Below are 86500 nucleotides of genomic sequence, written 5' to 3' on the forward strand. Positions count from 1 at the left end.
GCAAGCCATCCCATACGCGTCGTCCATTGACGAACGTCGCCGCAATGGAGTGATCGAAGGTATGGCCCTCGAACGGGGACCAGCCGCACTTGGACAGCACCTCTTCGCGACGCACAGTGTGCGGCTTGCGCGGATCGACCAGCACCAGGTCGGCAGCGTAGCCTTCGCGCAGAAAGCCGCGTTCGTGCACGTTGAATAGCGTAGCCGGCGCATGGCTGACGGCTTCCACCACCCGTTCCAGGGTGAGCTTGCCTTCGCTGACGCGCTGCAAGGCTGCTTGCAGCGCGAATTGCACCAGCGGCAGGCCGGAGGGCGCCTTGTCGTAGGCCAGGGCCTTTTCTTCCAGCAGATGCGGCGCGTGATCGGTGGCCAGCACGTCGATGCGGCCTTCCGCCACGGCCCGGGTGATCGCTTCGCGATCGGCGGCCGTCTTGATGGCGGGATTGCATTTGATCAGGAAGCCCAGCTGTTCGTAGTCCGCGTCGCTGAAATGCAGGAAATGCACGCAGGTTTCGGCCGTGATCTGCTTGCCCTTGAGCGGACCGGGCTGGAACAGCGCCAACTCATCAGCGGTGGAAATATGCAGGACGTGCAGACGTGTGCCGTGCTTGCGCGCCAGTGAAATCGCCAAGCGGGTGGATTTGATGCACGCCTCGCGCGAACGGATCAGCGGATGCTCACGCGCGGGAATGTTTTCGCCGTACCGTTCCCGCGCCTTGGCGTGCAGCGCATCGATCATCGGCGTGTCTTCGCAGTGCGTGATGATCGGCGTGGGCGCTTCGCGGAAGATGGCGTCCAGCGTCGCGGGATCGTCCACCAGCATGTTGCCGGTGGACGCGCCCATGAATACCTTGATGCCGGGCGCGGCCTTGGGGTCCAGGGCGCGGATCGCCTCAAGGTTGTCGTTGCTGGCGCCCAGATAGAACGCATAGTTCGTTGCCGAGGTTTCCGCCGCGCGCGCGTACTTGGCCTCCAACGATGCACGGTCCAGTGCCGGTGGTTTGGTATTGGGCATCTCCATGAAGCTGGTGATGCCGCCGGCGGCGCAGGCGCGTGATTCGTGGGCGATATCGGCCTTGTGGGTGAGCCCCGGTTCGCGGAAGTGCACCTGGTCGTCGATCATGCCTGGCAGCAGCCACAGGCCGGTGGCGTCGATCACCTGTTCGCCGGGACGCGCACTCAAGCCGTCGCCGATGGCGTCGATGCGGCCGAGCCGCACGCGCAGGTCGGCATGCCGGCGGCGCCCTTCGTTGACCAGCTCGGCGTTCTTGATCAGCCAATCGGTGGACATGGGGACTCCTCAAGGTAAAGGGAAATCTTAAAAGGCTTTTGGACTTGCGGTGCGCTCAAGAGGCCCCATGTTCCGGCTCCCTTGAGGGGGTGCGACAGCCTGTAAAGTGGAAGCGCTCCGGCACCGGGTCGTTGCCGCCCGAGCACAAGGGCTGGCAGCGCAGAATCCGCCATCCGGCCAGCAGGCCCCCCCGCCAAGGGCCGAAGCGAGACACGGCGATACGTGCATAATCGGAGCAACTGGGGTAAAAGCGACAACGCTGTCCCAACAACGGGCTCACAAAGCGTTTGTAGAGGTTGAGCAGGAAGATGATCAATCGACTCACGGTGTTCACACGGCCGAAACTGCTTTGAGACCCAAAGGCGAAGTATTCCAGAAGGATGGTTGCCGGTGTGAAGGGTATTGGGCTATAACACCCGGCCGCCAAGGCCAAAACGGTGAAGGTAAATGGCGAAAACCACGCGTAATCCGACCGCCGCCAAGCAAGCTGCCAAAGGAAAGGCAGCGGGCAAGGGCAACGATACCAAGGTCAGCAAGGCCAAGGTTGCTGCGCCCAAGTCCGTGAACAAGGCGGCCCCGGCCAAGAAGGTCGAGGTGAAGAAGGCGCCGGCCAAGGCGGTGGCCAAGCCGGCACCGGCCAAGAAAGCCGTGGCCAAGCCGGCCCCTAAGCCGCAGCCGAAGAAAGTCGAGCCGGTCAAGGCAGTCAAGAAGGCAGCCAAGCCCGAGGTCAAGAAGCCTGAGCCCAAGCATGCCGCTCCTGCCGTCAAGCCGGCCCCGGCACCCGCACCGGCCAAGAAGGCGATCGCCAAGCCGCCGGTGCAGCCATCCGCTGCGGCGTCCGGGCATCGCGTGGAACCTACACAAATTGCAACACCCCAGGCCGTATCATCACCCGCCGTCCGGCCCATGACGGGCAAGGTGGCCAGCGCCGTGGGCCCCACGGCGTCGCGCGTAGCGAATGCCACTGCGCAAAACTCCTCCAGCAAGAAGCAAAAAAGCACGCAGTCATCAATGAACAGCTCCGCTACAACGCTAGATAACGGTGTAACCCGCGAAGACGGCCGTTACGCCCTGCCCATCACCACGAACATCGACCTGCCCCCGGGCTATCGTCCTTCGTCCGACGAGGAGTACATGAATCCTCGCCACCTGGCCTACTTCCGCAACAAGCTGCGCGCCTGGCGTGACCAGCTGGTGGAAGAGTCGCGCCAGACCATGGAAAACCTGCGCGACGAGGTCCGCGACGTAGGTGACGAAGCCGAGCGCGCTACCCGTGAAACGGAAAATTCGCTGGAACTTCGCACCAGGGATCGCTACCGCAAGCTGATCTCCAAGATCGACAAGGCTTTGCGCCGCATCGAGGAAGGCCGTTATGGCTATTGCGAAGAGACCGACGAAGAAATCGGCCTCGAGCGTCTCGATGCCCGCCCGATCGCCACCTTGTCGCTGGATGCGCAGGAGCGTCGCGAACATCTGCAGAAGCAGATGGGCGATTGACCTCGGCGGGGTGCGAGCCTAGCCACCAAAGCCCCGCTGAAGAGTGGGGCTTTGTAGGCTGGGATGCCAATCCCAGCATTGGACCGCTACAACGAAGCCGGGATTGCCATCCCTGTCTACAGCGCCGCGACTGCGTACGCCTTCAGCTTCGTCAACATCGCGGCCAGGCCGTTCGAACGCGTTGGCGACAAATGCTTGGCCAGTCCGATTTCCTGGATGAAAGCAGGCTCCGTAGCGACGATCTCGGCCGCCGGGCGATTCGAATACACCCGTAGCACCAGCGCGATCAGGCCGGAAACGATGGCCGAGTCGCTGGTCGCCTCGAAGTGCATGTTCGAAGCGTCACCACTGGGTACCAGCCACACCATCGATTGGCACCCGTGCACGCGGTAGTCCTCGATTTTGCGGTCTTCCGGGAACGGTGGGAGCTGCTTGCCGAGGTCGATCAGGTACTGGTAGCGCTCCGTCCAGTCGCCAAAGAAGGCGAATTCATCGGCAATGTCCTGTTGGGCCTGAGCGGCGCTGGCGGGGGCAAGAGTATTCATGATCGTATTATCGCGCGGTCAGCCTTAGGGATGCTCGAATCTATGCCGCGCATGGAGGCTGGGATGGTAATCCCAGCTTTTCACGCAACATTCCGATGCTGGGATTGCCATCCCAGCCTACGCGCAGCCAAATGCGCCTAGGGTGCAGTGACCGGCATGCGGAGTAGCTCAGAGCACCCCAAACTCGGGACGGACCCAGGCCAATTCAATGCTTGGCCACGCTCCAGCGCGTGCCCTGGGCGCCATCTTCAATCACCACGCCCATTCCCGTCAGCTCGTTGCGGATCGCATCCGCGCGGGCGAAATCGCGGCCGGCACGTGCGGCGCGGCGTTCTTCCAGGAGCGCCTCGACGCGCCCGGCATCCACCGTGCTGGCGCCGGCCTGTTTGAACCAGGCTTCAGGATCCTGCTGCAACAGGCCCAGCGCCGCGCCGCCGCCAAGCAGGGCGGCCTTGCTGGCTGGGCTGGGCGTCTGCCGTGCGGTATCGGCCAGCAGCGACAATTCGGCCAGGGCTTGCGGGGTGTTGAGGTCATCGCAAAGGGCCGCTTCCAGGCGCTCCGGCACAGGCAACGGCTGCGTGGCATCCACTTCGATGCCGCTCAACTCGCGGAGCACGCGATACCAGCCATCCAGCGTGCTGACCGCCTGGGCGATAGCCGCATCCGACCAGTCCAGCGGCTGGCGGTAATGGCCCCGTAGCAGCAGCAAGCGCAAGGCTTCGTGCGAATGCGTTTTGAGCAGTTCATGCACATGCAGCACGTTGCCGAGGGACTTGGACATCTTGCGACCCTCGAACGTAAGCATGCCGTTGTGCAGCCACCAGCGCGCGAACACCTTGCCGCCATGCGCGCAGGTGGATTGGGCGATTTCGTTTTCGTGATGCGGGAACAGCAGGTCTACGCCGCCGGCATGGATGTCGATGGTTTCGCCCAGGTGCGCGGCGCTCATGGCGGAGCATTCGATGTGCCAGCCGGGCCGGCCGCGGCCCCAGGGACTGTCCCAGCCGGGCAGTTCAGGGGTGGACGGCTTCCACAGCACGAAATCGGTGGGATTGCGCTTGTAGGGGGCCACTTCCACGCGCGCTCCCGCGATCAGCTCGTCGGTGTCGCGGCCGGACAGGGCGCCGTAGGCCGGGTAGGCGGCCACGTCGAACAGCACATGGCCTTCCGCCTCGTAGGCATGGCCGTCGCGGAGCAGGGTCTGGATCATTTCGACGATCTGGCCGATATGCGCGGTCGCGTGCGGTTCCACGTCGGGCGGGGCAATGCCCAGTCCAGCCATGTCCTCGCGGTAGGCTTGGGTGAAGCGGCTGGTGATATGGCCAATCGCCACGCCCTGTTCGAGGGCGGCAGCATTGATCTTGTCATCCACGTCGGTGATGTTGCGGGCATACACGACCCGGGGATGATGCCGGCGCAGCAGCTTCACCAGCACGTCGAACACCACCGGGCCGCGAGCATTGCCGATATGGACGTAGTTGTAGACCGTCGGCCCGCACAGGTACACCGTCACCCGGTTCGGATCGAGCGGCGAAAAAGGCTCGATGCGGCGGCTGAGGCTGTTGTAGAGCGAGATCGGCATGGCGGATGGCACGGTCGGGTCAATAAGTCGGCCATCTTATCAAGCTCTTGCGGCGCGCCGCCGAAAACATCCTGAAAGTTCCCGCAAGCGGCCATCGAAGTGGCACTAAATTGCGGCGGTTCTAAGCGTGGATTCAGAGTGATTTTGCTGCAATTTCAACATGGGCGCCGTGCGCTCCCCAATCCTCTTCCGGAGGCATGCATGAACAAGAAAATGCTGTTGATCCCCTTGCTGGCGCTCACCGTGATGTCCACGGGCGCCGTGGCGCAGCAAGGCGGCTATTATCCGCCGCCGCCCCCGCCCCCGGGAGCCGCCGGCGCCGACAACGCGCACTATGCCTGGGCCGATGTGCTGCGCGTCGATCCGGTCTACGGGGTGGCGCGCACATCCGCCCCCAGCACCCAGTGCTATGACCAGCAGGTCGTGCAGCAGACACCGGGCAACAAGGGTGTCGGCACCGTGCTTGGAGCAGTCGTCGGCGGCGTGCTCGGCAGCACCATTGGCCATGGTCGCGGCAACACGGCGGCCATTGTGGGCGGCGCCGTGGCGGGTGGCGCGGTCGGCCACTCCGTTGCCAGCGGCGGACAGACCTACACCAGCAACCAGACGGTGTGCCAGCCGGTGACCCAGGTCAGCGAGCAGCGCCAGATCGTCGGCTACGACGTGGAATACCGCTATCACGGCGACGTCTACATGTCGCGCCTCAGCTACGACCCGGGCGAACGCCTGCGCGTGCGGGTAAGCGTTTCGCCCGCCGACTGACCGGTAACCGCTCCAGCCCAAGGCGACCGCTTCCTGGCGCGGTCGCCTTTCTTTTTGCGTCGGCCATTTTTCTGTTGCGTGGCAGCGAAAATCCCGTCATGATTGGGATTCGTTCATCCGGACCTCTCATGTCTTCAGCCGTCTATACCGCTACCGTGCTTACCAGCGCCCGCATGGCCGCTGGCATGACCTCGCGTGCGCGTCGACCGCTGAACCGACATTCGGCCGGGTAGGCTGTCGCCACGTTGCATGTGTAATACGACGACGAAACCCGGCCCTAGTGCCGGGTTTTTTGTTTTTTGGACTGGAGTCAACGATGTCACTTCGTCACTTCCTCACCACCCAGGATTACAGCCGCGCTGAAATCGACGCACTGCTCGAGCAGGCGGCGGCTTTCAAGCGTTCCCCGCGTGGTCAGCAGCTTGCTGGCAAATCGGTGGCGCTGTTGTTCTTCAATCCCTCGATGCGTACACGCACGAGCTTCGAGCTGGGTGCCTTCCATCTCGGCGGCCACGCCATTGTGCTGTCGCCGGGCAAGGACGCATGGCCGATCGAGTTCCGCCCCGGCGTGGTGATGGACGGGGAAGCGGAGGAGCACATTGCCGAAGTGGCGCGTGTGCTAAGCCGTTATGTCGATCTGATCGCTGTGCGCGCCTTTCCGAAATTCCGGGACTGGTCGGTGGATCGCGAGGACGCGGTGATCAAGGCCTTCGCCCAACACGCGACGGTGCCGGTGATCAACATGGAAACCATCACCCATCCCTGCCAGGAGCTGGCGCATGCGCTCGCGTTGAAGGAGCGTTTCGGCGACCTCGCCGGCCGCAAATACGTGCTCACCTGGACCTATCATCCCAAACCGCTGAACACCGCCGTGGCCAACTCGGCGCTGCTGATCGCGACCAAGCTGGGCATGGATGTCACCTTGCTGTGTCCCACCCCCGATTACGTGCTGGACGAGCGCTACATGGACTATGGCGAACACAACGCCAGGGAAAACGGTGGCTCGCTCACCATCAGCCACAACCTCGAAGAAGCCTACCGTGGCGCCGATGTGGTGTATGCCAAGAGCTGGGGAGCGCTGCCGTTCTTCGGCCGCTGGGAAGACGAAAAGCCGATCCGCGACGCGCACAAGCATTTCATCGTCGACGAAGCGAAGATGGCGCTCACCAACAACGGTGTGTTCAGCCATTGCCTGCCTTTGCGCCGGAACATCAAGGCCACCGATGCAGTGATGGATTCGCCGGCCTGCATCGCCATTGACGAAGCCGAAAACCGCCTGCACGTGCAGAAGGCGGTGATGGCTTCGTTGATCTCGCAACGCTGATCCTCCGGAACACCTCATGTATTTGCCCAAAAGCTTCCACGAAACGCGCATCGACGTATTGCATACGCTGATGCGCGATTACCCCTTTGCCACGGTCGTCACGCACGCTGCCGACGGCCTGGCGGCGAATCACCTGCCGCTGGAACTGGTCGGAGACACTGCGCTGCACGGACATGTGGCGCATGGCAATGAACTGGCGAAGGCCGATGGCGCACAGGTTTTGGTGATCTTCCACGGCGCCGATGGCTATGTCAGTCCCAATTGGTATCCGAGCAAGCACGAAACCGGGCGCGAGGTACCCACCTGGAACTATGCCGTGGTGCACGTCCACGGCCGCTTGCGGGTGGTGGAAGACGCGGCATGGCTGCGCCATTTGCTGGAGCGGCTGACCGATCGCCATGAAGCGGCGCAGCCCAGGCCCTGGCGCGTTGACGATGCGCCGGAAGATCACATCGAGAAAATGCTGCGCCTGATCGTGGGCCTGGACATCGCGATCGAGCGCATCGAAGGCAAATTCAAGCTGAGCCAGAACCATCCCGATGCCAACCGTGCAGGTGTGCTGCAGGGTCTGGCCGAGCGCCGAGGCCGGCGCGATGGCGAACTGGCCGAACTTATGCAACAAGCTGAGGAGCGTCGACATGGGTGACAAGCAGCACCAGTATCCGGTCCAGGTGGTGTGGACCGGCAATCACGGCAGTGGCACCAAAACCTACCAGGGCTACGGCCGCGAGCACGAAGTCCATGTTGCCGGCAAGCCGGTGATCGCCGGCTCGTCGGATGCCGCTTTCCGCGGCGACGGCAGCAAGCACAATCCCGAGGACATGCTGGTGGCGGCGCTATCGAGCTGCCACATGCTGTGGTACCTGCATTTGGCGGCAGTCGCCGGTGTAGTGGTCACGGCTTACGTCGACGAAGCAGTCGGCACGCTGGTGGAGCATGGCAACGACGGCCGCTTCACCGAGGTGGTGCTGCGCCCATGCGTAACCATCAGCAAGGACAGCAGCCCCGATGCTGCTACGCAGGCACACGACGATGCGCACCATGCCTGCTTCATAGCCAATTCCGTCAATTTTCCGGTGCGCTGCGAACCGCGCATTGTCGTCGAATCCGTGTAGACAACCTCTTTTTTTGGATCCTGCATCATGAGCAAAGACATCGTTCTGGCCTTTTCCGGCGGTCTCGACACCAGCTTCTGCGTTCCCTACCTGCAGGAGCGGGGCTGGGCCGTGCATACCGTGTTCGCCGATACTGGCGGTGTGGACGCGGAGGAGCGCGCGTATATCGAAGCGCGCGCCAAGGAGCTGGGCGTGGCCAGCCACGTCACGGTCGATGGCGGCCCGGCGATCTGGAACGGCTTCGTGAAGCCCTTCGTATGGGCGGGCGAGGGTTACCAGGGGCAGTATCCGCTGCTGGTGTCCGATCGCTACCTTATCGTGGACGCCGCGCTAAAGCGCTGCGCCGAGCTGGGTACCAGGGCGATCGCGCACGGCTGCACCGGCATGGGCAACGACCAGGTGCGTTTCGACCTCGCCGTGAAGGCACAGGGCGATTACGAGATCGTGGCGCCGATCCGCGAGATCCAGAAAGAGCACACAGAGGTACGTGCCTACGAGCAGAAGTATCTGGAGGCCAAGGGCTTCGGCGTGCGCGCCAAGCAGAAGGCCTACACCATCAACGAGAATCTGCTCGGCGTGACCATGTCCGGCGGTGAGATCGACCGCTGGCAGGTGCCCGGTGAAGGCGCGGTCGGCTGGTGCAAATCGCGCTCCGAATGGCCGTCCAAATCTCTGCGCCTGAAGCTCAGCTTCGCCCACGGCGAGGCGGTGGCTCTGGACGGCGAGAAGATGGCGGGCCATCAGTTGCTCGCCAAGCTCAATGCGCTGCTGGCGCAGTATGGCGTAGGCCGCGGCATCTACACCGGTGATACCACCATCGGCCTCAAGGGGCGCATCATTTTCGAAGCGCCGGGCCTGACCGCCTTGCTCGCCGCGCATCGTGCGCTGGAAGAAGCCGTGCTCACCAAGCAACAGAACCGCTTCAAGCCGGAGGTGGCGCGCAAGTGGGTGGAACTGGTGTATGAAGGTTTCTTCCATGATCCGCTGAAGACCGACCTGGAAGCCTTCCTTGCTTCCAGCCAGTCCACCGTCAACGGCGAGGTTACGTTGGAAACCTGCGGGGGACTCGTCAGCGCCGTCGCGGTGGAGTCGGCGCATATTCTCAACGCCAAGGGCGCCACCTATGCGCAGGCAGCCGATTGGGGCGTGGCGGAAGCGGAAGGCTTCATCAAGCTGTTCGGCATGAGCAGCACCTTGTGGGCCGAGGTGAACCGATGAGTGCTGCACTCGGGAGCTCCACCTTGCTGGACGCCACCCTGCGGCATTTGCGTGCGCTGGTGTCATTCGACACGCGCAATCCTCCGCGCTCGATCGGTACGGCAGGTATCTTCGATTACCTGCGCGACCAGTTGCCGGGTTTCGACGTGCAGGTGACCGATCACGGCGCCGGCGCGGTAACCCTGTATGCCGTGCGTGGCAAGCCGAAATACCTGTTCAACGTGCATCTGGACACGGTGCCGGATTCGCCGCACTGGACGCATGATCCTCACGTTCTGGAGGTGACGGCGGATCGCGCGGTTGGCCTGGGCGCCTGCGACATCAAAGGCGCCGCTGCTGCATTGGTTGCGGTGGCGAACGCCTGCGACGGTGACCTGGCCTTGCTGTTTTCCACCGACGAAGAAGCCAACGATCCGCGCTGCATCGCTGCTTTCCTCAGTGGAGGGCACAAGTACGATGCGGTGATCGTGGCCGAGCCGACGCGTGGCGAAGCAGTGCTTGCGCATCGCGGCATCCATTCGGTGCAAATGCGATTCACCGGGCAGGCCGGCCATGCATCGGGCGAGATCAAGGCCACCGACAGCGCCGTGCATCAGGCGATACGCTGGGGCGCTGCAGCACTGGGTTACGTGGATGGCCTGGCGCATGAGCGCTTCGGTGGACTAACCGGCCTGCGCTTCAACGTCGGTCGCGTAGAGGGCGGCATCAAGGCCAACATGATCGCACCCACCGCCGATGTGCGCTTCGGCTTTCGTCCGCTGCCCAGCATGGATCCGGACCAGCTGCTGGAGACCTTCCGCTCCTTGGTGGAGCCCCATCCGGTCAGCTACGAAGAGCTGTTCCGCGGCATGTCCCTGCCGGCAGGCGATATCCCCAACGCGGAGGCACGGCGCCTTGCCGCGCGTGACATAGCGGATGAATTGGGCATTCCTGTTGGCAACGCGGTGAATTTCTGGACCGAGGCTGCACTGTTTTCCGAGGCCGGCTATGTCTCCTTCGTTTACGGCCCCGGCGACATCGCGCAAGCGCACACCGCCGACGAATGGGTCGCGCTGGATCAACTGCAGCAGTACGCTCAAACCATCTACGAGATCGTGAACCGTGGAAGCGCATAAGAACACTCGCCAGACCATCGTGCGCCTGCTCTCGGCCATGGGCAGCGCCAAGGAAATCCAGCAATACCTCAAGCGCTTTTCGCAGCTCGACGCCAAACGCTTCGCGGTGGTGAAAGTGGGCGGCGCGGTGTTGCGCGACGAGCTCAACGACCTGACCTCCTCGCTGACGTTCCTGCAGCAGGTGGGCCTTACACCGATCGTGCTGCACGGTGCAGGACCGCAGCTGGACGCGGAGCTGGAAGCCGCTGGCATACGTAAGCAAACCGTGAATGGTCTGCGCGTTACCTCGCCCAAGGCATTGGGCATCGTGCGCCGCGTGTTCCAGCAGCAGAACCTGCGGCTGGTGGAAGCGCTGCAGGCGATGGACACGCGCGCTACGTCGGTGCCTTCGGGCGTCTTCATGTCCAGCTTCCTGGACCGGGACGTCTACGGCATGGTGGGCAAGGTCGACAGCATCAATCTTGCGCCGATCGAAGCGAGCCTGCGCGCGGGCTCCATTCCGGTCATCGCCAGTCTCGGCGAAACCGACGAAGGCCAGTTCCTCAACATCAATGCCGATTTTGCCGCCAACGAACTGGTGCGCGTGCTGCAGCCGTACAAGATCATTTTCCTTACCGGCACGGGCGGCCTGCTCGACGAGCAGGGGCAGATCATCGATTCGATCAACCTGAGCACCGAGCACGAGCACCTGATGCAACAGCCGTGGATCAGCGGGGGCATGCGCGTGAAGATCGAGCAGATTGCCGATCTGCTTGAGAGCCTGCCGCTGACCTCGTCGGTATCGATCACGCGTCCGTCGGAACTGGCGAAGGAGCTGTTCACGCACAAGGGTTCGGGTACGCTGGTGCGTCGCGGCGAGAAGGTGTTCCGCTTCGAAAGCTGGGATGGCGTCGACCAGGCGCGCCTGCGTGCACTGATCGAATCCAGCTTCGGCCGTAAAGTGGTCGACGATTATTTCGAACGCACCAGGCCCTACCGCGTCTACGTCAGCGAAAACTATCGCGCCGCGATGATCCTGACCCTTGAGGATGGCCTGGTCTACCTCGACAAGTTTGCCGTGCTGGACGATGCGCAGGGCGAAGGCCTGGGCCGCGCTGTGTGGCTGGTGATGCGCGAGGAGAATCCCAGCCTGTTCTGGCGTTCGCGCCACGGCAACAGCATCAATCATTTCTACTACGCCGAGTCGGATGGCTGTTACAAGCAGGCACGCTGGAAGGTGTTCTGGTATGGCCTGGACGGCTTCGACATCATCGCGCGTTGCGTGGAACACTGCGCCGTGCGCCAACCCACCTTGATCGATTGACGAGTATGGCTATTTCCAGGAAAAGCATCGGCATCGTCGGCGCCCGTGGTCATACCGGCGCCGAACTGATCCGGCTGGTGGCGAGGCATCCTGCGCTAGAGCTCGCCTATGTTTCGTCGCGCGAGCTCGATGGCCAGCGCGTCGAAGAACACGTAGAAGGCTATCGTGGCGATTTGCGCTACAGCTCGCCTGCGCACGAGGAACTTCCAGCGCAGGGCGCCGATATCGTGGTGCTAGCGTTGCCCAACGGCAAGGCGTCCGTTTGCGTACAGGCCTTCGATGCCGCCGGCAAGGACCCAGTGATCGTGGATCTGTCGGCGGACTATCGCTTCGACGATCGCTGGTATTACGGCTTGCCTGAACTCACCCGCCACAAGTGGCGCGGCGAAAAGCGCATCAGCAATCCCGGTTGCTATGCGACCGCCATCCAGCTTGCGATCGCCCCGCTCAAGGATTTGCTGGCCGCGCCGCCGGTGTGCTTCGGCGTATCCGGGTATTCCGGCGCCGGCACCACGCCCTCCGACAAGAACGACCCGGAACAGCTGCGCGACAACCTGATGCCCTACTCGCTCACCGGCCATATGCACGAGAAGGAGGCCAGCCGGCACCTGGGGCTTCCGGTGGAATTCATGCCGCACGTGGCGGCGTATTTCCGTGGCTTGACCGTTACCACCAATCTCTACCTGTCGCGCGCGGTGAAGCGCGAGGATGTGCTGGCGCGCTTCCAGCAAGCCTATGCCGGCGAAAAGCTGGTGTGCGTGCTCGACGAGGCGCCCTGGGTCAGCCGGATCGCCGGCCGGCATCACGCCGAGATCGGTGGCTTTGCGCTGTCCGCCGATGGCAAGCGCGTAGTGGTGGTTTCCACTCTGGACAACCTGTTGAAGGGTGCCGCGACCCAGGCCATGCAGAACATCAATCGCGCCATCGGCGTGGACGAGTACGCATCGATTCCGCTCTGAGGGCGGGATCTGTTTTCACCCATGGGGATGCATGTTCATTCCTGGACGTCCTTCCCGCGAAGGCGGGAAGGACGGCAAAAAGAGACCGCACACTATGACCGACCTTCTTTGGCAAAAAGCCGGCGTCCAGACCAACGCGAAGATCATGCAGTTCCTCGCCGGCAACGACGTGCTGCTGGACCGCGAAATCTTTCTGCACGACATCACCGCCAGCAAGGCGCACGTGGAAGGCCTGGCCAGGATCGGAGTGATCAGCGCCCAGGAAATGGCGGACCTCAAACGCGAATTGGACGCGCTGGCGGAGGATTTCCGGGCCGGGCGTTTCGTGCTGGACGAGCGCTACGAAGACGGCCATTCGGCCATCGAGGCGCGGCTCACCGAGCGCTTGGGCGATGCCGGCCGGCGCGTGCATACTGGCCGCAGCCGCAACGACCAGATCTTGGTCGCTACGCGCCTGTGGCTGAAGGAAAAGCTTGCGCTGCTGGAAGTGCACTGCCGCGCCATCGCCGATGTATGCCTGCAGCGCGCCGCGCAGCCGGCCTTGCCGCTGCCTGGCTATACCCATTTGCAGCGCGCAGTGGTGTCGTCCACGGCGATGTGGTTTGCCGGCTTTGCCGAAGGCTTCATCGACAATGCCTGGCGCGCGCGGCAAACCTCTGCGTGGATCGATGCCAATCCCCTCGGCACCGCCGCAGGCTACGGCGTCAATCTGCCCCTGGACCGTACACATACCACGCAGGCGCTCGGCTTCGGCCGGATGCAGGTTTCGCCGATCTACGTGCAACTGTCCCGCGGCAAGTTCGAAATGGCCGTGATGGAAGCTTTGGGCAGCGCCATGCTGGATGCGCGCCGCCTGGCCTGGGACTTGTCGCTGTTCACTACCGCGGAATTCAACTTCGTATCGCTGCCCGCGCAATACACCACCGGCAGCTCGATCATGCCCAACAAGCGCAATCCGGACGTGGTGGAGCTGCTACGCGCTTCCTACGCCACGGTTGCTGCGGCGCGTTGCGAGATCGAGCAACTGCTGTCGCTGCCGTCAGGCTATCAGCGTGATCTGCAGTTTTCCAAGGGATCGCTGTTCCATGGCGTGACCCACGGCCTTAGTGCGCTGGAACTGTTGCCGGACCTGCTTGCACGCATGCAATGGAACGAATCGGCCATGCGCGCTGCCATCGAGCCTGCGATGTACGCCACTGACGTGGCGATCGAGCAGGCCGCTGCGGGTGTGCCGTTTCGCGAGGCCTATCGCGCAGCAGCGCAAGCGGCCCAGGAAGCAGGGCAGGGGCGTACGCCGGAATCCAGCCTTTCAGCACGTAGCTCGCCTGGAGCGGGCCACGATCTGCAGCTGGATGCCTTGCGGCAGCGCCTGGAAAGCCTTTCGGCCTAGTGCATCGACATGAGCATGGTCAGCCTGCCCGAGCACACTTTGCCGACCTGGCGCCGCGCCGTGTTGAAGGTTGGCAGCAATCTGCTCGCTGCCGACGGCGGCGGGCTGACCCCGCGTTATGCGCAGAGGCTGGCTGGGTTTATCGATGCAAGCCAGCGTGCCGGGCGGGAAGTGGTGCTGGTTTCTTCTGGCGCCGTTGCCGCCGGCCGTGCGTTGCTGCGTACACGCGCTGTGCCTGGGCCGGAGCTCGCCGCGAAGCAGGCGCTTGCCGCGCTGGGCCAGGCGCCGATGATCGCTTTGTGGCAAAGCCTGTCCGAACGTCCGGTCGCCCAGGTGTTGTTGACGCACGATGATCTGCGCAATCGCCGCCGCTATCTAAATGCGCGCGCCACGCTGCGTGAGCTGCTGATGCTGGGTGTATTGCCGGTCGTCAATGAAAACGACACGGTGGCCGTGGACGAACTGAAGCTCGGCGACAACGACAACCTTGCCGCCATCGTCGCCGCCCTGGTCGATGCCGATCTGCTGCTTATCGCCTCGGACGTGGATGCGCTGTACAACGCCGATCCCCGGAATAACCCTGCGGCGGAACCCATCGGCCACGTGCCGCAATTGACCCCGCGGATCATCGCCATGGCCGGCGGCAGCGGTACCGGCGTGGGTACCGGCGGCATGCGCACCAAGCTGCAGGCGGCAGAGAAAGCCGCCGCGGCCGGTATTCCTACCGCGCTTTTCAGTGGTCGCGAGACCGCCACGGTAACAGCGCTGGAACAGGATCGTCTGCGTGGCACCCTGATCGACGTCGCCGGCAATCGCATGCAGGCACGCAAGTACTGGTTGCGGCATGCTCCGGCGGGCAACGGCAGCGTCAGCATTGATGCTGGCGCGGTGCGTGCCTTGACCGGCGGCCGCGCATCGCTGCTGCCCGGCGGTATTCTTGACGTGGCGGGCGAGTTCCATCGCGGCGATCTGGTGGAGATCGTCGATGCCAATGATCGCCCCGTCGCACGAGGACTGTGCCAGTACGGCGCAGCCGAGGTACGCCGCGTGGCCGGCCGCCACAGTCGTGACATCGCCACCTTGCTCGGCTATAGCTACGGCGAGGAGGTCGTGCATCGCGACGATCTGGCCATCATCGCAGGAGAATCGGCAGCATGAGCGAGATTCGTACCCTGGCCCTGGGTTGCAAGGATGCCGCGCAAGCCATGTTTGCACTCGACAGCGAAAGCAAATGCCGGCTGCTGCACGACATGGCGGCCGCGCTTGATGCGCAACGCGACGCGATCCTTGCTGCCAACGCGCGCGATCTGCAGCAAGCCACCGCCAAAGGCATCCAGGGCGCCATGCTGGACCGGCTGCGCCTGGACGAGGCGCGCATCACCGGCATCGCCGAAGCCGTGCGTGAAATCGCCGCCTTGCCTGATCCCGTCGGCTTGGTCACCCGGCGCGACACGCGCCCGAACGGGCTGGAAATCGAGCGTGTGCGCATCCCGCTCGGCGTGATCGCGATGATCTACGAAGCGCGCCCCAACGTCACCGCCGATGCGGCGGCCTTGTGCCTGATGGCCGGCAATGCCGTGATCCTTCGAGGCGGTTCCGAAGCCCTGCATTCCAACCTGGCGATTGCATCGGCCTTGCGTGCAGCATTGGAAAAGCATGATATTCCGGCGGCAGCGGTCACCTTGGTCGAAGACCTGCGCCGCGAAACGATGATCGAACTGCTGCAGCTCAGCGACATCGTGGACCTGGCGATTCCGCGCGGCGGCGAAGGCTTGATCCGCTTCGTCGCCGAGCATGCACGCGTGCCGGTGATCAAGCACTACAAGGGTGTTTGCCATCTCTACGTCGATGCTTCGGCCGACGAAGCGCTGGCGCTGAACCTGCTGGTCGACGGCAAGACGTCCCGTCCCGGCGTGTGCAACGCGTTGGAAACCTTGCTGGTCCATCGCGATATCGCCGCGTCCTTCCTGCCGAAGGTTGCGCAGGCGTTGCAGGAACGTGGCGTTGAGCTGCGCGGCTGCGATCGTTCGCGCGCACGGGTGGAAGGTCTGCGACCGGCCACCGATGAGGACTACGCCGCCGAATTTCTTGACCTCATCCTCGCCATCCGCGTGGTCGACGATCTCGGCATGGCCATCGGTCATATCCAGCGCTTCGGTTCCGACCACACCGAAGTCATTGCGACACGCAACGACGAATCCGCACGTCGTTTTGTACAGGCGATACGCTCGGCGGTAGTGATGGTGAACGCCTCATCGCGGTTCTCCGATGGCGGGGAACTGGGCTTGGGCGCGGAGATCGGCATTTCCACCACGCGCCTGCATGCCTATGGACCGATGGGCGCGGAGGCACTGACGGTCGAGCGCTTTGTCGTGCGTGGTGAGGGCCAGGTGCGTCATTCGCAGAGTCGGCTGTAGCCATACATAGGCTGGGATGCAAATCCCAGCATGGCGATCTGCACGAAAAGCTGGGATTTCATCCCAGCCTACGCACCGACAGTCATCCCCGCGAAAGCGGGAATCACTGTATTGAAAGTTGTTCCGGTAGCGCAACAATGGATCGTTACGCTTGCACCCTCCAGCGCCGCACCGCCTGCGCAAACGCCAGGCAATCCGCAAACCGGTTGTACAGTGGCACCGGCGAAATGCGGATCACGTCCGGCTCGCGCCAGTCGCCGATGATGCCGTGCTCGATCAGGTATTCGAACAGCGCCCGGCCTTCTGTGCGGCCACCCAATACGCGGATCGACAGCTGCGAACCGTGGCGCGCAGGATCCTTGGGTGTAACGACTTCCAGGACGTCTGGCAGCTGTGTTTCCACCAACCACCGCAGATAGCCAGTGAGCTCAAGCGATTTCTCGCGCAGGCGCTGCATGCCGGCACGATGGAAGACATCCAGTGATACGCGCAGGGGTGCCAGCGCGAGGATCGGCGGATTGGAAAGCTGCCAGCCATCCGCGCCGGGCGTGGGCACGAATTCCGGTCCCATCTGGAAGCGCGTGGTCTTGTCGTGGCCCCACCAGCCAGCAAAGCGGGGCAAGGTGGTGCGGGCATGGCGTGCGTGCACGAATGCGCCGCCCACCGCGCCAGGGCCGCTATTGAGGTATTTGTAGCTGCACCAGATCGCGAAATCCATGCCGCTGTCGTGCAGTTGCAGGGGCAGGTTGCCCACCGCATGCGCGAGATCGAAGCCTACCTGGCAGCCTTGCTGGTGCCCGAGGGCGGTAATCGCCTTCAAGTCGAACACCTGGCCGGTGCGGTATTGCACACCGGGCAACAGCACCAGGGCGATACGCGGACCATGCTCGGCCAGCGCGCGTTCGATCGCACCCATCGAGAGCGTCCCGTTGGGTTCGTCGCCTTCCAGTTCGATCAGCGAGAGATTGGGGCTGAAACCGTGATAGCGGATCTGCGATTCGACCGCGTAGCGATCGGTGGGAAAGGCGCCGGCTTCGATCAGGATCGCATGTCGATCCGGCGTGGGGCGGTAGAAGCTCACCATCATCAGGTGCAGGTTCACGCCCAACGTATTCATCGCCACGATTTCATCAGGCTGCGCGCCGACGACTTCGGCGAGGTGATCGCGCACGAATTCGTGATAGTCCATCCATGGCAGGCGGCCCTTGAAGTGGCCCTCGACGCCCAGTTCGCCCCAATAATCCAGTTCCGCGTTGACCGCTGCACGGACGGCGCGCGGCTGCAGGCCCAGCGAATTGCCGCAGAAATAATGGCTGTCGCCGTGTTCGTGCGGCGGGATCAGGAATTCATGGCGGAATTCGCGCAGCGGATCAGCGGCGTCGCGGGCCTCGGCCCACTCGATGGTAGCTTCGTAGGAGATGGGCATCATGCACGCTTTGGTTTATTCAGCCATTCAAATTGGCGGCAACGGCCTTGCAGCTCTGGTCGAAGCTGGCGGCCCAGGATTGTCCGGCCTGGCTTGCCGACGGGCGCGCGCAGCGCAACTGGATGGCGTGGCCGTCGCGAAACCAGTAGCGCTCGGTATAGGTGTACGGCGTCCCGCTTTCACGCGCGGTATAGACGAAGGTGTTTTGATCGCCGGCCGGCCGGCTGCCCGGCTGGTAGTCTTTCAAATTCTTCGCCTTCGTCATCGAACTGTTGACGTAGTCGCTGAATGCCTGGGTATCGGTTACCTGCTTCACCGTCACGCTGACGCGTGCGAGCGTGTCGCCGGCGCTGGGAGAGGGGTCGGGTACCTGGAACACGCGCACTTCCGGATCACCGTCGACCTGCATGATGCCGACCCAGTTGGACGGCGTGCTGAAATGCACGTTGCCGGACGCCATAGTGACATCGTCTGCCTTGGCCATCGCGATGCTGCTCAATCCAAGCAAGGCTGTTACTACGATGTAGCGGCTGGATTTCATGCGTGTTCCTCAGGATGCGTATTGGGTACGAAGCGGCGTAGCGGCAACCCCAGCCATTCCAGCGCGGTGCCGTGAAACAGGCGGGCGCGGGCCGGTTCATCCAGCTGCAGCGATTCGATGCCGCTGCCCGGCTCCTGCTCCCCCAACGGAAAAGGATAATCGGTGCCAAGCATCACGCGGTCGACGCCGGTCACATCCAGGAGATACTGCAGCGCACGCGAGTCGTGCACGCATGAATCGAAAAACAGGCGCTTGAGGTATTCGCGCGGATTGCGCGGGTTGTCGGTAGCGACCAGGTCCGGACGCATGCGGAAGCCATGCTCGATACGGCCGATGCTCCATGGGAAGCTGCCGCCGCCGTGGGCCAGCATCACGCGCAGCCTGGGCAGCCGCTCCAGCACGCCGCCGAAGGCCAGGGAGCATCCGGCGCGCGACTGCTCGGCCGGCATCCCCACCAGCCACGGCATCCAGTACTTGGGCATGCTGGCCGCGCCCATCATGTCCCAGGGATGCACCATGATCGCCGCGCCCAGGTCCGCCGCGGCTTCGAAGAACGGGAACAGCTCGGGCGCATCCAGGTTCCATTCGTTGCAATGCGAGCCGATCTGCACGCCGCACAGGCCCAGCTCGTCGATGCAGCGCTCCAGTTCGCGAATGGCCAGTTCCGGTGCCTGCAACGGCACCGTCCCGATACCCGCATAGTGCCTGGGGAAGTCCTGGCAGATGCCGGCCATGTGATCGTTGAGATGGCGGTGCAGCTCCAGGGCCTGGTAACCCGGCGCCCAGTACGAGAACAGCACCGGTACGGTGGAGATCACCTGCACGTTGACGCCGAAGCGGGCGTAATCGTTGATGCGGTATTGCGGATCGAACGAGGAGTCCCATACCTCGCGGAAGAACTTGCCGTCCTTGTAGATGCGATGCCGGCCATCGCTGTGCGTCATCACCGGAAAGGCCTCGTTGCCGTATTTGACGGCGAGGTTGGGCCAGTCACGCGGGAGGATGTGGGCGTGGGTATCGATTTTCAGCATGGCGCCAAGTGTAGCGCCTGGCGGGGCTGTCGACCGTGTGACGCTCGGCAGCTGTTCACGGATGCACGCGGCGCTGGCCTTGTGCCGCCGCCGATTCAAGCGGCCCGCGACCGACCACGTGGGCCAGCGTATCGATGTTGTCGACCAGGCGGTCGCTGATGCGCACCATTTGTTCCGCGCGCGGGCGATCGTCCGCCATGGCGAGCAGGGTGGCCAGGCTGCGCTGTAGCTGGCGCAGTTCCGGTGCCGGCGCAGGTACCTGGTTGTTGCGCAGCGCAACGGCCAGGACGTGAAGCTGGGACGCAGAGCGTTCCACGAAGTGGGTCACCTCTACCTGTTCCGGCAGGCCGTCGCAGTTGTGCAGCAAGGCTTCCAGCGTCATCGCCGTACGTGCCAGGCGGTTGCCGTTGAGGAACAGCGCATTGGCCAGTTCCAGCAGGTTCAGCGGCGTGGCCGGTTCGGCCTGCATGCGCTCGATCGAGGCCTGCGCATTGGTGCGCACCGTGCGGGCGGTAGTGCGGGTTTCACGGTAGGCATGGCGTTGTTCCGGCCGCGCCAGTGCATGCAGGTAATCCGCATAGGCATCCAGCATGTCCGACAAAGCGGCGCGCGCGCGCCCGCGTTCCCAGGTGGGCCAGATCACGTAGGCAAGCAGGGCCACGCCGCTGCCGAGCACGGTGTTGAGTACACGTTCCGTCACGGCGATGCCCGGATTCACACCTTCAAACGACAGCAGGATCACCACCGCGCCCGTCAGCGCTGCAACGGCAATCCCGTAATGCGCAGTCGCCAGGTAACGGAACCCCATGCAGAGCATGGCCATCAGGGCGAGATGGGCCCAGGGATCGTGCGGGGTGACGTACAGCAAGGCCGTGGTCAGCACCAGGCCGAGGATGGTGCCCGCCACGCGCAGCAGGCCGAAATTGAAGGTGGCTGCGAAATCCGGGCGCAGCACGATCGCAGCCGTCATCGGCAGCCAGTAGCCATGCGGCGACTGCCACACCCGCGAGACCAGCAACGCGATGCTCAGACACACTGCGCAACGCATGGCATGCCGGAACGCTACCGAGTGTGTGGTGAGGTTTGCGCGCAGCGTAGCGAGTGCAGAGGTGCCACGCAGTGCGCTCGGCAGGCGCGTTTCCGCTGCGGCCGCGCGCTGTTCGCCGCTTGCTCCGGCCCAGTTCGCATTGCGCACCGCGGCGGCAAGCTGGCCCGAAAGGGCGTGGATATGAGCGGCGACGCTGTCGCTGCGGGTGTGGTTATCCAACAGCGCTCGCTCGCTCGCTTGCAGTGTTTGCAAGGCGCGTGCGGCTTGCTCCGGCGAATCGCCGCTTTCCAGGGCCGCGGCGAGCGCAGTCAGTACGCGCGCGGCATCGGCGCGGAACATCGCGATGATGCTCGCTGCGCCATGCAGTTCCGCCATGGCGACAAGCTCCAGGCGCATGCGCTCGGCCAGCTCCAGCAGCACGGCGAAGGCTTCCATCGCGCGGCCGTGGGCACGATGGCGGCCTAGCAACGTCTGTTGCAGCATGGTCATCGCTTCGGTCAGCGCGGGCACTTCTTCTTCGTTTTGCCGGTTTTCCTTGGCCAGGTTTGCAAGGCCGCGGTAGACGGTGGTCAGCGCATTGCGCTCCGGGCCGTAGCGTTGCAATGGCCACGCGGCAACCGAGAACAAAGTCAGCAGCAAGCCGCCGGCGAGAATCAGCCCGGCGCCGATCAGGGCGTTTGCGAGCGTGGTTGGCGAAGCTGCCGTGATCACCAGCAGGATCATGCTGGTCATGCCCACGCGCGCGATGTCCACGCCGAACACCACCAGCAGGCCGCCGAAGAAGCCGCATGCCGTCGTCGCAGCGAGAATCCACGGCAGATTGCCGCCAACCAGAAAACCGCACAGGGAGGCGAGCCCCGCCGCCAGCGAAGCCAGCAGCAACTGCCTGAGGCGCTGCCGGTAAGGACCGGGCTGATCGGAAAACATCGTATCGAGGGCGCCGGCGCCGATCGCCAGACCTGCTTCCTCGTGACCGGTGAGCATGCCCGCCGCCAGCGGCAAGACCACGGCGGCGGTATTGCGGATCACCACCCACGCCGGCACGTCCGGACGCTTGGTCGCAATCAGGCTTTGCAACACGCTGGCGCGTAGCGAATAAGCTCGGGTGGACATGGCGGGAAACACGGCCGGAATGCGCTGATTCTGCCTTAGCGCCATCGCCCTGTCGCGTGGCGACCGTACGAAAAAAACGGCGCCGTGACAGGCGCCGTTCCGTAGGGGTTCAACGCTACCGCTGTCCGCGCGGCCGATTCGTTTAGAACGTCTTTTCAGTGCCACGCCCGGCAAATTCGCCGGTGAGGGTGTTCACCCAGACCTTTTCGTCGTTGGTGATGTATTCCGGCACCTGGATCTCGATGCCGGTGTTGAGCTTGGCCGGCTTGGTGCGCTTGGTGGCGCTGGCGCCCTTCAGCTCAGGTGCGGTGTCGACCACGACCAGCAGTACGCTGGTCGGCACTTGTAGGCCCACTGGTGCGTCGTCGATGACCTGCACGTAATAGCCTTCCACGCTTTCCACGATGTAACCGGCGTTGTCGCCGATCAGTTCCGGGCCGAGCGTGTACTGCGTGTAATCCTCGTTGTCCATGAACACATAGGCGTCACCGTCCATGTACGAGAAATTGGCGGCGCGCCGTACCAGGTCCATTTCCTTCAGATCGTCGTCGGCGCGCAGGCTGAGATCGAACTTGCGGCCGCCGGGAATCGAATACAGCGTGAAGCGGAACGTGACGTTGCCGCCACGCGCGGTGGGCGAACTGCGTTCGATATCGCGCACCTGGTAAACGGTGCCGTCGTGTTCGACCACATTGCCTTTTTTGACGTCGGAAGCTTTCATGAGTAGAGCCGATGGTTAGGAAGGAAGGGCCAATGGCGGGAACGCTGGAGGTTACTTCGGCTGCAGCCGCACCGCGCCATCCAGGCGGATCGTTTCGCCGTTGATGTAGCGATTGCCCAGGATGAAAGCCACGGTGGCGGCGAATTCTTCCGGCTTGCCCAGGCGCGAAGGGAAGGGGATGGAGGCCGACAGTGACTCCTGCACCTGCGGCGGCATACCGTCCACCATCGGCGTCCAGAAGATGCCCGGCGCGATCGTCGCCACGCGGATGCCGAAGCGGGACAGCTCACGCGCCATCGGCAGCGTCATGCCCACCACGCCGCCCTTGGAGGCCGAGTAGGCGGCCTGGCCGATCTGGCCTTCGTAGGCGGCTACGCTGGCGGTGTTGATGATCACGCCGCGCTCGCCGTCTTCGCCGGCTTCGTTGTGCTGCATCAGTGCGGCAGCGGCCTTGGCGACGTTGAAGCTGCCCACCAGGTTCACCATCACGGTGCTGGCGAAGGTGCCCAGCGCCATCGGCCCTTCCTTGCCCAGCACGCGGCCGGCGCCCAGGATGCCGGCGCAGTTCACCAGCACGTTCAGGCCGCCCAGGGCCTCCCTGGCCGCACTGACGTTGGCGGCGACGCCTTCTTCGGAAGTTACGTCGGTGCGGAAGAAATGCCCGTTCAGCGCCTTGGCCGCGGCCTGGCCCTTTTCCTCGTTGACATCGAACAGGGCGACGCGGCCGCCGTTCGCGGCCAAATGCTGGGCCACGGCATGGCCGAGGCCGGAAGCGCCGCCGGTAATGATGGCTTTGACTTGGTTGAGCTGCATGGGTGAATCCCGTCAAGCGAAAAGCGCAATGGTAGCGCACCGGCTCGCTGGCCTGCGGCAGCGCCCTGGCAGCCATGTAGGCTGGGATGAAATCCCAGCTGGCGCAAACCCTCGGGAAAGCTGGGATTTCATCCCAGCCGACGCTCGTTTCAGGCGTGGCGAAGGAAGATCTTGTGCAGCGCTGGCGATTCGCACAATGTCGGGAAAGCAGCTACAGGCTGCGGCGGAGTGGTAGCCGGCTGCAGCTCCTTCTGCCATACCCCTACGTCCCACCATTGGCCGAGCTTGTAGCCCGCTTGGTGCCAGACACCGGCAGACGCGAAGCCCATCGCCTCGTGCAACGCCACACTCACGTCGCCCGGTAGCGTGATGACTCCCACCGCCTGGTTCATGCCCTGCAAGCGCATCACATCCAGCAGCGCGGCGTAAAGCTTGCGCGCAATGCCACGGCGGCGTGCGTTCTCATGCACGTAGATCGAGGTTTCGGCTATCCAGTCGTAGGCTGCGCGTTCGCGAAAGCGCGTTGCATACGCATAAGCCAGTACCTCGCCGCTGTCTTCCCACACCAGCCACGGGTAATGCTGCAGGCGAGTCAGGATGCGCTGGCGCATCGCTTCCGCCCCCGGCAGTTCGGTTTCGAAGGTGATGGCGGTATCGATGACGGTGGGTGCGTAAATCGAATGAATGGCCTCGGCGTCGGCCGCGCGGGCAATACGGATCATCGCTGATATTTCCAGTTGCGTTGCTTGCCTTGCGCCAGCCATTCCAGCGTGGTGGCGATGCGTTTTTGGCGCGTGGCGTCGGTCTTGGCTTGCGTTACCCATTCGACGTATTCGCGCTGTGCGCTTGGGCTGAACGCTTCGTACGTCTTGTGTGCGGCGGAGTGTTTCTTCCACAGGGCGGCGAAATCCGCCGGCAGCCTGGGCGATGGCTTGGGTGCTGGAGTGGCGCGTTTCCTCGTCGCTGCGGCCTCCCTCAGCGCGACCGCTTTGCGAACGTAAGCGACCAAGGCCCGCTTGCTCGGCAATTCCTTGATCGAGGTGAGCTTGCCGAACTGGCCCATGCCGTCCTTGTCCGTTTCGCCGACCACGTCCTTGCCATGCCAGAATTGAAAACTGCAATGCTGCTTGAACGCTGCGATGGAGCAGAGCAGCTTGCCCTGGTACAGGAAGTGCGGGCAGCCCCACTTGATGCTTTCCTCCACCTCGGGGCAGGCGCTGTGCACGATGGTGCGCAGGTGTTCGAGCACTGGCTGGGCGAAGCCGGGCGATTTCGCGATGTAGGCGTCTACGCGTGGATCGTGGCTGGCCATGACCGGGTTCGCTACAGGTCCCGAATGTAGAAACGATCGCAGCCGAAATGACCGGTGCCGCCCAGGGGTTCGCACAGCTGCGTGAAGCCGTGTTTTCGATACAGCGATTGCGCGGCATCCATCCCGGTCAGTGTTTCGATGTAGCAGCGCCTGAAGCCGAAACCGCGTGCCGCATCCAGGCAGTGTTGCAGCATGGCCGGGCCGGCACCGATGCCACGTGCTTCGGGCAGGAAGTACATCTTGCGCAGTTCGCACACATCCGCCTCGCCCCCCTCGAGCGGAGCGACGCCACCGCCGCCGACTACGATGCCGTCGCGTTCCACCACGAAATACGCGCCGCTGGGACGCGCATAGGCGGTGTGCATATCGTTGACTTCGGGGTCGTGGATGGCGAAGCCGGGACCGTCAGCGCCGAATTCGGGCATGACGGCACGAATAATGTCGGCAACGGCGGCGCTGTCGCGCGGCTCGATGGGGCGAATGAGGAAGGCGGGCATGAGTGGCAAGTTACCAGCTCTACGCCCGGAAGGGGATCGGCCGTAGCTTGGGGCTTGTTACGTGTCCGCCGTGGTCCGCGCCTTCGTCACCCGGCTTGCCGTGGGCTTGTTCAGCTGGGTCGAAAGCCACGCGCCGGTCGCCACCAGCATGTCCAGGTTGATGCCGGTCTGCATACCCATGCCATGCAGCATGTACACCACGTCTTCGCTGGCTACATTGCCGGTGGCACCCTTGGCATAAGGGCAGCCGCCGGTGCCCGAGACGGCGCTGTCGACGACGCGCACGCCTTCTTCCAGGCAGGCGAGGATGTTGGCCAGGGCCTGGCCGTAGGTGTCATGGAAATGCACGGCCAGGGCGTGCATGGGAATTTCCTGTGCCACCGCGTGCAGCATGGCGCGCGCCTTGGCGGGCGTGCCGACGCCGATCGTGTCGGCCACGGAAACCTCGTAGCAGCCCATCTCGTACAACTGCTTGGCGACCTTGACCACATCGGCAACGGGCACCTCGCCCTGGTAAGGGCAACCCAAAGCGGTGGATACGTAGCCGCGCACCTTGACGCCTTCTGCCTTGGCTTCCTCCAGCACCGGCCGGAAGCGTTGCAGCGATTCGGCGATCGACGCATTGATGTTGGCGCGGTTGAACGCTTCGGACGCTGCCGTAAACACCGAAACCTCGTTCGCGCCGGCTTCGCGCGCAATTCGATAGCCCTGTTCGTTCGGTACCAGCACCGGATAGCCGACGCCAGGGACCTTGCGGATGCGGTGAAACACTTCCGCCGCATCGGCCAGCTGCGGCACCCAGCGCGGGCTGACGAAGCTGGTGGTTTCAATGGTTTTCAGGCCGGTGGAGGACAAGCGGTCGATCAGCGCTATCTTGATATCCGGCGGCAGCAGCGTCTTCTCGTTCTGCAAGCCATCGCGCGGGCCGACTTCGACGATCCTAACTTCAGAGGTATTCATGCCAGGCTCCAGCAACCAAGGCTTGTGCTCACGAGGCAAAGCGAACAAGTACGGCGTCGGCTTCCACGAACTCGCCTTGCGTTGCACTTACGCTATCAATGGTACCCGCGCGCGGTGCCTTCAAGGCCAGTTCCATTTTCATGGCTTCCATCACCAGCAATTCCTGTCCCTCTTCGACGGTGTCCCCCGCCTTGGCTTTGACCAGCACGATGCGGCCCGGCATGGGCGCGGCGACCTGGTTGCCGCCGCTGCCCTGCTTGGATTCCCAGGCAAATGCTGCCGCCCGTGCAAAGGCATGACGCTGGCCGTTGGAGTCGTGCAAGGTGATGCGTTCGGCGTCGGCGTGGACGCGCAATCGAACGCCTTCATCGCCGAAGCGTGCGCTGAGCACGCCACGATCAAGGCGCGCGCCGTGCACTGCACATTGCGAGGCGCCGTGCTGCAAGCGATAGTCTCCATCGTGGCCGTAGGCTTCGACTTCGTAACGCTGCTCGCGCAGGCTGAGCGCGACAATGCGTTTGCCCGCATGCCCGATACGCCATGCGTCAGCGCGTGACCAGGGCGAATAAGGGTCATTGCCGTGCGCCGATGCAGCGTCCAGCGTGCATTCGTCGTGAAGCAGTGCGGCGGTAGCTGCAGCGAACAGGACATGCTCAGAGGGTGCCGCATCGCCGGTTAGAAATTCATCAAGGTGGCGATCCAGGTAACCGGTATCGATGCGGCCTTCGACCACCACCGGATGGCTCGCTAGCCGCTCGAGAAAGGCGATGTTCGATTTCGGTCCGACGATCTCGCATTCGGCCAGGGCTTCACGCAGGCGTTGCAGCGCTTGCGTTCGATCGGTGTCATGAACGATCAGCTTGGCGATCATCGGGTCGTAAAAAATCGTTACCGTGTCGCCTTCGATCACGCCGCCATCCAGCCGCACCTGGCGTGATGGCGCAGGCAAGCGCAACTGGCGCAACTTGCCCGAACCGGGCAGGAAGTTGTGATCCGGATCCTCGGCGTACAAGCGCACCTCGATGGCATGCCCGCGTGCCTGGATCTGTTCCTGTTGCAACGGCAGCGGTTCGCCGGCGGCAACCCGCAATTGCCATTCGACCAGGTCGAGCCCCAGCGTTTCCTCGGTGACTGGATGCTCCACCTGCAGGCGTGTATTCATCTCCATGAAATAAAACGTACCGTCCTGGCCCACGATGAATTCCACCGTGCCGGCGCCCACGTAATCGACCGCCTTGGCTGCCGCAACAGCAGCTTCGCCCATGGCCTTGCGCCGTTCCGCATCGAGGAACGGGGAAGGGGTTTCTTCCAGCACCTTCTGGTAGCGGCGCTGGGCCGAACACTCACGCTCGTTGAGGTGAATCACCGTGCCGCGCGTGTCGCCGAACACCTGGAATTCGATATGGCGCGGGTGCTCCACGTAGCGTTCCAGGATCACGCGCGTATCGCCGAACGAGCTGGCGGCTTCGCGTTGCGCGGAGGCTAGCGCATCGGCAAATTCCTGTTCCGTGCGCACGATGCGCATGCCCTTGCCGCCACCGCCGGCCGCCGCCTTGATCATCAGCGGAAAGCCGGTCTTGCGCGCTTGTTCGGCAAGAAAATCCGTGTCCTGGTTGTCGCCGTGATAGCCAGGCACCAGCGGCACTTGGTGCTGTTCCATCAGCGCCTTGGCGGCCGCCTTGGAACCCATCGCGTCGATGCTTGCCGGACGCGGGCCGATGAAGGCGATGCCGGCTTCCGTGCACGCACGCGCGAACCCAGTGTTTTCAGAAAGAAAGCCGTAACCGGGATGAATCGCTTGCGCGCCGGACTTCCTTGCGACGTCCAGGATGACGTCGCCGCGCAGGTACGATTCGGCCGGGCGCGGGCCGCCGATCGGCCAGGCTTCATCCGCCAACCGCACGTGATGTGCGTCGCGGTCCGCCTCCGAGTACACCGCAATGGTATGGATGCCCAGCCGCCGGCAGGTGCGGATCACGCGGCAGGCGATCTCGCCGCGGTTGGCAATCAGTACGCGCTCGAACATGCGGGTTCCTTACCGGGTGGCTTGCCACTGCAAAGCCCATAAAGCTAGCAGAATTACGTGTCGCAGCCGATGCGCGCCGCAGCAATAACCGCCTGTTCGCCTAGGGATGCTCTGATCTATTCCACGTACCCGTCACCGCACTGTATGCGCGTCTGGCGGCGCCCCAGTGGCGAAGGCAGACTGGCTGTCTGTCTAGGCACTGGGGCGCCGCCAGACGCGCATACAGGGCGGCCCCCACATTTAAAATTTGATGACGGGGTGACGTCCAGAAGGCCCGCAGGCCATGCCCCGCGGCTTGAACAGACGGCCAGTCTGCTCTGTGCCGCGCGACCCACCCTGCGGGCCTTCTGGACGTCATGCCGGGTGCGTGGAATAGATCAGAGCATCCCTAGGTAGGCTGGGATGGCAATCCCAGCATCGGGATGCCGCGGGAAAGCTGGGATTGTCATCCCAGCCTACATGCCCTGCAGGATCGCGTGTTGAGCTATTCGCCTTCCCAGTAATCCGCGGTATCACCCTGCCGCATGACGATGCGGATCATTTGCGGCTTGCCTTCCGCATCGGGCCCGAACTCGCCCAGGATGCCGTACTTGTTGGAGTCCGGGTATTCGCAGATCTCCGGCGAAAGTTTGCTGCTCACCGCCAAATAGCGCATTTCGACCGATCCAGTGTTGATGATCTGGTGCGCGCTTTCCGGGCCGCCCGGCGGGCAGGCGATGATGTCGCCCTGGCGGATCGGGTGGCGCTCGGCGCCGATGCGAATCTCGCCTTCGCCCTCCAGGATGAAGAACATTTCCTCATTGACGCGGTGATTGTGCAGCGGAAAAGCGCGCTTGCCTGGAGGCACCGCGGTGATGTTGTAGCCGAGTTTCTGTGCGCCCATTTGCATGGAGATGCGCCCCATGCGGGCCTCGAAGCGTTGCGCGGCGTCGCCGGTGGGGCCGAAGCCGGGCGGGAAAGCTTGCAATTCGATATCGGCGATGTTGACGATCCGTTTCATGGCATGCCTCGTGTCGGGAAAGAAAGGATGGCAGGTAGGCCCAGCCTAGCCTTCGCTGCTATCGGTAGGGCGTCAGCAAGTCCAGCCGGGAGCGCGTTTGTCGAGGAAGGCGCCAAGCCCTTCCTGGCCCTCTTCCGACACGCGCAGCCTTGCGATCAGCGCGGCATTTTCCAGATCGATGCGTTCGGCTGCTGTGGCGGTCAGCCCATGCATGTTGAAGGCGAGCTGTTTCGCTTCACGTTGCGCTGACGGGCCGGCCTTGGCCAGTTGCTTGAGCACCGTGTGTACGCTGTCGTCCAGGTATTCGGCAGCCACTACCTCGTGCAGCAACCCTATGCGTGCCGCCGTTTCCGCGTCGAAGATTTCGCCGGTCAGGAACAGGCGTCGCGCCTGCCGTACGCCGATCGCGGCCATCACATAAGGCGAAATCACCGCGGGAACCAGGCCCAGCCTCACCTCGGTGAGGCCGAACTTCGCGCTGTCAACGCCGATGGCGATGTCGCAGCAAGCGATCAGGCCCACGCCGCCGCCATAAGCCGCGCCATTGACGCGCGCGACCGTGGGCTTGGGCAGAAATTGCAGCGTGCGCATCAGGGCGGCAAGGCGCAGCGAATCTTCGCGGTTTTCCGCCTCGCTGGCCTTGGCCATGCCGCGCATCCAGTTCAGGTCCGCGCCGGCGGAAAAGCTGGCGCCCTCGCCAGTCAGCACCACTACGCGCACGGCCGGGTCGCGGCCGGCCTCCTGCAGGGCTGCGGTCAGTTCGGCGATCAGGCGGTCGTCGAAGGCGTTGTGGACATCCGGCCGGTTGAGGCGAAGTTCGCGGATGCCGGCGTGGTCAGCGGTCTGGATGGCGGAGGTCATGGGGCAAGGGATCCGGGGGAGGGGTTAGAGCATAAGGAAAAGCGGTGCGCAGCAAACCTGCCCCCACTGCACCGAATGCGAAAAGTGGATACAATGCGAACCATTCTTATTTAGAAGCATGACAACCGTGCGCCTGTCCGACTTGCCGAAAGGTGCTAACGCCGTGGTGGAAAGAGTCGAAGATGCCCATGCCGATGACCAGATCGCGCAGCGCCTGCGCGACCTGGGCTTCGTGGCAGGCGAGCAGGTCAAGCTGGTGGCGCGCGGCCCGGTGGGTGCCGACCCGCTGCTGATCCAGATCGGCTCGACCCGCTTTGCCTTGCGTCGCGCCGAAGCGGCGCGGGTTGCGGTGCGGGAGGTTGCATGAGCGCCGGTACCCTGCGCATTGCCCTGGTCGGCAACCCCAACTGCGGCAAGACGGCGCTGTTCAACCAGCTCACCGGCGGGCGCCAGAAAGTGGCCAACTACGCCGGGGTCACCGTGGAGCGCAAGGAAGGGCGGTTCACTGCGCCGTCCGGCCGCGTGCTGCAGGTCCTGGATCTGCCCGGCACCTACAGTTTCGATGCCGCCAGCCCGGACGAGCAGATCACCCGCGACGTGCTGGAGGGCAACTATCCCGGCGAAGCCGCGCCCGATCTCATCATCTGCGTGGCCGATGCCACCAATCTGCGCCTGCACCTGCGCTTCGTGCTGGAAGTGAAGCGACTTGGCCGTCCAGTGGTGCTGGCCTTGAACATGATGGATGCGGCGCGCCACCGTGGCATCGTGATCGACGTGCCGCAATTGCAGCGGCGCCTGGGCATTCCCGTGGTGGAAACCATTGCCGTAAAGCGTGGCGGTACGCGTGCGCTGGTCGAACGGGTGGATGGCGATCTGCCGGAAGCCCCGCCCGCGTTGCCCGACGATCCGGCCAGTCGCGCCGGCCTGCACGATGAAGTGCGCCAGCTGATGGCCGCCACGGTGACCATGCCGCGCGCCACGGCGGCGATCGACGACATACTCGATCGCTGGGTGCTGCATCCGGTCTTTGGCTTGTTGACGCTTGCGGTGGTGATGTTCCTCGTGTTTCAGGCCGTGTACGCCTCGGGCAAGCCGATGAGCGACCTGATCGGCAATGGCTTCGCCTGGCTGGGCCAACATGCGGCCGTGGTGCTGCCCGCAGGACCGGTCCATGACCTGGTGGTGAGCGGCATCTTCGGCGGTCTGGGCACGGTGCTTGGTTTTCTGCCGGTGATCCTGGTGCTGTTCTTCTTCATCCTTATGCTGGAAGAGTCGGGCTATCTGCCGCGCGCGGCGTTCCTGCTCGATCGCCTGATGGTTTCGGTGGGGCTGACCGGGCGCTCCTTCATTCCCTTGCTGTCGAGCTTTGCCTGCGCCATTCCCGGCATCATGGGCACGCGCAGCATCACCGATCCACGCGATCGCCTGGCCACCATCCTGGTGGCGCCGCTGATGACCTGCTCCGCCCGGCTGCCGGTGTATGCACTGCTGATTGGCGCGTTCATTCCCGCTCGCCGCGTGCTGGGCATCTTCAATCTGCAGGGCGTGGTGCTGTTCGCGCTGTATGTCGCCGGCATTACCGGCGCGATGACGGTGGGCTGGGTGATCAAGCGCATTCGCCGCGACAAGAGCGAACACGCGTTGTTGATGGAGCTGCCTTCGTATCGCTTGCCGAAGGCGCGCGACGTTGCCATCGGCTTGTATGAGCGCGGCAGCATTTTCCTGAAGCGCCTCACCGGCGTAATCCTGGCGCTGACCGTGTTGATGTGGTTCATCTCCACCTTTCCGGCCCCGCCGGCAGGGGCCACGGGGCCGGCCATCAATTACAGCTTGGCCGGCCATCTCGGCCGTTTCCTGCAGCACCTGTTCGCGCCGCTGGGCTTCAACTGGCAGATCAGCCTGTCGCTGATTCCCGCTTTCGCCGCGCGCGAAACGGCCGTGGCCACGCTGGCAACGGTGTATGCGGTCAGTGGCGACGCGCAAGGCGGCGGGCTTGCCCATGCACTCACCAGCAATTTTCCCTTGGCCAGCGCACTGTCGCTGCTGGTGTGGTTTGCCTTCGCGCCGCAGTGCATGTCCACGCTGGCGGTCATTCGCCGTGAAACGCAATCCTGGCGCAATGTGGCGATTTCCTTCAGCTACATGTTCGCCGTGGCCTACGCGGCATCGTTCATCACTTATCAGGTGGCGAGGTTGTTCTCGTGAGCACGGGCTTGCTGGTGCAGTACGTAGTGATTGGCCTGGCGGTGCTTGCCAGTGCGCTGTACGCGTTCCGCAAGCTGGCGCCGCAGCTCACCAGCCGCTGGCTCGCGGCGGCGTCGATCCATTTCAGCCAGCCCGGGCAGGCAGCGTGGCTGCGTTCGCTCGGACGTCGTTTGCAACCGAAGCAAGCTACCGGCAACTGCAGCGACGGCTGCGGTACGTGCGGTGCATGCGGCCCGAAACCGCCGGCCAGTGCACGTGGCGGTGCCATGCCGTTGCAGTTCCGGCCGCCTCAGCGATAAGCAGCCTGCCGGCGCAGGAAACACGTAGGCTGGGATGACAATCCCAGCTTCTACGCGGCATCCCGGCGCTGGGATTACCATCCGAGCCTACGCGGTCATTGAGCCCCTCTCCCGGAGGGAGAGGGGCGGTAGCGAGGCTGTGGATCAGTACGGGTTGCCGCCCGAATAATCGTTGTTGATCGTGCTGTTGAGCTGACTCATCACGTTCGAATCGGTCGTGGTCAGGCCCAGTTCGCGATTCCGGTCCAGCGAGTACGACGAGAAGTTTTCAGAGCCTACAAAGGCCAACGCATTGGCAGTGCCGTAGTCGGCCACGATCGCCTTGGCGTGGATATACAGCGAGGTGTTGTCGTTCGGATAGGTGGCGATGCTCGCGCCGGCCGACTTCAGCGCATCCAGGTTGCTGTAGTACTTGCTGTTGTCGGTCATCACGATGGTCACGCTCACGCCCGCGCTCGCGGCGTTTTCCAGCGCACTCACGATGCCGCTGTCGCCCATCTCCTCGTTTTCCACCAGCAGGCTGGTGGTGGCGTTGTTGATGATGTTGAGCAGGCTCGCGCGCGAATTGGTCGGACTCCACACCAGATCATCGCCGTTCGGCGGGGTCACCGAAGTGTGCGCGAAATCCTTGTTGAAGGTGGTTTCGATGGCGCCCATGTCGTTGGCGTCGTTCTCGATCACACCGTAGTCGCGGCTGGTGCTGTAGTAGCGGCTGGTCAGGTTCATCGACATGATGGCCACCTGCGCGTTCGCGGTGCCGTAGTCGATCAGGATGCTCTTCTGATGGGTGGCCGCGTACGTGGTCCATGCCCATTTGACGTTCACGCCGCAACCGCTGAGCTGGTTATACGCGGTTGTGTTGTTCCGCTGCTCAAGATTCACGTCCAGGATCACGCGAACCTTGACGCCACGCGAGGCTGCGTTGCACAGATCGTTCTGGGCGGTGGTGTCCTGCAGTTCGTACATCGTCATGTCGATGGTCGACTGCGCGGAATTGATCAGATCGTAGATCGGCCCAAAGCCCTGGTCGGGCTCGGTCACCAGCGTCTGCTGCGCAAAGGCAGGCAGGGCGAAGCCGAAAGCGCAGGAGGCTAGCGCCGCGGCTTTCACGAAGCTGGAACGGTTACTGCGAAAGGTCATGACTTGGTCCTTATGTCGAGTTGGATGGAAAACGCATTCCCTGCGCTGATCCGCTACCGCGCTCCCTACGCGGCGTACTCGGCTGGCCGGCGACGCCGGACTTCCCCTGGTCAAACAGTGCGTGCAGCACTCCAGCCGAAGGGGCGCATCTCAACGGGTGTCAATGACAGGAATCTTTCGCTGGCGTGGCAAGGCACGCGCTCGTTCATGTGCTGTGCGCCTTCGTCATCGCCGAGTGAATCGGCCAGCCTTTGAGATCGATGCAAATGCATGGCGTGCACATCCATGCAAATTTTTTTAGTCAGTTATGCGCAAGCTTGAAATGAAGATAGGCGCGATGATGCGAAGCGCAATGGGCAGGGTTATGAAGAAAGAGGTGTACGCCGTTTCCGGCAGTGCGTAAGCTGGGATGACAATCCCAGCTTCGCGCGTGGCATTCGCTGCCGGGATTGCCATCCTGGTCTACATGCGGAATACGCCGTACCGCTGCGGCTCGATCGGCGCATTCAACGACGCCGAAATGGCCAGTCCCAGTACGCGGCGCGTATCGGCCGGGTCGATGATGCCGTCGTCCCACAGCCGCGCGGTGGCGTAGTAGGGATGGCCTTGCCGCTCGTACTGCTCGCGGATCGGCGCTTTGAAGGCTTCCTCGTCCTGCGTGCTCCAGCTTTGACCGGCAGCTTCCATGCCGTCGCGCTTCACGGTTGCCAGCACGCTGGCGGCCTGCTCGCCGCCCATCACGCTGATTCGCGCATTCGGCCACATCCACAGGAAACGTGCGCCATAGGCGCGGCCGCACATGGCGTAGTTGCCAGCGCCGAAGCTGCCACCGATCACCACCGTGAATTTCGGCACGTGCGAGCAGGCCACCGCGGTCACCATCTTGGCGCCGTCCTTCGCGATGCCGGCGTTCTCGTATTTCTTGCCGACCATGAAGCCGGTGATGTTCTGCAGGAACACCAGCGGCACATTGCGCTGGTTGCACAACTCGATGAAGTGCGCGCCCTTGAGCGCGGACTCGGAAAACAGGATGCCGTTGTTGGCGACGATGCCGACCGGGTAGCCATGGATGTGCGCGAAGCCGCACACCAGGGTCTTGCCATAACGGGCCTTGAACTCATGGAATTGAGAACCGTCGACGATGCGCGCGATCACCTCGCGGATGTCGAAGGGACGGCGCGTGTCCTGCGGAATCACTCCGTACAGCTCTTCCGCCGCGTAGCGCGGTTCCGCCGGTGCCTTTAGCGCCAACGGCATCGGCTTGCTGCGGTTGAGGCTGGCGACGATGTCACGCGCGATCGACAGCGCATGCGTATCGTTCTCGGCAAAATGATCGGCCACGCCCGAGGTGGAGGTATGCACGTCGGCGCCGCCAAGCGCTTCCGCATCCACCACTTCGCCGGTGGCCGCTTTCACCAGCGGCGGGCCGCCGAGGAAGATCGTGCCCTGTTCGCGCACGATGATGGTTTCATCGCTCATAGCCGGCACGTACGCGCCGCCCGCGGTGCACGAGCCCATCACTACCGCGATCTGCGGAATCCCCAGGCCCGACATCCGCGCCTGGTTGTAGAAGATGCGACCGAAGTGCTCCTTGTCCGGAAACACCTCGTCCTGCATGGGCAGGAACGCGCCGCCGGAATCGACCAGGTAGATGCAGGGCAGACGGTTCTCCAGCGCCACTTCCTGCGCGCGCAGATGCTTCTTCACCGTCATCGGGAAATAGGTGCCGCCCTTGACGGTGGCGTCGTTGGCCACGACCACCACTTCGATGCCATGCACGCGGCCGATGCCGGTGATGATGCCGGCCGACGGGGCCGCATCGTCATACATGCCATGCGCGGCAAGCGGCGAGAGTTCCAGGAACGGCGAACCGGGGTCGAGCAGGGCGCGAATGCGTTCGCGTGGCAGCAGCTTGCCGCGCGCAGTGTGCTTCTCGCGTGCCTTGGCGCCGCCGCCTTCGGCGCTGCGTGCCAGCTGTTGGTGCAACTGGTCCACCAGGTCGCGCAGGTTCGCGCTGCTGGCCTGGAAGTCGGAGGAGCGGGGATCGATCTGCGAGGTAAGAACGCTCATGGGGCAAACATCGCCAGGGCAAACCCTGGATGATAGCCGTTACCGGCCGCCCATAAAAAACCGGCCGCCAGATGGCGGCCGGTTTGGATCGACCTTCGAAGGACGATTAGTGCTTCGCAGCGTCCTTGCCGGCGTCCTTCGCGGCGTCGGCGGCCTTGTCGGCAGCCTTCGAAGCGTCGGCAGCGGCGGCCTTCATCGCATCGCCGGCAGCCGGAGCGGCGGCGGTGGAAGCCGGAGCGGCAGCCGGGGCCGCAGCGGTGGAAGCCGGAGCAGCAGCCGGGGTGGCCGGAGCAGCAGCGGTGGAAGCAGCGGCAGCCTTCTGAGCCTGGTCCGCAGCCTGCGTGGCAGCTTGCTGGGCCTGGTCAGCCGACTTCTGCGCGTCCTGCGCGCCTTCCTGTGCGCCGTTGCTGCAAGCCGCCAGCAGCGCGACGAGCGCGGAGGCGAGAAGGGTACGCGTGAACTTCATGGTGGATCTCCTTAGCCGTGGAATGCCAATTGGCGGATTATTAATAGCGCTTTCACGTTAACGGCGCTACCGGTTTTTACTAACATCTTTTATGCCGCATTAAACCAGGCCGTGGTTTGCAGCTCGGCCTGGCGCTGCAACGGCGCGGAGTTTAATCCAAACGTTCCACTGCCAGGGCGGTCGCTTCGCCGCCGCCAATGCACAAGGCAGCGACGCCGCGACGCAAGCCGCGGGTCTTCAGGGCGTTGAGCAGGGTCACCACGATGCGCGCACCGCTGGCGCCGATCGGATGACCGAGCGCGCAGGCGCCGCCATTGACGTTGAGCTTGTCGTGCGGAACGCCCAGCTCGCGCATCGGCGCCATCGCCACCACGGCAAAGGCTTCGTTGATCTCGAACAGGTCCACGTCGGCGACCTTCCAGCCGGCCTTGTCGAGCACCTTGCTGATCGCACCGACCGGGGCGGTGGTGAACCATTCGGGTTCCTGTGAATGAGTGGCGTGGGCAACGATGCGCGCCAGCGGCTTCACCCCGCGCGCCTTGGCTTCGTCGGCCGAAAGCAGAACCAGCGCCGCGGCGCCGTCGGAGATGCTGGACGAGCTGGCCGCAGTGATGGTGCCGTTCTCCTTGCGGAAGGCAGGCTTCAGCGTCGGCACCTTGCCGATGTCGGAACGGCTGGGCTGCTCGTCGGTATCGATCTGCACGTCACCCTTGCGGCCGGCGACGGTGACCGCCACGATTTCATCGGCGAACGCGCCGGAGGCTTGCGCCGCCTGCGAGCGCTTGACCGATTCGATCGCGAAGGCATCCTGCTCCTCGCGGCTGAAGTGGTACTTGTCGGCGCACAGCTCGCCGAACACGCCCATCGCCTTGCCGTCGTAGGGGTTGGTCAGGCCGTCCCAGGCCATGTGGTCGACCACCTTGCCATCGCCGTAGCGAATGCCGCCGCGGGCGTTGACCATGTGCGGGGCGTTGGTCATCGATTCCATGCCGCCGGCCACAACCACGGTAGCCGAACCGGCCTTGATCAGGTCATGGCCCAGCATGATCGCCTTCATGCCCGAACCGCACACCTTGTTGATGGTGGTGCAGCCGGTAGCCGGCGGCAGGCCGGCGTTGAGGGCGGCCTGGCGGGCGGGCGCCTGGCCGAGGTTGGCCGGCAGAACGCAGCCCATGATCACTTCGCTCACGTCCTTAGCCTCAATGCCGGACTCATCGAGCACAGCGCGGATGGCGGTGGCGCCGAGAGTCGGGGAGGGGACGCCGGTGAACTGGCCGAGGAAGGAGCCGATGGCAGTGCGCTTGGCGGCGGCGATGACGATATCCGACATGGGGATCTCCAGGGGAGCTTTTAGGCGCGTCGCGCCCGGGAAGGGAATTGCCGAATTATCGCAGCCCGCACTGCTTTGCAGCAAATCGGCGTTTTTCGTGAGAAATCACGCATTCTTGCCTCTCGCATTTAGACAGACTTAACCCATAAGCTATGGTTGATTGCTGCTGTTGGGAGTGGCGGCATAGCTTCTGGACGAACGTCATTCACTAAGGGTGAGAGTTATGGCAACCGGGATGCAGGCGTTGCGCCGCCGTGAAATCGCGCTATTGATCAGTCTAGCCGTGGGTTTGAGTGGTTGTGGGGGAGGGGGTAACAGCGCTGTAAAGGCGTCCATGCCGGGCGGACCGGCGTCGGGTCTGCCACCTTCGCCCACGCCTACACCCTCACCCGCTCCGACGCCTTCGACACCTTCGCCCAGCGTTCCTACGCCGCCTACTGACGCGCAGTTGTCCCTGACCAATACCTATGCGGCGCACAAACAGGGCTTTACCGGCGCCGGCGTCACCATTGCCATGGTCGACAGCGGCATCATGCGCACCAATCCGGCGGTGGCCGGACGCGTGACGCAAGAGCTAATCTACGTCGATTCGACGCAGAACAACACCAAGATCGACGATGTGGTCGGACACGGTACCTGGGGCGCCGAACTCGCCGCCGGTACGTCGTTCGCCCAGTATCCTGGTGGCATTGCGCCGGGCGCGAGCCTGGTTTCCGCGCGCATCATTTCCGACAGTGCGCCGAGTGATAACGGCTCCACTCCGCCTTCGCAGGTGACGACCAGCGATGCGCAGTTCTTTCAGCAGGTCAATTCCGACCTGATCACGGCCGGCGTGAAGGTGATGAACAACTCCTGGGGTGGCATCACCTGGGATACCACCAATACCGCGCTCAATGCCGCGTTCGATAACGCGTATGCGCCTTTCGTCAACAACGGCGGCCTGGTCGTGTTCGCCGCCGGCAACGATTCGCAGGCCAACCCGAGCACGATCGCTTCATTGCCCAGCTACGTATCCGATCCGAACCTGCAAAAGGGCTGGCTGGTTGCGGTGGCGTTGAACAGCAGCAACCCAACGCAGATCGAAAGCTATTCGAACAAGTGCGGCATTGCGATGAATTATTGCCTGGCGGCGCCGGGCGACGTGATCGTGCTGGACAAGAACACCACCTCCAGCACCGCCAATCCCACCTACTACATCGTGGAAGGCACCTCCTTCGCCGCTCCCATCGTTTCCGGCGCGGCGGCACTGGTATGGCAAGCGTATCCGTATTTCAGCAACGACCTGGTGCGGCAAACCTTGCTGGGCACGGCCACGCCACTGGGCGGTTCGCAACCCAATCCCACGTTTGGCTACGGTGCGTTGAATGTGGGGGCGGCAGTGAATGGGCCTCAGCAGTTCAACTGGGGCAATGTGGAGGTTGGCTTTTCGGGCAATTCGAGTTGGAACAACCCGATCTCCGGCGCGGGCGGCCTGATCCTGGATGGGCCGGGCACTTTGACGCTCAGCAAGCCTTCTACCTATACCGGCTCCACCACGGTCAATGGCGGCACCTTGAACGCGGTATCGCTGAATTCGAATGCAGCCATCGCATCGACGGGCACGTTGGCGATCACGGGAACTGCCTCCGGCTCGACGCCGCTCATCAATGGTAGCGTAAACAACCAGGGCACGCTGGTGGTAGGTACGACCAGCAATCTCGTGATGGCGGGCAACTACACACAGTCCGGCGGCAAGCTCGCGGTGTCGCTGGGTTCTGCACTGCAGGCGTCCGGCACGGCCACGCTCAGCAACAACGCGGCCCTGTACGTCTATGGAGCCAATCAGGGCTATGTCGCCAATTCCAAAACCACGGTGTTGTCGGCGACCAACGGCTTGACTGGTACGTTCGCAAGCCTTTCTACGCCATCTACTGTCACACTGCAGGCTACGCTGGTTTACGACGCCAACGATGCCTTTCTCAACGTAACGCAGATCAACCTCACGCAAGCCGCGGGTGCGCCGTACGCTACCTCTGCGGCTGCAGGCGCTGTGCGTACGCAGAGTGCCTTCAATACGATCAACAGCGTAATGAGCGGCTCCAATGCGCAGCCCTTGCCGACCAGTTTCGTCAGCGGCGCCGCCAGCATCCAACAATCGCAGACTACCGCCGAGCTGCAAAAATCTCTGAGCAGCCTCTCGGGCCAGATGTACGCCACGAGCGCGGCGATGACCTTCGAAGCCATCGATGCCGACACGCGTGCGTTGTCCGATCGTTTCGACAGCCTGCTCGACAGTCCGCAAAGCTTCGAACGCAACAGCAAGTTCCAGAGCTGGTCGCAGAACCTGGGCTACCAGGGCAGCTTCTCGCGCAGCGGCTACGACAACCTCGGCTTCCAGCTCAACGGCAGCATGGTCGGCGGCGATCGCATGCTCGGCAACGGCGCCGTGCTGGGTTACGCCATTAGCCACAGCCAGGGGCTGGGCAATCTGCAACAGAGCGCCGACCAGGGCTTCAGCCGTGCGCTGGAAGGCATGGTGTATGGCGGCATCGTGCACGGCAACTGGTACACGATGGGTCGCTTCGGCGTGGGCAGCGACTGGCAGAACACGCGCCGTGAACTGCTGCTGGGCAGCCAATACGCCGGCGTGGGAAGTTTCAGCAACGGCCGCTACCAGGTGGCTTATAGCGAAAGCGGTTACCGCTTCAATGCGGGTAAATGGAAACTCACGCCGTACGCCGACCTGGAATACGCCAATGTCGAACGCGATGGTTTCAATGAACTGGGGGGCGCAGGCTTTGGTCTGAGTTCCAGCTCACAGACCGTGCAGCGCTGGCAGGCGGGCATCGGCTTGCGTGGTTCGCGCCAGTGGCAAATGCCGGACGGCAGCAGCCTCAGCCTGCAAGCCCGGTTCCAGTGGCAGGACGCCTTCTCCATGCATGGCGTGATGCCGACAGCCAGCTTCACAGCTTTGCAGCAGTTCATGCCGATCAACGGCATCGGCCTGTCGCGTTACGGCAACATCGCCGGTGTGTCGTTGAACTGGCGTTTCTCGGAGCGCGCGCAGTTGTCGATCGGTGCGGATGAATACAACGCACAGCGTGCCCACGCGACGATGGGGACGCTCAATTACAGCCTGAGGTTTTAAGCTCGCCGCAATCTACTCCCTCCCCTACGTGTAGTAGGGGAGGGTTGGGGTGGGGTGAAGCAATCTCGCGGTGAACTCAAGCATTGCGGCAAGCTCGTACAACCCCACCCCAACCCTCCCCTGCAAGCAGGGGAGGGGGCTATAGCTCGTGAGTCGTTTTACTCGCGCCCGTGGAACAGCTCGCGCCCGATCAGCATGCGGCGAATTTCATTCGTCCCCGCGCCGATCTCGTACAGCTTCGCATCGCGCAGCAAGCGGCCGGTCGGATATTCATTGATATAGCCGTTGCCGCCCAGCGTCTGGATCGCTTCCAGGGCCACCTGCACCGCATTCTGCGAGGCGTTGAGCAGGCATGCAGCCGGATCGATGCGCGACTTCACCCCGGCATCGAATTCCTTCGCCACCATGTAGGCGAAGCCACGTGAACTTTGCAGCTTGGTGTACATGTCGGCGATCTTCGCCTGCATCACGCCGAAGGTGCCGATCGGCGCATTGAACTGCTTGCGCTCGCGCGCATACGGCAGGGCGATATCCATTGCCGCCTGCATCAGGCCGATCGGGCCGCCGGACAACACGAGGCGTTCGGTATCCAGGCCGCTCATCAAGACCCGCACGCCTTCATTCACTTCGCCGACAATGTTCTCGGCGGGAATCTCGCAATTTTCGAACACCAGCTCGCAAGTATTCGAGCCGCGCATGCCGAGTTTGTCCAGCTTCTGCGCCGTGCTGAATCCCGGCATGCCTTTTTCGACGATGAAGGCGGTCATGCAGCGGCTGCCCGCGATGCGCGGCGCGGTGCGCATGTAAACCAGCAGCACGTCTGCGTCGGGCCCGTTGGTGATCCACATCTTCGAACCGTTGGCCACCCATACGTCGCCATGCTGCTCGGCGCGGCAGGTCATCGAGCCGACGACGTCGGACCCGGCACCCGGTTCGCTCATCGCCAGCGCGCCGACGTATTCGCCGGAGCACAGCTTAGGAATGTATTTGCGCCGTTGCGCTTCGTTTCCGTTGTGGAAAATGTTCTGCACGCACAGGTTGGAGTGCGCGCCGTAGGACAGGCCGACCGAACCGGACGCGCGCGAGATTTCCTCCATCGCCACCATGTGCGCCAGGAAACCCATGCCGCTGCCGCCGAATTCTTCCGGCACGGTGATGCCAAGCAGCCCCAGGTCGCCCATCTTGCGCCACAAATCGTGCGGGAACAGGTTTTCGCGGTCGATATGGTCGGCGCGCGGCGCGATCTCCTTTTCCGCGAACGCAGACACGCTTTCGCGCAGCAGGTCGATCTCTTCACCGAGCGGGAACGGACGCATGACGAACTCCTGGGGAAAGGGTATGGGAGGCCAGGAATTGTAGCGCAGCGGTCTTGGCCTCCCCTGATGCGGCGCATCAGGGGAGGCCGGCGTCCCGGATTGCCGCCCTCGCCACGCAGGGGTGGGAGCAATGGGTTACGGCTGCACTTTGGCCAACTTGCCCTTCATGATCACGCCGGACATCACAAAGCCCACGTGGCATTCGTATTTCTCGCCGTCGCGGTATTCGTTGCCGTAATCGCTGACGATATCGACCACCGCATTGGCGCCGGCCGCTTTCGCCTGGTCCTGCAGCGCAATCAAGGCCGACTGCAGCGCCCAATCGCAGGTTTTCTGGTCCGCCTTGCCGAAGGCATTGGTTTTGCGGTTGACGCTGACGTCGTCCTTGAGCACCGCTACCTGCCCTTGTGGGGCATGGCCGGTCAGATAGAACTTCACCGCGCCGTCCAGCTTGCCGGACTGGGTCGCCTCGGCCACGGCGTTGGCGAACGGGAAATGCACGATCTTGTCCTTGGCCGATGCCGGCCCGGAAACTGCCAACACCAACGCGATCGCAACCAGCACTCCAAATTTCGCTTTCATACCCTTCAGTCTCCTTGATCGATGGTTTCTCAGCACAATCCGCCATTCACTGCCAGCACCTGCCGAGTGATATAGCTTGCTTCCGGGCTGACCAGAAACTGCACCGCCGCGGCGACTTCGTCCACCGTGCCGGCACGCTGCATCGGAATGGCCTTGAGAATCTCTTCCAGCGGCAGCTCTTCCTGGGTCATGTCGGTGTCGATCAAGCCCGGCGCCACGCAATTGACGGTGATCTTGCGCTTGGCCAGTTCCACCGCCAACGCCTTGGCCGCACCGATCACACCGGCCTTGGAAGCGCTGTAGTTCACCTGGCCGCGATTGCCGATCAGGCCCGAGACAGAAGTGATGCAGACGATGCGTCCCGCCTGGCGGCGGCGAATCATCGGCATGATGATCGGGTGCAAGACGTTGTAGAAGCCGTCGAGGTTCGTCCGCAGCACCTGATCCCAGTCGTCATCGCTGAGTGCGGGGAAGGCGCCGTCGCGTGTCAGCCCGGCGTTGCACACTACACCGTAGTAAGCGCCATGCGCTTCGACGTCCGCTTCCAGCGCAGCTACGCACGCAGCGCGGTCGGCCACGTCGAATTGCAGAATTCGCGCAGCGCGACCGAATGCCTCTATCGCTGCACCGACCTGTTCGGCGTCCTCGCGTCGGCTGCGGCAATGCAGGACGATGTCATAACCGGCTTGCGCCAGCTTTAAGGCAATGGCGCGGCCGATGCCGCGACTGGAACCGGTGACCAGGACTGTTTCAGCCATGCGGCGTCTCCTTGGATTTTTGTTCGAAGAACACGGCCGCGTCCGGCGGGCTGAACACGGTCAAGCGTGCTTCGGCGTGAATGCCCTGGCTCTCGATGCGGCACAGGAATACGCCCATGCCTTGTTCGTCGTGGAACTCGCGCGAGGCTTCCACCCGCAATCGAGCGCCGGCAGGAAAGTCGTCGACATTGCACGAGTAATGCCGCGTGCCGAGCAGAAACCCCAGTTGTACCGGCCGCTGTTGCGCGCGGGCGCGACAGCCGGCCCAGGCGGCAATGGCCTGCGCCATCAGCTCCACGCCCACCCATGAGGGCATGCCGCCATCGTCATCCACGAACAGGCTGCCCGCGCGGATCGTCCGCGTACAGAGGATGCGCTCGCTTTCCACTTGCTCGATGCCGTCGAGCAGGATCATCGGGTCGGCATGGGGCATCACCTCGGCGATCGGCCATGGCGTCATGCAGGATCTCCCAGGATCAACGACGCATTGTTGCCGCCAAACGCGAAGGAATTGCTCATCAGGTAGCGCCGCCCACCGGCGGGCAGATGGCTGCCGATACGGGTGAAGTTCAAGGCGGGCAGCGCAGGATCGGCCTGGCCATCCCACAAGTGCGGCGGCAGACGGCGTTCGGCGCGCGCGTCCGTCAAGCTCAGCCAGCAAAAGGCAGCCTCCAGCGAGCCGGCTGCCGCGAGCGTGTGGCCGGTCAGCGACTTCGTCGACGAACAGGGCACAGCCGTCCCCAACAGGCTGGCCACGGCTTGGGCTTCCATGCTGTCGTTATGCTCCGTGGCTGTGCCGTGCAGATTGATGTAGTCGATCTGTGCGGCGTCCAGCCCGGCGTGCCGTAAGGCATTCTGCATCGCCTGGCATGCACCGGCTCCTTGCGGATCGGGCGAGGACATGTGATAGGCATCGGAACTGGCGCCGCCACTGAACAGTTGCACCGGGCCGGGTTCGCGCGTCATCAGGAACAGCGCTGCCGCTTCGCCGATATTGATGCCGCGACGGTGCCTGGAGAAGGGATCGCAGCGCTGCTGGTCGACCGCTTCCAGTGCGTGAAAGCCGTTGATGGCCAGTCGGCACAGCGTATCCACGCCGCCGCATAGCACGGCATCACACAAGCCGAGTCGCAGCAGGCGCTGCGCGCTCATCAGCGCGCGTGCGCCGGAAGTGCATGCGGTGGAGATGCCATAGCACGGCCCGGAAAGCCCGAGCCATTCGGCCAGGAATTGAGCCGGTGCGCCGAGCTCCTGGTGCGAGTAGTGATAGTCGGTAGGCCACGCACCGTCGCGGCGATAGGCTGCAATGCCGTGAGTGGCTTCCTCGATGCCGGTGGTGCTGGTGCCGAGTATCACGCCGATGCGCGCAACTCCGTAACGCGCGATGGCGGCGCGGATGTCGGCTTCGATTTCCAGCGCCGCGGCGAGCAGCAGCCGATTGTTGCGATTGTCGCGATGGCTCAGGCTGTCGGGCACGGGCGGAAGTTGTGCATGCACGCGGCCTAGCGGAGGCTGGTGATCCGGAATCCAGCCTTGCTCGGCGCGGATGCCGCTATCGTCGCCGGCGAACAGGGCTTCGGCGACCCTGGACTTGCCGGCGCCGAGGTTGCAGACAATGCCGAGGGCGTTGAGGTAAGCGTTCATACGGCGTGCGCGTTCGTAGACTGGGATGCCAATCCCAGCATTGCCATGCGCACATGCTGCGCGATGCTGGGATTGGCATCCCAGCCTACGTGATTCGTGGCGATTTGCCTCATGCCAGCGGTTTCCGCGCCGCCACGTTCACCAGCGTCTCCTCCCGTTGCCCGGGCGGAGGCGGCGCACGCAGGCCCCAGCGCTCCAGCAAGCCGAAGTCCTTGGAGCGGCTCCACCATAGATAGGGAAAGGATACGTTGCGCGACTCGAACTCAAAGCCCTGACCGCGCAACATCTCAAGGTATTCCTCGGCGCTCTTCTGCACTTCCATCGGATGCCGGAAAAACCAGCGGATCACCCAGGTATCGATGTACGCCTTGGTCGATTCGGCGAACAACAGCCAGCCGCCTGGCTTCAGTACGCGCCAGAACTCGGCAAGGGCGCGCTCCTGCTCCACCAGATGATGAAAGGTCTGATGGCAGAACACGATATCCACGCTGCGATCCGGCAGCGGCATCTGCGCGCAATCGGCGGAATGCAGCTGGATCGAAAGGCCTTCTTGCGCGGCTTCCGCTCGCGCAAGCTCGACACTGTGCGGGTCGGCATCCAGGCCGACCAAGTGGAGGGGCTGGAACGCATCGCGCAGCAGGCGGAACGACTTGCCCTGGCCGCAACCGGCATCCAGCAGCGTACCGCCTTGCGGCAACGGTTCGCCGATCAGCCGCTTGAGGTCATTGATCGCCACGCGCAGCACGTGATGCTGCCATGTATGGCTGCGCAGGAAGTGGAAACCGATGCGCGTTTCTTCAACGTAGTTGGGGCTGGCGTAGGTCATGATGCGACGGTAGAAGATTGTTGCGGGCCACGGCGCAGTCGCTGTTCGACCGCATCGATGAAAACTCTGGGCGATTCGAGCTGCATCTCGCCGCTGGCGAGGTCGACTGCCACCTGTACGCTGCTCGCACGCGTGATGCGCTGGCCGGTGGACGCATCCCGAATCAGGTAGTGGATCAACAGGCGGTTTTGCCATTCGACCAGGTCGGCACGCACGAGCAGCCGCTGTCCGAAGCGGGCAGCTTGCACATAGCGCAACTTCAAATCGATCACCGGCCAGGCATAGCCGGATGCCTTCATCTGCACGTAGTTGTGGCCGATGTCGTCGAGCAGGGCGCAGCGTGCCACCTCAAGATATTTCACGTAGTGCCCGTGCCAAGCCACGTCCATCGAATCGACGTCGTAGAACGGCACTTGAATGGCCACGTCGGTATGCAGAACGCCACTAGTTCGCATCGGTGCTCTCCTTGGACCCAGGCGCCCCGGCCGGCTGCCAATAAGCGTAGAAGTTGAACCACTGCTGCGGTGCGATCAGGCATCGTTCGGCCAGATGATCGGCGTAGCGTTGCACCCAAGCGCCAATGGTTGCGTCGCGCCGGCTTCGTTCCCATTGCGCCTGCTCAAGAAAGGCATCGAGGTAGATGCGATAGCGGCCATCGACTTTCAGGCAGCACAGCAGGTTCACCGGACAGCGCAGCAGGCCGGCCATCAACCACGGGCCTTGTGGAAAGGCCGCGGCGTGACCGAGAAAATCCACCGTCACCCGGCGTCCATCGTTCAGCGGCACGCGATCGCCGGCAATCGCCAGCCATTCGCCACGTTCCAGGCGTTGCGACAGATCCATCATCGTCGCCGTATCCAGCTCGCTCACCTGGATCAGCCGCATGCTGCGGTCGCCGGCCTCGCCCAGCAAGCGGTTGAATTGCGCCACGTGGCGGTTATGCACCAGCACGTTTAGAGGCACCTGTTCGCTCAGCTCGGCCATCGCCCGGCAGACGTCGGGGTTGCCAAGGTGGGTAACCACCAGCATTTCGCCGCGCCCGCCTTGCCGGCTACGCAGCAGACGTGGACGTACGCCGCAGGGATCGACCAATTGCACCTGTTCGTAGCGCAGCCGGCCGCGCCACACGTCGAGCCGGTCCAGCAAATTGTCGGCGAAAGCGATGAACTGCGTGAATACGCTACCTAGCGTCGGCTGCAGGGCGGACTGGCCGCTCCACTGCGCGAGATAGGTCTGGTATTGCCGGATATTGCGCCGCGCCGCGCGCGCGGAGGCGAAGAAATACAGCACGATCAGATACAACACCGGTGCCAGCAGGCGGCGACCGAATACACGCACGGCCAAAGCGGTGAGCCACATCAACGCGAAGCTGCCGCGTTCCTTGTGGGCGGACCAGTGACGCTCCTGTACCCCTTGCGAGCTCATGCTTCGGCGCTCCATGCCAGCCGGCCGGAAGAATAGGCTTTGTCGCCCTGGCGATAGGCGAAATGCAGTTTGTTTCGAGCCCTGTCGTAACGAAGGGTCAGCTCCATGCGATCGCCGGGGCGCACCAGTCGCTGGAATTTGAGGGCCTCCATGACCCTGCAACGTGCGGGGGTGCCGAAGCGCTGTGCTGCCAGCGCCAGCGCCCACGCAATCTGTACTGCGCCGGGGAGCACCGGCGCTTCCGGAAAGTGGCCCGTGAAATAGACCAGCTCGGGCGGCACCAGCAGCTCCAGTGTCCAAGCGTCATTCTGCGGGCGTTCGCCCAGCAGCACCGGGTCGTGCACCGCGGTCATGCCGCACCTCGCAAGCGCCGGCGCAGCAGCCATTCGCCAATGAACAGCACGCCCATGATGAAGTACACCAGCAGGCCGTTATACAGCGTCCACCATTTCAGCGGCGCCCATACTGTCAGTACTGCGGACACCACGCCGTTGAAAACGAAAAATCCTACCCATACCCAGGTGACCTTACGCGTATACGGTATCGCCGCATCCGGCAGATCGGGCTCGCGTACGCGCGCAATGCGCTCCACGATCGGTGGCCCGAACTTCAGGCTGAGGCCGAAGGCGCATAGCAGCAATGCGCTGATCAGCGTGGGATACCAGCGCAGCAATGCCGCTTCGCCGCTCAAGGCGAGCAGGGCGCAGTAGACCAGCGCCGCGCTCAGCATCCACTTTCCACCCGGCTGCTTCAGCAGGCTGGGTGCGCGGATCAGCCAGATCGCACCCAGCACCAGCGCGAACATCGGCGGCGGTACCCGGTCCATACCGAAATACACCACGAAGGGGTAGAGCACCCCGGCCAGCGGCAACAGGATGGATGTCAGCTTGCGCATGCACCCTGCTGGGCCTGCACGAAGGCGGCAAGAGTGGCGACCGTGGTGAAATGCTGGCGTGCGTCCTTCGAATCGGAGGCGATGCGGATGTCGTAGCGCTTCTGCAGGGCTAGCGCCAGTTCCAGTGCATCCACCGAATCGAGGCCGAGGCCTTCGCCGAACAGCGGCAGATCCGGCGGAATATCGTCCACGGCGACATCCTCGAGATTGAGGGTGTCGATGATCAGTTGCGCAATATCCTGTTGCAATGCGTTCATGGCAATACTTCCTTCAAGAGCTTTATTCGTAGATCGAAAATGGGCGGCCCTGCCGCTTTTCCATTCGACGCGCCAGGTTCAGGTCCGGGTGCGTTTCCAGCGGATCATTCGCGCTTGGCGAGTGCTCCGTGGCAGGCCATCCATGATCGGCATGACCTGGCTGCAAGGCAGTCCGATAGACCTCCTGCAAATGCTCATTGAGCCGACGCGAGGCTATCGGCAGCGGCGCCGATGCGTTGAAGCCTTCCGGCGCAATGTCATCGCCTACGCGCAGAGTGACGCGAACACGCCGTTCCGGAATGCGGTACCACGGCTCGGCCTTGGTCAGCGTCGTGGGACGCACCGTAATGAAAACGGGTGTGATGACACGTGCGCCGCGTAGTGCGATCGCCGCGGCGCCACGATGAAAGACCGGTGCCCGACTCGGTGTCGTACGCGTGCCCTCGGGAAAGACGATCAAGGTCTGGCCTTCGCGCAGCGCATCGGCCGCTTGTTCGAGCATGTCCGGGCTGCCGTTGTTGCTGATGTACTGGGCCATGCGTACCGGTCCGCGCGTAAACGGATTGCGCCACAGGCTCTGCTTGACGATGCAGTTGGCATCGCGGATATGCGCGATCAGGAACACCACGTCGATCAGCGACGGATGATTGGCAATGATCATCTGTCCAGGACGGCCAAGCCGTTCCATGCCCTGGAATTCGTACTCCAGCACGGCGCTGCGGTACATGAATTGCACGTGCAGGTAGAACGCCTTGCTGATGGCATGGCGGACCCGGCGGCGTCGCGTAGCCGCATCGCCCGGCAGCAAGCCCAGCAGCGGCAGAATGATCAGCCGCAGCACCAGGCCGCCCAGGCCGAACAACACGAAACTCGCACCAGTGGCGCACAGCCGCCAGAGATAGTTGGCGCCGCTGGAGCGCCTTACTGGATGCGTTGCCAGGACCATAGACGTGTCTTCCATGCATGTTCGAGCTTGTCCTCCCCGGCGTGCAGGGCGCGCACGAAGTCCAAGGCGTGCGGCCAGGCAGCAGTCGTGGACGCTCCCTGATTCGGTTCCAGCCGCAGCTGCCAGCCCTGGCCGGCGCGTACGGCAGGATTCGGATCGATTCCCCCGACTCTCAATGCCACAGCATACGAAAACGGCACATCGTCGATCCATCCCTCATAAGCCACGGGCGGGCGCTCCTCGGCAATCACCACCAGCACCTCCTGTGCGCCATCGCCCAACAGCGCCGCCGCTTCCAGCATGGCATGCTCGAACGTATCGGCTTCTCCGGCCAGGGCCACCGACTCGCCCCGCTGCCCACGCAGGATCGACCATTGTCCGGCGATGGCGTTGTGGACCGACAGGCCGAATTGAGTGGGCGAAAGCGGTTGCTGATCGGCCACTTCGCCGAGCAGTGCGAAAGTGCGCGGTGTTTCACCGTGGCGCGAGGCGAATACGAAGGGCAGTTGTTCCTCTTCACCGCCTAGCGGCCATGCGACGTGCATGGTCATGCGCGCAAGGCGACTGAGGCGGCGGCGTTGCATGGGCGGCAGGAAATCGCACGCGGGTTGCTCGCCGTTGTCGGGCAAGCGGATCGGGTGTTGCGCCCATGCCTGCCAGGCTTCGTCGGAGTTCAGGTCGGGAGCCCAGGCTTGCAGCGAGTCTATGCGAAACATCATACAGCTACCGCCAGTTTCAACCCGGCCCCACCGTCATTCCGGCGAAGGCCGGAATCCAGTCTCAATACGCGTCTGAAGGACACAATACCTTTTAGTATCGAGTGCTTCGCACTACGTATTTGAACTGGATTCCGGCCTTCGCCGGAATGACGGTGAGGGGCAGGGGCGATCAGGGTAAACATCAAGCCATCGCCCTGAAGATCAACGACGTATTGATCCCGCCAAACGCGAAGTTGTTGTTCATTACGTGCTCCACGCTCATCGCACGCCCGCCATTGACGATGTAATCCAGCTCCGCGCACGCCGCATCGGGCTCGACCAGATTGATCGTTGGCGCAAACCAGCCATCGCGCATCATCTGCAGTGCCCACCATGATTCCAGCGCGCCGCAGGCGCCAAGCGTGTGCCCCACGTAACTCTTCATCGAGCTGATCGGCACCCGCTTGCCCAGCACCTGCGCCGTGGCATGACTTTCCGCCACGTCGCCGCGGTCGGTGGCGGTGCCGTGCGCGCTGACATAACCGATGGCATCCGGCGCAAGCCGCGCGTCCTCCAGCGCAAGCTGCATGGCCATCGCCATGGTTTCACGGGTGGGCTGGGTGACGTGGTTGCCGTCGGAATTGCAGCCGAAGCCGACGACCTCCGCATAAATGCGTGCTCCGCGTGCGCGGGCGTGTTCGTATTCTTCCAGGACCAAGGTGGCCGCGCCTTCGCCGACCACCAGGCCGTCACGCGCCGCGTCGAACGGACGTGGTGTCAACGTGGATTCGTCGTTGCGCGTGCTGGTGGCGAACAGCGTGTCGAATACCGCCACGCTGGGGCCGGAAAGCTCTTCCGCTCCCCCGCACAGCATCAGCTTCTGCTTGCCTTGCTGGATGGTTTCGTAACCATAGCCGATGGCCTGGCTGCCCGAGGTGCACGCGCTGGAAGTCGGCACGATGCGTCCTTTCAGGCCGAAGAACACGCCAATGTTCACCGCCGTGGTATGCGCCATCATCTGTACGTAACTGGTGGCGGTCACCCCCTGCATGGAACCGGTTTCCAGCATGCGGCCCATGACCCGGACCGGTTCCACGCTGCCGCCGGAGGAACCGTAGGCCACCCCCATGCGCCCATCGCCGATGCAGGGATCGTCCCGCAAGCCGGCATCACGCAGCGCACGTTCACTGGCTGCGACCGCCAATTGCGCCACGCGGCCCATCGAGCGCAGATGTTTGCGTGGCCAGTCGGGGATCTGGAAATCGTCGACCGGGCAGCCCAGCCGGCTGTTCAGGGATTCAAAGAAATCCCACTCCGGCATCTTGCGCACGGCGTTGCGGCCTTCGCGTAGCCGCGGTTCGATCTGAGACCAATCGTGCCCCAGTGGAGTGATGCCGCCCATGCCCGTGATGACGACGCGCTTCATCGGCGAGTGTTCCGTAAGAAAGCTGAATTCATGAAGAAAAAATCCGTGATGCAGTGCTGGCGGGCACCAGCAAGGCGGTGCAGCCGATGCCGAGCAACAGCGTTAGGCCGAAGTCCTGCAGTGCAGGCATTGAACTGAACGCCAGCAGGCCGAACGATAGCAGGGCAGTGGCGGCGGAAAGCAGCACGCTGGCATACATCGCACCGGGGCGGTGCGTGACGTGGGGTTCGCCTTCGTGCAGGAACACGGCGTAATTCGCGCCAACGCCGAGCACCAGCATCAAGGCCATCCAGTGGAACAGCGTAAGCGGATGATGCAGGTAACCCAGCATTGCCAGCGTAAAGCCGATACCCAGCACCGGCGGCGCAAGCACCCGCGGCACGCTGCGCCAGCCGTAGCGCCAGCCGAACACCGGGACGATCAACAGCATGGCGGCCAGCAGCCAGAGGCTGGCGTAGCGGCGATAGTGGCCGAACAGCCCGGAAACGCCGGCGGCTTTGTCCACCAGGGTTACTCCCGGCAGATTCGCCGCCGCCTGTTGCAGCAGCGCGTGCGAAGCGTTGCCCTGCGGCAGCACCAGCGATGCTGCAGTATTCGGCGCTGCATCGCCCATCCACAGATAACGGAACGGCGTGGCGAGCGGTGTTTTCAACCATGCCTGCAAACCCATGGGGGTGCCGGGCCATGCCTGCAGCAGGCGCTCGATATCCGCATCGCGAAAGCCGGCATCATGCAACCACTGGCGAGTCTGCTCCGGTTGCGCGAACAGCGCTGCCGTCAGCGCCTGATTGGCATGTTGCCGCCGCATCGAGGGCACCATGCCGGCCAGCCCTGTCCAGCCCTGCAGTTGTCCTGCATCGGTCATGGTTTGCAAGCGTTGCTCGAGTGCTTCTTCGCGTTGCAGCATCTGCTCTTCGTCCGCCCCCTGCACCAGATAGAACTGCGAGCCGTTGCCGAGGCCGGTGATGTCGCGAATCTGTTGTTCCTGGGCGACTAGTACGGCAGGCGGCGAGATCAGCAGATGCACATCGTCGTCGTGACGTAAATGCAGCCAGCCCGGTATGGCGAGCAGCAAGGCCAATGCCGCGAGCAGTACACCACGCGATCCCGTCGTGAAACGGGAAACCGCGTTTTGCAGCGCCAACGCACCGCGAACCGAGAAATCGGTAAGCGGCTTGGCCGGCCGCCGGAGCAACGCGGGCAGCAGCAGGAATACGCTCAGGCAGGCCGCCGCCATGCCCACCATGGCGAAACACGCCATCTGCCGCAGGGCCGAGAACGGCACCAGTCCGAGCAATGCATAACCCAGCAGCGACGTGCCCAAGGCCAGCAGCAGGGCAGGGCGTACCTGCATCAGGCCTCTGTTCGGGTTCCACGTGGCTCCGGCATTTGCGCGTGCGGTGAGGTATTGAATGGAATAATCCACCGCCTCGCCGAGCAGCGCCGCGCCGAACACCAGGGTGAGCAGATAGATCTGGTCGAACACCAGCACGCTCACCGTGGTGGCGGCGATGATGCCGATGGCGGTGGAAAGGAACGCCAGCAGCAGCGGCCCAAGCGAGCGGAACACCATCAGCAACAGTAGTGCGATGCCGAGCGTGGAAATCAGCCCCACCCGGTGCACATCGCGCTCGGCATCGCTACGCGCGGCGGCGGCGTAGAACAAGGCACCAGTGCGCAGCACGCGCGTACCTGGATGATCGTGTTCGATGCTGCGTTCGGCTTGATCCAGTGCACTCAATGCGCGGCGTTGGATGACGTCGTCATAGGATGACCCGCTCAATGTCGCCGTCACCAGCACATAGCTGCCGTCATCACGATGCGCTGTCAGCAGATTGTCTTCCGGCAACAACCCGGAGCGGCTCCATGGCTGCTGTTCCAGCCAATGCTGCAGCCAGCCGAAGGGATCGTCCTGCAGGCGCGCACCGACCGCGGTGGCGAAAGGTTCGTTGATGTGCTGAGCCAATGCCCGTTTGGGATCGTAGCCGGGCTGTGCGAGCGCCTGGCGGTCCGCGTCGGTAAGCAGGCCGAAACGGTGCCCAAGATACGGCGCGGTCAGCTGTTGCAGATCGAACGGCGGCAACTCGGCGGTGACCGACGCAAACACTGTGTCCTTGGCCAGCAAACGCCGGAATTCGCGGGCGGCAGCCTTTGCTTGGGCGTCATCGGCATGGGTTGTCACTAGAATTATGCGGTCGCCGTTGGCATGTGCCAGTTGCTGCGCGGCAACTTCGGCCAGCGGGTTGCGCTCGGTGGCCGGCAGCATTGCCAGCAAGTCGGTCTGAACCGATGAACGCGCACGCCCGAACAGCAACCACACGCCAAGCAGAGCGACCAGCAGCGTCGCCAGCATGAACCCCACCGCGCGCAGCCACAGGTTCCGCTGCGTCATGGCAGGCCGAGCGCATGCTTTTCCAGCGCGCTCAGCGGGCCGGCGTCGTGGGTGTCGGTCATCTGGATATCGGTTTGCGTACCGTCCTGCATGCTGATGCGGATGCGTTGCAGGTAGACGCCACCGTCGAGCTGGATGCCGCGCAGGACTTGCGCCATGCGCGATGGCTTGGGCGTGAAGTGCAGGCTCCATTGCGCCGTGCTGCCATCCGCATGCACCTCGAACTGGCGTGTCACCGTGTCGAGCTGCCCGGTCAGCATGCCTTGCAGCATCTGCGAGATCTGGCTTACGCCGCGTTCGCTATGCATCGCTTGCATGCGGCCGTCCGCTTCGATGCGAACGGTGCGCGTGCCCGTCAGCGCCAGGGTGTCCGGATACGGCTGCTGGACTTGCCAGAGCATGCCGTGGCCGGTGACGAACAACAGCTGGCCGCTGCTGGTTTGCGCTTGGGTCAAGGCGGGGCTTTGGCGTAGCTGGGTGAAACGGGCGCGGACGGCCGTGTGCTGACTCAGCTGGTTCAAGATGGAATGCAGCAAGTCGGGGCTTTGAGCCTGGGCATTGAAGCCGGCCAACAGCAACGCGAAAAGCAGGATGCGAGTCAGACTGCGCATGCAACACTCCTTTTCTTCCGCTTGCGCCACAACAACACCGGTGCCCTCGGCAACATCCCAAGCAACAACCGGGTGTGCATCGCGGAAATACGCAGGTTGTCGTGCAGCATGTGGAAATGGGACAGGCCGTTGTCCGGGTAGATCACCCGGGTCGGCAGGTTGCGCACCGGCACGCCGCGCCAGACCAGGCGTACCGCCACCTCGGTATCGAAATCCATGCGCGCGGGCAGGGGCGCGCGATCGATTTCGGCACACGTCGCTTCCAGCGGGTACAGACGGTAGCCGCACATCGAATCACGCAGCATGAACGAAAGCGTTTCCAGCCACACGCATACATGCGTGACGTAGCGTCCATACAGTCGGGCGCGTGGCACGCTGTTGTCGTAGATCGGCTGTCCGCAGACCAGCGCCTTGGGGTTGGCGCGACCTTCGGCAAGAAAGCGCGGCACGTCCGCCACGTCATGCTGGCCGTCCGCATCGATCTGCAGCGCGTGGGAGTAACCGGCATCGCGCGCCGCAATCAGGCCGGAGGTGATCGCGCGTCCCTTGCCGCTGTTGCGCGACAGCCGGATCAGCTGCACGCCAGGCGAAACCAGGTCGTCGAGTACCGCTCGCGTGGCTTCATCGCTGCCATCATCCACGATCACCACCGGCAAGCCATGGGCGCGCAATGCCGCTACCGTGACCGCGATGGTGTGCTTGTGGTTGTAGATGGGAATCAACGCGCAGGGATGGAAAGCTCCCGCGGCGGCGGCTGGCGCAAGCGGCATGGCCCGCGTTCAGCGCGTCAGCAGTGCACGCACGGCGGCGACCACATCGCCCACGGTGCGAACGTTTTTGAAGTCCTCGGGCTTGATGCGCATGCCGGTCATGTCCTGCACCTGGATGGCGAGATCGACCGCATCGATGCTGTCCAGTTCCAGGTCGGTGAACAGGTGGGTGTCGGGGGTGACCCGGGCAGGGTCGATCTCGAACGTTTCGCGCAGCACATCCTTGAGCCTGAGCAGGATGTCCTCGTCACTGATCCCGGTTTCCAACATTGCGTTCATACCTACCAACCTGCTTGCAGCCCTGCATGCCTATCCGTTGCCTTTATCGGCCAAGTGCTCACCACACTGCAGCCGGATAGGGGCCGGAATTGACGTCTATTTTTTTCCTAACCCGCGTAGCGGGTCCCCTGTAACCTTTGCCAGCGGCGGCAAGGTCTTACCGCGCACTTTCTTGCGGTCGAAGTTTAGCAGAACTGCCGGGTTTCCGATGTCCAGGCCAGCCAATGGTCATGCCGGCTGGGGCATTTCTTTTTTTGTACTTATGAGTTCAATTTTCCACCTGCGCAACTATGGGCTGCGGCGTCGCGTGCACCCCGGACAGCTCGAAGCGGTCCGATGACGTGGCTTGCCCTTGTCCTATGGCTATGCGATTTTGCCCACCTCGACAGGGAATTCATGACATGACTGCGCGTACGCGTTGGTTCTTGCTGGTGGGAATCGTTCTGCTCGGCCTGGTCAGCTTTTTGTCCTTTCGGCCATCACGGGTGACGGCGCCCCCTGCCACTTCGGGTACTCCTGCGCTGTCCGCGCGTCCTGCTCCTCGTCCGCTGCCCGTGGCGATGGCTCCTCGCGTGCAACAGCCTTTTACCTCGGCGCAGCTCGAACAATTCCTGGCCGACGCCCGAAGCGCCGAGGCGATCCAGGATCCTTTGCAGCGCTGCCTCGCCTACCCCGATCCACCGGGCCTCCATTGGCCCAAGGCGGTGACGAATGCTTATTGCCACTACTTGCTGGATGCGGTGATCAAACCGGATGAAGTGCGCCAACTCATTCAGGCGGGGCGTACCGCCGAGCTGGATCGTCGCTTTGCCGAAATCATGCATGCGCAACTCACGCAACCCGGTGCGCAGTCTGCCTTGGATCGGACGTTCAACATCGATTTCGCCGTAAGTTCACCAGTTACGCGTGCGCTCGTGGATGCCTGGAAGCGCCAATCGCCGCAAAGCCCCTTTGCGCTGGCCGCCAGCGGCCTTTCGTATGTGGCCATGGCCCAATCGGCCCGTGGCAGCGAATTCGCCGATAAAACTTCGCAGGACCAGTTCGAGTCGATGGGGCGCCTATTGGAGCAGGCGCGGACGGATTTGGATGCGGCAGCCAAGCTCGATCCTCACGTGACTCCTGCCTACGCAGGCATGCTTTACGTAGCGATGCTTGGCAGCGATGGTGCTTATGCGATGCATGCCGCCAAACAGGGCTTGGCGATCGACCCTGCCAATTTCCCCATCTACGCGCGCCTGGCCCGGATGTCGCAACCTAAGTGGGGCGGCAACGTGCACCGGCTGCAAGGCGTTATCGATGCCGCGCAGCGACACGCCAAGGACAATCCGCTGCTGCTGTTGCTTCTGGCCGAGCGCAAGGACGGCGACGAGTACGTGGCTTATTGCGAGTGCTCTATCGAGCAGGAATACGACATCTACCAACAACTGTTTGCTGAGCCGGGCACGACTGGCATGTTGATGGGTGCCGGCTGGGGTGCTCATGATCGCAATGCCCTCGACTTTTCGGTGATTTATCGTTCGGAACTGCTGCGCTTCGATCCAAGCCAGATCGCCCATCGCCAAGGGCGGGCTTTCGATTTGCCACGACTTGGGCAGGCCGACTGGGCTTTATTCGAAGGCAATTCGCTCGTGGCCCTGGCACCTCAAGATGAGAACAGCTATGAGGCGCGCGGCTATGTCTATGAGCAGATGCATCAGACGGACCCTGCGGTAAAAGATTTCGAACAGGCGCTGCGTATGAATCCGGACGACGCATGGGGATTGCTGGCGCTCGCCAACCTTTATGCCTTTGATCTGCACGATTGGGACAAGGCCTGGGTGCCTGCCAATCGGATGGTTCAGATTCATCCGGACGATCCGCGTGGCTGGCAACTACGGGCGATCATTGAAAAGAACGGGCGGCGAAAAGGCCTGGACCAGACGGTTTCCGAGTTCGTGGCACGGTTCGGCAACGATCCTGCCCAGCAGGCCCTGCTACAACAAATGCAGTCGTTCCGGACGAGCAAGTAGATTGGCATCCCCGCCTGTGTAGGGCCTTCATGCCCACGAAAGCGGGTGTGCGGTGAATTAGTGTCCGCCGGAAAAGCGCCGGATGGCTCCGGCGCTCTGCTTTGTTGACGGGTGGCGTGTTGGGTTTCCTTGCTACATCTCCAGATGCATGCGCACCCCGTAAATGAATACGGGTCCGCGACGGTCCGCGTTGTAGCCGGGGTTGAGGATCAGCTGCAAATCGGGGCTGATCTGAACACCCTTGTAGAGGTGGTAGTTGTAGTAGGTCTCCAGGACTTGTTCGCGCCCGTAGCGAGTGAGCTGCCCGTCACCCAGGAAGCCGCCCAGGCCGCCGGCGGCAAGGTATTCGCGATGCTGGCGATTCAAGCCCGCGGTGGAGTAGGCGATGCCAAACACGTCGTCCGGCCGCTTCCAGTGCGTGCCGTTGATGGAAAGGCCGCCCGACAGTACATTGTCGATTTCGGTAAACGCATATTCCTCGCTGCGATCGTTGGCCGAACTGGCGCGCAGGAACAGGCCCACGTCGCGGCTCAATCGCTGCTCGAAGCTGATGCCATAGCCCACCTTGGACGAAGGCTTGCGTACGCTGGTCACATCGGGGGGATTGCCGGTGCCTTCGGCGGCGGCGATCGCATCCAGATAGTTGCCGGCCCAACTGTGGTTGCGAAACGCCATGACACGCACGAGGCCGGGCAGCTCTCCGAGCTTGTGATCGTGTTCCACTTCCAGATTGTCGCCGTGATAGGTCCAGATCCGGTGGTTGAGCGTCGTGCCGTTGGCCTCCTTGGGTTCCATGAAGCGGCCCACGCGCAGCACCCAGTTATCCCAATACAACTCGCCCGCGCCGCCGATGGTGTAGGCGCGAGCATCGGCGGCGTAGTCCCAGGCGCCATGCGTGATCATCGACCAGTTCAGGAACTGCGTGCGGGGATCATTGGCGTAGGTGTTTTTTTCGAAGATGTCGGTCAGGGTGAGCTTGCCCAGCGTCACCACGAAACGGCGCGAATCGTAGTTGCCGGCGAGCTGGTTCGGGCCGTCCTCGACATGCACGGAATCGCCGCCCAGATTGAAGCTCTGCCGCAAATACCAGCGCGCCAGGTAGCCACGCGGATGCGTGCCGCCGTTCTTCTGGATTTCGCCATTGTTGATGCTGGCGAGCCCGAAAAGATGCGACAGCGGCGTGCCCACCACGACTTCCGGATTGACGTAGATCTCGCTGCCTTTCCACAAGCGTGCGCCCATGTACATGGTGAAGGTCCAGGTGTAACTGTCTTCGGGCGCTGTCGACAGGCTTTGCGGACCGGTATAGGGCGCGCTGAAACCGTCCTTGTGCTGATACACGTAAGTGGTTTGCGCGTGGAAGTTCCAGCGTTCCTCACTGGTGTCGGTGGAGTTGCTGGTTTGCGCCGGAGCCGGCGGTGAGCCGCGTCCGGACTCGGTCGACGCAAGACTGGTGTCCTGAGCCTTGGCAGGTGCCGTACAAGCCATGGTTCCCAGCATGAACAGCAGTGCGGGGGAGTGTTTTCGAGCGATGTGAGTCTGGGTGTGCATGACGAAGAACTCGATTCAAAGGTTTTTTAAGCGCGACGCTGCCTGCGGCAGGCGCAGGGCGCCTGCCGGTCGGAGCTATGCAGGGGGAAAAGGGTCAGTCGGACCGGCGCTAGCGGCCGGCCAGTGTCAGCACGTTGGAGGTTGGCTGAGCCGGAACCACGCGTTGGACCATGAATGCCTCATGCAGGCGTGACCTTCAGGACTTGGCCAGCACAAGCTGCACCACCTTCACGATGGCAAGAATCAGCGCAGCGGCCAGATAGGCGCGCAACACGCCCAGCCAGATGCGCCGGCGCATGCTCATCTGTGCCGGGGGCAGCTTGCTCAGCGGCGGCATGCGCCATTGGGCTTTACCGACGGCGAAGCTTTCCGGCACCGTGGCGGTGGGGCGGCGCCAATGCAGGACTCCAAATGTGATAGCGATCGCCAGCGCCAACACGCCACCGCCGACGAGCAGGCTGATGATTTGCCCACTGCTGATCGAGGGGTACAGCACCGAGGCAGTGAGGATGATCGACAGCAACACCAGCACTGCCACTACCGCAGTAGTAAAGAGATTGGTGATGGGCTTGTTGACCCACGGTCCCAATACGGCCTTGTCGTTGCACAACAGCAGCAGGAACACGGACGCGCCCGGCAGCAGGATGCCGGCCAGGGTTTGTACGGCATTGGTGATGATGCCCAGCGGAGCGTTGGGAATCAGCACCAAAGCTGCGGATGCGGCAACCAGCAAGGCATATACGGCATAGAAAAGCTTCGCTTCGGTAGGTTTGCGATGCAGCGAATGGTTGACCGCCAGCACATCGCCCACGGCATAAGCCGTCGACAAGGACACTGCCGCAGCGCCGATGATGCTGGCGTCGATCAGGGCGATCGAAAACAGCACCGAAGGCGTGGCGCCCACGTATTTGGCAATGCCTTGAGCCACCGCGCCGGCATCCGCGAACTGTCCCATTTCCGGCCGGCCGGCAAACGTGGCGGCGGTAAACGCCATCATCGCAATGGCGCCGATGATGACCAACACGATGCCGATCCACAGATCCGCTTTCTCGTACTTCATGAAGCGCGGCGTGATGCGCTTGTCGATCACATAGCTTTGCTGGAAGAACAGCTGCCAGGGCGCCACCGTGGTGCCGACGATGGCAATGATCAGCAGCATCACGTCGCTCAGCGGTGCCCCCTTGGGCATGCCCGGCACCAGCATGTTGTGCGCGATCTGCCCTACCGGCGGATGCACCATCAGCAGCACCGGCACCAGCAGCAGGCTGCCCACTACCAGCAGCAGGGCAAACCGCTCGAAACGCCGGAAGTTACCGGTGGAAGCGGTGATGATGATCAGCGTCGCCGCGATCATCACCCCCCCATTACGCGAAAGGCCCAGATGATCCAGCCCCAAGCTGATCCCGATGAATTCGGTGACGATGGTCAATGCGTTGAGGATGAACAGATCGATCACGCTGAATGCGCCCCAGAATTTGCCGAAGCGTTCAAGGATCAGGCGTGCATGGCCTACGCCCGTTACTGCGCCCAGGCGCAGCACCATCTCCTGGTTTACGTACAGCACCGGGATCAGCAGCGACAGCGTCCACAACAGCACCGTGCCGTAGTTCTGGCCGGCCTGGGTATAGGTGCTGAAGGCGCCGGCGTCGTTGTCGCCCACCATTACGATCAGCCCAGGGCCGAGTATGGCGAGCAGGGTGCGCAAACGGGCTCCCCAGCTGTTGCGTTGCGCGTGGTCGTTATAGGCGATGGTGCCGAGTGCGCCGCGGATATCGCCCACATGGGCGCTATCGAGCACGGCGGTGTCGTTGGCTTGTTCTAATTCGATGACGGTACTCACGGGTAAGCCTTGTTGTGGAGCAATGGACGATGGAGTGATGGGCAGGCAGGCGCGCGGCAACAGGAGCTAGACGACCCTCCGTACCGGCTTGGCAAGGAAGACTTCCGTCGGCTTGCGTGGCGTGCGTCCCTGCACCGGCAGCGATTGACCATCGCGCTGCACGCGATGCAGCAGCGCACGCAGCGGCCGGAATTCATCGCGCAGGCCGTTGAAAACCTGCATGGCGGCGGTGATTTCCGCCGCTTCGCATTGCGCCACGAACAGATCCGCGATCACTGCATCGCGGCGCGGAAAAGTGCGTAACACCAGATGGATGCCGTTGCCGGTCATTGCGCCGATCACCCCGTCCTGCTCGGTCGGGGTGAAGTGCTCGTAACGGATCGGCAGATGACGTCGCGCCACCAGCGCCGCGCAATGGGCCTGGATGGCCTGAGGAGAGGTCAGCAGCGCTTTGGTTGCGCAGCAGTCGAACCATTCGCCGACGAAATGGATGTTCTTCATGGAAGTGTCTCGCTTTCGGGGCCGCCCGCCATGCGGGCGACACAAAGGGAATACCCGGACGCAGGCACAGGCGTCCGGGCTGCGAAGGTCAGGAATGGTCAGCGTGACGGCGTCGTTGCCCGATGCGCTGGCACCAGCGCGCCGAGGCGCGCAGCAGCGTCATGACCAGGCCCGGCGCTGTAGGTTTGGCCGTGCGGCAGGCGAGATAAGCATTGAGCAGCTGATCCGGCGTATGCATCGGCCGGCGTGCGTGCAGGAAGAAGAGTTGCATGGCTCGGTCCTCGTGATTCGCCGCATGGGCGACACGGGCGCGAGCCGGCTCAGGTCGTGGTGACGTGAGCAGGATGCGTCGCGTGCGCGTCCAGGCGGAAGAGATTGGAGAGCGGGTTGTGGGTCGCAGGAGGAGGTCGCATGGGATCAACCGTGGGCGTACTGGCGCGACGGAGGGCGCAGGCCGGCGTTACGGATACGCCAATGCATGCGCGACTTGAAGGCGACGCGTGCCGCCTTCATGCGCGGATGAGGCTTGCTGGCGGTATCGGCAGCCCAGTGGCATTCCAGCACGCCCGTGACAGCGTTGCGGGACCACCGCGCGCGCAGCGGTGCAGCTTGGGACTGGGAGGGAGCGGGCGCGACCGGACGCACTCGGGTCCAGCTGCCGCTCGATGCCTTGTAGGGATGAAAGGTGCCTGCCGCGCGACGGCGGACTGCACGCAGATGCAGCTTGTTGTTCATGACTCACCTCGTGAAGCGCCAGCAGCGGCGCTTGAGGCGAGCCGGACTTTCCTAGTCGCGGAAAGCGCCGGCCGACCGGCAGCGGTCGCCGATGGGGCTTACGTTGTTCAACTGGCACGCCAACGTCGGAAAACAGCATCCGAAGCTGGCGCATCGACTAGGAGGGTTACTGTCCATTTCTCGCTATGGGATTAGGTGACAAGTGCCGCCGGGGGCTTCCCGAAGGCCTGCGCAAGATACCCATGGGGGTATGCGTGTGTCAACCCGGAAAATCGGCCGCTGGGCACGGGGATGAGGCGATTCAAGGCTTGTCTCATCAAGCAGGCTGCACATTCGGTCATGCGTCTGATTTTCACTTGCGTGAAACGCGCGGACTTACGAAACTCTCGTCATGCCGCATACTGTTCGAGAAAGAGCCAAGCTGCTCAACCGCGCCAAAAGACTTCGTGGCCAGATCGAAGCCATCGAGCGCTCCCTCAGCGAAGAGGACGACTGTTCGCTCATCCTGCACCAGATCGTCGCGGCGCGCGGTGCCATCAATGGCCTGCTGACCCAGGTGATCGAGGGCCACATCCGTGAGCATCTGCTGGACGACAACGGTCACACCTCCGAGGCGAAGCGACGCGACGCGGAAGAGCTGATTGCGGCGTTGAAGACGTACATCAAGTAGCGGCTGCCGTTGCTGCACACTCGCTGTGCGCCGTCATTCCGCTTTCGCGCACCGCCTCCAAATGCCTCGTAGTCATTCCGGCGCAGGCCGGAATCCAGTTCAAACACGTCGTGCGAAGCACTCAACACCAAGATGTCGTGTCCTTCGGACGCATTTTGGACTGGATTCCGGCCTGCGCCGGAATGACCACAAGGCACTACGAAGCCCCGCGCTCAAGCAATCGATTTCCCCGGACAGCAGTGCGCTTTCGCGGGAAAGACGGCCAGGTGATTTAGCGCTGATCATTCAGCAAGCCTGACTCGCAGCCATAAAAAAAACCGCCGGTTGCCCGGCGGCTTTTTCTTCAAATCACGCGACGAATTACTGCCCGCGCATGCGACCGGCAAAGCGCGGCGCGCCATTGCCCATGTGCGGCAGCTTGATCTTGCCGATCGATTCGATGCGCTCTTCGGCCAGGCGGTCGGCGGCCTTGTAGGTCGGCACGCCCTGCGTCTTGCTGATCTCGAAGATGCGGCCCAGGTTGTAGTAGATGGTGCGCATCATGCGCATGGCGCGTTCACGGTTGTAACCGTCGATTTCCAGCGACACGTTCATCACGCCGCCGGCGTTGACGGCGTAGTCCGGTGCATACAGCACGCCGCGGCGCTGCAGTTCATCGCCGATGGCGTCGTTGGCCAGCTGGTTGTTGGCCGCGCCGCAGATGATCTTGGCCTTGATGCGGTCGATGGTCTGCTCGTTCACGGTGCCGCCCAGTGCGCAGGGCGAGTACACGTCGGCGTCGACGTCGTAGATTTCGTCCAGGCCCACCGCTTCGCAGCCCAGCTCGTCCACGCAGCGCTGCACGGCATCCTTGTTGATATCGGTGACGAACACCTTCGCGCCCTGTTCGCGCAGCAGCTTGATGAACTCGCTGCCCACGTGGCCGGCGCCTTGCACGGCGTAGCTGTACTTGCCCACATCTTCATTGCCGTGCTTGAAGTTCAGCGCGGCCATCAGGCCTTGCAGCGAGCCGAACGCGGTGAACGGCGAAGGATCGCCCGAGCCGCCGTGCACCTGGTGCACGCCGGTGACGTATTCGGTTTCGCGGAACACATATTCCATGTCGTTGACGTCGATGCCCACGTCTTCGGCCGTGATGTAGCGGCCATTGAGCGAGTTGACGAAACGGCCGAAAGCGCGGAACAGCGCCTCGGACTTGTCCTTGGACGGATCGCCGATGATCACTGCCTTGCCGCCGCCCAGGTTCAGGCCGGCCACGGCGTTCTTGTAGGTCATGCCGCGCGACAGGCGCAGCACGTCGTTCACTGCATCTTGCTCGGTCTTGTACGGCCACATGCGCAGGCCGCCCAGGGCCGGGCCCAGCACCGTGTTGTGGATCGCAATGATGGCTTTCAGGCCGGCGTCTTTGTTATGGCAGAAGACGACTTCTTCGTGACCTGTTTTAGCGATGGTTTCGAAAATCATTGGAACTTGGACTCCGCGTCTGACGGTGCTGGGGACGGCACTTGGAAGGGGAAAGCGTTGGCCCCGCCAAGGACCTGACGCCTGAAACTCAAAACCCCAGCAAGGGGCTGGGGTGAGCGAGTTATCTAGATAATTGTATTACGAGCCGCAAAGACAGCGCTTTCGCATCGCAGCAAATGAAAAGCCCCGCACTGGGCGGGGCTCCATGTTCATGTGAAAGCGACGTGTTTACCCTTGAACCCACACGCCCACGTGCAGGTGCCAGCCGTCGGGGTGCTGCTCCCAATGCGGATGCACGTAGTGATAGCCGGGGTGCACCATTTCCCAGTGGCCACGCACGGCGACGTAGCGGGCGCCATTCCAGTGCCAGTAGGCGTGCGCCCAGACATAGCCGGGACGCGGCGGCGGCACTTCCTCGATCACTTCCACCGGCGGCGGCTGCGGAGCGATCACTTCCACCACCTGCGGCGGGGGCGGCGGCGGTACAGGTTGTTCGACGTACACCACGCGGCGTGGACGCGGTGCGGGTTGTTCCACCACGCAGCCGGCAAGAGTTGCCGTAGCACCGGCAACGAGCAGCAAGGTTGCAAAACGCAATGACATGAAAAGAGTCCCCAGAGATGTTTGGATCGGAGCTGCCGATCCGGTCAGCGCCGCACGCAAGTCTAATGTCGTGCAGCCCATGTTTCATCGCGCGATGAAGCGCAGTTTCTTGCGTACAAAACCCTGTTAGCGGCCCTCGATAAACGTCGCGCCCCTACCAGCTACCAGGGCCTGTCTGCGGGTGATGCCGAACATGCTGTCCTCTCCTTGAAATCAGGCAGCCACTTGCAGCTGCTGCAGGAACGAGGAACGCGAGCGTATCGGGCGAAGTTGACGTGATTCCTTTCGCTTGTTCAGGCGGCAGCCGAATTACTTGCGGCCGTTCGGGTTAAGCCGAGCTGGCACGGTCGCTGGAGATCCGGGAAAGCGGCCGGGGAGTTGGCTTTAAATTTTTAACGGAATTGGCCCTAGAAATAAAACGAACGGTCGTGCTATTTTGCTTGCCATGAACGCGACCACTATCCCCAGCAAAGGCGCCGCCACCCGCGAGCTGATCCTTGAGCACGCCTACCAACTGGCCCGCCAGGACGGCCTGGAGGGACTCTCCATCGGCGCCCTGGCGCTGGGCGTAGGCATGTCCAAGAGCGGCGTGTTCGCCCATTTCGGCTCCCGCGAAGAACTGCAGCTGGCCCTGCTGGACGCCACCACCCGGCGCTTCCTGGATTTCGTGGTCCGGCCTGCCGTGCAACAGCCGCGTGGCCTGCGGCGCCTGCGCGCCATCCTGCAGCAGTGGTCCGAATGGGTTCGCATCCACCACAGCGGCTGCGTGCTGATGAGCGCGGTCGTGGAATACGACGGACGTGAAGACGGTCCGCTGCGCAGGCACGTAAAAGAGCAGCAGACAGGCTGGCGCAACGAAGTGATGCGCGCAATTCGCCAGACCGTCGAAGTGGGCGACCTCAAGGCGGATACCGATGCCGAGCAGCTCGCCTTCGAACTGTACTCGGTGATGCTCGGCCTGCATCACGACGCCAGCCTGTTCGACTTCGACGAAGCGCACAGGCGCACCTGGGCAGCGATCGATCGCCTGCTCGCCAGTTATCAGCCTTGAGGAGGCGATATGTCACGCCAAACGGTCAGTTCGCGTCATCATTCCTCGCATGCCTCGTTGAAGCTGCGCGCCCTGCGTTTGGGCTTCGCGGTCGGCAGCCGGCTTGCGCCCACCAGCACCGTGGAGCGTGCGGCACGTCTGTTCGCCACGCCATTTGCAAGCAGCCGCGCCCGTGCGCGCGCAGCGCAGCCGGACGAGGCCATGCAGCGCGGCGAACTCGACGTCGGCGGCAAGTCCATCGCCACCTATGTGTGGGGCAATCCGCTCACGCAACCGTACGTCTTGCTTGTGCATGGCTGGTCCAGCTTCGGCCTGCGCTATCTGCCGTGGGTGGCCAAATTGCGCGAGCTCGGTTTGGCTGTGGTGACCTTCGACCAGCCCGGCCACGGCGTCAGCAGCGGCAAGCTGTGCACCATGCCGGATTTCGTCGCCACTATTCGCGCGGTCGGCCAGCAATTCGGCACTGCGGTGTTGGGCATCGGCCATTCCATGGGGGGCGCCGCCCTGGCGCTGGCGCAGGATGTGGCCTGGCAGGTGGAGCGCCTGGTGCTGATTGCACCGGCCGCGGATCTCGAAGCGGCCACCCAACGCTTCAGTCGTTTCGTGCGTCTGGGCGATCATCTGCGCGAGCCGCTGCTTTCCTGGTTTGAGCGCCGCACCGGCGTGCATGCCCGTGAGCTGCAAGTTCATCATCACGTTCCAACGCTTGGTCAGCCGGGCCTGATCGTGCACGACCTGGATGATCGCGAAGTGCCGTGGGAAGAGGGCGAGCGTTACGCGCGCTATTGGCCGGGTTCACGCTTGCTCACCACGCAGGGGCTGGGGCATCACCGCATCCTGGATGCGCCCGAAGTGATCGATGCGACGCTGGCCTTCTTGCGTGGCGAGACGGTGGGCGATCGCGTAGTGGCCACGCCGAACCTGCCGTTTGGATTGGCGTAGGCTGGGATGGAATCCCAGCATCGCCGTATGAGACAGGGTGATGCTGGGTTTCGCCATTCGGCCCAGGGGTTACCAAAGCAACAGCTGAACAGCAGTCATGACGCCACGGTGACGTGCGTGCCTTCGGTTGAATTCATCCAGGGTGATCGTTTCTGAAAGGCATGAGCCGTGTCCCTGCGCTGTCCGATCGAATGGCGCGGATCGACTTGTACGGCTGGACGAGTGGTGGCTACATCCAGCCAAAGACGCCAAATGATCGGTCCCCGGCGGAGTGACTGTGGCGTTATACATCCTCGGTTCGGGGGGCGTAGGGTAGGGGAACGGATATCCCACTGAGTTTGTTACAGGCGCTTCGTGGAATGGCCCATCCTCATCATTCCGGTTCACTAGAACTCCGAGTTCGCCATTGATGTAAACACGGGCACTGTGGATGTTTTCACCTCGAATAAGGGGATTTACTGGCGTCGCGGTATCCGTAGGCAATGGCACGCCTGCTACGCGTAATCTTTGTCCAGAAGTATCGTCATGCACGCCTCTAAGAAATTGTAAAATGCGGTTGCTAGGTTCTTCGTAAAATACGCCCATTAGATTATTGATTGTACTTGCAAGGGGGAATGATCTCTCATTCGGGCTAATTCTAAAAAGTACGCCGGTCTGACCAGGTTCCCATGCTTGAAAATCGGGTTGGCGGTAGTAAGCAAAGAGCCCTGGGGGCTCTTGACTGTCGTCATCCGCAAGCCAATGAAAAAAACGCCACGCCATATTGTCATCGTAGCGCTCTGGATGATTGGCACGTATTCCGTTTCTGAAGCCAAGATGTGCGGCGTTTGAGAGGGCTTCTGGAAGCCGATCAGCGGGGGTCGACGGATCCACAAGATCGTCAGATGGGACAAAAACGTAATAATAACTTTGGGCATGGAGCGGAAGCCAAGCCCAAGCAAGAGCCAGGAAGATCCATTTGACAATATTTTTATTCACGGTGCGATCTTTCATTTTGAAGATATTATTTTTGCTTTATGGGAAGAAGGCGATGCCTTTTGAAAGGGTGTAAAGATGGTTGATTCATTTCGATAGGGTCCTTGTTGTCACCGTAGAAGTGAGTCGACGAAGGGGTTTGGCATAGGTAACACAAAAAAAGATAGAGTGAATAAGAATGCATATATTTTTTAACAAAATAAAAGATATTTAAATAAATTTAGGAAAATCCAAAGCAGGCGTGTAAGCCGCAAGGGGCGGTTGCCTGGCATTGATGAACGTGCAATGGGTGCCCATGCATTGGCATGCCGTGATCCGTGTCGCGCACCTATCACTGTCCTGTCTGCCGAGGACCGGACCATGCACCCTACCTTTTGCTTGGCGAGACGGCCTGTGCCGGGTGGATGGCAATGCTGAGATTGGCGTCCCAGCCTACCTGCGCGCTTTATACCGCTCTACATCCAGCACCCCTTCCGACTTCGCCACCATGACCGCGGTCAGCGCATCTCCCGTGACGTTTGCCGACGTCGAACACATATCCAGCAACCGATCCACCGCGGCCACCACCGCAATCACCTCCAGCGGCAGGCCCACTGACGACAATACCAATCCCATCACGACCAGCGCGGTGCCCGGAACGCCCGCAGCCCCGATTGAAGCCAGTGTGGTCGTCACCACCACCGTCACCATCTGTGCTAACGAAAGCTCGATGCCATACGCGTGGCTGGCAAAGATCGTCACCACGCCGAGGTAACACGCCAGCCCCGCCATGTTCACCGTGGAGCCAAGGGGCAGCACAAAGCTGGCTACGCGCGCATCCACACCCAGCCGCTCCTGCGTGTTCTCCATGTTCAACGGCAACGTGGCCGCGCTGCTGGCTGAGGAATACGCAAACAGCTGCACCGGTATCATCTTGCGCAGAAACGGCAGCGGATGAATGCGCCATACCAGTAGCAACGCGCTGCATACCACGAGCATGAACAGCAGCATGGACGCGTAACCGACTGCCACCAGCGAGCCGAGATGGCCCAGCACGGCAAACCCGTGATCGGCGGTAACGTAGGCCATCAGGCCGAACACGCCGAGGGGCGCAAACTTCAGCACCATGTGGATCAGCTTGAACACCACGCTGGCCAGGCTGGTGAAGAAGTTGCGTACCGCGGCGGCCGCCTCGCCGGCAAAATTGATCGCCAGCGCGAAGAAGGCAGCGAACACGATCGTGGGCAGCAACGCACCTTCTGCAAATGCCTTGAACGGATTGGAAGGGATCGCGCTGAGCAGCGCATCTTTGATGCTGGTGGGCGCAACTGTCGCGATTTGGCCGCTACCCACAGCAAGCGTGAAGCCTTCGCCCACCCTGAACAGCGTGGCCAGCCCCATGGCGATGCTTGCCATCACCGCCATCGTCACGGCGTAGATGGCGATCGATTTCCACGCGATTCGTCGCATCGTGCTCATGTCGGAGAGCGAAGTAATGCCACACACCAGCGACACGAACACCCCCGGTATCACGCACATGCGGATCAGTGACATGAAAATGTCACCCAACGGAGCCAGCATCTTGGCCGGTTCGCCCGCGAAATGCCCGACCGTAAAGCCAAGCGCCATCGCGATCAGAATCTGATGCCACATTTCCAGGCGCGGAAAGGGGCGGTTGAAGGCTGCGTGCATACGTTTTCTTCTCCTTGCTGCGGCGAAGAAAACTTCTATCAAAGCGTGGCGGGTCCGTATTTAGTAGAAATACGAAAGGCGAGGTTGGAGCTTGCTATCCAGGCATGCGCTTCCCTCACCGCCGTCATTCCCGCATTCGGGCACTAACGTCCGGGGAAAATTTCGACACTTGATCGCAGGGCTTGTGTAGTACCTCACCGTCATTCCGGCGCAGGCCGAGGCGCTTCACAATAGCGAAGCTGGTCAATCCAGTTCAAATACGCCGTGCGCAGCACTCAACACCAAATTGTTGTGTCCTTCGGACGCACTTTGGACTGGATTGCGGCCTTCGCCGGAATGACAACTTCGCTTCGAATAGCCATCAACGTGAGCGACTGCCTCTTGCCGCATTGGCGAAAAAAAAGTGAGGCCATGCCAGGGTTTGCACCCCCAACCCCTGCCGCCGCCCCGGCAAGCACCCGTTTAACAAGCAACGCCATTAGAATGTTGCAGTTGGAACATCCCCGTTCTCGGAGTCCCCATGAGTTCCCCCGCCAAGCACGTACCTGCCACTTCCGCGCAGGCCGAAACCAGCCCCCTGCGCTTCGTCACCGCTGCCAGCCTGTTCGATGGCCATGATGCCGCCATCAATATCATGCGCCGCATCATCCAGTCCCAGGGCGCGGAAGTCATTCATCTTGGCCATAATCGCTCGGTGGAAGACGTGGTTCGTGCTGCACTGCAAGAAGACGCGGACGCGATCGCGCTGTCGTCCTACCAGGGCGGCCACGTCGAGTACTTCAAGTACATGGTGGACATGCTCAAGGAGAAGGGCGCCGGCCACGTCCGCGTGTTCGGCGGCGGCGGCGGCACCATCACCCCGGAAGAAATTCGCGAGCTGCAAGCCTACGGCGTGGAGCGCATCTACCATCCCAACGACGGCATGAAGCTGGGCCTGGTGGAAATGATCGAGGACGTGATGCTGCGCGCCGGCAACGCTGCCGCCAAGCGCGAGCAGGACACCTCCGTGGTGCCGGCCAAGATCGACATCGACGACGAGATCAGCATCGGCCACACCCTCTCCGCCATCGAAGAGGGCAAGCTGAGCGAAGCGGAACTGGCGCGCCTGCGCAAGGAATGGTCGCTGGCCGGCAAGCACACGCCCGTGCTCGGCATGACCGGCACCGGCGGTGCGGGCAAATCCTCGGTGGTGGACGAACTGCTGCTGCGTTTCCTGCACGCCTTCCCCGGCATGCGCATTGCCGTGCTCGCCGTGGACCCCACGCGCCGCCGCAGCGGTGGCGCCCTCTTGGGCGACCGTATCCGCATGAATGCATTGCGCAGCCATCGCGTGTACATGCGTTCCATGGCCACGCGCCGCCAGAATGCCGCCACCAACGAAGTGCTGCACGACTGCATCAGCTTCCTCAAGAGCCAGCCGTACGACCTGGTGATCGTGGAAACCGCCGGCATCGGCCAGAGCGATTCGGAAATCGTCGACCTGGTGGATTTCCCGGTCTACGTGATGACCAGCGACTACGGCGCCGCCAGCCAGCTGGAAAAAATCGACATGCTCGATTTCGCCGAACTGGTGGTGCTGAACAAATTCGACAAGCGCGGCGCCGAAGACGCGCTGCGCGACGTGCGCAAGCAGTGGAAGCGCAACCGCAGCGCCTTCACCCTGAAAGACGATGACGTGCCGGTGTATCCCACCATCGCCAGCCAGTTCAACGATCCCGGCGTCACCTGGATGTTCACCAACCTGTGCCGCCTGTTGCGCGAAAAGCTGGCAGCCAAGGGCGGCGAGCACGCCATCGATACCACTCACTGCGACTTCCAGCCCAAGCTGGACGTGACGCTGAAAGAACCGCGCGCCACCGTGCTGATTCCCGGCGCGCGCGTGCGTTACCTGGCCGAAATCGCCGAGCAGGGCAGGGGCATCAATACCCAGATCGAACGCGAGGCCGAATTCGCCAGCAAGGCGCAGCATTATTACGAATCGCTGAAAGACCTCGGCGATGAAAAACTGCCGCACGAACAGGAACGCTACGACCACGAAGCCACGCACGACGCCAACGTTGACCGCACGCTGCTCGTGTTGCGCCAACGCTATAACGCTGCCCTGCGCGAACTCAGCCACGAAGCCCTGCACCTGCTGCGCGACTGGCCCAAGCTGTACAAATCCGTCACCGACGAAGTGAACGAATACAAGGTGCGCGACAAGGTGATCCGCGTGGAGAACTACCGCGTATCGCTCAGCCACCAGAAAGTGCCGAAAGTGGCACCGCCCAAAACCAAGGACTGGGGCGACCAGCTACGCTTCCTGATGCGCGAAAACCTGCCCGGCCACTACCCCTACACCGGCGGCGTGTACCCGTATCGCCGCACCGGCGAAGATCCCACCCGCATGTTCGCGGGCGAGGGCACGCCTGAGCGCACCAACCGCCGTTTCCACTACCTGAGCCAGGGCGGCGCCGCTACGCGCCTGTCCACCGCCTTCGACTCCGTTACCCTGTACGGCGAAGATCCCGCCCCGCGCCCGGACATCTACGGCAAGATCGGCAACTCCGGCGTCAACATCGCCACCCTGGACGACATGAAGAAGCTGTACTCCGGCTTCGACCTCAGCGCGCCAACCAGCTCCGTGTCGATGACCATCAATGGTCCCGCGCCGATCATCCTCGCGATGTTCATGAACACCGCGATCGACCAGAACGTGGAGAAATACCTCAAGTCCGACGCAGCGCGCTGGGCTGAAGCGCAGAAGCGCATGGGCGAACTTTTCGCCGGCAAGCAGCGCCCCGGCTACTCGGGTGAGCTGCCGAAGGGCAACGAAGGCCTGGGCCTGGGTCTGCTCGGTGTAACGGGCGACCAGCTGGTCGATGAGGGCACCTACGCCCGCATCAAGGAAGAAACCCTGCAAACCGTACGCGGCACCGTGCAGGCCGACATTCTCAAGGAAGACCAGGCGCAGAACACCTGCATCTTCAGCACCGAATTCGCGCTGCGCATGATGGGCGACATCCAGCAGTACTTCGTCGACCACAAGGTGCGCAACTTCTATTCGGTCTCGATCTCCGGCTACCACATCGCCGAAGCCGGTGCGAACCCGATCAGCCAGCTGGCCTTCACGCTCAGCAACGGCTTTACGATTGTGGAGTACTACCTCGCGCGCGGCATGCACATCGACGATTTCGCGCCGAACCTCAGCTTCTTCTTCTCCAACGGCATGGACCCGGAATACACCGTGATCGGCCGCGTGGCCCGCCGCATCTGGGCGCGCGCCATGCGCGAGCGCTACGGCGCCAGCGCCCGCAGTCAGATGATGAAGTACCACATTCAAACTTCGGGCCGCTCCCTGCACGCGCAGGAAATCCAGTTCAACGACATCCGCACCACCCTGCAGGCGTTGTATGCGCTGTTCGACAACTGCAACAGCCTGCACACCAACGCTTACGACGAAGCCATCACCACGCCCACCGAAGAAAGCGTGCGCCGCGCCGTGGCCATCCAGATGATCATCAACAAGGAATTAGGCCTTAATTTCAACGAAAACCCCTGGCAGGGCAGCCACGTCGTCGACGCCCTCACCGACATCGTGGAAGAGGCGGTCTACAAGGAGTTCGAAGCCATCAGCGAACGCGGCGGCGTGCTCGGTGCCATGGACACCATGTACCAGCGCGGCAAGATTCAGGAAGAATCGATGTACTACGAGCAGAAGAAGCACGACGGTAGCCTGCCGCTGATCGGCGTCAACACCTTCCTGCCCAAGGACCATGGTGGCGAGATCGCTACCGAGATCGAACTGATTCGTTCGACGGAAGAAGAGAAGGGCCAGCAGATCGAGAACGTGCAGGCGTATGGCAAGTCCCGCAACGGCCTGGCACCGCAAAGCCTCAAGACGCTACAGAACACGGCGCGTGAGCGTAAGAATGTGTTCGAGCAGCTGATGGAGGCGGTGAAGTACAACTCGCTGGGTCAAATCAGCCACGCGCTCTATGAGGTTGGTGGCGAATACCGCCGCAACATGTAATCACCTCAGTCTGACTACTCCCTCTCCCGTTTCGGGGAGAGGGCCGGGCTGAGGGGCGCCCAGAGCGCCATTTCAACTCACGCCACAAACCACTCCCTCCCCTGCCAAGGCAGGGGAGGGTTGGGGTAAGCCCGAGCTTGCCAAAAAGTCTTGAGCCATCGGCCAAGAGGCAACGCTTCAGCCTATTCGCCTCTTTCGGTCAAGGCTAATGAATGGGGCATACATGCGAGACTGCATGTCGGAACACTTCAGCCTCAGGGATTATTTCTGCCCGATTTTCTCCGGATGCGTGACCAGGTAAGCCCGCATTTCGGCCACCTGTGCCTGGAACTCGGACCGATCACCAAAATGATCGATAAAGTAGTGCATGGTCTCGTAACGACCGGGCAAATCGTGGTCCATCAGATAACAGGCGCGCACGATATAGCCATCCGGGATATCCGGGTAACGACGGATCAAGGTATCGGCCAGCACTTTGGCCTTTTCCGGTTGATGGCCCGCATGGTTATACAGGTCACCCAGCCAGGCCATGGCTTTCTCGTCATCGGGGTCGCGCTGCAAGATGGCTTCGTATGTATGTTCCGCTTCCTGGACATGGCCCGTTTTCCCGTAGATATTTCCCAGCGCAACGGCAATTTCGTTGTTGTCGGGAAAGCGCTGCGCCATCTGCAGGACGCTTTGCACCGCGCCATTGGCATCGCCAAGCTTCATCATCAGCTCCGCTCTCCACCGCAAAATATCTGCATCGGTGGGATTAAAGCGCAGTGATTCGGAATACAGTTCAATGGCCGGGCGAGGGGCTAGGTGGTAGGCGACCTGGGCCAGATCAAACAGATTGTTGCCATCCACGTTGTCGTCCGCGGCACGCAATACCTTCTTTAGCGATTCGAACTTTGTATAGCCACAATCGCACTGGGCGGCATAGACCGCCGGCATCGAGGTCACCATGCGCAATAGCGGGTTGCGCGCCACGTGGTCCTCGGCCTCTTGCCTCTGCTTGCGCACACCGCCAAACATGCCACCCCATTTGGGCTGTGACTGATTCATCATCTGCTTGCGGATGTGGAAGTTCGCCGGATCCACTTTCAATCCAGCTTCGGCAGCCTGGTACATGTAAACATCATCGCCACTAAGCGCCGCCAAATAGATCATTTCACGGTAAGCCGCCGTGGCCGTCGGCAACAGCGAAACCGCCCGATCCAGGTCATTGCGAGCCAGCACCAGCTGCGTGTTCATGTCCCTTACCTGGGTATTAGTCAGCTCGCTGACCCAACCCTCTCCTCTTGCCTGCTGGGCTGCGTCAAGATACTGCATGCCGCTGGCAACCAATGCAAAGGCACTGGTGGGAGCCTGCTGCTTCCATTGGTCGATGAGTTTGCGCGTGCCCGCGTCGGAGTCGCGGAAACCGGCGGCATAGAAGGCCCCTTCAAAAGCTCCCGGTTGTGAGGAATCACGCAGTTGTGCATCCAGGTAGCCCTGGAAGGCCGTGTCCACTTCTCCGGCCTTGCCTTGGGACAGGAGGGAGGCGATTTGCGCCTGCGAAAGACTAGGCGGATTGAGCAGCCGACAGTAGGCCTGCGTGCTGTCATCGTGCCAATGGGTACCGGGGATGTTCGGGTAATGCAGGCACCGCTGCAAGGGATCGGCAATACCCTCGGCCCGGCGAACCTCCGCCATGAATGTCGCGTAATTCGCGTTGGCTTGTTGGGTGCGACGAGCATCGTGCCACGCATCCCAAACGTGGAGCAGCAGCGGAATTGCGAACACGAGCAGCACCGGAGCAATGGCCAAACGTAGCCGATGGAGTGGTTGTGCGGCGAAACCAGTCTGCCTTGCATCCTTACCGTTACCGTCCATATTTCCCCCTGTCCCTGATGTCGTCCTTATCTTAGACGATGCTCGACCGTGGTCTGCCGCCAAAGATGGTCGTAACCGCGAAGATATTGCCACAACCGGATCGCCTAGCTATCTGGTGGGCGGTATGGGGCCGGATGGACTGGATCGGAGCGTTGAAGCACCTCTAGCTAGCCAGGCCAGCCAATCACGTCCTGCGCCCTCCGGGAAAAGGGCAGGGGAGAGGGGGCAGCCAGCGCGTTATTTCCACACGCGCCATAAACCACTCCCTCCCCTGCCAAGGCAGGGGAGGGTTGGGGTGGGGTAAGCCCGAGCTTGCTGTAGATTAAAGCTCGCCACTAAGCCCTCGGGGCTGCCCGATGCATCATGTCCACGCATACGCACAAGCTCCGTTTTCTCCGAGCCGTCATTCCCGCGAAAGCGGGAGTCCATCTGGCTCCAACAAAGATCGCTAAACATGGGTCCTAGCGCCGTATTTGTTGGGGACCTACGGAGATAGATCCACATTATGCATCTCAGAATCTCGCCTGTTTAGTTGAAGTGGGTTCAAGCGGTATAGCCGCGATCGCCTCACGTGCGATGGTTAAGTCACCCTGGTGCCACGACAAGCCGGATACTTTGTGCAACCCCAAAAAGGATCTTTGGTATGGCGATTCAGACGCTTAACCATAAGAGCGCCGCACTTTGGACAGGCAGGGTTTTGCGAAAGGGTTGGTTTCGGCCCAATGGCTTCGGCGGGGCGGGTAGCTGCCGTCGTCGGTTCGGCAGGCACCACCCTCTGCGCTTCACGTACCATTGCAAGCAGCGTCTCGCCGTTGATCAGCTCGATAGGTTTGCCTTCTGCAAAGCGCCTTGCGTCTGCGGTGTAGTCACCAATCGCCACAATCTTCACTGCGGCGGCGCCGTGATCTACTAGCAGGCCAAACATCTCTCGAACGACTTTGACGTCAACCCGTTGAGTCTTCCATTGCTTGCACTGTGCGAGGGTGACTTGGCCGTCCTTGCGCAAAATCAGGTCGATGCCGCCATCGGCTCCACCCAGTCCGGTTTCGCTAACCGTATAGCTTTGGCGACGAAACGCTTCGCCCACGACCATTTCGAACTCGCGCCAGCTCATAGCCCGCAGACTGTCGAGCCCTGTCTGTGTTTCCAGCAGATGCTTGCGGTGGCGGCGACGTAGGAAAGAGGCAATGGCCCCGATCCAGCATGCCGCCAGGGCAAACCAGGCAAACGGCGTGTAGACGCCGGCAGCAGCTTGCTTGCCAAAGGCTTGCCATACAGGATTGTTCGACGTGGAGAGATACAAGCCAATGCCGTAGCGTATCGCCAGGTAGGCTGCGATGCCCAACCCAAAGCCGACGGGCCAGGGCATCGAGGCAAGTAGCTCGATGCCGCTTTCCTTGCGCTTCGCCATCACTCTCCCCCTGAGTCACGAGCATATTGCGCACTTTATCGCGAAAACGTGCGACGAGCACCACTATCAGGTGGCGAAGGGAAGAGCAGGCCCTAATTCACCTTTTTGCCGCATTCCTGTTATTTAGCAAATAACCGTCCGATTGTTCTGATATTCACTAGCAACAAGCGAGGGCGTAACGCAGGAGTGCGCGCCTTCACATCGACGCGCGTGACATCACGCCAAACGGGAAATTAGACCTACTTGTCTATCGGCATCGTCTGATAGACACACAAATGTGAGTATGCAATGGTGCTGCACGTCGGGTGTGCCGATTGCAAACCGGAAGCCGCACCCGACGTAAGAGGTAAAGCGCGAGCCGTATGAGGTGATGACTCACACGGCCCGCTGGCCACCACCAACACCAAGGATGTTGATCAATGGTTACCCCTGATCTTACGGCATCTGCGCGCCTTGTCGCGCCCCTCCCTTTGCCAAACCCGCGCTTTACCACCACGCCGCTCGCGTGGTGCCAGGTGGTCGAGGGCACTTAGTCGAATTCGTCTGTCAGCGTTTTCTGACTTCGAAGCAGGGCGTTGCCCTGTGCCCCTCACGCCGTGCGCAATGCACGGCGTGACTACCTGGAGCGCGCGTGATGAATATTATTTCCTCATGGGTCGGTTACACCTTCCCAAAGACAAAGCGATCTGCCCGCAAGGCAGCGAAACAACCCGCCGCGTTGTGCACGGTTGCCGCACCCATCCAAGCGCCTTCACGCGTCATGGTATTAGAGGCTGATCCTCAGAGTCGCAGCACCCTCGTCGATCTCATCAAGACACTTGGCCTGGAGCCACTTGTCGTTCCTGACGGCGTGGCAGCCTTGAAATCCATCGATCTACGAGCACCCGACATGATCCTGATGGCTTGCGACGGACCTGCTGACCCGGAGAGTGCCGAATTCAAGCTGTGTTCGATGATACGAAAGCAGCGAGCAAGCCTTCCGTACTTTCCCATCGTCGTCTTGGCCTCCTGGCCGGATGCCTTCCTTTGGCAAATCGATATAGGGGATGACGGGATAGACGATGTCCTGCCAAAGCCGCTGCGCGCTCAGGAGCTGCAAGCGGTGCTTGAGCTGTGGCTCGACCTGCCACTTAAAGATGAGCCGAAGAAATCGCCTGCACCCATCCAGCCCACCGACGACTGGTATCAAGTCCGCCTTACTGAAGACATCCTGGGGTTTGAGCAGGCCTGGGCAAAGCGTGACCAGCCATCGATGCTCCACTTTGCGCAGCACATGCAAGGCATCGCACTCGTGCTGGGGGTGCAGCGGGCACTCAAACTGGCTGATCGACTGGAGCGGGTGGCAAGAGGCACGAAGTCGATGGAGCCCGAGGCAATGCAAAGCACCCTTACGGCTTTGAAAAAAGCGTTTGCCCGCTACCTCGACTAGGCGGAAGTGGCTGCTGTCAGCGTTACCCATTTAGGGCCTCGCTCTATACCCATCGCGCCGTGCGCACCGCACGGACCACCAAGGAGCACTCGTGATAGATGCATCATTCATCGCTTACCCCTTTCACGTGGCGGAATTCTCTGCCCACCGAGCAGTGAGAGAACCTACCGCATCGTACGGCGTGCAAGCCACGCCGACCCAGACACCTGCACGCGTCCTGGTGATAGACGAAGACCCGCAAAGCCGCTGTTTCCTGGTTGACCAGATCAAAGCGCTTGGTCAAGAACCGCTAGCGGTTCCAGACAGCTTGGCGGCCTTGAACGTCATGACTTATCAGGCGCCCGATTTGATCCTGATGGCTTGCGACGGCCCTGACACAGCGGTTTACAAATCCGCGCTGCGTTTGGTGGTGGCTAACCGTGCGAGGCATGCCAGCATCCCCATCATTATCCTATCCACGACGCGGGATGCTTTCCTTTGGCAACTTTGCATGGATGACGGGATCGTAGGTGTGCTGCAAAAACCGGTGCACGCCGGGAAACTGGAAGCCCTCTTGCGGGTGTGGCTGGACCTGCCACTTCTCGCGCATGATGAACCAAGTGAACCGGACCCGCCCTTCGAGACCATTTACCAGTGGTACCAAGCCAGCCAGGCCAGCCTGGTTGAGGAAACCCGGGCATTCGAGCAGGCCTTGGCCGAGCATGACAAACTTTCGATGGCCCATTTTGCGCACCGTGCACAAGGCGTGGCGTTCTCACTGGGTGCGCATCAAGCGGCCGAGCTGGCTGATCGCCTGGAGCAGGCGGCAAGAGGCAACCTGCCTTGGGAATCGAAGTCGATCCAGGAGACGCTCGCTGCGTTGAAAGAAGCGATCGCCCGTCACTTTGAAGAATCACAACGGGCAGGCGGCACAAGGTCAGCAGGCTGGTTGTTGTAGCGTTTTTTTTGACGTTAATGCCGTCCGAGACGGGTAGGCTCAGAGTATGAGAAGCCCTCATGTTCTTATGCGTACATCTTCATTTGCTTGGCTGTCTCGTCGGGTTGGGATTTCAGCGGATTACGAGGCGGGCTGCTTGAGGAGTGGGATGCCGTCTTTTGCGGAATCTTGCACCTACTTGCAGTCCGTCGACTACGACACAACGCAGCAGGTACTTTCGGCATTAGCATCGATCTGGGTTAATCCCTCACAGGGAAGGCAAGAGGAGTTGCATGGATGATTGCCATCCTCAAAGCGTTCGGTGCGGTGCTACCCCGGATGCTGCGAGCCAGAAAGTCGCCAGTCGGTTTGACGACGTCAGTAGCATCGCTGCCATAGGGCCTGACTCGCAGTATTAAGTCACTGCGCCACTACTCCGATGTGGACGAACTGCGCGCTGCACATTCTGTTGCTGTGGGATTGGCTACGAGACGCATTAGCACAGCTCGCTATATCGTAGCGTGCCTGACGTAATCCTCATGATATGCTGCGACGGACCGCTTTACACAGGGAAAGGGAAATGGGTGGCTTTTTGAGTGTTGGGGCAATTTCTGTAGCACTACCTCGCAACTCGCGAGGGGAAAAATGGCAGGTATGGCAGCGTCACGTGCTTGCTGCGATCGCGGCGTTGTTGATAGTGCTAAGCGCATTTTCTCCTGGATCGGCCAGCGCGTCAGGCGCACAAGGCTCTACACCACCGGTCTATTTCTGTGCGGGTGGATTGTGCTCCCCAGTTACCACGCCGTGCCCTAATGGCTCTATCAGCGCTTTCAGGATCTGTTCCGAGGCGCATTACGCTGCTTATCTTGAGGCGGTAGATAATGCGGGATGGCTCAAATTTCTTTATGTGAGCTTTGATTCTTATAGCCAGCCACACTTGTGGTGGTTATCACAATACGGTGGCTTGGAGACTTCTTTCCTAGGCATTGTTTCTAATGGTCAGGACGCGCCCGCAGTCGATAGAAACCTTGGGTTCAAGGGATGCGCATCCTGCGGCGGCACCATGGTAGGAGACCCTGTCAACCTCGCGACAGGCAATGAATTCGCAGACGAAGGTGACTATGAGGGCGAAGGGTCATTCCCTCTTTCATTTCATCGGTACTACAACAGCGCCGGTTCGGGTGACGGAACCATAGGAAACCGATGGGGCCATACCTACAGCCGCATGCTCGCGATGCAGAGCCTGACTGAGGTCAAGCTTTTTCGTGATGACGGCGAAATTCGCTATTTTAATCAGTGTGGATCGGCCTGGTGCGCGACGGTCGACGAAATTGGAACGCTGACGGAACAGACCGACAGCAATGGGAATATTTTAGGTTGGCGGTATACGAACGAGCATAATGTGACGGAGGCTTACGATGGCTCCGGTCGTTTTGTCTCGGAGGCAGACAGCACAGGTTTGAGTCATACCCTGACTTATGACTCAAGTGGTCGCCTCAGCACCATCGCGGATGCGTTTGGACGCACGCTGACCCTTACTTACAACGCTTCGAATCTCTTATCCCAGTTGATCCTTCCCGATGGGCAGCAGGTGGCATATAGCTACGACTCGACGGGCAACTTTAGCAGCGCCATTTACCCGGGCAACCTCACCCGCACGTATCTCTACGATGAGTCAGCCAATGTAACCGCTGGGGCGAATCCCAGCATGCTTACTGGAATACAGGACGAGACGGGGCAGCGCTTCGCAACGTATCAATACGACGCAAAATCTCGTGCAAATCTTAGTGAACACGCGGGCAATGCTGACTTGAACCAGTTCGCCTACAACCTCGATGGGACAGCAACGGTTACCGATGGACTGGGTGAGGCTCGAAACTATGCGGTGCAAGCCGTTGTTAATGTCAATCATCTAAGTACTGTCTCCGGATCAGGCTGCTCCAACTGTGGGTTGTTTGCAAATTATGCGTACAACGCGGCAGGCGATTTCACTAGCACGACCGATTTCAATGGGAATAAAACGCTCTACACCATTGACCCCAATCACCTTTTGGATAGTCGTGTTGAGGCCTCGGGTACGCCCAGTCAACGCACCACGAACTTCACCTGGAACACTACGCTCCGCGTTCCCCTGACGCGTGTTGTACTTGATGCGAACGGCAACACCGTTAGCAGCACCCAATGGGTCTACAACAGCGTCGGCCAAACCCTGGCCCGATGCGAGATCGATCCCACCAACAGCGCGGCCAGCGGCTATGCTTGTAGCAACACAGGTACCGTTCCGGCGGGTGTGCGCCGCTGGACCTATACCTACTGCGCCGCAGTCGATACCGCGCAGTGCCCGATCGTCGGCCTGATGCTCACGGCGACGGGTCCGCGCACTGACACCACTCAAACCACGACCTACAGCTATTACTTGAGCAGCGGCGCGACAAATTGCGGCACGCCGGGCGTCGCCTGCTACCAGGCCGGCAACCTGCACACCATCACCGACCCCGCTGGCCACGTCACCACCATCGCCTCCTACGACGCGGATGGCCGCGTCACCCGCCTGACCGATGCCAACGGCCTCAACACGGATACGACCTATACCCCGCGCGGCTGGGTCGCCTCGCGCAGCGTGGGTGGTGCCACCAGCAAGTTCACCTACACCGCCTATGGCGCCGTGCAAACCGTCACCGATCCCGATGGCGTCACCACCACCTACGGCTATAACGCCGCACACCGCCTGGTGAAGATCACCGATGCACAAGGCAACTATCTCCAATACACCCTGGATAACGCCGGCAACAAAACCGCCGAGCAGGTCTATGACTCGACGGGCACCTTGCACAAGAGCCTGAGCCGTACCTTCAACCCCCTGGGGCAGCTCACCAAGGTGATGGACGGTCTTAGTCACACCGTGTTCGATGCCAGCGCCAGCAACAGCTACGACGCCAACGGCAACCTGGTGCAAAGCGCCGATGGCCTGGGTATTCAGCGCCAGCAGGGTTACGACGCCTTAAATCGGCTGGTCCAGACCCTCGACAACTACAACGGCACGAACTGACAGGGAGCTGGCCATGAAGCAAGGACACGCAGTGAAAGGCTCAGCCGTTGTGATTGCGATCACGAGCACAGCACCAGGGCGGCAAACGGACATAAGGGCGCGTATGAAGATGATCAGGAAGCCGCTGGCCGGCCTTACGCTCGGTATGGCGATGGCCACCGTTGCCGCACCAGTGGCCGCACAGACCGCCAACACCAAGACCATCTACACCTACGACGCCCTGGACCGCCTGACCCAGGTCACCGATCCTAGCGGCCTCACCACTACCTATCAGTTCGACGGTTTGTCGGATGAAACCAAACTCACCAGCCCCGATACCGGCGTCAAGGCTAAGACCTATGACGCGGCCGGCAACGTACTGACCGCCCTCGACGCCAACGGCAACACGGTTACCTACACCTACGACGCGCAGAATCGTCGCCTAAGCGCCAGCTACGCCGACACTACCCAGAACATCACCTACACCTACGACGAATCCAACGCCGTCACGGGCTGCACCACCTCGTTTCCCATCGGCCATCTGACCCGTATCGTCGAAAACGCCGTCACCACGGTGTTCTGCTACAACGCCCAAGGTTATGTGATCCAGAAGAGCCAGGCAGTCAGCGGCCACACGGATGTGACGAGCTACACCCGTAGCCCGAGCGGCAAGATCCTCAGCATCACGCATCCCAGCGGCGACCAGGTGGCCTACAGCTACGATGCGGATGGCCATATCAGCGGCGTCACCGCTACGACCTCAAGCGGTACGACCACTCTGGTCAGCAACGCGACCTATCTGCCGTTCGGGCCGATCAGTGGTTACACGCTGGGTAATGGCCAGGCTGTCACACGCACGTACGACGCCAATTACCGGCTAACCGATCTCACCAGTCCAGCTTTCACCTTGCATGTAGCGCGGGATGCGATGGGTGATATCACGGCTATTGGCAACAACCCGGGCGCCAGCCCTGCAACGGAGACGTACAGCTACGACCCGCTGTATCGCCTCACTGCTATCACAGAAGCCGGTGGCACAACGCTGGAGAGCGTGACGTACAACCAAACAGGTGATCGCCTCAGCAAAACGGGCAGCGGTCTGGCGACGGGCGCCTACAGCTATAACCGCGCCACACATCAGTTGGTGGCCACGGGCAATGCGGTACGAACGGTGGATGCGAACGGAAATACGACCGCGATCAGCCAGGCAGGTGGCACGTACGGATTTGGCTACAACATGCGTAACCGAATGGTTCTTGCGCAGCTGAATCAAAGCACGATTGCCGCATATACCTATAACGCCGATGGTGAACGTGTCGCCAAAACTGCTAATGGTTCTACGGAGCGTTACAACTACGGCGCGGACAGCCAATTGCTAAGTGAATACGGTGCGACTAATCGGGAATACGTCTATCTCAATGACATTCCGGTCGCCAATCTCGATACACAGGGAGCCACCATGTCGGTTGCCTACGTGACGGCGGATCAGCTGAGTACGCCGCGAGCGATTGCAGATAGCAGCGGCGCTACTACGTGGTCATGGGCATATCAGGGCAATGCATGGAGCGAGCAGGCACCGACCAGCAATGGTTACACATACAACCTACGCTTCCCCGGACAATATTTCGATGCGGAAACGGGGCTGCACTATAACAATCGACGTGACTACGATCCGGCGACGGGGCGCTATCAACAGGTAGATCCGATTGGGTTTAAGGGCGGGCTGTGGACTTTGTATGCTTATGTGGGTAGTAATCCGCTGAGTTATCGAGATCCATTAGGGATGGATGGATTTAGTGACATGACGGCTGCATTCTGTCCGAATGGCTCATGTGTGCCTCCAGGTTTCGGGCAGCCAGGTTGGCAGCCGGATTCTCAACCACCATCGCCGCCTCCCTCTGGGTCGTGCGGATGCGCAAGGCTGCCGGACTATGATCAATTTCAAATTGACTGGTATGTATTTTCGCTAAGCGCTACGTACACAAAATATGGCGATGTATTCGCGGGTTTTGGCGTGAATCGGGGTTATCCGAATCCTGTGGGATATGGCGTGAGCATTGCCTCGGGGTGGATGCTGAAGTGTGACCCGAGTCAAAGTGAGCTCAATGACTTCATATCGGGAGCTTCTGGAGGGTTTTCGGCGTACTATGGGTTTGGTGGAGGATACAGTGCAAATCCTTCTGGCAGTGCCATTACCGTCGGTGTTGGATATGGAATTGGCCCTGGTGGTGGAAACAATTGGTATCAAGGTAATATTTTGCAGTGACCTATGAAAATTTGGCCAAAATATAAAATTTTTTCGCACAAACGAATTCCTTTCTTCGTGGAGGACGAGGACGGACCGCGTGTTCGCCCATGGATAAGTATCGTCGTTTGCGTTTTCTTTGTACTGGCGGCTGCCTGTTTGCTCCTTGAAAAAATTTGATTGGAGCGACCTTTCGTAGACATCTTTGAGGTCATGGTTGACGGCAATGACAGAGGTGATTATGAGCAGCAATCAGTGCACGGATGAGTTCGGGACCGACGCGGTCAAGCAGGTGCTGGGCGCGGCTTCACCGTGATGGACCTAGACCAAGGCGCCCCAGCACACGCTCTAGGCTTGGACGCAAGCGGCGAAGAAAACCGCACGGCCAGCCAGTGAGGCCCCTGGTGATCCAGGACATATATGTCCGAGCACCGTGTCATTCAGCGCAAAGGCTTGACCAGGAGGGGGCGTCCATATATGTCCCGTTTCGCCGCCCCGTTTCGCCGGCGGTGACGTCTGCTCTCCAGCGAGGAGGGCCTTGCTCTCGGGTTCGGGTTATCAGCCACTATTGCAGTCTCCTTCGGCCAACAACGGGCATTAGGTGGGTCATGAAAATTGATATTGGTGCGTCGTTTCATGATGCGAAATCGCATCTATTAAATTTTGACGACCTACATGAGCGATTCAAAGTTCGACACTGGCCAAGCCAGTCATTGATATCCATTGAGTTGACCGAAGAACATCAGTCTAAAAACATCGAGGACGCCATCAATTCGTTCTTCATAGCATTAGGGCAATACAAAGAATTGAAAGGCCTTGGGGGAGAGTTAAGAGTGGCAGTCTATTTCTCTCCGGATGAGGCGGCAGCCTTCTCGGTGGCGTTGTCACGGCAAGTGATACGTCAGTTGTGGGAATATGAGATGGACATTGAGGTGAATGGATATCCTTGTTCCGACTGAGAGGAAAGGGAGGGCATCACTTCGCCGCTGATGGGTGATCGCGATGATGGTCCATGCGACATGAACAACACGATTAAGAATGAAAACCCAATCGAACGTGCTTTAGGTCTCCCCATTCGGATGGGCTACTAAGATGAATGGAACGCTTTGGATAGCTCTGGTGACTTGCGTGTTGACTCTAACGGCATGTTCCGACAAAAGGATTGCTTGTCCAAAAAAGGAATCCTTAGAGCAATTCAGGCGCGTAGATGATGCTCAGGTAATTCGACGTGCCGACAATGCCTTTGACCGTGGGGACAAGAGGCTTTTGGGAGTGCGCAGTGTCGGCTTGCTCGTTCCTTCCTTTGGCGAAAATCCGGATGACTATCGCTTCGGCATCAGGGTAATTGGCGAAACTTCAGATACCCCTTGCGATAAGGACGAGGCAGCTCTCAATGACAATGCTGTCAGGTATTCCGGCATATATAACAAGGAGATGCTAAAGAGGGTGGCGTCAAGCAATCAAAGTCCGGCCAAAACGAACTAAGCCAATTCAACGAATTCTGGCTTTTTTGTTATGACCCGATGGGAGGCTGGCCGTGAAGGCCTCGATGCAAATGTGATTGAGGTTGGGAGTGCAGTCAGTCAATCATTAGGCCAGCGGGCAGGTTGCCGTAGTGCGCCTTGGCGCCGATGTCTATTTCGTCCAAGATGGCAGGCTCAGGGTTTGAGACGCCCTCGTGTTCTCATGCTTGTATCTTCACCGGTTCGGCCGTCTCGCCGGGTAGGGATGTTAGCGACTTACGGAACGGGCTGTTTGAGGTGCTCGATACCGCTTTTGCGGAATCTTGCACTTACTTGCAGTCCTTCGACTACGGCACAACGCAGAAGGTACTTGCGGCGCTAGCATCGTTCTGGGTTAATACCTCACAGGGAAGATCAGGGAAATTGCATGGATGTTTGCCACTCTCAATGTGTCCGGCACGGTGATACCTCGGACGCCAACAGCAGCCAAACCGCCGAACAGATTCAAAAAATTGGCGAAGAGCTGCGCAAAAGCCTGGCTAGCGCATGCGCACGGCGACTCGTACGTAGGTGCGAGGAAGCTCTGCGAATCAAAGCAATGAATTGCCGGTAAATTCCTGGCGGATGCTATGGCGTCCGTCAGATAGACAATCACGCGCCGAATTCCTTGGCGCTAATCATCGAAAAGCCGAATACGTGAGTGAGGAAAGCATGGTGGCTCGGATTAAAAGGACGTTTTTACGCACCTTTGTGCTCGTGGTGTCGATTCTTTGCCTTTCCATGCTCGCAGTGCCCAGG

77 protein-coding genes (1 of these 77 cut by a window edge) are annotated in these 86500 nt (G+C 61.9%); 27 read left to right on the forward strand and 50 right to left on the reverse strand.

Translation table 11 applies throughout. The annotated features are described in order from the left end of the window. Positions 1–1291, reverse strand: partial view of a dihydroorotase gene (locus EKH80_RS16340; protein WP_126685853.1) — the 5' portion only. The gene continues 47 nt to the left of window position 1, outside the view; only the first 1291 of its 1338 coding nucleotides appear in the window; it begins with the start codon at positions 1289–1291; its stop codon lies beyond the left edge, outside the window. Positions 1292–1346: 55 nt separating this feature from the next. Continuing rightward, positions 1347–1625 carry a membrane protein insertion efficiency factor YidD gene (gene yidD / locus EKH80_RS16345; RefSeq protein WP_425481156.1) on the reverse strand — a complete coding sequence of 93 codons (279 nt, stop codon included), beginning with the start codon at positions 1623–1625 and terminating at the stop codon, positions 1347–1349. A 113-nt stretch (positions 1626–1738) separates the two neighbouring features. Here yidD and dksA point away from each other — a divergent pair, with 113 nt between their 5' ends. Continuing rightward, positions 1739–2788: an RNA polymerase-binding protein DksA gene (gene dksA / locus EKH80_RS24220; RefSeq protein ID WP_230473751.1), complete on the forward strand. Its 1050-nt coding sequence runs from the start codon at positions 1739–1741 to the stop codon at positions 2786–2788. A gap of 116 nt (positions 2789–2904) precedes the next feature. Here dksA and EKH80_RS16360 read toward each other — a convergent pair whose 3' ends face one another. Beyond that, positions 2905–3333 (reverse strand): SufE family protein, encoded by a 429-nt coding sequence (locus tag EKH80_RS16360; protein WP_126685854.1) that lies wholly within the window; start codon positions 3331–3333, stop codon positions 2905–2907. Between the two features lie 205 nt (positions 3334–3538). Further along, positions 3539–4915, reverse strand: coding sequence for a cysteine--tRNA ligase (gene cysS / locus EKH80_RS16365; protein WP_126685855.1), 1377 nt, complete (start codon positions 4913–4915; stop codon positions 3539–3541). A gap of 201 nt (positions 4916–5116) precedes the next feature. Here cysS and EKH80_RS16370 point away from each other — a divergent pair, with 201 nt between their 5' ends. The 11 genes from EKH80_RS16370 to EKH80_RS16420 all read left to right on the forward strand — a co-directional run bounded on the left by EKH80_RS16370 (position 5117) and on the right by EKH80_RS16420 (position 16518). Next, positions 5117–5677, forward strand: a complete 561-nt coding sequence (locus EKH80_RS16370; protein ID WP_126685856.1) for a glycine zipper 2TM domain-containing protein — start codon at positions 5117–5119, stop codon at positions 5675–5677. Positions 5678–5993: 316 nt separating this feature from the next. Then, on the forward strand, positions 5994–7001 hold the full coding sequence (locus EKH80_RS16375; protein WP_126685857.1) for an N-acetylornithine carbamoyltransferase: 1008 nt from the start codon (positions 5994–5996) through the stop codon (positions 6999–7001). Between the two features lie 16 nt (positions 7002–7017). Beyond that, the gene (locus EKH80_RS16380; protein WP_126685858.1) at positions 7018–7647 is read left to right on the forward strand and encodes an FMN-binding negative transcriptional regulator; all 630 of its coding nucleotides are present in this window, start codon (positions 7018–7020) and stop codon (positions 7645–7647) included. Then, a complete protein-coding gene (locus EKH80_RS16385) occupies positions 7640–8116 on the forward strand; it encodes an OsmC family protein (RefSeq protein WP_126685859.1) in 477 nt (158 codons plus the stop codon). The genes EKH80_RS16380 and EKH80_RS16385 overlap by 8 nt, the downstream gene beginning before the upstream one ends. A gap of 24 nt (positions 8117–8140) precedes the next feature. Then, the gene (locus EKH80_RS16390) at positions 8141–9334 is read left to right on the forward strand and encodes an argininosuccinate synthase (RefSeq protein ID WP_126685860.1); all 1194 of its coding nucleotides are present in this window, start codon (positions 8141–8143) and stop codon (positions 9332–9334) included. Then, positions 9331–10449, forward strand: a complete 1119-nt coding sequence (locus tag EKH80_RS16395; protein WP_126685861.1) for an acetylornithine deacetylase — start codon at positions 9331–9333, stop codon at positions 10447–10449. The genes EKH80_RS16390 and EKH80_RS16395 overlap by 4 nt, the downstream gene beginning before the upstream one ends. Positions 10450–10486: 37 nt before the next feature. Further along, positions 10487–11752 (forward strand): acetylglutamate kinase, encoded by a 1266-nt coding sequence (locus tag EKH80_RS16400; protein ID WP_230473758.1) that lies wholly within the window; start codon positions 10487–10489, stop codon positions 11750–11752. Between the two features lie 5 nt (positions 11753–11757). After that, positions 11758–12711, forward strand: coding sequence for an N-acetyl-gamma-glutamyl-phosphate reductase (gene argC, locus EKH80_RS16405; protein ID WP_126685863.1), 954 nt, complete (start codon positions 11758–11760; stop codon positions 12709–12711). A 94-nt stretch (positions 12712–12805) separates the two neighbouring features. Then, positions 12806–14101, forward strand: a complete 1296-nt coding sequence (gene argH / locus EKH80_RS16410; RefSeq protein WP_126685864.1) for an argininosuccinate lyase — start codon at positions 12806–12808, stop codon at positions 14099–14101. 15 nt (positions 14102–14116) lie between these two features. Further along, the gene (proB, locus tag EKH80_RS16415) at positions 14117–15259 is read left to right on the forward strand and encodes a glutamate 5-kinase (protein ID WP_425481157.1); all 1143 of its coding nucleotides are present in this window, start codon (positions 14117–14119) and stop codon (positions 15257–15259) included. Further along, positions 15256–16518: a glutamate-5-semialdehyde dehydrogenase gene (locus tag EKH80_RS16420; RefSeq protein ID WP_126685866.1), complete on the forward strand. Its 1263-nt coding sequence runs from the start codon at positions 15256–15258 to the stop codon at positions 16516–16518. The genes proB and EKH80_RS16420 overlap by 4 nt, the downstream gene beginning before the upstream one ends. Before the next feature lie 145 nt (positions 16519–16663). On the opposite strand, the gene kynU is transcribed toward EKH80_RS16420, so the two are convergent. The 13 genes from kynU to EKH80_RS16485 form a co-directional block, all read right to left on the reverse strand. Beyond that, complete coding sequence (gene kynU, locus EKH80_RS16425; protein ID WP_126685926.1) at positions 16664–17944, reverse strand: kynureninase; 1281 nt, start codon at positions 17942–17944, stop codon at positions 16664–16666. Positions 17945–17963: 19 nt separating this feature from the next. Then, positions 17964–18485: a hypothetical protein gene (locus EKH80_RS16430; protein WP_126685867.1), complete on the reverse strand. Its 522-nt coding sequence runs from the start codon at positions 18483–18485 to the stop codon at positions 17964–17966. Continuing rightward, positions 18482–19516 carry an amidohydrolase family protein gene (locus EKH80_RS16435; RefSeq protein ID WP_126685868.1) on the reverse strand — a complete coding sequence of 345 codons (1035 nt, stop codon included), beginning with the start codon at positions 19514–19516 and terminating at the stop codon, positions 18482–18484. The genes EKH80_RS16430 and EKH80_RS16435 overlap by 4 nt, the downstream gene beginning before the upstream one ends. Before the next feature lie 55 nt (positions 19517–19571). Beyond that, positions 19572–21677, reverse strand: a complete 2106-nt coding sequence (locus EKH80_RS16440; protein WP_126685927.1) for an FUSC family protein — start codon at positions 21675–21677, stop codon at positions 19572–19574. Between the two features lie 142 nt (positions 21678–21819). Beyond that, positions 21820–22398, reverse strand: coding sequence for an elongation factor P-like protein EfpL (gene efpL / locus EKH80_RS16445; RefSeq protein WP_126685869.1), 579 nt, complete (start codon positions 22396–22398; stop codon positions 21820–21822). A gap of 51 nt (positions 22399–22449) precedes the next feature. Further along, positions 22450–23211, reverse strand: a complete 762-nt coding sequence (locus EKH80_RS16450; protein ID WP_126685870.1) for an SDR family oxidoreductase — start codon at positions 23209–23211, stop codon at positions 22450–22452. 149 nt (positions 23212–23360) lie between these two features. Then, a complete protein-coding gene (locus tag EKH80_RS16455) occupies positions 23361–23933 on the reverse strand; it encodes a GNAT family N-acetyltransferase (protein ID WP_126685871.1) in 573 nt (190 codons plus the stop codon). Next, positions 23930–24523 carry a YdeI/OmpD-associated family protein gene (locus tag EKH80_RS16460; protein ID WP_126685872.1) on the reverse strand — a complete coding sequence of 198 codons (594 nt, stop codon included), beginning with the start codon at positions 24521–24523 and terminating at the stop codon, positions 23930–23932. The genes EKH80_RS16455 and EKH80_RS16460 overlap by 4 nt, the downstream gene beginning before the upstream one ends. Before the next feature lie 11 nt (positions 24524–24534). Next, a complete protein-coding gene (locus tag EKH80_RS16465) occupies positions 24535–25020 on the reverse strand; it encodes a GNAT family N-acetyltransferase (protein ID WP_126685873.1) in 486 nt (161 codons plus the stop codon). A 57-nt stretch (positions 25021–25077) separates the two neighbouring features. Then, positions 25078–25980 (reverse strand): hydroxymethylglutaryl-CoA lyase, encoded by a 903-nt coding sequence (locus tag EKH80_RS16470; protein ID WP_126685874.1) that lies wholly within the window; start codon positions 25978–25980, stop codon positions 25078–25080. 28 nt (positions 25981–26008) lie between these two features. Then, positions 26009–28006, reverse strand: a complete 1998-nt coding sequence (locus tag EKH80_RS16475; RefSeq protein WP_126685875.1) for an acetyl/propionyl/methylcrotonyl-CoA carboxylase subunit alpha — start codon at positions 28004–28006, stop codon at positions 26009–26011. 484 nt (positions 28007–28490) lie between these two features. Further along, positions 28491–29006, reverse strand: a complete 516-nt coding sequence (locus tag EKH80_RS16480) for a cupin domain-containing protein (RefSeq protein ID WP_126685876.1) — start codon at positions 29004–29006, stop codon at positions 28491–28493. Between the two features lie 72 nt (positions 29007–29078). Further along, entirely contained in the window at positions 29079–29867 is a 789-nt protein-coding gene (locus tag EKH80_RS16485) for an enoyl-CoA hydratase-related protein (protein ID WP_126685877.1), read from the reverse strand. Between the two features lie 127 nt (positions 29868–29994). Between EKH80_RS16485 and EKH80_RS16490 the strand changes: the two genes are divergently transcribed. The 3 genes from EKH80_RS16490 to EKH80_RS16500 are packed head-to-tail and all read left to right on the forward strand — an operon-like array spanning position 29995 to position 32371. After that, on the forward strand, positions 29995–30234 hold the full coding sequence (locus EKH80_RS16490) for a FeoA family protein (RefSeq protein WP_126685928.1): 240 nt from the start codon (positions 29995–29997) through the stop codon (positions 30232–30234). Further along, a complete protein-coding gene (feoB, locus tag EKH80_RS16495; protein WP_126685878.1) occupies positions 30231–32072 on the forward strand; it encodes a ferrous iron transporter B in 1842 nt (613 codons plus the stop codon). Before EKH80_RS16490 ends, feoB begins: the two co-directional genes overlap by 4 nt. Beyond that, positions 32069–32371: a DUF6587 family protein gene (locus EKH80_RS16500; RefSeq protein WP_126685879.1), complete on the forward strand. Its 303-nt coding sequence runs from the start codon at positions 32069–32071 to the stop codon at positions 32369–32371. The genes feoB and EKH80_RS16500 overlap by 4 nt, the downstream gene beginning before the upstream one ends. Positions 32372–32515: 144 nt before the next feature. On the opposite strand, the gene EKH80_RS16505 is transcribed toward EKH80_RS16500, so the two are convergent. The 4 genes from EKH80_RS16505 to EKH80_RS16520 form a co-directional block, all read right to left on the reverse strand. After that, positions 32516–33511 (reverse strand): phospholipase D-like domain-containing protein, encoded by a 996-nt coding sequence (locus EKH80_RS16505; RefSeq protein ID WP_126685880.1) that lies wholly within the window; start codon positions 33509–33511, stop codon positions 32516–32518. 462 nt (positions 33512–33973) lie between these two features. Continuing rightward, complete coding sequence (locus EKH80_RS16510) at positions 33974–35581, reverse strand: carboxyl transferase domain-containing protein (protein WP_126685881.1); 1608 nt, start codon at positions 35579–35581, stop codon at positions 33974–33976. Positions 35582–35687: 106 nt separating this feature from the next. Further along, on the reverse strand, positions 35688–36047 hold the full coding sequence (locus tag EKH80_RS16515) for a hypothetical protein (protein WP_126685882.1): 360 nt from the start codon (positions 36045–36047) through the stop codon (positions 35688–35690). Between the two features lie 151 nt (positions 36048–36198). Continuing rightward, the gene (locus tag EKH80_RS16520) at positions 36199–37377 is read right to left on the reverse strand and encodes a thiolase family protein (protein ID WP_126685883.1); all 1179 of its coding nucleotides are present in this window, start codon (positions 37375–37377) and stop codon (positions 36199–36201) included. Positions 37378–37600: 223 nt separating this feature from the next. Between EKH80_RS16520 and EKH80_RS16525 the strand changes: the two genes are divergently transcribed. Beyond that, the gene (locus EKH80_RS16525; protein WP_126685884.1) at positions 37601–40504 is read left to right on the forward strand and encodes a S8 family serine peptidase; all 2904 of its coding nucleotides are present in this window, start codon (positions 37601–37603) and stop codon (positions 40502–40504) included. 158 nt (positions 40505–40662) lie between these two features. Here EKH80_RS16525 and EKH80_RS16530 read toward each other — a convergent pair whose 3' ends face one another. The 18 genes from EKH80_RS16530 to EKH80_RS16615 form a co-directional block, all read right to left on the reverse strand. Next, the gene (locus EKH80_RS16530; protein ID WP_126685885.1) at positions 40663–41820 is read right to left on the reverse strand and encodes an isovaleryl-CoA dehydrogenase; all 1158 of its coding nucleotides are present in this window, start codon (positions 41818–41820) and stop codon (positions 40663–40665) included. A gap of 135 nt (positions 41821–41955) precedes the next feature. Next, on the reverse strand, positions 41956–42402 hold the full coding sequence (locus tag EKH80_RS16535) for an excinuclease (RefSeq protein ID WP_126685886.1): 447 nt from the start codon (positions 42400–42402) through the stop codon (positions 41956–41958). Positions 42403–42431: 29 nt separating this feature from the next. Continuing rightward, on the reverse strand, positions 42432–43160 hold the full coding sequence (fabG, locus tag EKH80_RS16540) for a 3-oxoacyl-ACP reductase FabG (RefSeq protein WP_126685887.1): 729 nt from the start codon (positions 43158–43160) through the stop codon (positions 42432–42434). Further along, entirely contained in the window at positions 43153–43620 is a 468-nt protein-coding gene (locus EKH80_RS16545; RefSeq protein ID WP_126685888.1) for a hotdog family protein, read from the reverse strand. Before EKH80_RS16545 ends, fabG begins: the two co-directional genes overlap by 8 nt. Continuing rightward, the gene (locus tag EKH80_RS16550; protein WP_126685889.1) at positions 43617–44804 is read right to left on the reverse strand and encodes a beta-ketoacyl-[acyl-carrier-protein] synthase family protein; all 1188 of its coding nucleotides are present in this window, start codon (positions 44802–44804) and stop codon (positions 43617–43619) included. The genes EKH80_RS16545 and EKH80_RS16550 overlap by 4 nt, the downstream gene beginning before the upstream one ends. Positions 44805–44913: 109 nt before the next feature. Continuing rightward, positions 44914–45630, reverse strand: a complete 717-nt coding sequence (locus EKH80_RS16555; RefSeq protein ID WP_126685890.1) for a class I SAM-dependent methyltransferase — start codon at positions 45628–45630, stop codon at positions 44914–44916. Beyond that, complete coding sequence (locus EKH80_RS16560) at positions 45627–46085, reverse strand: acyl-CoA thioesterase (RefSeq protein WP_126685891.1); 459 nt, start codon at positions 46083–46085, stop codon at positions 45627–45629. The genes EKH80_RS16555 and EKH80_RS16560 overlap by 4 nt, the downstream gene beginning before the upstream one ends. After that, a complete protein-coding gene (locus EKH80_RS16565) occupies positions 46075–47055 on the reverse strand; it encodes a lysophospholipid acyltransferase family protein (protein WP_126685892.1) in 981 nt (326 codons plus the stop codon). Before EKH80_RS16565 ends, EKH80_RS16560 begins: the two co-directional genes overlap by 11 nt. Then, on the reverse strand, positions 47052–47408 hold the full coding sequence (locus EKH80_RS16570; RefSeq protein ID WP_126685893.1) for a 3-hydroxyacyl-ACP dehydratase FabZ family protein: 357 nt from the start codon (positions 47406–47408) through the stop codon (positions 47052–47054). The genes EKH80_RS16565 and EKH80_RS16570 overlap by 4 nt, the downstream gene beginning before the upstream one ends. Further along, positions 47405–47950 carry a COG4648 family protein gene (locus tag EKH80_RS16575; protein ID WP_126685894.1) on the reverse strand — a complete coding sequence of 182 codons (546 nt, stop codon included), beginning with the start codon at positions 47948–47950 and terminating at the stop codon, positions 47405–47407. Before EKH80_RS16575 ends, EKH80_RS16570 begins: the two co-directional genes overlap by 4 nt. Continuing rightward, entirely contained in the window at positions 47938–48207 is a 270-nt protein-coding gene (locus tag EKH80_RS16580) for a phosphopantetheine-binding protein (RefSeq protein WP_126685895.1), read from the reverse strand. Before EKH80_RS16580 ends, EKH80_RS16575 begins: the two co-directional genes overlap by 13 nt. Before the next feature lie 22 nt (positions 48208–48229). Further along, a complete protein-coding gene (locus EKH80_RS16585; protein WP_230473752.1) occupies positions 48230–49168 on the reverse strand; it encodes a lysophospholipid acyltransferase family protein in 939 nt (312 codons plus the stop codon). Beyond that, positions 49129–49872: a beta-ketoacyl synthase chain length factor gene (locus tag EKH80_RS16590; RefSeq protein ID WP_126685897.1), complete on the reverse strand. Its 744-nt coding sequence runs from the start codon at positions 49870–49872 to the stop codon at positions 49129–49131. Before EKH80_RS16590 ends, EKH80_RS16585 begins: the two co-directional genes overlap by 40 nt. Positions 49873–50053: 181 nt before the next feature. Continuing rightward, positions 50054–51277 carry a beta-ketoacyl-ACP synthase gene (locus EKH80_RS16595; RefSeq protein WP_126685898.1) on the reverse strand — a complete coding sequence of 408 codons (1224 nt, stop codon included), beginning with the start codon at positions 51275–51277 and terminating at the stop codon, positions 50054–50056. 28 nt (positions 51278–51305) lie between these two features. Continuing rightward, complete coding sequence (locus EKH80_RS16600) at positions 51306–53669, reverse strand: MMPL family transporter (RefSeq protein WP_126685899.1); 2364 nt, start codon at positions 53667–53669, stop codon at positions 51306–51308. After that, positions 53666–54280 carry a LolA family protein gene (locus EKH80_RS16605; RefSeq protein ID WP_126685900.1) on the reverse strand — a complete coding sequence of 205 codons (615 nt, stop codon included), beginning with the start codon at positions 54278–54280 and terminating at the stop codon, positions 53666–53668. The genes EKH80_RS16600 and EKH80_RS16605 overlap by 4 nt, the downstream gene beginning before the upstream one ends. Then, entirely contained in the window at positions 54268–55050 is a 783-nt protein-coding gene (locus EKH80_RS16610) for a glycosyltransferase family 2 protein (protein WP_126685901.1), read from the reverse strand. The genes EKH80_RS16605 and EKH80_RS16610 overlap by 13 nt, the downstream gene beginning before the upstream one ends. A gap of 9 nt (positions 55051–55059) precedes the next feature. Beyond that, positions 55060–55329 carry an acyl carrier protein gene (locus EKH80_RS16615; RefSeq protein ID WP_230473754.1) on the reverse strand — a complete coding sequence of 90 codons (270 nt, stop codon included), beginning with the start codon at positions 55327–55329 and terminating at the stop codon, positions 55060–55062. Positions 55330–55730: 401 nt separating this feature from the next. On the opposite strand from EKH80_RS16615, the gene EKH80_RS16620 reads away from it, so the two are divergent. Beyond that, a complete protein-coding gene (locus tag EKH80_RS16620; RefSeq protein ID WP_158628858.1) occupies positions 55731–57338 on the forward strand; it encodes a DUF4034 domain-containing protein in 1608 nt (535 codons plus the stop codon). 132 nt (positions 57339–57470) lie between these two features. On the opposite strand, the gene EKH80_RS16625 is transcribed toward EKH80_RS16620, so the two are convergent. The 5 genes from EKH80_RS16625 to EKH80_RS16645 all read right to left on the reverse strand — a co-directional run bounded on the left by EKH80_RS16625 (position 57471) and on the right by EKH80_RS16645 (position 61965). Further along, on the reverse strand, positions 57471–58889 hold the full coding sequence (locus EKH80_RS16625) for a carbohydrate porin (RefSeq protein WP_126685903.1): 1419 nt from the start codon (positions 58887–58889) through the stop codon (positions 57471–57473). A 196-nt stretch (positions 58890–59085) separates the two neighbouring features. Further along, a complete protein-coding gene (locus EKH80_RS16630) occupies positions 59086–60729 on the reverse strand; it encodes an NRAMP family divalent metal transporter (protein ID WP_126685904.1) in 1644 nt (547 codons plus the stop codon). 66 nt (positions 60730–60795) lie between these two features. After that, on the reverse strand, positions 60796–61230 hold the full coding sequence (locus EKH80_RS16635) for an S-adenosylmethionine decarboxylase (RefSeq protein WP_126685905.1): 435 nt from the start codon (positions 61228–61230) through the stop codon (positions 60796–60798). An 88-nt stretch (positions 61231–61318) separates the two neighbouring features. Then, entirely contained in the window at positions 61319–61501 is a 183-nt protein-coding gene (locus tag EKH80_RS16640) for a hypothetical protein (protein WP_126685906.1), read from the reverse strand. 146 nt (positions 61502–61647) lie between these two features. Next, on the reverse strand, positions 61648–61965 hold the full coding sequence (locus tag EKH80_RS16645; RefSeq protein ID WP_126685907.1) for a hypothetical protein: 318 nt from the start codon (positions 61963–61965) through the stop codon (positions 61648–61650). Positions 61966–62356: 391 nt separating this feature from the next. Here EKH80_RS16645 and EKH80_RS16650 point away from each other — a divergent pair, with 391 nt between their 5' ends. Further along, a complete protein-coding gene (locus EKH80_RS16650) occupies positions 62357–62635 on the forward strand; it encodes a metal/formaldehyde-sensitive transcriptional repressor (RefSeq protein ID WP_126685908.1) in 279 nt (92 codons plus the stop codon). Positions 62636–62995: 360 nt separating this feature from the next. Here the strand turns inward: EKH80_RS16650 and EKH80_RS16655 are convergent, their stop codons facing one another. Next, the gene (locus tag EKH80_RS16655) at positions 62996–64099 is read right to left on the reverse strand and encodes a Glu/Leu/Phe/Val dehydrogenase dimerization domain-containing protein (protein ID WP_126685909.1); all 1104 of its coding nucleotides are present in this window, start codon (positions 64097–64099) and stop codon (positions 62996–62998) included. 228 nt (positions 64100–64327) lie between these two features. Next, a complete protein-coding gene (locus EKH80_RS16660) occupies positions 64328–64702 on the reverse strand; it encodes a YXWGXW repeat-containing protein (protein WP_126685910.1) in 375 nt (124 codons plus the stop codon). A 445-nt stretch (positions 64703–65147) separates the two neighbouring features. On the opposite strand from EKH80_RS16660, the gene EKH80_RS16665 reads away from it, so the two are divergent. Both EKH80_RS16665 and EKH80_RS16670 read left to right on the forward strand, forming a co-directional pair. After that, positions 65148–65753, forward strand: coding sequence for a TetR/AcrR family transcriptional regulator (locus tag EKH80_RS16665; protein ID WP_126685911.1), 606 nt, complete (start codon positions 65148–65150; stop codon positions 65751–65753). 9 nt (positions 65754–65762) lie between these two features. Beyond that, positions 65763–66695 (forward strand): alpha/beta hydrolase, encoded by a 933-nt coding sequence (locus tag EKH80_RS16670; protein ID WP_126685912.1) that lies wholly within the window; start codon positions 65763–65765, stop codon positions 66693–66695. Between the two features lie 69 nt (positions 66696–66764). Here the strand turns inward: EKH80_RS16670 and EKH80_RS16675 are convergent, their stop codons facing one another. Next, positions 66765–67688, reverse strand: coding sequence for a hypothetical protein (locus EKH80_RS16675; protein WP_126685913.1), 924 nt, complete (start codon positions 67686–67688; stop codon positions 66765–66767). Positions 67689–68102: 414 nt separating this feature from the next. Next, positions 68103–69341 carry a dicarboxylate/amino acid:cation symporter gene (locus tag EKH80_RS16680; protein WP_126685914.1) on the reverse strand — a complete coding sequence of 413 codons (1239 nt, stop codon included), beginning with the start codon at positions 69339–69341 and terminating at the stop codon, positions 68103–68105. A gap of 520 nt (positions 69342–69861) precedes the next feature. On the opposite strand from EKH80_RS16680, the gene EKH80_RS16685 reads away from it, so the two are divergent. Next, a complete protein-coding gene (locus EKH80_RS16685; RefSeq protein WP_126685915.1) occupies positions 69862–73353 on the forward strand; it encodes a methylmalonyl-CoA mutase family protein in 3492 nt (1163 codons plus the stop codon). Between the two features lie 261 nt (positions 73354–73614). On the opposite strand, the gene EKH80_RS16690 is transcribed toward EKH80_RS16685, so the two are convergent. Both EKH80_RS16690 and EKH80_RS16695 read right to left on the reverse strand, forming a co-directional pair. After that, positions 73615–75273 carry a tetratricopeptide repeat protein gene (locus tag EKH80_RS16690; RefSeq protein WP_126685916.1) on the reverse strand — a complete coding sequence of 553 codons (1659 nt, stop codon included), beginning with the start codon at positions 75271–75273 and terminating at the stop codon, positions 73615–73617. A gap of 517 nt (positions 75274–75790) precedes the next feature. Continuing rightward, positions 75791–76621, reverse strand: coding sequence for a restriction endonuclease (locus tag EKH80_RS16695; protein ID WP_126685917.1), 831 nt, complete (start codon positions 76619–76621; stop codon positions 75791–75793). Positions 76622–77255: 634 nt separating this feature from the next. Between EKH80_RS16695 and EKH80_RS16700 the strand changes: the two genes are divergently transcribed. The 6 genes from EKH80_RS16700 (at position 77256) to EKH80_RS16725 (ending at position 85724) form a co-directional block, all read left to right on the forward strand. Continuing rightward, positions 77256–78050, forward strand: coding sequence for a response regulator (locus tag EKH80_RS16700; RefSeq protein ID WP_126685918.1), 795 nt, complete (start codon positions 77256–77258; stop codon positions 78048–78050). Positions 78051–78231: 181 nt separating this feature from the next. Next, on the forward strand, positions 78232–78987 hold the full coding sequence (locus EKH80_RS16705; protein WP_158628859.1) for an Hpt domain-containing response regulator: 756 nt from the start codon (positions 78232–78234) through the stop codon (positions 78985–78987). Positions 78988–79546: 559 nt separating this feature from the next. After that, the gene (locus tag EKH80_RS16710) at positions 79547–82015 is read left to right on the forward strand and encodes a DUF6531 domain-containing protein (RefSeq protein ID WP_158628860.1); all 2469 of its coding nucleotides are present in this window, start codon (positions 79547–79549) and stop codon (positions 82013–82015) included. Between the two features lie 13 nt (positions 82016–82028). Next, entirely contained in the window at positions 82029–84260 is a 2232-nt protein-coding gene (locus EKH80_RS16715) for an RHS repeat-associated core domain-containing protein (RefSeq protein WP_126685921.1), read from the forward strand. A gap of 587 nt (positions 84261–84847) precedes the next feature. After that, positions 84848–85198 (forward strand): hypothetical protein, encoded by a 351-nt coding sequence (locus EKH80_RS16720; RefSeq protein ID WP_126685922.1) that lies wholly within the window; start codon positions 84848–84850, stop codon positions 85196–85198. Between the two features lie 169 nt (positions 85199–85367). Next, the gene (locus tag EKH80_RS16725; RefSeq protein ID WP_230473756.1) at positions 85368–85724 is read left to right on the forward strand and encodes a hypothetical protein; all 357 of its coding nucleotides are present in this window, start codon (positions 85368–85370) and stop codon (positions 85722–85724) included. Positions 85725–86500 lie beyond the last annotated feature (776 nt).

The organism is Dyella choica (genome assembly GCF_003977665.1).
Lineage (GTDB): Bacteria > Pseudomonadota > Gammaproteobacteria > Xanthomonadales > Rhodanobacteraceae > Dyella_B > Dyella_B choica.

Excerpts from the sequence above, each read along its gene's own strand:
- EKH80_RS16620 (WP_158628858.1), top strand. The coding sequence starts at position 55,731 with ATGACTGCGCGTACGCGTTGGTTCTTGCTGGTGGGAATCGTTCTGCTC.
- EKH80_RS16565 (WP_126685892.1), bottom strand. The coding sequence starts at position 47,055 with ATGAGCTCGCAAGGGGTACAGGAGCGTCACTGGTCCGCCCACAAGGAA.
- EKH80_RS16665 (WP_126685911.1), top strand. The coding sequence starts at position 65,148 with ATGAACGCGACCACTATCCCCAGCAAAGGCGCCGCCACCCGCGAGCTG.
- EKH80_RS16640 (WP_126685906.1), bottom strand. The coding sequence starts at position 61,501 with ATGCAACTCTTCTTCCTGCACGCACGCCGGCCGATGCATACGCCGGAT.
- EKH80_RS16505 (WP_126685880.1), bottom strand. The coding sequence starts at position 33,511 with ATGACCTTTCGCAGTAACCGTTCCAGCTTCGTGAAAGCCGCGGCGCTA.
- proB (WP_425481157.1), top strand. The coding sequence starts at position 14,117 with ATGGTCAGCCTGCCCGAGCACACTTTGCCGACCTGGCGCCGCGCCGTG.
- EKH80_RS16560 (WP_126685891.1), bottom strand. The coding sequence starts at position 46,085 with ATGCGAACTAGTGGCGTTCTGCATACCGACGTGGCCATTCAAGTGCCG.
- EKH80_RS16710 (WP_158628860.1), top strand. The coding sequence starts at position 79,547 with ATGGGTGGCTTTTTGAGTGTTGGGGCAATTTCTGTAGCACTACCTCGC.
- EKH80_RS16605 (WP_126685900.1), bottom strand. The coding sequence starts at position 54,280 with ATGCGCAGTCTGACTCGCATCCTGCTTTTCGCGTTGCTGTTGGCCGGC.
- cysS (WP_126685855.1), bottom strand. The coding sequence starts at position 4,915 with ATGCCGATCTCGCTCTACAACAGCCTCAGCCGCCGCATCGAGCCTTTT.
- EKH80_RS16510 (WP_126685881.1), bottom strand. The coding sequence starts at position 35,581 with ATGAGCGTTCTTACCTCGCAGATCGATCCCCGCTCCTCCGACTTCCAG.
- EKH80_RS16685 (WP_126685915.1), top strand. The coding sequence starts at position 69,862 with ATGAGTTCCCCCGCCAAGCACGTACCTGCCACTTCCGCGCAGGCCGAA.
- EKH80_RS16395 (WP_126685861.1), top strand. The coding sequence starts at position 9,331 with ATGAGTGCTGCACTCGGGAGCTCCACCTTGCTGGACGCCACCCTGCGG.
- EKH80_RS16475 (WP_126685875.1), bottom strand. The coding sequence starts at position 28,006 with ATGTTCGAGCGCGTACTGATTGCCAACCGCGGCGAGATCGCCTGCCGC.
- EKH80_RS16695 (WP_126685917.1), bottom strand. The coding sequence starts at position 76,621 with ATGGCGAAGCGCAAGGAAAGCGGCATCGAGCTACTTGCCTCGATGCCC.
- EKH80_RS16420 (WP_126685866.1), top strand. The coding sequence starts at position 15,256 with ATGAGCGAGATTCGTACCCTGGCCCTGGGTTGCAAGGATGCCGCGCAA.
- feoB (WP_126685878.1), top strand. The coding sequence starts at position 30,231 with ATGAGCGCCGGTACCCTGCGCATTGCCCTGGTCGGCAACCCCAACTGC.
- EKH80_RS16595 (WP_126685898.1), bottom strand. The coding sequence starts at position 51,277 with ATGAAGCGCGTCGTCATCACGGGCATGGGCGGCATCACTCCACTGGGG.
- EKH80_RS16545 (WP_126685888.1), bottom strand. The coding sequence starts at position 43,620 with ATGACGCCATGGCCGATCGCCGAGGTGATGCCCCATGCCGACCCGATG.
- EKH80_RS16370 (WP_126685856.1), top strand. The coding sequence starts at position 5,117 with ATGAACAAGAAAATGCTGTTGATCCCCTTGCTGGCGCTCACCGTGATG.
- EKH80_RS16670 (WP_126685912.1), top strand. The coding sequence starts at position 65,763 with ATGTCACGCCAAACGGTCAGTTCGCGTCATCATTCCTCGCATGCCTCG.
- EKH80_RS16580 (WP_126685895.1), bottom strand. The coding sequence starts at position 48,207 with ATGAACGCATTGCAACAGGATATTGCGCAACTGATCATCGACACCCTC.
- EKH80_RS16375 (WP_126685857.1), top strand. The coding sequence starts at position 5,994 with ATGTCACTTCGTCACTTCCTCACCACCCAGGATTACAGCCGCGCTGAA.
- fabG (WP_126685887.1), bottom strand. The coding sequence starts at position 43,160 with ATGGCTGAAACAGTCCTGGTCACCGGTTCCAGTCGCGGCATCGGCCGC.
- EKH80_RS16515 (WP_126685882.1), bottom strand. The coding sequence starts at position 36,047 with ATGAAGTTCACGCGTACCCTTCTCGCCTCCGCGCTCGTCGCGCTGCTG.
- dksA (WP_230473751.1), top strand. The coding sequence starts at position 1,739 with ATGGCGAAAACCACGCGTAATCCGACCGCCGCCAAGCAAGCTGCCAAA.
- EKH80_RS16610 (WP_126685901.1), bottom strand. The coding sequence starts at position 55,050 with ATGCCGCTTGCGCCAGCCGCCGCCGCGGGAGCTTTCCATCCCTGCGCG.
- EKH80_RS16625 (WP_126685903.1), bottom strand. The coding sequence starts at position 58,889 with ATGCACACCCAGACTCACATCGCTCGAAAACACTCCCCCGCACTGCTG.
- EKH80_RS16385 (WP_126685859.1), top strand. The coding sequence starts at position 7,640 with ATGGGTGACAAGCAGCACCAGTATCCGGTCCAGGTGGTGTGGACCGGC.
- EKH80_RS16400 (WP_230473758.1), top strand. The coding sequence starts at position 10,487 with ATGGGCAGCGCCAAGGAAATCCAGCAATACCTCAAGCGCTTTTCGCAG.
- EKH80_RS16550 (WP_126685889.1), bottom strand. The coding sequence starts at position 44,804 with ATGAACGCTTACCTCAACGCCCTCGGCATTGTCTGCAACCTCGGCGCC.
- EKH80_RS16530 (WP_126685885.1), bottom strand. The coding sequence starts at position 41,820 with ATGCGTCCGTTCCCGCTCGGTGAAGAGATCGACCTGCTGCGCGAAAGC.
- EKH80_RS16675 (WP_126685913.1), bottom strand. The coding sequence starts at position 67,688 with ATGAAAGATCGCACCGTGAATAAAAATATTGTCAAATGGATCTTCCTG.
- EKH80_RS16600 (WP_126685899.1), bottom strand. The coding sequence starts at position 53,669 with ATGACGCAGCGGAACCTGTGGCTGCGCGCGGTGGGGTTCATGCTGGCG.
- EKH80_RS16535 (WP_126685886.1), bottom strand. The coding sequence starts at position 42,402 with ATGAAAGCGAAATTTGGAGTGCTGGTTGCGATCGCGTTGGTGTTGGCA.
- EKH80_RS16615 (WP_230473754.1), bottom strand. The coding sequence starts at position 55,329 with ATGAACGCAATGTTGGAAACCGGGATCAGTGACGAGGACATCCTGCTC.
- EKH80_RS16450 (WP_126685870.1), bottom strand. The coding sequence starts at position 23,211 with ATGCAGCTCAACCAAGTCAAAGCCATCATTACCGGCGGCGCTTCCGGC.
- EKH80_RS16360 (WP_126685854.1), bottom strand. The coding sequence starts at position 3,333 with ATGAATACTCTTGCCCCCGCCAGCGCCGCTCAGGCCCAACAGGACATT.
- EKH80_RS16440 (WP_126685927.1), bottom strand. The coding sequence starts at position 21,677 with ATGTCCACCCGAGCTTATTCGCTACGCGCCAGCGTGTTGCAAAGCCTG.
- EKH80_RS16635 (WP_126685905.1), bottom strand. The coding sequence starts at position 61,230 with ATGAAGAACATCCATTTCGTCGGCGAATGGTTCGACTGCTGCGCAACC.
- EKH80_RS16590 (WP_126685897.1), bottom strand. The coding sequence starts at position 49,872 with ATGATGTTTCGCATAGACTCGCTGCAAGCCTGGGCTCCCGACCTGAAC.
- EKH80_RS16700 (WP_126685918.1), top strand. The coding sequence starts at position 77,256 with ATGAATATTATTTCCTCATGGGTCGGTTACACCTTCCCAAAGACAAAG.
- EKH80_RS16465 (WP_126685873.1), bottom strand. The coding sequence starts at position 25,020 with ATGCCCGCCTTCCTCATTCGCCCCATCGAGCCGCGCGACAGCGCCGCC.
- EKH80_RS16455 (WP_126685871.1), bottom strand. The coding sequence starts at position 23,933 with ATGATCCGTATTGCCCGCGCGGCCGACGCCGAGGCCATTCATTCGATT.
- EKH80_RS16585 (WP_230473752.1), bottom strand. The coding sequence starts at position 49,168 with ATGGAAGACACGTCTATGGTCCTGGCAACGCATCCAGTAAGGCGCTCC.
- EKH80_RS16380 (WP_126685858.1), top strand. The coding sequence starts at position 7,018 with ATGTATTTGCCCAAAAGCTTCCACGAAACGCGCATCGACGTATTGCAT.
- EKH80_RS16520 (WP_126685883.1), bottom strand. The coding sequence starts at position 37,377 with ATGTCGGATATCGTCATCGCCGCCGCCAAGCGCACTGCCATCGGCTCC.
- argH (WP_126685864.1), top strand. The coding sequence starts at position 12,806 with ATGACCGACCTTCTTTGGCAAAAAGCCGGCGTCCAGACCAACGCGAAG.
- EKH80_RS16645 (WP_126685907.1), bottom strand. The coding sequence starts at position 61,965 with ATGAACAACAAGCTGCATCTGCGTGCAGTCCGCCGTCGCGCGGCAGGC.
- EKH80_RS16715 (WP_126685921.1), top strand. The coding sequence starts at position 82,029 with ATGAAGCAAGGACACGCAGTGAAAGGCTCAGCCGTTGTGATTGCGATC.
- EKH80_RS16525 (WP_126685884.1), top strand. The coding sequence starts at position 37,601 with ATGGCAACCGGGATGCAGGCGTTGCGCCGCCGTGAAATCGCGCTATTG.
- kynU (WP_126685926.1), bottom strand. The coding sequence starts at position 17,944 with ATGCCCATCTCCTACGAAGCTACCATCGAGTGGGCCGAGGCCCGCGAC.
- efpL (WP_126685869.1), bottom strand. The coding sequence starts at position 22,398 with ATGAAAGCTTCCGACGTCAAAAAAGGCAATGTGGTCGAACACGACGGC.
- EKH80_RS16430 (WP_126685867.1), bottom strand. The coding sequence starts at position 18,485 with ATGAAATCCAGCCGCTACATCGTAGTAACAGCCTTGCTTGGATTGAGC.
- EKH80_RS16650 (WP_126685908.1), top strand. The coding sequence starts at position 62,357 with ATGCCGCATACTGTTCGAGAAAGAGCCAAGCTGCTCAACCGCGCCAAA.
- EKH80_RS16720 (WP_126685922.1), top strand. The coding sequence starts at position 84,848 with ATGAAAATTGATATTGGTGCGTCGTTTCATGATGCGAAATCGCATCTA.
- EKH80_RS16570 (WP_126685893.1), bottom strand. The coding sequence starts at position 47,408 with ATGACCGCGGTGCACGACCCGGTGCTGCTGGGCGAACGCCCGCAGAAT.
- EKH80_RS16575 (WP_126685894.1), bottom strand. The coding sequence starts at position 47,950 with ATGCGCAAGCTGACATCCATCCTGTTGCCGCTGGCCGGGGTGCTCTAC.
- EKH80_RS16480 (WP_126685876.1), bottom strand. The coding sequence starts at position 29,006 with ATGAAACGGATCGTCAACATCGCCGATATCGAATTGCAAGCTTTCCCG.
- EKH80_RS16660 (WP_126685910.1), bottom strand. The coding sequence starts at position 64,702 with ATGTCATTGCGTTTTGCAACCTTGCTGCTCGTTGCCGGTGCTACGGCA.
- EKH80_RS16485 (WP_126685877.1), bottom strand. The coding sequence starts at position 29,867 with ATGACCTCCGCCATCCAGACCGCTGACCACGCCGGCATCCGCGAACTT.
- EKH80_RS16435 (WP_126685868.1), bottom strand. The coding sequence starts at position 19,516 with ATGCTGAAAATCGATACCCACGCCCACATCCTCCCGCGTGACTGGCCC.
- EKH80_RS16680 (WP_126685914.1), bottom strand. The coding sequence starts at position 69,341 with ATGCACGCAGCCTTCAACCGCCCCTTTCCGCGCCTGGAAATGTGGCAT.
- EKH80_RS16555 (WP_126685890.1), bottom strand. The coding sequence starts at position 45,630 with ATGACCTACGCCAGCCCCAACTACGTTGAAGAAACGCGCATCGGTTTC.
- EKH80_RS16470 (WP_126685874.1), bottom strand. The coding sequence starts at position 25,980 with ATGAATACCTCTGAAGTTAGGATCGTCGAAGTCGGCCCGCGCGATGGC.
- EKH80_RS16655 (WP_126685909.1), bottom strand. The coding sequence starts at position 64,099 with ATGATTTTCGAAACCATCGCTAAAACAGGTCACGAAGAAGTCGTCTTC.
- argC (WP_126685863.1), top strand. The coding sequence starts at position 11,758 with ATGGCTATTTCCAGGAAAAGCATCGGCATCGTCGGCGCCCGTGGTCAT.
- EKH80_RS16460 (WP_126685872.1), bottom strand. The coding sequence starts at position 24,523 with ATGGCCAGCCACGATCCACGCGTAGACGCCTACATCGCGAAATCGCCC.